111 protein-coding genes (2 of these 111 running past the window's edge) are annotated in these 115,343 nt (G+C 51.0%); 104 read left to right on the forward strand and 7 right to left on the reverse strand.

What is annotated here, in order from left to right; genetic code table 11:
• From AC3ZPD_RS00315 to AC3ZPD_RS00750, 88 genes are all read left to right on the forward strand, one after another.
• On the forward strand, positions 1–366 hold the 3' end of the coding sequence (locus AC3ZPD_RS00315; RefSeq protein WP_490982273.1) for a magnesium transporter MgtE N-terminal domain-containing protein. It extends 576 nt beyond the left edge of the window; only the last 366 of its 942 coding nucleotides appear in the window; its start codon lies beyond the left edge, outside the window; its stop codon occupies positions 364–366.
• Positions 367–404: 38 nt separating this feature from the next.
• Positions 405–1,937, forward strand: coding sequence for a flagellar hook-length control protein FliK (locus tag AC3ZPD_RS00320; RefSeq protein WP_490982274.1), 1,533 nt, complete (start codon positions 405–407; stop codon positions 1,935–1,937).
• Positions 1,938–1,976: 39 nt separating this feature from the next.
• The gene (locus AC3ZPD_RS00325; RefSeq protein ID WP_490982275.1) at positions 1,977–2,525 is read left to right on the forward strand and encodes a flagellar hook capping FlgD N-terminal domain-containing protein; all 549 of its coding nucleotides are present in this window, start codon (positions 1,977–1,979) and stop codon (positions 2,523–2,525) included.
• Entirely contained in the window at positions 2,522–2,905 is a 384-nt protein-coding gene (locus tag AC3ZPD_RS00330; protein WP_490982276.1) for a TIGR02530 family flagellar biosynthesis protein, read from the forward strand. The genes AC3ZPD_RS00325 and AC3ZPD_RS00330 overlap by 4 nt, the downstream gene beginning before the upstream one ends.
• A 92-nt stretch (positions 2,906–2,997) precedes the next feature.
• The gene (flgG, locus tag AC3ZPD_RS00335; protein WP_490982277.1) at positions 2,998–3,816 is read left to right on the forward strand and encodes a flagellar basal body rod protein FlgG; all 819 of its coding nucleotides are present in this window, start codon (positions 2,998–3,000) and stop codon (positions 3,814–3,816) included.
• 50 nt (positions 3,817–3,866) lie between these two features.
• A complete protein-coding gene (locus AC3ZPD_RS00340; RefSeq protein ID WP_490982278.1) occupies positions 3,867–4,088 on the forward strand; it encodes a flagellar FlbD family protein in 222 nt (73 codons plus the stop codon).
• Between the two features lies 1 nt (position 4,089).
• Positions 4,090–4,563 (forward strand): flagellar basal body-associated FliL family protein, encoded by a 474-nt coding sequence (locus tag AC3ZPD_RS00345; RefSeq protein ID WP_490982279.1) that lies wholly within the window; start codon positions 4,090–4,092, stop codon positions 4,561–4,563.
• Positions 4,564–4,606: 43 nt separating this feature from the next.
• Positions 4,607–5,605: a flagellar motor switch protein FliM gene (fliM, locus tag AC3ZPD_RS00350; RefSeq protein ID WP_490982280.1), complete on the forward strand. Its 999-nt coding sequence runs from the start codon at positions 4,607–4,609 to the stop codon at positions 5,603–5,605.
• The gene (fliY, locus tag AC3ZPD_RS00355; protein WP_490982281.1) at positions 5,595–6,836 is read left to right on the forward strand and encodes a flagellar motor switch phosphatase FliY; all 1,242 of its coding nucleotides are present in this window, start codon (positions 5,595–5,597) and stop codon (positions 6,834–6,836) included. Before fliM ends, fliY begins: the two co-directional genes overlap by 11 nt.
• Before the next feature lie 27 nt (positions 6,837–6,863).
• Entirely contained in the window at positions 6,864–7,229 is a 366-nt protein-coding gene (locus AC3ZPD_RS00360; RefSeq protein WP_490982282.1) for a response regulator, read from the forward strand.
• A gap of 10 nt (positions 7,230–7,239) precedes the next feature.
• Positions 7,240–7,779, forward strand: a complete 540-nt coding sequence (locus tag AC3ZPD_RS00365; RefSeq protein WP_490982283.1) for a flagellar biosynthetic protein FliO — start codon at positions 7,240–7,242, stop codon at positions 7,777–7,779.
• Positions 7,776–8,531: a flagellar type III secretion system pore protein FliP gene (fliP, locus tag AC3ZPD_RS00370; RefSeq protein ID WP_490982284.1), complete on the forward strand. Its 756-nt coding sequence runs from the start codon at positions 7,776–7,778 to the stop codon at positions 8,529–8,531. The genes AC3ZPD_RS00365 and fliP overlap by 4 nt, the downstream gene beginning before the upstream one ends.
• A 50-nt stretch (positions 8,532–8,581) precedes the next feature.
• Positions 8,582–8,851, forward strand: a complete 270-nt coding sequence (fliQ, locus tag AC3ZPD_RS00375) for a flagellar biosynthesis protein FliQ (protein WP_490982285.1) — start codon at positions 8,582–8,584, stop codon at positions 8,849–8,851.
• Positions 8,852–8,863: 12 nt separating this feature from the next.
• A complete protein-coding gene (fliR, locus tag AC3ZPD_RS00380) occupies positions 8,864–9,646 on the forward strand; it encodes a flagellar biosynthetic protein FliR (RefSeq protein WP_490982286.1) in 783 nt (260 codons plus the stop codon).
• Between the two features lie 16 nt (positions 9,647–9,662).
• Positions 9,663–10,757: a flagellar biosynthesis protein FlhB gene (gene flhB, locus AC3ZPD_RS00385; protein ID WP_490982287.1), complete on the forward strand. Its 1,095-nt coding sequence runs from the start codon at positions 9,663–9,665 to the stop codon at positions 10,755–10,757.
• A 22-nt stretch (positions 10,758–10,779) separates the two neighbouring features.
• Positions 10,780–12,813 carry a flagellar biosynthesis protein FlhA gene (flhA, locus tag AC3ZPD_RS00390; RefSeq protein WP_490982288.1) on the forward strand — a complete coding sequence of 678 codons (2,034 nt, stop codon included), beginning with the start codon at positions 10,780–10,782 and terminating at the stop codon, positions 12,811–12,813.
• The gene (gene flhF / locus AC3ZPD_RS00395) at positions 12,810–14,327 is read left to right on the forward strand and encodes a flagellar biosynthesis GTPase FlhF (RefSeq protein WP_490982289.1); all 1,518 of its coding nucleotides are present in this window, start codon (positions 12,810–12,812) and stop codon (positions 14,325–14,327) included. The genes flhA and flhF overlap by 4 nt, the downstream gene beginning before the upstream one ends.
• Complete coding sequence (locus AC3ZPD_RS00400) at positions 14,324–15,220, forward strand: MinD/ParA family protein (RefSeq protein WP_490982290.1); 897 nt, start codon at positions 14,324–14,326, stop codon at positions 15,218–15,220. Before flhF ends, AC3ZPD_RS00400 begins: the two co-directional genes overlap by 4 nt.
• A 25-nt stretch (positions 15,221–15,245) precedes the next feature.
• The gene (locus AC3ZPD_RS00405) at positions 15,246–16,676 is read left to right on the forward strand and encodes a protein-glutamate methylesterase/protein-glutamine glutaminase (RefSeq protein ID WP_490982291.1); all 1,431 of its coding nucleotides are present in this window, start codon (positions 15,246–15,248) and stop codon (positions 16,674–16,676) included.
• A gap of 29 nt (positions 16,677–16,705) precedes the next feature.
• Positions 16,706–18,802 (forward strand): chemotaxis protein CheW, encoded by a 2,097-nt coding sequence (locus AC3ZPD_RS00410; RefSeq protein WP_490982292.1) that lies wholly within the window; start codon positions 16,706–16,708, stop codon positions 18,800–18,802.
• Between the two features lie 50 nt (positions 18,803–18,852).
• A complete protein-coding gene (locus AC3ZPD_RS00415) occupies positions 18,853–19,314 on the forward strand; it encodes a chemotaxis protein CheW (RefSeq protein ID WP_490982293.1) in 462 nt (153 codons plus the stop codon).
• A gap of 38 nt (positions 19,315–19,352) precedes the next feature.
• The gene (locus AC3ZPD_RS00420; RefSeq protein WP_490982805.1) at positions 19,353–19,946 is read left to right on the forward strand and encodes a chemotaxis protein CheC; all 594 of its coding nucleotides are present in this window, start codon (positions 19,353–19,355) and stop codon (positions 19,944–19,946) included.
• Complete coding sequence (locus AC3ZPD_RS00425; protein WP_490982294.1) at positions 19,939–20,436, forward strand: chemotaxis protein CheD; 498 nt, start codon at positions 19,939–19,941, stop codon at positions 20,434–20,436. The genes AC3ZPD_RS00420 and AC3ZPD_RS00425 overlap by 8 nt, the downstream gene beginning before the upstream one ends.
• A gap of 3 nt (positions 20,437–20,439) precedes the next feature.
• On the forward strand, positions 20,440–20,850 hold the full coding sequence (locus AC3ZPD_RS00430) for a hypothetical protein (RefSeq protein ID WP_490982295.1): 411 nt from the start codon (positions 20,440–20,442) through the stop codon (positions 20,848–20,850).
• Positions 20,851–20,865: 15 nt separating this feature from the next.
• Complete coding sequence (locus tag AC3ZPD_RS00435; RefSeq protein WP_490982296.1) at positions 20,866–21,654, forward strand: FliA/WhiG family RNA polymerase sigma factor; 789 nt, start codon at positions 20,866–20,868, stop codon at positions 21,652–21,654.
• A 40-nt stretch (positions 21,655–21,694) separates the two neighbouring features.
• Positions 21,695–23,101, forward strand: coding sequence for a flagellar assembly protein A (locus AC3ZPD_RS00440; protein WP_490982297.1), 1,407 nt, complete (start codon positions 21,695–21,697; stop codon positions 23,099–23,101).
• Between the two features lie 81 nt (positions 23,102–23,182).
• Positions 23,183–23,512, forward strand: coding sequence for a hypothetical protein (locus AC3ZPD_RS00445; RefSeq protein ID WP_490982298.1), 330 nt, complete (start codon positions 23,183–23,185; stop codon positions 23,510–23,512).
• A gap of 24 nt (positions 23,513–23,536) precedes the next feature.
• Complete coding sequence (locus tag AC3ZPD_RS00450; RefSeq protein WP_490982299.1) at positions 23,537–24,115, forward strand: hypothetical protein; 579 nt, start codon at positions 23,537–23,539, stop codon at positions 24,113–24,115.
• Positions 24,112–24,723, forward strand: coding sequence for an endolytic transglycosylase MltG (locus AC3ZPD_RS00455; RefSeq protein WP_490982300.1), 612 nt, complete (start codon positions 24,112–24,114; stop codon positions 24,721–24,723). The genes AC3ZPD_RS00450 and AC3ZPD_RS00455 overlap by 4 nt, the downstream gene beginning before the upstream one ends.
• A 197-nt stretch (positions 24,724–24,920) precedes the next feature.
• A complete protein-coding gene (gene rpsB / locus AC3ZPD_RS00460; protein WP_490982301.1) occupies positions 24,921–25,619 on the forward strand; it encodes a 30S ribosomal protein S2 in 699 nt (232 codons plus the stop codon).
• 119 nt (positions 25,620–25,738) lie between these two features.
• Complete coding sequence (gene tsf / locus AC3ZPD_RS00465) at positions 25,739–26,389, forward strand: translation elongation factor Ts (protein ID WP_490982302.1); 651 nt, start codon at positions 25,739–25,741, stop codon at positions 26,387–26,389.
• 265 nt (positions 26,390–26,654) lie between these two features.
• On the forward strand, positions 26,655–27,383 hold the full coding sequence (gene pyrH, locus AC3ZPD_RS00470; protein WP_068694636.1) for a UMP kinase: 729 nt from the start codon (positions 26,655–26,657) through the stop codon (positions 27,381–27,383).
• Positions 27,383–27,937, forward strand: a complete 555-nt coding sequence (gene frr, locus AC3ZPD_RS00475; RefSeq protein WP_490982303.1) for a ribosome recycling factor — start codon at positions 27,383–27,385, stop codon at positions 27,935–27,937. Before pyrH ends, frr begins: the two co-directional genes overlap by 1 nt.
• A 156-nt stretch (positions 27,938–28,093) precedes the next feature.
• Positions 28,094–28,861, forward strand: coding sequence for an undecaprenyl pyrophosphate synthase (gene uppS, locus AC3ZPD_RS00480; protein WP_490982304.1), 768 nt, complete (start codon positions 28,094–28,096; stop codon positions 28,859–28,861).
• A gap of 22 nt (positions 28,862–28,883) precedes the next feature.
• Positions 28,884–29,684, forward strand: coding sequence for a phosphatidate cytidylyltransferase (locus AC3ZPD_RS00485; RefSeq protein ID WP_490982305.1), 801 nt, complete (start codon positions 28,884–28,886; stop codon positions 29,682–29,684).
• 34 nt (positions 29,685–29,718) lie between these two features.
• Positions 29,719–30,864, forward strand: coding sequence for a 1-deoxy-D-xylulose-5-phosphate reductoisomerase (locus AC3ZPD_RS00490; protein ID WP_490982306.1), 1,146 nt, complete (start codon positions 29,719–29,721; stop codon positions 30,862–30,864).
• Positions 30,865–31,092: 228 nt separating this feature from the next.
• Entirely contained in the window at positions 31,093–32,367 is a 1,275-nt protein-coding gene (gene rseP, locus AC3ZPD_RS00495; protein WP_490982307.1) for an RIP metalloprotease RseP, read from the forward strand.
• 164 nt (positions 32,368–32,531) lie between these two features.
• On the forward strand, positions 32,532–36,854 hold the full coding sequence (locus tag AC3ZPD_RS00500) for a PolC-type DNA polymerase III (RefSeq protein ID WP_490982308.1): 4,323 nt from the start codon (positions 32,532–32,534) through the stop codon (positions 36,852–36,854).
• A 205-nt stretch (positions 36,855–37,059) separates the two neighbouring features.
• Complete coding sequence (gene rimP, locus AC3ZPD_RS00505) at positions 37,060–37,521, forward strand: ribosome maturation factor RimP (protein ID WP_490982309.1); 462 nt, start codon at positions 37,060–37,062, stop codon at positions 37,519–37,521.
• A 49-nt stretch (positions 37,522–37,570) separates the two neighbouring features.
• Positions 37,571–38,668, forward strand: coding sequence for a transcription termination factor NusA (gene nusA / locus AC3ZPD_RS00510; protein ID WP_490982310.1), 1,098 nt, complete (start codon positions 37,571–37,573; stop codon positions 38,666–38,668).
• Positions 38,669–38,693: 25 nt separating this feature from the next.
• Positions 38,694–39,005: an RNase P modulator RnpM gene (gene rnpM, locus AC3ZPD_RS00515; RefSeq protein WP_490982311.1), complete on the forward strand. Its 312-nt coding sequence runs from the start codon at positions 38,694–38,696 to the stop codon at positions 39,003–39,005.
• Positions 39,001–39,324 carry a L7Ae/L30e/S12e/Gadd45 family ribosomal protein gene (locus tag AC3ZPD_RS00520; RefSeq protein ID WP_490982806.1) on the forward strand — a complete coding sequence of 108 codons (324 nt, stop codon included), beginning with the start codon at positions 39,001–39,003 and terminating at the stop codon, positions 39,322–39,324. The genes rnpM and AC3ZPD_RS00520 overlap by 5 nt, the downstream gene beginning before the upstream one ends.
• A complete protein-coding gene (gene infB, locus AC3ZPD_RS00525; RefSeq protein WP_490982312.1) occupies positions 39,317–41,917 on the forward strand; it encodes a translation initiation factor IF-2 in 2,601 nt (866 codons plus the stop codon). The genes AC3ZPD_RS00520 and infB overlap by 8 nt, the downstream gene beginning before the upstream one ends.
• 120 nt (positions 41,918–42,037) lie before the next feature.
• Positions 42,038–42,388, forward strand: a complete 351-nt coding sequence (rbfA, locus tag AC3ZPD_RS00530; protein WP_490982313.1) for a 30S ribosome-binding factor RbfA — start codon at positions 42,038–42,040, stop codon at positions 42,386–42,388.
• Positions 42,389–42,405: 17 nt separating this feature from the next.
• A complete protein-coding gene (locus tag AC3ZPD_RS00535) occupies positions 42,406–43,383 on the forward strand; it encodes a DHH family phosphoesterase (protein ID WP_490982314.1) in 978 nt (325 codons plus the stop codon).
• Entirely contained in the window at positions 43,380–44,303 is a 924-nt protein-coding gene (gene truB / locus AC3ZPD_RS00540; RefSeq protein ID WP_490982315.1) for a tRNA pseudouridine(55) synthase TruB, read from the forward strand. Before AC3ZPD_RS00535 ends, truB begins: the two co-directional genes overlap by 4 nt.
• Positions 44,304–44,408: 105 nt before the next feature.
• Positions 44,409–45,353, forward strand: a complete 945-nt coding sequence (locus AC3ZPD_RS00545) for a bifunctional riboflavin kinase/FAD synthetase (protein ID WP_490982316.1) — start codon at positions 44,409–44,411, stop codon at positions 45,351–45,353.
• A 211-nt stretch (positions 45,354–45,564) separates the two neighbouring features.
• Positions 45,565–45,834, forward strand: a complete 270-nt coding sequence (gene rpsO, locus AC3ZPD_RS00550) for a 30S ribosomal protein S15 (RefSeq protein ID WP_094092564.1) — start codon at positions 45,565–45,567, stop codon at positions 45,832–45,834.
• Between the two features lie 168 nt (positions 45,835–46,002).
• Positions 46,003–48,105, forward strand: coding sequence for a polyribonucleotide nucleotidyltransferase (gene pnp, locus AC3ZPD_RS00555; RefSeq protein ID WP_490982317.1), 2,103 nt, complete (start codon positions 46,003–46,005; stop codon positions 48,103–48,105).
• Between the two features lie 224 nt (positions 48,106–48,329).
• The gene (locus tag AC3ZPD_RS00560) at positions 48,330–49,364 is read left to right on the forward strand and encodes a polysaccharide deacetylase family protein (RefSeq protein ID WP_490982318.1); all 1,035 of its coding nucleotides are present in this window, start codon (positions 48,330–48,332) and stop codon (positions 49,362–49,364) included.
• A gap of 94 nt (positions 49,365–49,458) precedes the next feature.
• On the forward strand, positions 49,459–50,724 hold the full coding sequence (locus AC3ZPD_RS00565; RefSeq protein WP_490982319.1) for a M16 family metallopeptidase: 1,266 nt from the start codon (positions 49,459–49,461) through the stop codon (positions 50,722–50,724).
• The gene (gene dut, locus AC3ZPD_RS00570; RefSeq protein WP_490982320.1) at positions 50,696–51,151 is read left to right on the forward strand and encodes a dUTP diphosphatase; all 456 of its coding nucleotides are present in this window, start codon (positions 50,696–50,698) and stop codon (positions 51,149–51,151) included. Before AC3ZPD_RS00565 ends, dut begins: the two co-directional genes overlap by 29 nt.
• A gap of 225 nt (positions 51,152–51,376) precedes the next feature.
• On the forward strand, positions 51,377–52,276 hold the full coding sequence (dpsA, locus tag AC3ZPD_RS00575) for a dipicolinate synthase subunit DpsA (protein ID WP_490982321.1): 900 nt from the start codon (positions 51,377–51,379) through the stop codon (positions 52,274–52,276).
• The gene (locus tag AC3ZPD_RS00580; RefSeq protein ID WP_490982322.1) at positions 52,273–52,866 is read left to right on the forward strand and encodes a dipicolinate synthase subunit B; all 594 of its coding nucleotides are present in this window, start codon (positions 52,273–52,275) and stop codon (positions 52,864–52,866) included. The genes dpsA and AC3ZPD_RS00580 overlap by 4 nt, the downstream gene beginning before the upstream one ends.
• 75 nt (positions 52,867–52,941) lie before the next feature.
• The gene (locus AC3ZPD_RS00585) at positions 52,942–53,976 is read left to right on the forward strand and encodes an aspartate-semialdehyde dehydrogenase (protein ID WP_490982323.1); all 1,035 of its coding nucleotides are present in this window, start codon (positions 52,942–52,944) and stop codon (positions 53,974–53,976) included.
• A 114-nt stretch (positions 53,977–54,090) separates the two neighbouring features.
• Entirely contained in the window at positions 54,091–55,308 is a 1,218-nt protein-coding gene (gene dapG, locus AC3ZPD_RS00590; protein ID WP_490982324.1) for an aspartate kinase, read from the forward strand.
• Between the two features lie 57 nt (positions 55,309–55,365).
• The gene (dapA, locus tag AC3ZPD_RS00595; protein ID WP_490982807.1) at positions 55,366–56,244 is read left to right on the forward strand and encodes a 4-hydroxy-tetrahydrodipicolinate synthase; all 879 of its coding nucleotides are present in this window, start codon (positions 55,366–55,368) and stop codon (positions 56,242–56,244) included.
• Positions 56,245–56,612: 368 nt separating this feature from the next.
• Positions 56,613–58,295 (forward strand): ribonuclease J, encoded by a 1,683-nt coding sequence (locus AC3ZPD_RS00600; RefSeq protein ID WP_490982325.1) that lies wholly within the window; start codon positions 56,613–56,615, stop codon positions 58,293–58,295.
• Between the two features lie 215 nt (positions 58,296–58,510).
• A complete protein-coding gene (locus tag AC3ZPD_RS00605; protein ID WP_490982326.1) occupies positions 58,511–59,290 on the forward strand; it encodes a ClpP family protease in 780 nt (259 codons plus the stop codon).
• Positions 59,287–59,517, forward strand: a complete 231-nt coding sequence (locus tag AC3ZPD_RS00610; RefSeq protein WP_490982327.1) for a YlzJ-like family protein — start codon at positions 59,287–59,289, stop codon at positions 59,515–59,517. The genes AC3ZPD_RS00605 and AC3ZPD_RS00610 overlap by 4 nt, the downstream gene beginning before the upstream one ends.
• 66 nt (positions 59,518–59,583) lie before the next feature.
• Positions 59,584–62,376, forward strand: coding sequence for an FtsK/SpoIIIE family DNA translocase (locus AC3ZPD_RS00615; RefSeq protein ID WP_490982328.1), 2,793 nt, complete (start codon positions 59,584–59,586; stop codon positions 62,374–62,376).
• A gap of 255 nt (positions 62,377–62,631) precedes the next feature.
• Positions 62,632–63,489 carry a spore cortex-lytic enzyme gene (gene sleB / locus AC3ZPD_RS00620; protein WP_490982329.1) on the forward strand — a complete coding sequence of 286 codons (858 nt, stop codon included), beginning with the start codon at positions 62,632–62,634 and terminating at the stop codon, positions 63,487–63,489.
• A gap of 125 nt (positions 63,490–63,614) precedes the next feature.
• Entirely contained in the window at positions 63,615–64,895 is a 1,281-nt protein-coding gene (yfmF, locus tag AC3ZPD_RS00625; RefSeq protein WP_490982330.1) for an EF-P 5-aminopentanol modification-associated protein YfmF, read from the forward strand.
• A gap of 3 nt (positions 64,896–64,898) precedes the next feature.
• Positions 64,899–66,182 (forward strand): EF-P 5-aminopentanol modification-associated protein YfmH, encoded by a 1,284-nt coding sequence (gene yfmH / locus AC3ZPD_RS00630; protein ID WP_490982331.1) that lies wholly within the window; start codon positions 64,899–64,901, stop codon positions 66,180–66,182.
• Positions 66,179–66,943: an elongation factor P 5-aminopentanone reductase gene (gene ymfI / locus AC3ZPD_RS00635; RefSeq protein WP_490982332.1), complete on the forward strand. Its 765-nt coding sequence runs from the start codon at positions 66,179–66,181 to the stop codon at positions 66,941–66,943. Before yfmH ends, ymfI begins: the two co-directional genes overlap by 4 nt.
• A 166-nt stretch (positions 66,944–67,109) precedes the next feature.
• A complete protein-coding gene (locus AC3ZPD_RS00640) occupies positions 67,110–67,364 on the forward strand; it encodes a DUF3243 domain-containing protein (protein WP_490982333.1) in 255 nt (84 codons plus the stop codon).
• Positions 67,365–67,607: 243 nt separating this feature from the next.
• On the forward strand, positions 67,608–68,402 hold the full coding sequence (locus AC3ZPD_RS00645; protein ID WP_490982334.1) for a DUF3388 domain-containing protein: 795 nt from the start codon (positions 67,608–67,610) through the stop codon (positions 68,400–68,402).
• Between the two features lie 47 nt (positions 68,403–68,449).
• Positions 68,450–69,448 (forward strand): RodZ domain-containing protein, encoded by a 999-nt coding sequence (locus tag AC3ZPD_RS00650; RefSeq protein WP_490982335.1) that lies wholly within the window; start codon positions 68,450–68,452, stop codon positions 69,446–69,448.
• A gap of 107 nt (positions 69,449–69,555) precedes the next feature.
• Positions 69,556–69,720 (forward strand): hypothetical protein, encoded by a 165-nt coding sequence (locus tag AC3ZPD_RS00655; RefSeq protein WP_490982336.1) that lies wholly within the window; start codon positions 69,556–69,558, stop codon positions 69,718–69,720.
• A gap of 160 nt (positions 69,721–69,880) precedes the next feature.
• The gene (locus AC3ZPD_RS00660) at positions 69,881–70,372 is read left to right on the forward strand and encodes a YajQ family cyclic di-GMP-binding protein (protein ID WP_490982337.1); all 492 of its coding nucleotides are present in this window, start codon (positions 69,881–69,883) and stop codon (positions 70,370–70,372) included.
• 197 nt (positions 70,373–70,569) lie between these two features.
• A complete protein-coding gene (pgsA, locus tag AC3ZPD_RS00665) occupies positions 70,570–71,154 on the forward strand; it encodes a CDP-diacylglycerol--glycerol-3-phosphate 3-phosphatidyltransferase (protein ID WP_490982338.1) in 585 nt (194 codons plus the stop codon).
• A gap of 38 nt (positions 71,155–71,192) precedes the next feature.
• Entirely contained in the window at positions 71,193–72,455 is a 1,263-nt protein-coding gene (locus AC3ZPD_RS00670; protein WP_490982339.1) for a competence/damage-inducible protein A, read from the forward strand.
• A 271-nt stretch (positions 72,456–72,726) separates the two neighbouring features.
• Positions 72,727–73,788 (forward strand): recombinase RecA, encoded by a 1,062-nt coding sequence (gene recA, locus AC3ZPD_RS00675; protein WP_490982340.1) that lies wholly within the window; start codon positions 72,727–72,729, stop codon positions 73,786–73,788.
• A gap of 165 nt (positions 73,789–73,953) precedes the next feature.
• Positions 73,954–74,673: a regulatory protein RecX gene (locus AC3ZPD_RS00680; RefSeq protein WP_490982341.1), complete on the forward strand. Its 720-nt coding sequence runs from the start codon at positions 73,954–73,956 to the stop codon at positions 74,671–74,673.
• A 312-nt stretch (positions 74,674–74,985) separates the two neighbouring features.
• Entirely contained in the window at positions 74,986–76,527 is a 1,542-nt protein-coding gene (gene rny / locus AC3ZPD_RS00685; RefSeq protein WP_490982342.1) for a ribonuclease Y, read from the forward strand.
• 90 nt (positions 76,528–76,617) lie between these two features.
• Complete coding sequence (locus tag AC3ZPD_RS00690) at positions 76,618–77,412, forward strand: TIGR00282 family metallophosphoesterase (protein ID WP_490982343.1); 795 nt, start codon at positions 76,618–76,620, stop codon at positions 77,410–77,412.
• A 168-nt stretch (positions 77,413–77,580) separates the two neighbouring features.
• Entirely contained in the window at positions 77,581–77,841 is a 261-nt protein-coding gene (locus AC3ZPD_RS00695; RefSeq protein WP_005550495.1) for a stage V sporulation protein S, read from the forward strand.
• Positions 77,842–78,042: 201 nt separating this feature from the next.
• A complete protein-coding gene (locus tag AC3ZPD_RS00700; RefSeq protein ID WP_490982344.1) occupies positions 78,043–79,014 on the forward strand; it encodes a dipeptidase in 972 nt (323 codons plus the stop codon).
• 216 nt (positions 79,015–79,230) lie between these two features.
• Positions 79,231–81,018: a 2-oxoacid:acceptor oxidoreductase subunit alpha gene (locus AC3ZPD_RS00705; protein WP_490982345.1), complete on the forward strand. Its 1,788-nt coding sequence runs from the start codon at positions 79,231–79,233 to the stop codon at positions 81,016–81,018.
• Positions 81,005–81,871, forward strand: a complete 867-nt coding sequence (locus AC3ZPD_RS00710) for a 2-oxoacid:ferredoxin oxidoreductase subunit beta (protein WP_490982346.1) — start codon at positions 81,005–81,007, stop codon at positions 81,869–81,871. Before AC3ZPD_RS00705 ends, AC3ZPD_RS00710 begins: the two co-directional genes overlap by 14 nt.
• 145 nt (positions 81,872–82,016) lie before the next feature.
• Positions 82,017–82,589, forward strand: coding sequence for a phosphate propanoyltransferase (gene pduL / locus AC3ZPD_RS00715; protein WP_490982347.1), 573 nt, complete (start codon positions 82,017–82,019; stop codon positions 82,587–82,589).
• A 240-nt stretch (positions 82,590–82,829) separates the two neighbouring features.
• Positions 82,830–84,380: a tRNA (N6-isopentenyl adenosine(37)-C2)-methylthiotransferase MiaB gene (gene miaB / locus AC3ZPD_RS00720; protein ID WP_490982348.1), complete on the forward strand. Its 1,551-nt coding sequence runs from the start codon at positions 82,830–82,832 to the stop codon at positions 84,378–84,380.
• 99 nt (positions 84,381–84,479) lie between these two features.
• Positions 84,480–84,920 carry a YlbF/YmcA family competence regulator gene (locus tag AC3ZPD_RS00725; protein ID WP_490982808.1) on the forward strand — a complete coding sequence of 147 codons (441 nt, stop codon included), beginning with the start codon at positions 84,480–84,482 and terminating at the stop codon, positions 84,918–84,920.
• Positions 84,921–85,075: 155 nt separating this feature from the next.
• A complete protein-coding gene (locus AC3ZPD_RS00730) occupies positions 85,076–85,477 on the forward strand; it encodes a PaaI family thioesterase (protein ID WP_490982349.1) in 402 nt (133 codons plus the stop codon).
• 28 nt (positions 85,478–85,505) lie between these two features.
• On the forward strand, positions 85,506–86,282 hold the full coding sequence (locus AC3ZPD_RS00735; protein WP_490982350.1) for an NUDIX domain-containing protein: 777 nt from the start codon (positions 85,506–85,508) through the stop codon (positions 86,280–86,282).
• 88 nt (positions 86,283–86,370) lie between these two features.
• Positions 86,371–86,925 carry a cysteine hydrolase family protein gene (locus tag AC3ZPD_RS00740; RefSeq protein WP_490982351.1) on the forward strand — a complete coding sequence of 185 codons (555 nt, stop codon included), beginning with the start codon at positions 86,371–86,373 and terminating at the stop codon, positions 86,923–86,925.
• Between the two features lie 30 nt (positions 86,926–86,955).
• Positions 86,956–88,413 (forward strand): nicotinate phosphoribosyltransferase, encoded by a 1,458-nt coding sequence (locus tag AC3ZPD_RS00745; RefSeq protein ID WP_490982352.1) that lies wholly within the window; start codon positions 86,956–86,958, stop codon positions 88,411–88,413.
• A gap of 382 nt (positions 88,414–88,795) precedes the next feature.
• The gene (locus AC3ZPD_RS00750) at positions 88,796–89,254 is read left to right on the forward strand and encodes a hypothetical protein (protein WP_490982353.1); all 459 of its coding nucleotides are present in this window, start codon (positions 88,796–88,798) and stop codon (positions 89,252–89,254) included.
• 113 nt (positions 89,255–89,367) lie between these two features.
• Here AC3ZPD_RS00750 and AC3ZPD_RS00755 read toward each other — a convergent pair whose 3' ends face one another.
• Positions 89,368–89,880 (reverse strand): MogA/MoaB family molybdenum cofactor biosynthesis protein, encoded by a 513-nt coding sequence (locus AC3ZPD_RS00755; RefSeq protein WP_490982354.1) that lies wholly within the window; start codon positions 89,878–89,880, stop codon positions 89,368–89,370.
• Positions 89,881–90,037: 157 nt separating this feature from the next.
• Between AC3ZPD_RS00755 and AC3ZPD_RS00760 the strand changes: the two genes are divergently transcribed.
• The 8 genes from AC3ZPD_RS00760 (at position 90,038) to AC3ZPD_RS00795 (ending at position 98,780) form a co-directional block, all read left to right on the forward strand.
• On the forward strand, positions 90,038–91,168 hold the full coding sequence (locus tag AC3ZPD_RS00760; protein ID WP_490982355.1) for a CobW family GTP-binding protein: 1,131 nt from the start codon (positions 90,038–90,040) through the stop codon (positions 91,166–91,168).
• 150 nt (positions 91,169–91,318) lie between these two features.
• Positions 91,319–91,654, forward strand: coding sequence for a four-helix bundle copper-binding protein (locus AC3ZPD_RS00765; protein ID WP_490982809.1), 336 nt, complete (start codon positions 91,319–91,321; stop codon positions 91,652–91,654).
• 327 nt (positions 91,655–91,981) lie between these two features.
• Positions 91,982–93,436, forward strand: coding sequence for a PTS mannitol transporter subunit IIBC (locus tag AC3ZPD_RS00770; protein ID WP_490982356.1), 1,455 nt, complete (start codon positions 91,982–91,984; stop codon positions 93,434–93,436).
• A gap of 65 nt (positions 93,437–93,501) precedes the next feature.
• Positions 93,502–95,571: a BglG family transcription antiterminator gene (locus tag AC3ZPD_RS00775; protein ID WP_490982357.1), complete on the forward strand. Its 2,070-nt coding sequence runs from the start codon at positions 93,502–93,504 to the stop codon at positions 95,569–95,571.
• 18 nt (positions 95,572–95,589) lie between these two features.
• On the forward strand, positions 95,590–96,027 hold the full coding sequence (locus AC3ZPD_RS00780; protein WP_490982358.1) for a PTS mannitol transporter subunit IIA: 438 nt from the start codon (positions 95,590–95,592) through the stop codon (positions 96,025–96,027).
• Positions 96,027–97,181 (forward strand): mannitol-1-phosphate 5-dehydrogenase, encoded by a 1,155-nt coding sequence (locus tag AC3ZPD_RS00785; protein ID WP_490982359.1) that lies wholly within the window; start codon positions 96,027–96,029, stop codon positions 97,179–97,181. Before AC3ZPD_RS00780 ends, AC3ZPD_RS00785 begins: the two co-directional genes overlap by 1 nt.
• 176 nt (positions 97,182–97,357) lie before the next feature.
• Positions 97,358–98,215, forward strand: a complete 858-nt coding sequence (locus tag AC3ZPD_RS00790; protein WP_490982360.1) for a hypothetical protein — start codon at positions 97,358–97,360, stop codon at positions 98,213–98,215.
• Positions 98,216–98,264: 49 nt separating this feature from the next.
• Positions 98,265–98,780, forward strand: coding sequence for a hypothetical protein (locus AC3ZPD_RS00795; RefSeq protein ID WP_490982361.1), 516 nt, complete (start codon positions 98,265–98,267; stop codon positions 98,778–98,780).
• Between the two features lie 140 nt (positions 98,781–98,920).
• On the opposite strand, the gene AC3ZPD_RS00800 is transcribed toward AC3ZPD_RS00795, so the two are convergent.
• Positions 98,921–101,101 carry an ABC transporter ATP-binding protein gene (locus tag AC3ZPD_RS00800; protein WP_490982362.1) on the reverse strand — a complete coding sequence of 727 codons (2,181 nt, stop codon included), beginning with the start codon at positions 101,099–101,101 and terminating at the stop codon, positions 98,921–98,923.
• 16 nt (positions 101,102–101,117) lie between these two features.
• The gene (locus AC3ZPD_RS00805; RefSeq protein WP_490982363.1) at positions 101,118–102,863 is read right to left on the reverse strand and encodes an ABC transporter ATP-binding protein; all 1,746 of its coding nucleotides are present in this window, start codon (positions 102,861–102,863) and stop codon (positions 101,118–101,120) included.
• 575 nt (positions 102,864–103,438) lie between these two features.
• Here AC3ZPD_RS00805 and AC3ZPD_RS00810 point away from each other — a divergent pair.
• Positions 103,439–103,726: a HesB/YadR/YfhF family protein gene (locus AC3ZPD_RS00810; protein ID WP_490982364.1), complete on the forward strand. Its 288-nt coding sequence runs from the start codon at positions 103,439–103,441 to the stop codon at positions 103,724–103,726.
• Positions 103,727–103,852: 126 nt separating this feature from the next.
• Here the strand turns inward: AC3ZPD_RS00810 and AC3ZPD_RS00815 are convergent, their stop codons facing one another.
• Positions 103,853–104,359: an ADP-heptose synthase gene (locus tag AC3ZPD_RS00815; protein WP_490982365.1), complete on the reverse strand. Its 507-nt coding sequence runs from the start codon at positions 104,357–104,359 to the stop codon at positions 103,853–103,855.
• A 108-nt stretch (positions 104,360–104,467) separates the two neighbouring features.
• On the opposite strand from AC3ZPD_RS00815, the gene AC3ZPD_RS00820 reads away from it, so the two are divergent.
• On the forward strand, positions 104,468–106,312 hold the full coding sequence (locus AC3ZPD_RS00820) for an ABC transporter ATP-binding protein (RefSeq protein ID WP_490982366.1): 1,845 nt from the start codon (positions 104,468–104,470) through the stop codon (positions 106,310–106,312).
• A gap of 274 nt (positions 106,313–106,586) precedes the next feature.
• On the opposite strand, the gene AC3ZPD_RS00825 is transcribed toward AC3ZPD_RS00820, so the two are convergent.
• Positions 106,587–107,030 carry a DUF441 domain-containing protein gene (locus AC3ZPD_RS00825; RefSeq protein ID WP_490982810.1) on the reverse strand — a complete coding sequence of 148 codons (444 nt, stop codon included), beginning with the start codon at positions 107,028–107,030 and terminating at the stop codon, positions 106,587–106,589.
• Complete coding sequence (locus AC3ZPD_RS00830) at positions 107,026–108,060, reverse strand: YpdA family putative bacillithiol disulfide reductase (protein WP_490982367.1); 1,035 nt, start codon at positions 108,058–108,060, stop codon at positions 107,026–107,028. The genes AC3ZPD_RS00825 and AC3ZPD_RS00830 overlap by 5 nt, the downstream gene beginning before the upstream one ends.
• Positions 108,061–108,229: 169 nt before the next feature.
• Here AC3ZPD_RS00830 and AC3ZPD_RS00835 point away from each other — a divergent pair, with 169 nt between their 5' ends.
• The 4 genes from AC3ZPD_RS00835 to AC3ZPD_RS00850 all read left to right on the forward strand — a co-directional run bounded on the left by AC3ZPD_RS00835 (position 108,230) and on the right by AC3ZPD_RS00850 (position 111,355).
• Positions 108,230–108,838: a DUF2087 domain-containing protein gene (locus tag AC3ZPD_RS00835; RefSeq protein WP_490982368.1), complete on the forward strand. Its 609-nt coding sequence runs from the start codon at positions 108,230–108,232 to the stop codon at positions 108,836–108,838.
• Positions 108,839–108,965: 127 nt separating this feature from the next.
• On the forward strand, positions 108,966–109,418 hold the full coding sequence (locus AC3ZPD_RS00840) for a DUF3939 domain-containing protein (RefSeq protein WP_490982369.1): 453 nt from the start codon (positions 108,966–108,968) through the stop codon (positions 109,416–109,418).
• 295 nt (positions 109,419–109,713) lie between these two features.
• Complete coding sequence (locus tag AC3ZPD_RS00845; RefSeq protein WP_490982370.1) at positions 109,714–110,922, forward strand: MFS transporter; 1,209 nt, start codon at positions 109,714–109,716, stop codon at positions 110,920–110,922.
• Between the two features lie 295 nt (positions 110,923–111,217).
• A complete protein-coding gene (locus AC3ZPD_RS00850) occupies positions 111,218–111,355 on the forward strand; it encodes a hypothetical protein (RefSeq protein WP_490982371.1) in 138 nt (45 codons plus the stop codon).
• A 46-nt stretch (positions 111,356–111,401) separates the two neighbouring features.
• Here AC3ZPD_RS00850 and AC3ZPD_RS00855 read toward each other — a convergent pair whose 3' ends face one another.
• Entirely contained in the window at positions 111,402–111,641 is a 240-nt protein-coding gene (locus AC3ZPD_RS00855) for a hypothetical protein (protein ID WP_490982372.1), read from the reverse strand.
• Between the two features lie 469 nt (positions 111,642–112,110).
• On the opposite strand from AC3ZPD_RS00855, the gene AC3ZPD_RS00860 reads away from it, so the two are divergent.
• Both AC3ZPD_RS00860 and essC read left to right on the forward strand, forming a co-directional pair.
• Positions 112,111–112,431 (forward strand): hypothetical protein, encoded by a 321-nt coding sequence (locus AC3ZPD_RS00860; protein WP_490982373.1) that lies wholly within the window; start codon positions 112,111–112,113, stop codon positions 112,429–112,431.
• A 25-nt stretch (positions 112,432–112,456) separates the two neighbouring features.
• Positions 112,457–115,343: the 5' portion of a type VII secretion protein EssC gene (essC, locus tag AC3ZPD_RS00865; protein WP_490982374.1), read on the forward strand. Its footprint extends 1,103 nt past the window's final position; 2,887 of the gene's 3,990 nt are visible here — the first part of the coding sequence; the start codon lies at positions 112,457–112,459; its stop codon lies beyond the right edge, outside the window.

Genomic DNA, 115,343 nt, shown 5'->3' on the forward strand with positions numbered 1-115,343 from the left:
ATGGATCCGAAATTGGCGGCGGACATTTCCATTCGACTGAAAGATGCAGATACTTCGGAAGACCTGGCGATTGCTGCGCTGCAGTCCCGGTTGAATAAAGAAAACGGAACAAGCGGGCAAAGTTCTGCGGCGTCCTCCACGGCTTCCGGTCTGGATTCGACTCAGTTGAGCCAAACGTTTGCGACGATGGATCCGGCGAAAGCGGCTAAGCTGTTGCTTCAAACGAATACGATCAGCCCGGACAAAACACTCTCGATTTTGCATGCGGTTGATGACGCGACACGTTCCAAAATTTTGGCGGCCATGTCGGATGCAGATGAAGCGGCCACAGCGAAGATTTTAAACAAGCTGATCAGCAGTAAATAGTTTTTTTCATAAAACCTGAAAGGAGGTGAAAAAAACAAATGAGCTCAATTCAAAGCGCGCCAGCCCCGGCGGCACCAGCCGTACCGGGCAAAGGAGCAGGAACCCCGACCTCATCGGCAGCGGGCAGCACAGCGCATGCAGCAGCCGGGCAGGCCGGATCCGCGAAAGCAGTCGGGAATGCGGCGGGAGAAGCAGGGAAAAAGGCGGTTGGCAGCAATTCCTTCAGCGGGACCTTGATTCAATTAATGATAGCAGCTGGAGAGAAAGGCGCGGGGGCTGACCAAACGGATAAAACCCAAGCACCAGCTAATTCAGACGCCGGAGCCCAACTGGCTGATTCTCTTCTTGCCTTGATAAGCGGCGGAAAAGCAGCTGCGGATAAAGGAAGTCAGCCTGCAGACGCTGGAGACTTGTCCAAAGCGCTGGATAAGCTGATTGATCTGCTGAAAAACAGCAGTGACCTGCAGGAGCTGATTGCGGCAAACCCGGAGTTGATGACCCAGCTTCAGAACTGGATTCAGCAGGCTATGCAATTGCTGCAGGGTGCGGGCACTGTACAGACGGGAACAACTGATCTGGCGCCTACAGTCGATTCAGGAACTAACCTGCTGATCGAGGGCAAAAACTCCGGACTTCCGGTACTGCCTGAACTGCCATCACTGGCGAAACAGCCGGAGACTCTGAAATTTGCTTTAATGGATACGCTCCAGAGCCTTAAGGATCAACTGGCTTCGGCCGGCACATCCGGGACTCCGTCCGCATCTTTCGGACAGCTGATCTCTTCCTTGCAAAAGCTGCTAGGTCAAGCCGCGAACCAGACGGTCCAGCAGCCCCAGCAATCTCAACAGCAGGCCGCAGATACAACGGATCTGCACACGGATCTGACGGGGCAAACCGGAACCACGGCGGTGCAAAGTTTGACGGCGTCCGATTCGTCCGGTACTTCATCTTCAAAAGATGATAGTCCTTCCCAGCAGCCAAAAGGATCGTCATCACCCGATAGTACTCCTTTTAACGCTTCCAGCGTTGTGACGGCGGGCCAACTGCAGCTTAGAGACGGCGCGGCTGTGACTGTTAAGGCGCAGGCCCCGGTTCCGGTCGAGAAGTTTGCGCAGGAAATGACCAGCTTCGTTGTGAATAAGATGGATATCGTGAAGCTGCAGGGCATGTCCGAAGCGAAAATTTCTTTGACCCCGGAGCATCTGGGACAGGTGGACATCCGGATCACGCTTCATAATGGTCAGGTAGTGGCCCAGTTCGTAACGGAGCATGCTTTTGCCAAAGATTCCTTGGAGCAGCAAATGGCTCAGCTTCGTACGGCGCTTCAATCGCAAGGCCTGCAAGTGGAGAAACTTGAGGTGACGCAAAATGCATCTTTATCTTCTCAAATGTATCAGGATGGCAAGCAGCCCGGAAACGGATCCCAGCAGCGTCAGAATAACCAGCGCCGCTCCGCGGAGGAAGACGAAGGTTTGACGAGCTTGGACACAATCGAAGATTGGAACGAATGGGTCAAGGAAGTACAGGCCAAACAGGATAACTTCGGCAGTTCTTTTGTCGCAAAAGCTTAAGAATGGTTTAAACCAGTAATCGAGGAAGGAGGGGACATAATGGCAGATAGCATTCCTACACATGTTGCCTGGCCGAATTACTCGGCTTCGAATGTGCAGCAAGCAGCAAATAAAGACACACAGTCCTTGGGGAAAGATCAATTTCTGAAGATTCTAATTACACAGCTGCAAAACCAGGATCCGACGCAGCCGCTTGATGATAAAGAGTTTATCGCACAGATGGCCCAGTTTTCTTCGGTTGAACAGCTTGTTAATATCTCAGGCCAGCTTGACGCCATGAAATCGTCGCTCGGCAACGTTTCCAGTCTGATTGGCAAACAAGCAACCTGGATGCAGGACACCTCAGATTCTTCCAAACAATATGTTATTGACGGGGATACGCAAAGCGACGACGGAACTACCTTAACAGGTGTCATTGACGGAATCGTAATTCGTTCCGGTGTTCAATATGCCAAAATCGGCAGCAATGAGGTTCCCATTACGGATATTCTTCAAATCGATGCGCCAAGTGATTCGGGGAATTCAAATGGAGATGGCGGCGAAGGTTCTTCAACCGATGATTCGGATTCGCCGGGGAGCGGCTCATGAGTGATGCATTTACAGTAGGTCGTTTATATCCCGGGCGCCTTCAACCAGGTTCCTTATCGCAGCCGGCAGCCAAGCAGCCTGCAGTGGAGGGTTCATCCTCCTTTAAGGATGTTTTGGACAATCAGCTTGTACGCTTCAGCAACCATGCCACAAAAAGACTGGAGCAGCGAGGAATTCAGCTTCGGCCTGAGCAGCTGGGCAAAATCGGGCAAGCCATCGATGATGCAGCAGCCAAAGGTTCCAAGGATTCGTTAATCTTGATGAAAGATATGGCGTTTATCGTAAACGTCGGCAACCGGACGGTGGTTACAGCCATGGACGGAAACAGCATGAAAAATAATGTTTTTACGCAAATCGACAGTGCCGTTATTATTCAATAATTTAGCTGGCCCGGATACGGAGAGCTAAACAAAGGGTTTGCAGATCGACTGATGCAAATCTATTTCAGGACCTATAAGGGAGGAACATATTAATGTTAAAATCGATGTATTCAGGCGTTTCCGGCATGCGTGGTTTCCAAACGAAACTGGACGTCATCGGCAACAATATTGCAAACGTCAATACGACAGGTTTTAAGGCCGGCCGCGTTATGTTTAAAGATATTATGAGCCAGACAACCTCAGGGGTTACGGCTCCGGTTGATGGGGAAACCGGCGGCGTCAACGCGAAACAGATCGGTTTAGGGGTATCCATTGGTTCGATTGACACCATGCATACTGCCGGCAGCCCCCAAACCACTAATAATCCGCTGGATCTTCGCTTGGACGGGGACGGATTTTTCCTGGTTAAGCTAACTCCCGACCAAGACGTTCCTTATTTGACGAGAGCGGGAGACTTCCATATGGATGCCTTGGGCAACCTGTTGACTTCCGACGGATTGTTCGTTTGTGATTCCGACGGTCAGCCGATTACGGTCGGTGAAGACGTAACAGGTTTTACTATTTCTCAAGATGGGACCCTCATCCAGAGCATGGCTGATGGGACCACCGAAAACGGGGTTCAAATCGGCGTAGGTAAAGTAGTTAACCCTGAAGGTTTGGAAAAAATTGGCGGCAGCCTTTACCGGATGACGCTGAATGCCAATCCGGACGGTGAACTTGAGCCGACGACGGCAAACAACGCGGAGACAGGCACGGGGGCTATCGTATCCGGTCAGCTTGAAATGTCCAATGTGGACTTGTCAGGCGAGTTTACGGAAATGATCATCGCGCAGCGCGGTTTCCAATCCAACTCCCGGATCATCACAACATCCGATGAAATTTTGCAAGAACTCGTTAACCTGAAAAGATAGTAAGTAAATAGCGGGGAAGGGCGACCTTCCCCCCATTTTGGGGAGGCGCCATGATTTCAGTAACAAGAATTAACGGTTCGTCATTTTGGGTTAACGCCATTATGATCGAATCGGTAGAAGAAACACCGGATACCTACATAACCCTGGTGACCGGCAAACGTTTGATCGTTTTGGAGAAAGCGGCGGAGGTACTGCAGAAAATCCAAGAGTACTATAAGGAAATTGGCATGCATGCAGCTACTATTAAAGTGCAACAAACGGAGGAATTGTGAAATGAAGAAAATGTTTCCTTGGCTGATTACGATGCTGTTATCAATTACGCTGATAGCGTTGGCGGCTTTCTTGATCGTCAAACCGGGTTCTTCGAACCACGCCGAAGGGGGAGCCTCTACAAAGAAAACGGAGACGGAGACAGCCAAAAAATTGTCAGCCGATGAAATCGTTAAAATGACCTCCGTCATCGAAGGCATTAAAACTAATTTGTCTGATCCCAACTACATCGTCAGCCTTAACTTCGCGTTTCAGCTCAACAATGCCAAAGCCAAAGAAGATTTTGATAAAATTGCCGACTTCAAAGTGAAGCCGATCATTATCAAAACGCTGGCCGAGAAGAAACCTGAGGATCTGACGGGGGCTAAAGGAAAAGACCAACTCTGCACGGAGCTGCTGAACCAAATCGACAAAGTATTGCCGGAAGGAACTTTGTCACAGATAGAAATCACGGATTTCGTTATGTCCGCCATTTAGCTTCACAAGTTTATGCTACAGTTTTTGAAGGGGGTGAGATATTTTGGTAGACGTGTTATCGCAGAATGAAATTGACGCCTTGCTTGCCGCGCTCTCCTCGGGTGAAATGGATGCGGAAGAGCTCAAAAAAGAGGAAACGCAGAAGAAGATTCGCTCTTACGACTTTAAGCGTGCCGTTAGATTTTCCAAGGACCACATTCGAAGCTTGACCCGGATTCATGAAAACTTTGCTCGTTATTTGACCACCTACTTCTCGGCGCAGCTTCGGACCTTTGTTCAAATTAATGTCGTTCAGGTAGAGCAGCTTCCCTATGACGAATTCATCCGCTCTATTCCGAAAATGACCATTCTGAACATCTTTGAAGCGGAGCCGCTTGAAGGACGCATGGTGCTCGAGGTTCACCCCAACGTGGCTTACGCTATGCTGGACAGACTTCTCGGCGGTGTGGGGGCGGCCCCTTCCAAAATCGGGTCTTTGACAGAAATTGAAACCATCATTATGGAGCGGATTTTCAGCCGTGCTTTTGAGAGCCTGCAAGAGGCTTGGAAGACCGTGGTGGATCTCTCGCCTAGAATGGAAGGATTGGAAACCAATCCGCAGTTCATGCAGATCGTTTCCCCCAATGAGACGATTGCTCTTATTTCGCTTAGCACCAAAATCGGGGACACATCCGGGATGATCAACCTTTGTATTCCCCATGTCGTGATTGAGCCGGTTATGCCAAAACTCTCGGTCCATCACTGGTTTGTCTCTCAGAAGAAATCCAGGGCGCCTGAGGAAGTAGAGGCTCTTCAGTCCAGAGTCAGCAAAGCAAACTTGCCGATTGTGGCCGAACTTGGAGAGTCGAGGCTTACGATCCGGGAATTCCTTGGGTTAACGGTAGGAGACGTTATCTCTCTGGATAAACCGGTAAGCGAAGGCCTTTCGATCCGTGTAGGCGATCGTCTGAAATACAGGGGCAGTCCCGGCACGATAAAAGATCGGGTAGCTGTTCAAATTGATGAGATTCTCAGTGAAGGAGTTGAAGAACTTGACGAGTAAAGATTATTTGTCCCAAGAAGAGATCGATGCGCTCTTGAAACAGGCTGGACAGGAAAGCTCGGAACCGACGGTAACCGATTATTTGACTCCGCTTGAGCAGGACGCGCTGGGAGAAATCGGGAACATCACTTTTGGCAGCGCGGCGACAGCCCTCTCGGCTTTGCTTAACAAAAAGGTGGACATTACTACTCCAAAAGTTTCTATTATTAAACGTTCCGAATTTGATGAGGTATTTCCGAAACCGCATGTGGCTGTCCATGTCACTTATGTAGACGGATTTCAAGGCATCAATTCACTGGTCATTAAAAAGCGGGACGCCCAGATTATCGCCGACCTGATGCTTGGCGGGGAAGGCAATCCGGCGGATGAAGAACTGAACGAAATTCATATCAGTGCTGTGCAAGAAGCAATGAATCAAATGATGGGTTCGTCTGCAACTTCGATGTCTACGATTTTCAACAGATTTGTAAACATCTCTCCGCCAGGGATCGATATTTTGAACGTGGAAAACGGAGAAGGCGTCTCGAACCTGCCGCCCGATGAAATTTTAATCAAAATATCTTTCCGTCTGGCTATCGGGGATTTGATTGATTCGACGATCATGCAGCTTCTTCCGGTACAGTTTGCTAAGGAGATGGTGAACAATCTGATCGGGGGTTCAGAGCCGGATGCCGCTCCTGCATCAAACGATGTAGCAGCAGCAGTCGAGGCTCCGCCACGGCCAGCGCAAACAGCGCAGCAACCGCCGCAATATGATGTCCCTGCGCAGCATGCGGCACCATCGCAGGCCCAGCAGCCTCAGATGCCGCCGCAAATGCCGCCTCAGCAAGGGTATTACGATCCGAATATGATGCCTCCGAGCTACGGGTATGTGCCGCCACAGCATTATGGGGCAGCGCCCGGGCGGAATGTGAATGTACAGCCTGTACAGTTTTCCAATTTGCAGGCGCCGTCCTTCAATCATATTGACGAAAATAATTTAAACTTATTGATGGACATACCCCTTAAAGTCACCGTAGAATTAGGAAGAACCCAAAAGCAAATTAAGGATATCCTGGAATTGTCTCAGGGCTCAATCATCGAGCTGGATAAGCTGGCCGGTGAACCCGTTGACATTCTGGTAAATAACAAGTTGATCGCAAAAGGTGAGGTTGTCGTTATCGACGAAAACTTCGGCGTCCGCGTTACCGATATCGTCAGCCAATGGGACCGTATACAAAAATTACAATAGAGAAGATCTCAGGAGGGACTATTTTCCATGGCAAACCGAATTTTGATTGTAGACGATGCAGCATTTATGAGAATGATGATCCGCGACATTTTGACTAAAAACGGCTTTGAGGTAGTTGGCGAAGCGCAAGACGGATCTCAGGCAATTGAAAAATATAAAGAACTGCGCCCTGATTTGATCACCATGGACATCACGATGCCGGAGATGGACGGGATCGCAGCACTGAAAGAAATCAAAAAACTCGACGCTTCGGCGAAAGTTATTATGTGCTCCGCGATGGGCCAGCAGGCTATGGTTATCGACGCCATTCAGGCGGGAGCTAAAGACTTTATCGTAAAACCGTTCCAATCTGACCGGGTTGTCGAAGCGATTAATAAAACATTGGGTGTTTAGGACCTAAGTTATGTCTATAGGATTAGCAGCAAAGACAAATGAAGATGTGAATAATTTTTCCAATCCCGTCGGCAATGTGTTTACGGTCATTGCAGTATTAGCAGTCATTATTGTCCTAATCGTGTTACTGATCCGGTTTTTAGGAAACAGAAACCTAGCCATGTCCAAAAGCCGCTCCATCCGAACGCTTGGCGCGGTGGGGCTTGGCCCGAACAAATCGGTCCAGGTGCTGGAGATCGGCAATCGCATTTATGTTGTGGGCGTAGGGGAAGACGTAACGGTACTTGATAAAATTCTGGATCCGGCAGAAGCTGCTCTGCTTGTTCAGAGTTTTGAAGAAGCAAGCCCTGATTTCACCAGTTGGACTTCTGCCGTTTCTTCCTTCGCTGCCCGTTTTCGGAAAGAAGGGCCGCCTGTGGAGGAAGAAATAGACGAAGCCGCTTTTCACGAGGTGTTTGAGTCGAAGCTGAAAAAGCTGCCGAATCGGAAACAGCAGGTGAAAGATCTCCTGCAGGAGGATCAATCTACAGATCGGTTGAGGGACTCATGAAAAAGAAGCTTGCTATCATTGCTTTACTGCTTATGTTTTTCAGCGTGTTTTCGGTAACGGCGTCGGCAGCCGATCCGATACCGAACATTAATATCCAAGTCGGCGATTCAAACGGAAAGCCGGGCACCAGCTCGCTTTCCATTCTGCTGCTTGTTACGGTTTTAAGCGTTGCTCCGGCTATTCTGGTGCTGATGACCAGCTTTACCCGGATTGTTGTTGTGCTTGGTTTCGTTAGAAGCTCGCTTGGCACGCAGCAGGCTCCGCCTAACCAGGTGCTGGTAGGTTTGGCTCTGTTTATGACTTTGTTTATTATGAGTCCAACGTTGTCGGATGTGAACAAAGTAGCGCTTCAGCCTTATCTGAAGGGCGAAATTTCACAAACGGACGCGCTTGAAAAAGCCGCTGTGCCAATGAAACAGTTCATGTACAAACATACCCGGAACAAAGATCTGCAGCTGTTCCTGAGCTATACCAAAATGGAGCAGCCCAAAAATGTGCAGGACATTCCGATTACGGTATTGGTTCCCGCGTACGCCATCAGCGAACTAAAAACGGCTTTTCAAATGGGCTTTATGATCTATATTCCTTTTCTAATTATCGATATCGTCGTTTCCAGCACACTGATGGCCATGGGGATGATGATGCTGCCGCCGGTAATGATTTCGCTTCCGTTCAAGATTTTGCTGTTTGTCCTGGTTGATGGATGGTATCTGGTCGTGAAGTCGCTGTTGGAAAGCTTTGGCACTTCCTGACGAAGAGCTTTAACCTAAGAAGGAAACGGACGGGGACTGGAGGAAACGTTATGAATTCGCAATTTGTCATTGGACTGGCGGGACAAGCCATTTATACGGTACTGAAAGCCAGCGCTCCGATGCTTGTAATTGCATTGGTCGTCGGGCTTGTGATCAGTATTTTTCAGGCTACTACCCAAATTCAGGAGCAGACGCTGGCTTTTGTTCCAAAAATTGTGGCCGTGCTGGTGGCTTTGCTGCTGTTTGGCCCTTGGATTCTTACCACGCTGGTAGACTTTACCTACGGTATACTAAACAATTTGTCCAGCTATATCGGTTAGGAAATAAGGCCTATGGATATCATGCAGGCTTTACCTGTTTTCATGCTTATTTTTTGTCGAATCACGGCTTTTTTTGTTGTCGCGCCTGTCTTTTCCTCTCGAACGGTGCCGACAACCTTCAAGGTTGGATTTTCGGGCATTTTGGCCGCTTTGATTTTTTTGGTTTACGGGACCAAACAAACAGTTCCTACAGATTTAACATATATTCTGTTTGTTTTACGGGAAGTGCTGATCGGCCTGCTGATGGGGTATGTCGCAACCCTGATGTTCACCGTTATTACCATGGCCGGGGCTTTTTTGGATATTCAAATCGGCTTCGGGTTCGCCAACGTGCTGGATCCGATGACTGGAGCATCCGCGCCCATTACCGGCAATTTCAAATACGCCATTGCCACTTTATTTTTTCTGGGGATGAACGGACACCATTATTTGATAGAAGCGATGCTTAGAAGCTATCAATGGATTCCGCTCTCTAACGACGTGTTTGGGAGGATCTATAACGGAAACATCAGCGACTTCCTGGTCAGCGTCTTCGGGCAGGCGTTTATGCTGGCGTTCCAGATGGCTTCGCCCATTATCGTAGCCTTGTTTCTGACGGACGTTGCTCTCGGCTTTTTGGCCAAAACGGCGCCGCAGTACAACATTTTTGTCATCGGCGTTCCGCTTAAGATTTTGGCGGGGCTTGTCCTGCTGCTGGTTTTCATGTCCAGTATGGTTTATTCGTTTCAGCAGCTGTTCGAAACCTTGTTTAAATCGCTGGAAAATTTAATGGGGACGATGGGAAAAAGGCCTTAAGCGCAGAAAGGAAGGTATGGCCTTGGCACTGCGTTATACGCTCGATCTTCAGCTGTTTGCGGGAGAGAAAACCGAAAAAGCAACGCCAAAGAAACAGCAGGAAGCCCGTAAAAAAGGTCAGGTTGCCAAAAGTAACGACGTTTCCGCCGCTCTCGTCCTGCTATCTTCTTTTTTAGCGCTGCTGATGTTCGGCGGATATTACAAGCAGCATCTGGTAGATTTGTTTACAGATTTTTTTATGCACAGACTTACTTCCGATGTCACCTCGCAAAACGTAGTAAAAATGTTCGGAAGTCTTTCCATGCAAGTTGCTCTTCTTTTAGCGCCAATCTTTGGGGTGGTCATGGTCGTCGGCATTCTCGCGAACTACATCCAAGTAGGTTTTTTATTGACGGGTGAGCCGCTTAAACCCAAATTCAGCAAAATTGATCCTATTAAAGGGTTCAAAAATATTTTTTCGATGCGCTCTCTTGTAGAGCTTGCAAAATCGATTTTTAAATTGCTTGTTATCGCCGTGGTCGTATATATCACGCTTTCCGGTTCAAGAGAGGATATTTCCAAAATGGGGCGTATGGGGATCGAGGAGACCTTTGCCTATACGTCAAAATTAACGATGGATCTTGGCATTAAAATCGGCGCGGCTCTGCTTGTATTGGCTTTTGCCGATTACATGTACCAGCGCTACTCTCATTCCAAAAGCCTGCGGATGAGCAAACAGGACATTAAGGATGAATACAAGAAAACGGAAGGCGATCCGCTTATAAAGGGGAAAATCCGCGAACGCCAGCGCAGGATGGCGCTTCAGCGAATGATGCAGGAAATTCCGAAAGCGGACGTCATTATTACGAACCCTACGCATTTTGCCGTAGCTCTTAAATATGACGGAAGTGAAATGGAAGCCCCGCAGGTTATCGCGAAAGGCCAGGATTACATGGCCCTGCGCATCAGAGAGATAGCCAAGGAGCATGGAGTTATAACGATGGAAAACAAGCCGCTCGCCCGCGCTTTGTTTCAAAGAACGGAAATCGGCGATTCGATTCCCGCAGATTTGTTCCAGGCGGTGGCCGAGGTTCTGGCCTATGTATATAAATTGAAAGGCAAAGTGAGATAAAAAGGGATCGGAGGCGCTACGAATGAAAATAAAAGATATTTCGATATTGGTAGGCATAATTGGCATCGTCCTGATGATGATTCTTCCGATCCCGAAAACGCTGCTGGATGTCCTCCTGGTGATCAATATCTCGATAGCCATGATGATCCTGCTCGTAGCGATGAACACGAAAGAAGCCTTGCAATTCTCCATCTTTCCTTCCTTGCTGCTGATTACTACGATGTTCCGGCTGGCGCTGAATATTTCGACGACTAAGCTGATCCTTGGTCAAGCGGATGCCGGACATGTGGTGCGTACGTTCGGCAGCTGGATTTCCAGCGGTCAGCCCGTTATCGGGTTTATTGTCTTTCTGATTCTGGTCATCGTACAATTCATAGTCATTACCCGAGGTTCGGAACGGGTGGCGGAGGTCGCCGCCCGCTTTACGCTGGACGCCATGCCCGGCAAACAAATGAGTATTGACGCGGACCTGAATGCGGGACTTATCAATGAGCAGCAGGCGAAAGAAAGAAGAACCAAAATCGAGCGTGAAGCGGATTTCTATGGCGCCATGGACGGCGCGAGCAAATTTGTAAAGGGAGATGCGATTGCTTCCATTATTATCTTGTTCATCAACCTGATCGGTGGTTTCATCATCGGCATGGTGATGCACGGGATGGAATTCTCCGACGCTTTGTCGACTTATTCGCTCCTGACGATCGGAGACGGCTTGGTAAGCCAGATTCCGGCCCTGCTGATTTCGACGTCTGCCGGTTTGATTGTGACGCGAGCTTCCTCGGAAGGCAATCTGGCTGAAGACATTACAGGCCAGCTGTTCGCTTATCCAAAACTGATCTATATCGTTTCCGGCATGATCGTGCTGCTGGGTCTTTTTACTCCAATCGGCATCATCTCTACCCTGCCGCTCGCAGGCGCGCTTGCTTATGCGGCGTGGAGGATGCAGACCAATCTCAGCAAAAAGATGGTCGAGATGGAGCAGCAGGAGGAAGAACAGCAGATCGAAGAGGTGCGGAGTCCGGAAAGTGTCATCAATCTGCTGCAGGTTGACCCGATCGAATTCGAATTTGGCTATGGCCTGATTCCGCTCGCCGATACTTCGCAGGGCGGGGATCTGCTGGACCGGATTATTATGATCCGCCGTCAATGCGCGCTTGAACTCGGGCTGGTTGTGCCGGTCATCCGGATTCGCGACAATATTCAACTAAAACCGAACGAATATGTCATGAAAATTAAAGGGAATACCGTCGGAAGTGGGGAATTATTACTTAATCACTACCTGGCCATGAGTCCCGGGTTTGATGATGAATCGATTACCGGAATTGAAACTTTGGAACCAGCATTTGGGCTTCCGGCCTTGTGGATCGATGAACCGACCAAAGAACGGGCCGAATTGTCCGGGTATACGGTTGTGGACCCTCCGTCCGTCGTGGCGACCCATTTGACGGAAACCATCAAGAAACATGCGCATGAGCTGCTCGGCAGACAAGAAACGAAGGCGCTGGTGGACAATCTTAGAGAAAATTATCCGGTTCTGGTGGACGATCTTATTCCTTCCGTCCTATCGATCGGCGACGTACAGAAAGTGCTGGCCAAACTTTTGCGCGAGAAAATCTCGATTCGCGACATGGTCACCATTTTCGAAACGCTTGCGGACTACGGGCAATACACCAAAGATCCTGAGGTGCTGACGGAATACGTCCGTCAGGCGTTGTCGCGTCAAATCACGCAGCAGTTTACGAATCAAGGAGAGACGATGCAGGTCATTACGGTCGGTCCTTCCCTGGAAAAAAAAATTGCCGAAAGCGTCCAGCAGACGGACCAGGGCAGTTATGTAGCGCTTGATCCCGTATCGACACAAACGGTTTATCAGAAGCTGAATGAACAGATTAACCGTCTGATCCAATCCGGTCAGCAGCCGATTGTATTAACATCGCCAACAATCCGGATGTACCTCAGACAAGTCATGGAAAGAACCTTGCAGGATGTACCGGTCCTTTCCTACAGCGAACTGGAGCCTAATGTCGAGATTCAAAGTGTAGGAGTGGTCAATCTGTGAGAGTAAAACGTTATATCGTGGAGACCATGCCTGACGCCATGCTCAAAATCCGTCAGGATTTGGGCGGAGATGCTGTGATTCTCAGCACCAAAAAGATCAAGGTTGGCGGATTTCTCGGCATGTTCGGAAAAGTAAAGCTGGAGGTGATCGCCGGAGTTGACGAGACGGCGCCGGCAGAACCTGCCGTATCTTTTGGAGCGTCTGTACCAAGACGGGAAACTCCTTTAGCGGCGGGCCGCCGGCCCCTAGCACCAGCCCGGCAGGGGGCTTTCCCTGACGGAACCAGGAGGGCGGGGGATCAGCCGAATCGTCCGGCTCCTCCTCCGCCCGCACCGCAAACCTCAGCGAGCCAGGAACAAGCTGCAGGGAGATTCGGCGCGCAGGCGTACCGAAGAACTTCCGAGCTGCTGGGCGGCGGAGAAGCGCAGACGGAGAATACCGTCAGACAGGAGCCGCCGGTGCTTTCAGCGCAGACGGTCACGGAGCAGCAGCCGATCTTGGAGCGGCAGGAACCGGAGCAGTTGTATGCTGAGCAATCGTCCTTGCCGGCACGGGAATCAGCCTCTTCCATTGAAGCGACGTTAAAGACCTTCAATACGATGATGGCCGCGGCCGTTCATCCATCCGACGAAGACTTTAGAAACCGTCTGCTAAACGACATTCAGCAGATGAAGGAGATGATGAACAAGCTGGCCAAGGAGCACGGTGAGGAACGGGTGCTGCCCGAACCGCTGCAGCGGATCTGGAACCGGCTGAAAGAGCAGGAGGTAGAGCCTGAACTGGCTGAAAGCTGGATCAAGCCAGCCTTTGAGGCGTGGGAAGCATCGGGTGAAAACCTTGATGAGACCGGTATCAAACAGAGGGTCAGGGACGAAATCGGCCGTTTTCTGGAAACGCGTATTTCGGACGGCATTTCCGATACGGCCAGAATGGTTTACGTTGCAGGCCCTACCGGGGTCGGCAAAACAACGACCATCGCCAAAATGGCGGCCGATCAAATTTTCCGCAAACATAAGAAAGTTGGGTTCATTACAGCGGATACTTATCGGATTTCGGCCGTAGAGCAGCTTCGCACTTATGCTTCGATTCTGAACGTTCCGCTTGAGGTGGTGCAGTCACCGGGCGACATGAAGAGAGCGGCGGCCAGACTGGAGAATTGCGACTTGATCTTCATGGACACGGCCGGAAGAAATTATTTGAATGAGCTTTACGTGGCCGAGCTTCACAGCCTTCTGACAGTAAAGGAGCAGAGCGAAACCTGCCTGGTCCTGAGCTTGACCTCGAAGCCGGGGGATATGAAGGCGATCGCAGAGCATTTTTCCAAATATGGCCTGGATAAAGTGATCTTCACCAAGCTGGATGAAACGGAAAACTGTGGAAGCTTGTTTAACCTTTTGTTTGAATATCCGCTTCAGGTGTTGTTCCTGACCAACGGCCAAAATGTGCCGGATGATCTGGTACCCGCAGACCGCGAGCTGCTCCTGAATGAACTGCTTGGGGATGAAGGCGTATGAACGACCAGGCCGAATCGCTAAGAGCCATGATTCAGTCGCGTCTCCAGCAGGAAAAGCAGTCCGAAGCCGTAGGGCCGGCCAAGTCGGCTAAAATCATTACGGTCAGCAGCGGCAAAGGCGGAGTGGGGAAATCGAACTTCACTTTGAATTTGGCGCTGGAGCTGCAAGCGCTGGGGAAAAAGGTGCTCCTGTTCGACGCGGATATCGGAATGGCCAACATCGATGTTTTGATGGGGGCCCGTCCTGCTTATAACCTCTATCACTTGCTCAAAGGCGAAAAAAAACTGTCCGAAATTATTGAATATGGACAAAACGGACTGCCTTTTATCGCCGGCGGATCGGGGCTAGCGGATTTATTTTCCTTGTCGGAACAGGATTTGGCTTATTTCACTTCCCAAATAGAGGCAGTTGCCGAGGAAATGGATTTTATTCTGTTTGATACCGGAGCGGGGCTTTCCAAGGAAACGCTGAATTTTATTACGGCTGCGGATGAATGTTTAATCGTGACGACGCCGGAACCGACCTCGATTACCGATGCGTACGCTCTGATTAAAGTGGTCAGCGGCCTGCAGCCGGATGTAACCTTCAGACTGGTGGTCAATCGGGTTGAAGGGGATAAGGAAGCCAGGTTTGTAGCGGATAAAATTACGCTCGTCGCCCAGCGTTTTCTGCATTTGAATATTCCTTTGCTCGGATTTATCCATGACGAGCCTTATGTCATGAACTCCGTAAAAAGGCAAATTCCGTTTATCATTGCCTACCCGCACTGCTCGGCTTCAAAGGATGTCCGGCAGATTGCGCAGGGAATTGCGGAGAACAAAGAAGAAGTGAAGCAGGAAGGCGCTCTGACGGGAATCAAAGGGTTTTTACACAAATGGCTTCGCACAAAATGATTCTTTACAAGGACAGAGGTGGACAATGAAACCTTACCGGATCTTGGTTGTCGATGATTCGCCTTTTATGCGCAAAATTATTACCGACCTGATTGAACAGGATCCCGCTTTCTGGGTGGAGCGGACCGCTGCAAACGGTTCGGAAGCGTTAAAGCTGATCAAGGAGTTATCGCCGGATCTCGTTACGATGGACGTGGAGATGCCGGAAATGAATGGTCTTGAAGCGCTTAAAAGCATTATGGAAGAACAACCTGTTCCTGTGATCATGTTGTCCGGCATCAATGAGCAAGGCATGAGAGAGACCATCATGGCACTTGAATTAGGCGCGTTTGATTTCATCCGCAAGCCGTCTATTTCCGGAAATTCGCAGAGCGTTGCAGAAATCGGAGAGGCGCTCCGGATGCAGATTCAAGCGGCCATGACCAGCCGGGAGAGACGCCTGGCCCGGGAAGAAGCGCTTCGCAAGCGGGCGGAGGAGCCGAAGGTTCTTCCGCAAACCAAACGGGAGGCCGAGCTCAAGCCGGCTCCCTTTCCTTCTCTTACTTCGGGAACTGCCGAAAAAGGGAAGGATGAAGCAACTCCCGGCAAGCGTACAAACAGGATGCAGGTGCCGTCTAAACCGGTTGAACCCGTTGAACGGGCTGAACGCAAGCCGGAAGGCCGTTCCACTGTTAAACGGAATCCTGATGGAATTTTCAGGGATAATCCAGTTAAAAAACCTGCGGAGTTGCCGGGAAAAGTTCAGCGGGAACAACTGAAGCCCGCGTCTTCGATTCCTCCTTCTTCATCACCATCGCCGACTGCGGATAAAGGAACAGTTTTACAACCGGTTCCTGCAGCAACAGGGAAATCCGCGAAGCCGACCGCCGTTACCGCAGCTTACCAGCACCTTGTAGCGGTCGGTTGTTCGACCGGCGGGCCAAAAGCGCTAAAGGTGCTGCTTGAGTCCATGCCGGCGGATTTTCCTGCTCCCGTTGTCATCGTTCAGCACATGCCGCCGAACTTTACTAAGTCGCTGGCCCAGCGTTTAAACAGTCTGAGCCCGCTGACGGTTGTTGAGGCGGAAGAAGGAATGGCATTGGAGAAGGGGACGGCTTACATTGCTCCGGGAGGGAAACATCTCCGTGTCAAGCTGGGGAATGACGGCATTTGCCGGGTTTCCCTCGGCGAAGACGAACTGAGAAGCGGCCACCGGCCCTCCGTTGATGTTTTATTCGAGTCCTTGCTTCCTCTGGAAATGCTGAAAAGGCACGCCGTGCTTATGACCGGCATGGGCAGCGATGGGGCAAAATCCATGAAACTGCTTTATGACAAGGGAGTAACCTCAACGATTGCGGAAAGCGAAGAAACCTGCGTCGTTTACGGGATGCCCCGTTCTGCTGTTGAACTCGGCTGCGTCACTTCGGTGCTGCCGCTTCAAGATATTGCACCAAAACTTGTTCAAATTGTGAAATAACATCTGATCCCTTGGAGGAGGTGCTCGCCATGGACATGAATCAATATTTATCCATGTTTATTGATGAGTCGAATGATCACTTACAGTCCCTAAACGAAAACATGCTCGAGCTTGAGAACAATCCGGAAGACATTGCTATCGTTCAAGTTATTTTCCGTTCGGCGCATACGCTGAAGGGGATGGCTGCCACGATGGGGTTTGAAGATCTGGCGTCCTTGACTCACCAAATGGAGAACGTTCTGGACCTGGTTCGTAACGACAAACTGAAAATGCAGGACTTTATTTTTGACACCTTGTTTAAAAGCTTGGATGCACTTCAATCGATGGTGCAGGATATCACCGAGGGCGGCGCAGGCAAAGCGGACGTATCTTCCATTGTGGATAATCTTCAGGCGATTGTCCGCGGAGAGAAACCAGGGGCGGCTGCGGCAGGAAAGACTGCAGGGACTTCTTCGGCAGACGACTCTATGAAAGCAGCACTTGAGCTTGATGAATTCCAGCAGTCCATTTTGGAGCAGTCCATTAGCGAAGGGCACAAGGCCCATTATATTGAAGTAACGATTCGTGAAGATTGTCAACTTAAAGCAGTACGCGCTTATATGGTGTTCGATCTCCTGGAACGTTTCGGAGAAGTGATCAAATCCTATCCGACTGTACAGGACATTGAGCAAGAAAAGTTCGACCGAAGCTTTTCCTTGTATTACATAACACAGAAGGATGCCGCCGACCTCGAAGGCATGATCATGAACGTTTCGGAAATCGGATCGGCTAACGTAGTACCTTTGGACAAAGAATCTCTATCCCAGCTGGTTTCGTCAGCCAGCAGCCAAGCGGCTCCGACAGTAGAAACGCCGGATGCACCTCCTGCTGCGGCTGCTCCGCAAACGGATGCGGCAACCTCCGCTCCTGCAGCCCAAGCCCAGTCTACGAAGGAAGCAGCAGCCAAGAAACCGGCTGCAGGCGGAGCGCCTGCACCTTCCCGCACTATCCGCGTCGATATTGAACGTCTGGACGTGCTGATGAATCTGTTCAGCGAACTGCTGATCGACCGTGTCAGACTGGAGCAGCTGGCTGGCGAAATCAAAAGGAACGACTTGACCGAAACGGTTGAGCACATGACAAGAGTCAGCGGTGATTTACAGAACGTGGTTCTGAAGCTGCGGATGGTGCCGGTGGATACCGTGTTTAACCGGTTCCCGCGCATGGTTCGGGACTTAGCTAAATCGCTGAACAAAAAAATCGACCTTGTGATTACAGGTGCTGAAACAGAGCTTGACCGGACCGTCATCGACGAAATCGGCGATCCGCTCGTCCACTTGTTAAGAAATGCGGTTGACCACGGCATCGAAACGATCGACGACCGGGTTGCAGCCGGCAAGCCGGAAACGGGTACTGTCCATCTGAAGGCTTTCCACAGCGGGAACCATGTCTTCATTGAAATTACCGATGACGGCAACGGTATCGATCGCCATCGGGTGGCGGCCAGAGCGATTAAGAACGGCATCCTCACCGAAGAAGAGGCCAGCACGATGAGCGACGATGAAGTAGCTTTGCTCCTGTTCGCTCCGGGCTTTAGCACTGCGGAGAAAATTTCCGATATCTCCGGACGCGGAGTAGGCCTCGACGTGGTGAAATCCAAAATTGAATCGCTGGGCGGTACGGTTCAGGTCACGTCAACGCTTGGACAAGGCTCCAAATTTTCCGTTCAGCTGCCGCTGACCTTGTCGATCATTTCGGCCATGCTGATTAAAACCGGTGACGAGAAATATGCGATTCCGCTTTCCTCAATCGTGGAAACGGGCCTGATCAAACGATCGCAGATCCGTGAAGTGCATGGCTACAAGATGATTCCTTACCGGAATTCCAATATTCCGATTATGTCTTTGAAACATATTTTTGATATTCCCGGCTTTGACGAAGAAAACGAAGAGGAAACCGAAATTGTTGTCATTCGAAAAGGGGACCGCGTTGCTGCATTGACGGTGGAAGAATTTATCGGTCAAAGCGAAATCGTCATTAAAACCCTGGGCAAATATTTGCCTGCGGTTGAGGGAGTTGCCGGAGGAACAATCCTGGGCGACGGCCAAGTGGCTTTGATTATTGATCCTAACGCATTTATCAAATAACAGGAATAACAGTGAGTTTAACCGATTGACAAGACGAGGAGGAATTAAGCATGGGACAGGAATTAAAGGTAATCGTATTTAAATTGGGTTCTGAAGAGTACGGGATTGACGTCGACAAGGTAGAAACGATTGAGCGCATGCTGCCGATTACTCGTGTACCTAAAACGTATTCTTTTGTAAAAGGGGTAGTCAATCTTCGCGGTGTCGTGATTCCGGTTATTGATTTGCGCGGACGTTTCGGTTTGCCTGAAACGGAAGCGACGGATCAGACGCGGATTATCATCGTTTCGGTGGAAGATATGCAGGTGGGCTTCATCGTCGATTCAGCGAATGACGTTATCGACTTGGATACGGATGTGATCGATACGCCGCCGGAAGTGGTCGGCGGAGTTAAAGCGAAATATCTGGACGGAGTTGCCCGTATTTCGGAAGATCGCCTTCTGATCATGCTGAATCTGTCCGAAGTGCTGAACAAAAGCGAAATTATCCAGCTTGAAGGCATTGAGGCTTAAGTTTGAAGGACCTTTTTAAAGGGTTTGCGGATTTCAAAATGGACGTGCTTAAAGAGGTCGGAAACATCGGCGCGGGCAACGCCGCTACCGCTCTTTCACGTTTGCTGGACAAACCCATCGATATGGCCGTGCCGAAAGTACAACTGCTTCCTTTTGACGAAATTGCCGAGAAAGTGGGCGGTGCGGAAAATATCGTCTTGGCGGTGTTTTTCCGCGTAGAAGGCGAAGCGCCGGGCAATCTGTTTTTCATCCTGACGCCGGACGCGGCTAAAAGGCTGCTCCACCGCCTTGCCGCCATCGAAGTATCGGATGAAGAAACGTTTTCAGAGATGGAGTGGTCGGCCATCTCTGAAATCGGCAATATTCTGGCGGGATCCTATCTGTCTTCCCTGGCCGATTTTACGAAACTGAGCATGAGCCCGACGGTACCTGCAGTGGCGATGGACATGGCTGGCGCCATTTTGAGCTACGGGCTGCTCCAGTTTGGGGAAATGGGAAACGACGCCCTTTTGATTGATACAACCTTTATTGAAGGACAACATGAAGTGGAGGGGCAATTTTTCCTCATCCCGGATCCGGAATCGTTCGAGCAGATCTTTTCAGCTTTGGGAGTACCTACGGACCATGATTGAGGAGCAGCCTGTCGTTAAAGTCGGAATGGCTGAGATGGGAACCGTCCGTTCCCAAGGTTTGATTCGAACAACTGGACTCGGTTCGTGTGTAGGCCTTACTTTATTTGATCCGGAGCTTAAGCTGGCGGGGATGGCCCATGTCATGCTTCCTTCTTCGGAAATCGCCAAAGAAGGGTCACTCAACCTGGCCAAATATGCGGATACAGCCGTACCGGCTCTTTACGAGCAGTTTTTGCAAATGGGGGCATCTGCCCGGCGTCTTGTGGCCAAAATGGCGGGAGGTTCTCAGATGTTTGCTTTTTCCGGCGGCGGGGATACCATGCGGATTGGCCCGAGGAATGTGGAATCCTGCAAAGCTTGCTTGGAAAAGCTGGGAGTGCCGCTTCTTGCGGAAGACACCGGAGGAAATTTTGGCAGAACGATAGAGCTGGATTGTCAAACGGGTATATTATTCATACGCAGTGTACAAATGGGAATAAAGGAATTGTAGCTTATGGCAGGAAAAATGATTTTTAACTGGTTATTTGGCGCAGCCGGTTTTATACTGACGTTTCTTGTTTCTTCATCTCATAACTTATTGATCACCTCAGTAATACGCAGCCTTATTGCTTTCGTAATCTGGTTCCTGCTTGCTTTCGCCGTTCGCTGGATGTTGGGTCTGTCCAAGACAGATCCGGCTTCTGGGGGAGAAAGCCCTTCATCCGGCAGGGAAGAAGAAAAAGGCCTCCGGGTTGATTTGACGACGCCGGACGAAAATGAGGCTATTAACGACATGCTGAAACCCTCCGAGGCGAATCAGGGTTCGGCAGAGTTTGAACCTCTTAATCCTCCGCGTCTTGTTAAAACCGCTGATCGGGATCCAGAAGAGCTTGCAAAAGCTGTCCGTCACCTGACAGAAGACTAGAGAGGGTGAAATTTAGTGAGTGAACGAAAAAATTCTCCTCTCGGCTACGCCGATTTATGGGAGAGATGGAAGGAAAACAGCGACCTAGAAGCGAAGAAAGAACTGATAGAAAAATATTTAAATATTGTGGACTATGTATCCGGACGTTTGGCTGTAGGTCTTCCGCGGAATATTTCCAAAGATGACCTGTTTAGCAATGGTGTCATGGGTCTTATGGATGCCGTCGAAAAGTTTGACTACAAAAGAGGTTTGCAGTTTGAGACCTATGCCTCATGGCGAGTAAGAGGCGCCATTTTGGATGGTCTTCGTCAAGGGGACTGGGTTCCCCGTTCGGTCAGAGAAAAGGCCAAAAAGATAGAAGAAGGTTATCAAAAGCTGGAACAGAAATATTTGCGTACGGTTACCGATGAGGAAATGAGCCAGTACCTGGACGTTTCCGAAAGAGAGTTTCAGCAGATGCTTCAGGAAGTGGCCGTAATGACGCTTTGTTCACTGGAAGATCCGATCCGTGAGGAAGAGTCGGAAACCCGGATGTCGATGCTTGTTGACGACAAGGCCAAAAATCCGGACTATAAAGTGCGTGAATTTTTTTTGCAGGAATCACTAACTAAAGGAATCGAGAAGCTGACGGAAAAAGAACGTACCGTTGTCTCTTTATTATATTATGAAGACCTTTCCCTGAGTGAAATTGCCGAAGTCATGTCCCTGTCTCCTTCTCGTATTTCACAGCTTCATTCGAAAGCTATCTTGCGGCTTCGTGCCACTCTGGAGAAAAGCAGAAATTTATTAATGCAGGAGGATTAATCTGGATGTAACCAATGGTCATTGAGAGGAGAAAGGGTTTATGAAGCAGCTTGAGGATCTTGAGAAATTGGTCAGCGTCGTAATATCGGACGATAAAATGAATGCTTACCTGGAATTATCCGAGATTAGCAGCGATGTCAACTTCAGCGAAGAGCAGCTTATTAGCCTAATTAGGGCTAATGGAATCCATTATGGCATTCAGCTTGAAATTGTCCAAAGAATCGTGCAGAATCCGGTGGACTACTCTCGCAGCCGTACCCCCATTGCTTTTGGCGAACCGCCGACAGACGGAATAGACGGGAAAATCATTTATGCGTTCGACATCCACAGCAAAGGTCCCCAACCCTTGGAGGTGGAGGACGGAAGAGTTGATTACAAAGAAATAACCCGACTCAATAATGTGACGAAAGGTCAGCTGATTGCCACGCGGGAGCCCGCGCTTCCGGGACGGACGGGAACCGATATTACCGGACAGGAGGTTCCTTTTAAAGCGGGGAAAGAAGCCCGTTTTAAAGTCGGTAAAAACGTAGTTGTCGTCGGTGATAATGAAGCGCTTTATGCAGCGATCGACGGCTTGGTCACGTTGACTGAAAAAGAAAAAATCAATGTTTTTCCCGTGTATGAAATTAACGGAGATGTAGATTACAGCATCGGCAACATTCATTTTGTCGGTACGGTAGTCGTGCGCGGAAATGTGCTCACCGGATTTAAAATCGCAGCGGCCGGTGATATCAGGGTAACTGGAGGCGTAGAAGGCGCTGAGCTTGAGGCCGAGGGATCCATTGAAATAGCGGGCGGTATTATCGGTTACAACAAAGGTCTAGTGAAAGCCGGTCAGAACGTGAGGAGCTCCTTCATCCAGGATGCTAACGTGGAGGCCGGCGCAAACGTGGTCGTTTCGCAAAGCATTATGCATTCCAACGTCAGAGCAGGCGGGGAAGTGCTGTGCAATGGCGCAAAAGGTTTGATTGTAGGCGGCCACATTCAGGCGGGCGAAACCGTAAACGCCCGTACGATCGGCAATCCTATGTCTACGACAACGGTAATTGAAGTCGGTGTCCTCCCGGAATTGCGGAATGAATTGACGGAACTGCGTGTACAGGTGAAAGAATTGGTCGAATCGCTTGATAAAACGGAAAAAGCTTTGGCCCTGCTGGACCAGCTTGCCTCTATAGGCAAACTGACAAACGATAAGCTGGCGCTCCGTTCCAAGCTCACCTTGACCAAAAAAACGTCAATAAGAGAACTGGCAGATAACAAAGAGCGTATTCTGGAAATCGAGAAGACGCTGGAGGATACAGGAAGAGCTAAAGTGAAGGTTATCAAAACCATTTACGGAGGCTCTAAAATTGTTATCGGAAGATACACCAAATTTGTTAAAGATCCTATTTCCAATATGAGCTTTTCCTACAGTGAAGGCGATATCAGCATGACTCCTAATATTTAAACGCCGCTGACTTGAAAGCTTTCAAAAGAGTGAGTTTGCAGGATTCATACACATCTAAACGTCACTTATCGGGGTGAGGGTATGGATTTAAAAGCGGTGGAACTTCAAATTGCCGTACCGCGGACAAGCGAGGCCGGCCGCATCCAGCAGGAGCAGCAGTCCAGACCCGCTGTAGAGCAGCAGCTGCTTGCCGCAGGGCATGCAAAGGAAACGGAATTGCAGAGAATTCGGAGCAGCGAGGTGGAGGATTCTCCTAAATCAGAGCTGAGGGAGCGAAACGAATCGGATTTTTCCGGCCGGGAAAACCGCCTTGGGGATCGAAAACAGGCGGGCCAGGAAGACGGAGGGCCTCTGCAGCCGCACCCGGCCGAACATCCGTATAAGGGAAAACATATTGATTTCTCTTTCTAATTTGAAATGCAAAAGGTGAGAATATTGTCTTGGAGCCCTTGGGTTTATATTGTTTTATTAGGATTGGCGGCCATTCTTTACGGCTGGATGCAGCCCAAAATCAGGCAGCAGACTTCCGCATCCGGGCAAGCCGCTAATGCCGCTAATATGGAAGAAACGCTGGAACAGTTCATGGCTGAAATGGAGCGGGACAACGAGGAGATCATCGGCCTGATCGCGGATATGAAGCAGGAGACCTTATCCAAGCAGCTCTCGCAGCAGGAACAGATCACGGAGCTCCGTAACCGGCTTCAGCAGTATGAAAAACAAAATCTTGTTCTTGAAGCGCGTCTGGAACAATGGGAAAAACAGTCCGGAGGTCCCGGTAACGACGTCCTGCAGGCTGCTGTCCTGCAGGCGGCATCTGCCGACGAACCTCTCTTGGAGGAGAAGCCGGACCAACCGGAGCCGGTGATTCCGACCGTACGCGAACGCTACCCCGAACTGTTCGGCTTGTATGATCAAGGGAAGTCCATAGATTTGGTAGCCAAATCAACAGGAATGGCCCGTGGCGAAGTGCAGCTGATTTTGCAGCTGGCTAAAAGAGAGGAGTCCTCTCTATGATGCGTAATCGTCAGTTCCTGTTTGGTTTGGGGGCCGGGCTTATTATCGGAGCCCTGCTGCTCCAATTGATGGATATTGCCCAGACGCAGCCGCAAACGCTGAACACGGAAGCCGAAGTGCGGGGCGCGGCTGAAGCTTTAGGACTTAAGGTATACGACAACAGTGATCAAGTACTCACCGAGCAGGAGTGGAAAGAGAAATCGGGTACGCCTTCCGCGCCGTCGGCGTCTGCCGCACCGCCAAGCTCACCGGCTGAGCCTTCCGCTCCAGCCGCACCTTCGGAGGCCGCCAAACCTTCCGCGGCATCCGTCGCCAAACCCTCCGCGGCATCCGTCGCCAAACCCTCGGCCGCATCAGCTGTGAAGCCGTCCTCTTCTCCGGTGCCAGCTGCGCCGACGAAGGTGACGGTCAAGATAGCTTCCGGCTCGAACCTTACGAAGGTGGCTGCCCAACTGAAAGAAGCTGGCGTCATTTCCGACCAGGCTTCTTTTATCCAGCAGGCTAAAGAATGGAATGCCTCCAGAAAAATTCAAACGGGCACCTACAGCTTTAAAAAAGGCGAATCGTTTAAAAGCATTACCGACAAAATTACGACTAAAGTCAAGTAATCGTTTCAAGGTTTCGGTCCTTTTTGTTGGATTTTGTTGCAAGGCCCAAGTTGTTATGATATATTAATTGATGGTGTTAAAACACACGGCTGACGGATTTCGTCAAGGGTGCTTTTCGCGTGATACCGAAGAGTCTTGGCGGGAGATGAAATCGCCGGAGGAGCATCAAATAAAACCAAATTAGGAGGTGCGTGAAGATGGCAGTAATCTCCATGAAACAACTGCTTGAAGCAGGTGTTCATTTCGGTCACCAGACTCGTCGTTGGAACCCGAAAATGGATCGTTATATCTTCACCGAAAGAAACGGTATTTACATCATTGACCTGCAAAAAACGGTCAAAAAAGTTGAGGAAGCTTACAACTTTGTAAAAAGCATTGCTGAAGAAAATGGTACAATCCTGTTCGTCGGCACTAAGAAACAAGCGCAAGATTCCGTTAAAGAAGAAGCTGAACGCGCTGGTCAATACTACATTAACCAACGTTGGCTCGGCGGTACTCTGACTAACTTCTCCACGATTCAAAAACGTATCGATCGTTTGAAAACTTTGGAGAAATGGGAAGAGGACGGCACTTTTGCAGTACTGCCTAAGAAAGAAGTTATCCTTCTCCGCAAAGAGAAAGATCGTCTTGAGAAGTTCCTGGGCGGTATCAAAAACATGAGAGGTTTGCCAAGCGCATTGTTCGTTATCGATCCGCGCAAAGAGCGTATTGCAGTAGCAGAAGCTCGCAAATTGGGCATTCCAATCGTAGGTATCGTTGATACTAACTGCGATCCGGACGAAATCGACTATGTAATTCCAGGCAACGACGACGCGATCCGCGCTGTTAAATTGCTGACTGGTAAAATGGCAGACGCAGTAATCGAAGCTCATCAAGGCGAGCAAACAACTGCTTAATCGAAGTTTTGTCCATAAACCGATAAATTAAATGAAAAAGGGTGGTTGGTAGGTGCAAAAACCTTTCACTACCCTTTTTTTAAAGCAAAAAATATATACTCATCTGGAGGTAATTTAAAATGGCAGTTGACGCAAAATCCGTAAAAGAACTTCGTGAAAAAACTGGCGCAGGTATGCTGGATTGCAAAAAAGCTTTGGAGGAAGCAAACGGCGACCTGACTAAAGCCGCTGAAATCCTTCGTGAAAAAGGTCTGGCAGCAGCAGCTAACAAAGCAGGCCGTATCGCTACTGAAGGCGTTGTTGAATCCTACATCCACGCTGGTGGACGTATCGGCGTTCTCGTAGAAATCAACTGCGAAACAGACTTCGTTGCGAAAACCGACCAATTCAAAGAATTCGCTCGCGACATCGCAATGCATATTGCGGCTGTAAGCCCTAAATATGTACGTCGTGAAGAAGTTCCTACCGAAGAGCTGGAGAAAGAAAAAGAAATTTTGAAAGCTCAAGCCCTGAACGAAGGCAAACCAGAAAAAATCGTTGAAAAAATGGTAGAAGGCCGCATCGGCAAATTCTACGAAGAAATCTGCTTGCTTGACCAGCAGTTCGTTAAAGATCCGGACAAAACGATCGCTACTTTGCTGAATGAAAAAATCAGCACGATCGGCGAAAACATCTCGATCCGTCGTTTCGTTCGTTACGAACTGGGTGAAGGTCTGGAGAAAAAAGTCGACAACTTCGTAGAAGAAGTTATGGCTCAGGTTAAAAACTAATCGCAACTTTACATGGGTTTACTTAGGAGATGGAACACGAAGTGTTCCTTCTTTTTTAAAAAGATTTCGGGATCCCGCGCAGCATCTGGGCGTTCCTTGGAGCCAAACCCCACTTTGTTTGGGGAGTTATCGAATATAATCTTTAATTGTTTAAGATCCCCACAAAGTAGTAGCATAAGCTTAAGGGCATTTGCGCCATTTTGTGGGGTTATTTTAACCTGAGGCGAACTTTGGGGTTCGCCGCTTGGAAAGTGGAGGGTTTGCATTGGAACAGCCTATATTCAAACGTGTTGTATTAAAAGTCAGCGGGGAATCCCTCGCCGGTCAAAACGGTTACGGAATTGACGCAGAGACCATAACATCGATTGCACAGCAGGTTAAAGATGTGGTAGAGCTTGGCGTTCAGGTCGCTATCGTATGCGGTGGGGGCAATATTTGGCGGGGCATCGCAGGCAGCGCCAAAGGCATCGACCGCGCTACGGCCGACTATATGGGCATGCTTGCCACTCTGATGAATTCGCTTGCTCTGCAGGATGCGCTTGAGCAAATTGATGTGCCTACCCGTGTGCAGACTTCAATTGCCATGCAGCAAATTGCTGAACCATACATTCGCCGCCGGGCGATTCGCCATCTGGAGAAAGGGCGCGTCGTTATTTTTGCGGCAGGAACAGGGAATCCGTTTTTCTCCACGGATACAACCGCAGCGCTGCGGGCCGCCGAGATTGAAGCGGAAGTTATCCTGATGGCCAAAAACAAAGTGGACGGCGTTTACTCTGCTGATCCTTTTGTGGATCCGACCGCCGAAAAATACGAACAGCTCACTTATCTGGAAGTACTTAACAAAAACCTTGGAGTTATGGACTCCACCGCATCTTCTCTTTGCATGGACAACAACATTCCGCTGATTGTGTTTGCGATTACAGAACAAGGCAATATCAAGCGGGTTGTGCTTGGAGAGAAGATCGGTACGATCGTAAAAGGGAGTGTAGACTAATGCCTCAATCGATTAAAAAAAGCGCTGAAGAACGGATGGACAAAGCCATCCAGGCTCTGAAGAGAGATCTTGCGACCCTTCGGGCCGGCAGAGCGACTCCTTCGCTGCTGGATCGAGTTCAAGTCGAATATTACGGTGCGCCGACACCGGTAAATCAGCTTGCGAATATCAATACGCCGGATTCCCGGACGCTGCTCATTCAGCCGTGGGATAAATCCTCCCTCTCAGATATCGAGCGCGCCATTATGAAATCCGACCTTGGTCTGACGCCGGCTAATGACGGAACTTCGATCCGCCTGGTCATTCCGGCCTTAACCGAAGAACGCCGCTTGGAGCTGGTGAAAACGACGAAAAAATTCGGCGAAGAAGCGAAAGTGGCTATCCGCAACATCCGCCGCGACGCGAACGACGATATCAAAAAACTGGAGAAGACGGACATCTCCGAAGATGAATCCCGCCGCCACCAGGAAGATATTCAAAAAACGACCGACAGGTTTATTGCCGAAGTCGATAAAGTGCTCGCTGCCAAAGAAAAAGAAATTATGGAAGTGTAAGAGACGAAGACGCCCCTCCTATTATGGTGGGGTTTTGTCTCTTTTTCGATTTTACTGGAACGGCTGCCCAGTTTCCGGAAGCTGCTACACGCCCGGGTACTGTGGCTGAACAGGCGGACGCCTGCCGTACTACTTGTCACCGCATGGAGGATTATCATGAAAAAACTATTTCGGCCAAGGTGGAAGCAAGAACAACAGGATTCGCCTATCAGCTTGGATCCGGCCAACATTCCTGAGCATGTCGCCATTATTATGGACGGCAACGGCCGCTGGGCAAACCGCAGGGGAATGCCGAGGATTGTGGGGCACCAAAACGGCATGAAGGCCGTAAAGAGGACCACGATCGCTGCCGACGAGCTGGGCATCAAGTATTTGACGATGTATGCTTTCTCAACGGAAAACTGGAAACGTCCCAAGGATGAAGTTGACTTTTTGATGAAGCTGCCGCAGGAGTTTCTAGCGCTTGAAATGGATGAACTGGTCGAAAAAAATGTCCAGGTCAAAATGATGGGACATATCGATGGCCTTCCTAAATATACTATCGACGCGATGGAAGAGGCGGTCAAACGGACGGAACACAATACGGGCTTGATCCTGAATTTTGCGCTGAATTACGGAAGCCGCAGGGAAATTGCCGACAGCATCCGTAAAGCTGCAGAGGAAGTGGCCAGCGGCGAAATTCGGCTGGAGGATCTGAATGAAGATTGGGTTTCCTCGCGGCTGCTGACTTCGGGATTGCCTGATCCGGATCTGCTGATCCGTACAGGAGGCGAAATCCGTCTCAGCAATTTTATGCTGTGGCAGCTCGCTTACAGCGAATTTTGGTTTTCCGATGTCTATTGGCCTGAATTCACCAAGGAGCACCTCATTGCGGCGGTTGCGGAATTTCAGCGCCGGACGCGCAGATACGGTGGATTAACCTAACCTGGAGAAAGGAGGGAAAGGCTTGAAGCAGCGTTTGATTACCGGAATTATAGCGGGAGCTTTTTTTCTGGGATTATGTCTGATCGGCGGGACCCCTTTTGGGCTGCTGGTTTTGCTGATGGCACTTATCGGATTTTATGAGTTTGTAAAAATGACGGGAGTATCTCCCTGGAATGCTTCGGCGGTTATAGGTTATATTGGCGTCGTTTTGTTTTTCCTGCCGTGGGGCCATTTCCATCTGCCTTTTCATTGGGATTCGTCCGCTTTGATCTGGCTGCTGATGCTGCTGTTCGGCTCGCTGACGGTATTCAGCAAAAACCGTTTTTCGATTAAGGAAGCGGCCTTGCTGCTGTTTGGTTCCGTTTACGTCGGAATCGGGTTTTCGGCTATTTCCGGCATGCGGGAATCGGGGGATGGACACGGCCTGTTTTGGACCTTTCTGCTGCTTTGCTCCATCTGGGCCAGCGATGCGGGAGCTTATTTTGTCGGTAAAGCGATCGGCAGAACGAAATTATGGCCGGCGATCAGTCCGAACAAAACGGTTGAAGGCGCTTTGGGGGGCGTCGTGATAGCCGTTGTGGTGGCCGTTATCTTTGCAGCGGCCTCGGGCGGTCTGCTGGGTATTCCAAGAGCAGTTTTGATCGGCGCTTGTGCGGCTGTGGTCGGACAGATCGGCGATTTAATCCAATCCGCGTATAAACGCGTATACGGGATCAAGGATTCGGGCCAGCTGCTGCCTGGACATGGAGGCATTCTGGACCGCTGCGACAGCTGGATCATCGTTTTTCCGTTTGTCCAGTTTCTGCTGCTGCTGCCGAATTAGTACATATCCCCAAGATGAGGACTGAGGTATACAGATGAAAAAGATTGCGATTATCGGTTCCACCGGCTCCATCGGTACACAAACGCTGGATGTCGCCGCGGCTCATCCCGATCAGTTTCAGGTTGAAGCGCTGGCTGGCGGTACAAACGTTAAACTTTTGCTGGAGCAGGTGCAAAAATTTAATCCGCGTATAGTATCGGTTGGCACCTCCGCGCTTGCGGATGAAATCAGACCTTATCTTCCAGCCGGTACACGGCTTTATTACGGAAATGAAGGTCTGATAGAAGTGGCGGCTGGATCGGATGCGGACGTAGTAGTGACGGCCGTAATGGGCAGCGTAGGTTTGCGTTCCACTTTGGCCGCCATCGAAGCGGGAAAACAAATCGGTTTGGCCAATAAAGAAACGCTGGTCACGGCAGGCCATTTGGTTATGGATTTAGCTGCCTCCAAAGGGGTATCCATTTTGCCGGTGGACAGCGAACATTCCGCGGTTTTCCAAAGTCTGAACGGAGAACGGATTCAAGACGTTTCGAGCATCACCCTGACGGCGTCGGGCGGGTCCTTTAGGGATTTGACGCGCGACCAGCTGGCGGACGTGACGGTGGAAGACGCTTTAAAACATCCCAACTGGTCTATGGGCGCAAAGATAACGATCGATTCCGCAACCATGGTCAACAAAGGGCTTGAAGTGATTGAAGCGCACTGGCTGTTTGGAGTTCCTTACGAACAAATTCAGGTGCTGCTGCATCCGGAGAGCATCGTGCATTCCTATGTGGAATTTATCGACGGCAGCATTATTGCGCAGCTGGGAACCCCGGATATGAGAGTTCCCATCCAATACGCTTTGACTTATCCGCGGCGGATGGCGTCACCGGGTCAGCGATTGTCTTTGGCCAAGGTGGGGCAGCTGCATTTTCGCGAAATGGACTATGATCGTTTCCCGTGTTTAAGACTGGCCTTTGAATGTGGTAAGATAGGTGGGACAGCTCCAACAGCTTATAACGCTGCCAATGAGGTCGCGGTTGCCCGCTTTTTGAACAAGGAAATTTCTTTCCTGCAGATCGAAACCATCCTTGAACAAGTGCTTGAAGAGCATCAGCGCCAGGTGGTAGCTGAACCGGATCTGGAAGCTATTGAAGCGACGGACGCGTGGGCAAGGGAGAAAGCGGGGCGTTTGTAACCTGTAACCGGGTTTCTTGATCCTCCGTCTGCCTGATTTGACCCTTAGAGGGCTGGAAGATAAATTCTCTGAAAGTCGTCGGCCGTTTGGACAACAGCGTTGGTATATCCAGGCTGTCACCAAGATAAACTTTATAGACAAGGCGGTTAAATCAGTTGACCTGACGGATTGGGGATAAACAATCCTGCAGGTCGCATAGGAACGAGACCCGAAGGAGGATGCTTTCGATTGGAAATGCTGCAGATTATTATATTGACGGTGCTGATGTTTTTCCTCATCGTTACCGTCCATGAATGGGGACATTATTATTTCGCCAAACGTGCAGGGATTCTTGTACGCGAATTCGCGATCGGTTTTGGCCCGAAAATTTTCTCGTATAAAAGAAACGAAACCCAGTTTACACTGAGGCTGCTGCCTTTCGGCGGTTATGCCCGGATGGCCGGGGAGGACCCGGAGCTTATTGAAATCGAACCCGGTCAAACGGTTGCCGTCAGACTGACCGGCGATGAAGTGACCAAAATTTATCTGGACCGTCTGGATACACGGAAAAATGTGATTCGCGGCGAAGTCGTTTCGGTGGATCTGGAAGAAAAACTGAAAATCGAGCTGGATGTCGATGGAGAACAACAAAGTTATCCGGTTCACAGACAAGCCATGCTGACGGTTAAGGGCAAAGATACGCAAATTGCGCCGAAAGACCGGCAGTACGGAAGCAAAACGGTAGGCCAGCGGGCTATGGCGATTTTTGCGGGACCGTTGATGAATTTCGTTTTGGCCTTCGTGCTGTTCGCGCTTCATATTCAAATGGCGGGTGTTCCCCTGGATCCGACGCATCTCGAAATCGGGGATGTTTCTGCAGGGATGCCGGCTGCGGAGACCGGCCTTAAGAAAGGCGATATCATAGAAAGCATCAATGGAGAGGCTATCGGCACCGATGCCGACAAGATGATCGGTCTGATCAGCGCTTCCCAGGACAAGCCAATGACCTGGAAAATCCGCCGCGGCGATCAGGAGCTTGAAGTCAAAATCACGCCTCGCGCCATGGCGGGCCAGGAAGGCGGCAAGGTCGGAACAACGATCGTCAGCTATCAGCCGACACGTAAAGCCGGCTTTGGCGAAACCTTCAGCATTGCCGGCGTGCAGATGGTGGACACGACCAAAATGATTTTTCAGGGCTTCCGCCAGTTAATCAATAAATTCTCGATGGACGATCTGGGCGGTCCTGTACGGACGGCGCAGGTGACCGGCCAAATTGCCAAGCAGGGCATTGCCCAGCTGACGCAGTGGGCGGGGATTCTCAGCTTGTATCTGGGGCTGTTCAACCTGTTCCCGATTCCTGCTCTGGATGGAAGCCGGCTGGTTTTCCTCGGCGTCGAGGCGCTGCGGGGCAAACCGATTGATCCGAACCGGGAAGGCATGGTCCATTTCATCGGGTTTGCGATGTTGTTCCTGCTGATGATTGCTGTAACTTATAATGACATCTTAAGATTGATCAGCGGCTGATTCTAAGTTTTCGGGAGTCCGCAGCTGCGGAGTTAAACGCAAGGAATGGCGGTGAACGGCTTTAACAGCTGACATGGCCGTTAATAGGGCTTCCGGCATCATACTGCCTTAAGGCAATACAAGGCATGGGCCGGGAGCTTTTTTTGCAATAAGGGGGAAAGAGGATGAACGGTGTGAACGACAAGAGAACGCGACTGGAGCTGCTGATGAAGCAGGCCGATCTTTCAAACGCGATTGTGGATCCTTATTTTCTGGATGGATACATCGAGCAGGTGGAGGTGAGCCGGACCAATAAGGAATGGAGAATTTCGATTGCGAAAGATACGCTGGTTCCGGCCCAGGTATACCGGACCTTTTGCGTGCAGGTGCGGGACCGCTTGGAGCATATTGCAAAAATCACTTTCGAATTCCGCTACGGCTCAAGCCTGACGGCGAAATCCGTCGTTGAGGAATATTGGAAGCTGTTCATCGAATGGGTGCAGCGCGAAATTCCGTCGGTCAACGGCTGGATGACGCGTGCGGTATTTGAAGTGGATGGAGATTTGGTAACGGTCATTTTGACGGACTCCATGTCTCTCGAGCTCGCGCGCAAGAAAGGGATAGACCGGGCGATCGCCACCTTTTATGAAAAATATTTTGCCCTTCCTCTCCGGGTCAAGCTGCAGACGGGCGAAAACAGCGCCGAAGCGTTCGAAGAATTTCAGCAGCGGGTTCTCGAGGAGAACCGTGAAGCTATCCAGCAGCTGATGGAAAGCGTCGAGCAGGAGCTGGCCTACGAAGCCGAAGAAGCGGACGGGGAAGAAGTCAAGCTGCAGGTCGGCTATGATATCAAAGACCAGCCTATTCCGCTTCAAAACATTCAGGACGAAGAGAAGAAGGCAACGATTCAAGGGACGATTTTTGGCTTGGACAGCAAAGAGTTGCGCAATGGCAGCACCTTGTTTACTTTTTATTTGACCGATTTTACGGATTCCCTGCAGATGAAGATGTTCGCCAAAACGAAGGAAGACCTCAAAATCATGGGCAAGCTGGCCAACGGAAAATGGGTCAAAGCCCGCGGACGGATCGAATACGACCGTTTTATGCAAATCCCGGAGCTTGTGATGATTCCATCCGATCTGCACGAAGTGGGTGCCCCGGCTGCCCGTAAAGATAATGCGGCTGAAAAAAGAGTGGAGTTCCACCTGCATACGACCATGAGTACGATGGACGCGGTAACGCCGATTGATCAATACGTCAAAATGGCCGCTAAATGGGGCCATAAAGCGATTGCCGTCACCGACCACGGCGGCGTGCAGAGTTATCCCGACGCGGCCAAAGCCGCCAAGAAAAACGGCATCAAAATGATTTACGGCGTGGAGGCAAATATCGTGAATGACGATGTGGCCGTTGTGCTTAACCCGAAACCGCTGGAGCTGAAGACCGCGACTTATATCGTTTTTGATATCGAGACCACCGGCTTGTCGGTGACCCAGAATAAAATTATCGAAATTGCAGCCATTAAAATAAACGACGGCAAAGAAATCGACAGGTATACGACGTTCGTTAACCCGCATGTCCGTATCCCTTATCATATTCAGCAGCTGACCAACATTAACGACGAGATGGTACGGGACGCTCCCGACGTTGAACCTGTGCTGAAGGAGTTTGTGGAGTTTGCCGGGGACGGCATTTTGGTGGCGCATAATGCGAGATTTGATGTGGGTTTCATCAATGCCAAGCTGAAGGAGCTGGGGATGGAGCCGATGGACAATCCGGTGATGGATACGCTGGAGCTGGCCAGAATGCTGTTCCCGACCATGAAGAATCACAGACTCAACACGCTTGCCGCCAAATATAAAGTTTCCCTGGAAAATCATCACCGGGCGATCGATGATACCTTGGCCCTGTGCGACATCATGAATAACCTTCTGTCGGATGCGGAGAAAATCCAGGGCATCACGATGCTGGACCGGTTAAACGATTATGTAGGCAAAGACTTGTCCAATGTACGGCCGTTTCACAGCGGCATATATGCTTTAAACGCGATCGGCAAAAAAAATCTGTTCAAGCTGGTTTCGCTTTCCCATACCGAGCATATGAACCGGGTCCCTACCATTCCGAAGACGCTGCTGCAGGAGCTGCGCGAAGGCCTTCTGGTCATATCCGGCTGTGAAAAAGGCGAGTTCTTCGAAACCGTGCTGAACAAGTCGGTGGAGGAGGCCGAAGCGGTTGCGGAGTTTTACGATGTGCTGGAGATTCAGCCGCTGACCATGTATATGCATCTGGTCGACAAAGGACTGGTCGGCAGCGTGGAGGAGCTGGAAACCGCAATCCGCAAGGTATGCGACATCGGCGCCAAGCTGAACAAGCCGGTCATTGCGACCGGGAACGTGCACTACCTTGAACCGCGCGACAAGATCTTCCGCGATATTACGATTCACGGCATCACCGGGTTCAGCCCGCTGAAGGATATCCGCAAGCCGGACGCCCACTTCCGCACGACGGACGAGATGCTGAAGGAATTTGCTTTCCTCGGTGAAGACAAGGCGATGGAGGTCGTCGTAACCAACACGGCCGAGCTTGCCGACCGTTTTGAGGAAATCCAGCTGTTCCCGGACAAGCTGTTTACGCCGATTATCGATGGCGCGGAGGAGGAGATCCGCAATACCTGCTACAACACGGCCAAGTCGATTTACGGAGAGGATTTGCCGGAGGTGGTCGTCGCCCGTCTGGAAAAAGAACTGGAGCCGATCATCAAATACGGCTTCTCCGCGAACTATCTAATTTCGGAGCGTCTGGTTAAAAAGTCCAACCAGGACGGCTATCTCGTCGGCTCCCGGGGTTCCGTCGGCTCGTCCGTGGTCGCGACGTTCCTCGGCATTTCCGAAGTTAATCCTTTGCCGGCCCACTATATTTGCCGCAATCCGGAATGCCGCCACAGCGAATGGTTTTTGGATGGCAGCGTGCCGAGCGGCTTTGACCTGCCGGACAAGGACTGTCCGAACTGCGGACAGAAGCTGAAAGGCGAAGGCCAGGATATTCCGTTCGAAACGTTCCTGGGCTTTAAAGGGGACAAGGTTCCCGATATCGACTTGAACTTCTCCGGGGAATACCAGCCGCACGCGCACAACTATACCAAGGTGCTGTTCGGGGAAAAAAGCGTATTCCGCGCCGGAACAATCGGTACGGTCGCGGAGAAGACCGCGTTTGGCTTCGCGAAAAAATACGAAGAGGAACACGGCAAGAAATGGCGGGGAGCCGAGCTGAACCGCCTGGCTGCCGGCTGTACGGGCGTAAAACGAAGCACCGGCCAGCATCCCGGCGGGATCGTGGTCGTGCCGGATTATATGGAAGTTGACGACATTACGCCGGTTCAATATCCGGCTGACGATACCAGCTCGGAATGGAAAACGACCCACTTCGATTATCACGCCTTTGACGCCAACCTGCTCAAGCTCGATATTCTGGGGCACGATGATCCGACGATGATGCGGATGCTGCAGGATTTGACGGGCGTGGATCCGACCACAATTCCGATGAACGACCCGAAAGTGATGAGCATGTTCAACTCGACGGAAGCGCTTGGCGTCCGGCCGGATCAGATCCGGACACCGGTAGCGACTTACGGGATCCCGGAGATGGGAACCAAATTTGTTCGGCAGATGCTGATCGAATCCCAGCCGTCCTCATTTGCCGACTTGCTTCAGATTTCCGGACTTTCCCATGGAACCGGCGTTTGGCTCGGCAACGCGCAGGATTTGATCAAAAACGGTACCTGCAACATCAAAACCGTAATCGGCTGCCGGGACGACATCATGCTGTTCCTGATTTACAAAGCGGGCATGGATGCCAGCTTGGCCTTTAAGATTACGGAAAGCGTCCGTAAAGGCAAAGGGCTTACGCCGGAATGGATTGAAGAAATGAAACGGTGTAAGGTCCCTAACTGGTACATTGATTCCTGCCTGAAAATTCAATACATGTTCCCGAAGGCGCACGCCGCTGCTTACGTTATTTCCGCCGTCCGGACCGCTTATTTTAAGCTGTATCATCCGATCGAATATTATGCGACCTATTTCTCGGTCCGCGGCGAAGATTTTGATATCGAGCTGTTCTGCCAAGGGTACGAAGCCATCAACCGCAAAATCGACGAAATCGAACAAAAGGGCTTTCAGGCCCAGCCGAAAGAAAAAAGCATGCTGCCGATTCTGGAAATGGCGCTGGAAATGACGGCGCGCGGCTTCAGCTTCAAGAGCATCGATTTGTACCGTTCCGACGCTACCAAGTTTATCGTGGACGGGGACTCGCTGATTCCTCCGTTTGCGGCGCTGGCCGGCATCGGCGAAAATGCGGCCCGAAATATTGCCGCAGCCAAAGATCAGGGCGAATTTTTGTCCATCGAGGATTTCCAGCAGAAATCCAAAGCCAGTAAAACGATCGTGGAGCTGCTTGGTCAGCTCGGATGCTTCCGCGGATTGCCTGAAAGCAACCAGCTTTCCTTGTTTTAACAGGCCGCTGCATCCCGGCAGAGCGCGAAACGGGCGTGGGATAAGGCTTTGCGGGTTCCGCAGTCAAGTTCGTTCACTTGTCACTATTTACGGATTATGTTATAATTTTATTGTCAATCATGAAGATAGAACCGTTGTTTAAAGAGTGGGGAAACCCACTCTTTAATCTTTGGTATAGATGAATGAGGGTATGGAGGTTGAAAGATTGAGCACACCGAAGATTAAAGCGGCTGTGGAAGAAATGATTTTGCCCTATCTGGAGGATAACGGATTCGAACTGGTCGATGTCGAGTATGTGAAGGAAGGCAGCAACTGGTTTCTTCGCGTCTTCGTGGATAAGGAAGGCGGCATCGATATTGATGACTGCGGCCGGATCAGCGAGGTTCTGAGCGAGCAGTTGGACAAGAACGACCCGATTCCTGCGGCTTATTTCCTGGAAGTGTCTTCTCCGGGTGCGGAACGTCCGTTGAAGAAAGCGGAAGACGTCAAGAAGGCCGTCGGCAAAGACGTGTTCGTGACTACATACGAACCCGTCAACGGCCAGAAGGAATTTGAAGGGCGCCTTCTCTCTTTTGAGCAGGATGAGCTGCTTATTCAAGTCGGCAAGAAAGAGCACAACATCCCATACGGCAAAGTCGCCAGTGCACGACTGGCTATTATTTTTTAAAGGCGGATGGGTTTAACTGGCATATTTTGAAAGGGGGAGCTTGAGGCAAATGAGTATGGATTTTATTGAGGCCTTAAATGAATTGGAAAGGGAGAAAGGGATCAGCAAGGATATTTTGTTCGAAGCCATTGAAGCGGCGCTGATCTCCAGCTACAAGCGGAATTTCAACACCGCCCAGAACGTGCGTGTGGATATGAACCGCAATACGGGCGGCATCAAGGTGTTTGCCCGCAAGCTGGTGGTGGAAGAGGTGCTGGATCCCCGCACGGAAATTTCGCTGCCTGCGGCCCGTGAAATCCATCCCGGATTTCAGATCGACGATGTGGCGGAAATCGAAGTTACCCCGCGTGACTTTGGCCGCATCGCCGCGCAAACCGCCAAGCAGGTGGTCACCCAGCGTATCCGTGAAGCGGAACGCGGGTTGATCTACAATGCTTTTGTAGATAAAGAAGAAGACATCGTGACGGGAATTGTACAGCGCCAGGATCTCCGCAATATTTATGTGGATTTGGGCAAAGTGGAAGCCCACCTTCCGCTGAATGAGCTTATGCCTAACGAAAAGTTTAAACATAACGACCGCATTAAAGCTTATATCACTAAAGTGGAGAACACAACGAAAGGGCCTCAAATCCTGTTGTCCCGCAGCCATCCGGGATTGCTTAAACGTTTGTTCGAGCTTGAAGTTCCCGAAATTTACGACGGTGTCGTGGAGATCAAATCCGTGGCCCGCGAAGCTGGCTTCCGCTCAAAAATCGCCGTATTTTCCCGCAATTCCGAGGTCGATCCGGTCGGCTCCTGCGTCGGCCCTAAAGGCCAGCGGGTACAAACAATTGTAAACGAGCTGCGCGGCGAAAAAATCGACATCGTCCGTTATTCGGAAAATGTAGAGGAATACGTGGCTAACGCGCTGAGCCCGTCGAAGGTGCTTGAAGTGCAGGTTTTCGAAGCGGAGAAAATGGCCCGCGTGATCGTGCCTGACTATCAGCTTTCCCTGGCGATCGGCATCAAAGGGCAAAATGCCCGTCTTGCCGCAAAATTAACCGGCTGGAAAATCGATATCAAGAGCGAAACTCAGGCGGAAGAGGAATTTGGCAGACCCATTTCGGATGGCGAAGAAATGCCGCAGGATTCCGTCTCCGTAGATTAAGTTTATGTAGGACGGGGGCATAGTGATGAAGACAAGAAAAGTCCCGCTGCGCAAATGTGTAGCCTGCCAGGAAATGATGCCAAAGAAACAGCTTATTCGCGTAGTTAAGACGCCTGAAGGCGAGGTCATGATCGATCTTACCGGCAAAAAGTCAGGCCGCGGCGCTTATTTATGCGGCAAAGTGGAGTGCTTCAAGCTGGCGCATAAAAATCGTTCCCTCGACCGGGCGCTGAAATCTCCGGTGAATTCCGAGATTTATGAGCAGCTGGCCAAAGATTTTGTCGCCGTAGAAGAAGAGTTTATCAACTCCCAAAACGGGAGCGAAGACGATGATTAGTAAAGCTTTATCTCAGCTTGGGCTCGCCATGCGAGCGGGTAAAGTAATAACGGGGGATGAAATTGTCACCAAGTCCATTCGCTCATCGGAAGCCAAGCTGGTCATCGTGGCCGGCGACGCCTCACTCAATACACGTAAGAAATTCCGCGACAAATGCGGAACTTATCAAGTTCCTTTGCTGATTGGATTTGATCGGGAAAGCCTTGGAGCCAGCGTGGGCAAGCCGGAAAGGGTGGTTCTCGCGCTGACGGATCAAGGATTCGCAAACCTATTGCGTAAAACCGTGAGTATGACGTCGGAGGTGGAGTATATTGAGTAAACAAGAAAACAAAGATAAACTAAGAGTGTACGAATATGCCAAGTCGCTGAATATGAGCAGCAAGGAAATTATTACGATTCTTAAACGCCTGGACGTTCCTGTGAACAATCACATGAGCGTGATGGAGAATGACGCGGTCTCCAAGGTGGAACAATTTTTTAAAGATATCAAAAACAATGCGGCAGCCAAACGCGATGGCGCTGCGGCTGCGGGAGGCGCTCAGGCGAAAGCCGTTGTCTCCTCTTCGGGCGGAGAGCGAAAAGCGGAAGCGAAATCCTCTTCTCCGGAAAGCAAAGACCGTACAGCCATCAGAAGTGCAGGCAACAACAAAAATCAATCGGAAAAGCAGGTAAGCATGAATAACAATAAAACAACAAATCATTCGAAGAGCGCCGGAGTGGCGACACAAACCAGAAGCAGTCAATCTAACGGAAACAGCCAAAACAGCGGCGGCAACAGACCGTCTTCCCAAAACGGAGACCGTCCGGTTTCCTCCCGTCCGCAAGGACAAAACAACCGCCCTAATCAAGGCGGCGGCCCGAACCGCGGACCGCAAAACAACAGTGGACGTCCATCCCAAGGGGGAGGACAAGGCGGAAACCGTCCGGGTCCTTCCGCAAACCGCAGCGGCGGAGATTCCGCTCGTCCGGGTTTCACCCAGGACAATGATCGCAATAAACCAAGACGTGACGCCGGCGGTACGGGCAATAACCGCGGCGGCCAGAAACGTTTTGAAGATGGCAATAAAGGCGGTTTCCGCGGCAACAACAATCGCGGAGGCAAAGGGGGCCGCGGCGGCAGAGGCGGCCAGCAGCAGGAAAGACGCGAGAAAATCGACAATACGCCTAAGAAAATCATCGTCCGCGGTGAAATGACCGTAGGCGAAACGGCCAAACTGCTCCATAAAGATGCTTCGGAAGTCATCAAGAAGCTTATCTCTTTGGGCGTTATGGCGACGATCAACCAGGAGCTCGATATGGATACGATTCTGCTTCTTGCCGGCGATTTCGGCGTTGAAGTAGAAGTGAAAATCCCGGTTGAAGACGACCGCTTTGAAACCGTAGAAGAAAACGACGATCCGGCCGATCTGGAAGTACGCCCGCCGGTCGTAACGATCATGGGTCACGTCGACCATGGTAAAACGACTTTGCTGGATACCATCCGCTCTACCAGCGTAACCGCTGGCGAAGCCGGCGGCATCACCCAGCATATCGGTGCATATCAGGTCGAAATCAATCATAAGAAAATCACGTTCCTCGATACACCGGGCCACGAAGCCTTTACGGCTATGCGTGCACGCGGTGCGCAGGTAACCGATATGACGATTATCGTGGTAGCGGCCGATGACGGCGTTATGCCGCAAACCGTCGAAGCGATCAACCATGCGAAAGCGGCAGGTTTGCCGATTATCGTAGCGGTAAACAAAATCGACAAACCCGGTGCCAACCCTGACAAAGTTAAACAAGAACTTACGGAATATGAACTGGTTCCGGAAGAATGGGGCGGCGATACGATCTTCGTGAACGTTTCCGCGAAGCAGAAGATCGGCATCGAAGAACTGCTTGAAATGATCCTGCTGGTGGCTGAAGTAAATGAATACAAAGCCAACCCTAATAAACGTGCCAGAGGTACGGTTATCGAAGCCGAGCTGGACAAAGGCCGTGGTCCTGTAGCCCGCATACTCGTACAGCACGGTACGCTGAAGATCGGCGACGCGTTTGTTGCCGGCAACTGCTTCGGACGCGTGCGTGCCATGGTTAACGACAAAGGCCGCCGTCTGAAGGAAGCAGGTCCTTCCACGCCGGTGGAAATCACCGGTTTGACCGAAGTACCGGGTGCAGGCGATCCGTTTATGGTGTTTGAAGACGAGCGTAAAGCCCGTTCCATCGCCGATAAACGTTCGATCACCCATCGTCAGTCCGAGCTTAACAGCAATACGCGCGTTACGCTCGACGATCTGTTTAATGCGATCAAGGAAGGCGAAATCAAAGACCTGAACGTAATCATCAAAGGCGACGTTCAAGGTTCGGTAGAAGCGTTGAAGAGCTCCCTGGCGAAGATCGAGGTTGAAGGCGTACGCGTCAAGATCATTCACAGCGGTGCAGGCGCCATCACCGAATCGGATATCATTTTGGCTGCCGCTTCGAATGCTATCGTGATCGGCTTTAACGTTCGTCCTGAAGCCCAGGCAAAATCGACGGCAGAGCAAGAGAAAGTGGATATTCGTCTGCATCGCGTTATTTACAACGTAATCGAAGAGATCGAACAGGCGATGAAAGGGATGCTTGATCCGGTCTTCAAAGAATCTGTCATCGGCCATGCCGAAGTCCGGAACACGTTTAAAATCAGCAAGGTCGGAACGATTGCCGGTTGTATGGTCACCTCCGGTAAAATCTCCCGCTCTGCCGAAGCCCGCCTGATCCGCGACGGCATCGTGATTTTTGAAGGCAAGATTGATTCCCTCAAACGGTACAAAGACGACGCCAAAGACGTTGCACAAGGCTACGAGTGCGGAATTACGCTCGATGGCTACAACGATCTCAAAGAGGGCGATACGATCGAAGCGTTTATTATGGAAGAGGTTAAACATTAATCTCGGCTATTTTCCGGTGAACGCTTGGACATGATAATTGAAATTGCGGTTTGACCGCTTTGATGAGCACCGGCTGGCAGTACGGCCGGTGCTTTCAAGATAGATAAAGAGGTGTTATTTATGGCAAACAATCGTCCCGGCCGAGTTGGCGAACAAATCAAAAAAGAACTCAGCCTGCTGATTCAAAACGAACTCAAAGACCCTCGCATCGGTTTTGTAACCGTGACGGGCGTTGATGTCACCAACGATTTGTCGCAAGCAAAGGTGTATCTCAGCGTATTCGGCAGCGATGAAGAGAAGCAAGCTTCCCTGAAAGGCATCGAACGGGCCAGCGGTTTTCTGCGCAGCGAGCTCGGGAGGCTGATCCGTCTGCGCCATACGCCTGAACTGATTTTTAAATTCGATGAGTCCATCGCTTACGGCAGCCATATTGAGAAGCTGCTCGGTGAAATTTCCAAAGAAGATAAATAAAACTAAAGGAGAGGGCTATGCAAATTAGCGGACAGGAACTCCAGAGTGCTGTAGATTACATCAAAGAGCACGACGATTTTCTAATCGTTTCGCATGTGCAGCCCGACGGAGATGCAGTCAGCTCTACCCTAGCGGTAGGCTGGCTTCTCTCATGTCTGGGCAAAAAATACGTTATGGTCAACGAAGGTCCCATTCCCCGCCGGATGTCTTTCCTGTGGAATGCCGACCAAATCCTGGACCTTTCGGCACAGCCTCTTTCGCGTACATATAAACATGTGATTTGTGTGGACTGCGCTGATTTTAAAAGGGTGGGAACCACCAAGCAATATTTTGCGGAAGACGCCGTTTTGCTGAATATTGACCACCATCCGACCAACGATGCTTACGGCTCGGTCAACCTGATTGTTCCTGATGCGGCTGCTACCGCGGAAATTCTTTTCGACCTCATTGCCTGTGCAGGCGTTTCGCTCGATAAAGATTCTGCAACCGCCATTTATACCGGCATGCTGACCGATACCGGCGGCTTCCGGTATTCCAATACCTCGCCGAAGGTCATGGCAATCGCTTCTAAGCTGCTCGAATTCGGCATTGACGGTCCTTGGATTTCCGAACATCTTTTGGAACAGATGACTTACCCGCAGCTGCGTATTTTGACCAAAGCCCTTAACAAACTGGAGCTCAGCCCGGACGGCAAAATGGCCTGGGTCAGCCTTACGGATGCCGATATGCAGGAGGCGGGGGCGATTCATGAAGATCTTGAAGGAATCGTTAATTATCCTCGTAATATTACCGGCGTGGAAGTCGGGATGTTGTTTAAGGTGATTCACGAGCAAGCGGTCAAGGTCAGCATGCGCTCGGCCGGCAAAGTAGACGTTGCAGCCGTAGCCCAAAGCTTTGGCGGCGGCGGACATGTCCGCGCGGCGGGTGCAAGGCTGGAGACTACGCTGGAAGAAGCTGTTGCTGCAGTTGTAGAGCGGGTGAAGCAGGAATTATGATGGAATATGAAGGCATTTTGCCGGTGCTTAAACCGGCAGGTTTTACGTCCCACGACGTAGTAGCGAAGGCCAGGGGCATTTTGAAAATGAAACGGATCGGCCATACGGGCACTTTGGATCCGCAGGTGACCGGCGTGCTGCCGCTTTGTTTAGGCAGAGCGACCCGCATGGTTGAATACTTGCAGGAGCTGCCCAAGGAATATGAGGCTACCTTGGTCCTCGGCATTGCGACAGATACCGAGGATATGACCGGAACCGTGACGGAACGTTTAGAGGAGGGCGTCCAAGTCAGCCTTGAACAGGTTCAGGAGGTTTTGCAGAAATTCCGGGGCACCATCTCCCAGGTGCCGCCCATGTATTCGGCTTTAAAGCAGGACGGGAAGCGGCTTTATGAGCTGGCCCGGGAAGGGAAAACGGTGGAAAGGAAACCTCGCGAGGTGACGATCCACGAACTGGAGCTGACCGGATTTAATCCGGACCTTCCTTATCCGGAGATTTCGATCCGGGTTTTGTGCTCCAAAGGGACCTATATTCGCACTTTATGTGTGGATATAGGCCAAGCCCTTGGCGTTCCGGCCTCCATGTCCGTGCTGAAACGGACTGTTTCCGCCGGGATTGCCGACGACCGCTGCCTGACTTTTGAGGAGATTCAGCAGTATGCTGCGGAAGGTACGCTTCAGCAGCATCTGATCCCCGTTGACGAGGCAGTCGGCCATTTAGCCTCCGTCCAGGTTGCGGATGAAAAAGTCAAAGCGGCTCTGCAGGGCCAGCGTTTATCTCCTTCGGTCGTTCAGCCGCTTCCCGAGCGGGATGAGATCATCCGGCTGTATGACTCGGAGCGGCGGTTTCTTGGCATTTATAAGCGGGAAGCCGACTCGGGTGCTATTGCCCCGGTTAAAGTATTTGCCCAGAATCAATGAATCGATAGATAGAAAGACTGATTAGTCTAAATTTCCGCAACGCCGGCCCACTAGGATGTACGCCGGTTTGCCGGGACAACTTATTGGAATGCAGGTGAGAGGTTTATGGAAACCGTAAATTTGTCTTATCCGTTATCGGAAAATGCGGCGGAACGTTTGGCGGCTCCGCAGGTTTTGGCGCTAGGCCAGTTTGATGGCCTGCATCTGGGGCATTTAAGCGTCATTAAAACCGCAATATCCATGGCCCGGGAAGCCGGATTGCCGGCTGCGGTCATGACGTTTTACCCTCACCCCAAAGAGGTTATGAAAAAAGGGGACTACGACGGGTATTTAACGCCCCCCGTAGAGAAAGAACGCCTGCTCCGCGAGCTGGGCATCGATTATTTTTATGTCGTCGAATTTAACGAGGAATTTTCGCGCATCAGCCCGGAGGATTTTGTGACCGGCATGCTGCTGCCGCTGAACATCCGGACGGCCGTGATCGGCTTTGATTTCCACTTTGGCCATAAAGGCGCAGGAGACGCCGACAGGCTCCGCGAGCTTGGGGCGCAGCGTTTTACGGTGCACACCGTTCCTCCCTTTTTGAAAGACGGCGAAAAAGTCAGCAGCTCCGGCATCCGCAAATGGCTGCATGAAGGGCGGGTTGACCTCGCCGCCAACTGGTTTGGCCGGCCTTATATTTTGCGGGGCATCGTCGTGAACGGCGAGAAGCGGGGCCGCAAGATCGGATTTCCCACAGCCAACGTCGAGCCCTCCGAACATTTTGTACTGCCGGTAAGCGGCGTTTATGCCGTAAAAGCCCAGCTGGCTGGAGAAGAGCGCTGGTTGCCGGGCGTTATGAACCTTGGGGTTAAGCCGACTTTCCATGAGGGCGTCACGAAGCCTTCCCTGGAGGTCCATCTGTTTGATTTCAGCGGAGATATTTACGATAAGGAATTAACCGTGCAGTTGGTCTCTTACATTCGTCCTGAACGTAAATTTTCCTCCATTGATGAGCTGATCTCCCAGATCGGCCGTGACGCGGACACCGCGAGAGAATTGCTGAAGTAGCGCTGCTTTACTTTCATCATGGCAAGTGGGAATGCTTTTTTCGGCTAATAGGAAAAAGTTTCATATAACCAGCCGTGCGAGTTTACTTTTACTCTCGAAGTATGCTATACTTTTCAAAGTGTTCTTTCGGAGCACATAACCTTGGCTTGGTTGTCCGTTCTCACCGGCGGCTACGAGGCTAATGGCGATTATAATGAAGGAGGTGAACAGGATGGCATTGACTCAAGAACGTAAAACTCAACTGATCGAAGAGCACAAAACTCACGAGTCCGATACAGGATCTCCAGAGGTGCAAATTGCTATCCTTACTGAGAACATCGTTAACTTGACTGACCACTTGCGTACACACAAGAAAGATCATCATTCCCGCCGTGGATTGTTGAAAATGGTCGGACAACGCCGTAAGCTTTTGGCTTACTTGAAGAACAAAGATGTTAGACGTTACAGTGCTTTGATCGAAAAACTCGGTCTGCGCCGCTAATCTTTAACCTTACTTTGGAAGCAGCCTGGTTGCCGCTGTTACCGCTCGTATGAAAGCGAACGGCGGCCTGCCTGGTTGCTTTTTAGCGTAGCCATGAATTACGCGATGTTTGCAGGAAATAATGGTATAGAACCGAATATAAAAGGTAACCTTTGAAGGAGGGATTTCATGGAGAAGCAAGTGAAAATGCAGCTTGGAGGAAGACCTCTTGTGCTGGAAACCGGCCGATTGGCCAAGCAGGCTAACGCGGCTGTCATGGTACGCTACGGCGAAACGGCCGTGCTTTGTACGGTGACGGCGTCTTCGGAGCCGAAGGACCTCGATTTTTTCCCGCTTACGGTCAACTATGAAGAGAAATTGTACGCGGTCGGCAAAATTCCGGGGGGCTTTATTAAACGTGAAGGGCGTCCAAGCGAAAAAGCCATTCTGGCCAGCCGTCTGACGGACCGTCCGATTCGTCCGCTGTTTCCGGAAGGATTCCGCAACGACGTACAAATCGTGAACCTGGTTATGAGCGTGGATCAGGACTGCGAGCCTGAAATCGCCGCCATGATCGGTACTTCGGCAGCGCTGAGCATTTCTGATGTTCCGTTTAACGGACCAATCGGCGGTGTGGCAGTGGGACGCGTTAACGGCGAGTTTGTCATCAACCCGGACATTGCCCAGCAGGAAGCCAGCGACATGTACCTCGTGGTTGCAGGAACCAAAGACGCCATCATGATGGTGGAGGCGGAAGCCAACGAGGTTCCGGAAGAAGTGATGCTGGAAGCGATCATGTTTGGTCATGACGAAATCAAAAACATCGTAGCCGTCATCGAAGAGTTCGTACAGATTGCCGGCAAGGAGAAAATGGAAGTCAAACTCCATGCGGTAGATCCTGAAGTCAATCGTGCGGTTCGCGAATTCGCGGCTGAACGTCTGGTGGAAGCGGTCAGAATCGCCGAGAAACATGCCAGACAGGATGCGATCGATGCGATTAACGATGATGCCGTAACTTTCTTTGAGCAAGAGTACATAGAGTCTCCTGAGCTCTTAAACGACGTCAAAGAAGTGCTGCATGATATTGTCAAAGAAGAAGTACGCCGTCTTATTACGCATGACAAAGTGCGTCCGGACGGTCGCAAGCTGAATGAAATCCGCCCGATTGAATGCGATATCAACCTGCTGCCGCGCACGCACGGCTCCGGCTTGTTCACGCGTGGACAAACCCAGGCCCTCAGTATTTGTACGCTTGGCGCGCTTGGCGATGTGCAAATTCTCGACGGTATCGATCTGGAAGAAACCAAACGGTTTATGCACCACTACAACTTCCCGCCGTTCAGCGTGGGCGAAGCCCGTCCGCTGCGCGCACCGGGCCGCCGCGAAATCGGCCATGGCGCTTTGGGGGAACGTGCGCTTTCCAAGGTTATTCCTTCCGAAACGGAATTCCCCTACACGATCCGTCTTGTTTCCGAGGTACTCGAATCCAACGGTTCGACTTCCCAGGCAAGTATCTGTGCCAGTACGCTGGCCATGATGGATGCGGGCGTACCGATTAAAGCTCCGGTTGCCGGCGTTGCGATGGGTCTGATCAAAGACAAGGATCATGTTTCGATCTTGACCGACATTCAAGGCATGGAAGACCATCTGGGCGACATGGACTTTAAAGTGGCCGGTACAAGAGAAGGCGTAACCGCTATTCAGATGGATATCAAAATTGACGGCATTGACCGCCAAATTTTGAATGAAGCTCTGGAGCAGGCTAGAGAAGGCCGGATGTTCATTTTGGACAAAATGACCGAAATCATTTCCAAACCAAAAGAAAACCTGTCTCCTTATGCGCCTAAAATTATGGTTATGCAAATCAACCCGGACAAAATCCGTGACGTTATCGGCGCAGGCGGCAAAGTCATCAATAAAATCATTGAAGACACCGGCGTGAAGATCGATATCGAGCAGGACGGCCGCGTATTTATCGCTTCCTCCAACCCGGAAATGAACGATAAAGCCCGTTCGATCATCGAAGGCATCGTGAAGGAAGTCGTGGTCGGAGAAATTTATACCGGCACGGTTAAACGGATCGAGAAGTTTGGCGCATTCGTTGAAATTTTGCCGGGCAAAGATGGTTTGGTTCACATCTCCCAATTGTCCACGGAACGTGTAGGCAAAGTGGAAGACGTAGTGGCCATCGGCGACGTGATTACGGTAAAAGTTACGGAAATCGACCAGCAGGGCCGCGTTAACCTTTCCCGCAAAGCTACGCTGACACCGGAAGCGGTTAAACAAGACTAAATTTATCATCGCCAGTTATCCGCAGGATGACCGGGAAAGAAAGAGGCAGAACACTGATTCTGGCTCTTTTTTTAGTTTGAGCAAAGTCTTCCCCGGGGCGTTTGCACTTGCTGCGGAACAGGGCTGGCTTTAAAACCGAAGTTCCGGCGGGCGACCCGCCGACTCATATTCCTTTCAAGGCTGACATAATAATGGGACATACAGGGTGAAAGGGAGAATGATCGGTGAAACGGAACAGGGGAAAAGCAGTTGTCATAGTTGCGGGGGCAGGGGCGGTTCTCCTGCTCGGACAAGCGGCGGGACTGAGGGATTATATTCAGGAAGCCTGGTACCACTCCGGACAGCCTCAGGCCGTGGCCGTATTTGCCTTGCAGTCCAAGGGGGAGCAGGGAGAAAAAACGGATGATCTGAAAAAGGAGATTGAAATCCAGGCTCAAAAGTTAAACGAAAAGCCGATGGACGCGGTGATCGACCGGGTCTGGAAAGCCATTCCGGGTTACAATGGCCGCGAAGTGGATGTGGAAGCCTCTTATTTAAAAACGGTGGATAGGAGAAAACAGGCGGCACCGGGCAGCCCCGAAGCCTCAAAAATCTATTATGTCTACCGGGAGACCAAACCGCAGATTTCCCTGGACGATTTAGGTCCCCAGCCGATCTATAAAGGCAATCCCAACAAAAAGATGGCCGCCCTCATGATTAACGTGGCCTGGGGCAACGAGTACATAAAACCAATGCTGGATACGCTGGATGAGGAGCAGGTGAAAGCCACCTTTTTCCTCGATGGAAGCTGGCTGAAGAAAAATCCGGATGTGGCCAAAGAAATCCAAGCCCGAGGACATGAAATTGAGAATCACGCCTATTCTCATCCGAATATGAGCAGGCTCAGCCAAGAACGGGCAACGCTGGAGATTACCAAAACCAAGCAGCTGCTTAAAGATACGCTGGGAATCAACAATACCTGGTTTGCCCCGCCTTCCGGAGATTTCAACCAGCGAACCGTGGAGATTGCAGCCTCCCAAGGATTAAAGACGGTGCTGTGGACGGTAGATACGGTTGATTGGAAAAACCCCGATCCGGCCTCCGTCATCGCCAAAATTTCGAGGAAAGCGGAGGCGGGTTCGCTCATTCTGATGCACCCTACGCCCTCCACCAAGGCCTCGCTGAAAGGGATCATAGAGACGCTTAAAGCCAAAGGGTTGAAGCTGGGAACGGTAGCGGATACGTTGTCTCCGGACCGGATAGATGCAGAGGAAGGTTGAGCGCACCGTCTTTTTTTGGTACGATCAATAGGATAATCAATAGTAACCATTTTGCCGCTGAGACAGTTGGCAAGGAACTCTAGGAGGTCCTTTCGTGATCAAGACGCAGCTAACAAACGGCCTTAGAGTCGTTATGGAGAAAATTCCGACCTTCCGGTCCGTTTCCTTTGGCATTTGGGTCAAGACGGGATCCAGGAACGAACAGCTTGAAGAAAACGGAATATCTCATTTTATTGAACACATGCTTTTCAAAGGCACTGACCGTTTTTCGGCCAAAGAAATCGCGGAGCGGTTCGATGCTATTGGCGGAAACGTCAATGCTTTTACTTCCAAAGAATATACGTGTTATTACTTCAAGGTGCTGGACCAGCATTTGGAGATTGCCGTGGACGTTCTTTCGGATATGTTTTTCCACTCCAAGTTTGATGAAGAAGAGCTGAGAAAAGAGAAAAACGTCATTCTCGAAGAAATCTCGATGTACGAGGACACGCCCGATGACATGGTGCATGATCTGCTTGCCGAAGCGGCTTACGGCGGACATTCCCTTGCTTTTCCGATCCTGGGCACGGAGGAGCGTCTGCAGCCGATGGACTCTGCCCGGCTGCACCGCTACATGAAGGAGCACTACACGCTGGAGAACACGGTCATCAGCATCGCGGGCCATTATGACGATGGAATCATGGACCTGCTCGAGAAATATTTCGGCGGTTTTAACGTAAGCGGCGGCGCGCAGCAGTTGGCCGCACCTGATTTTTTGGGGGAATTGAAATTTTACAAGAAAAAAACCGAGCAAAACCACATCTGTTTAACCTTCCCGGGCCTTCCGACCGGTCACGAAAAACAATACGCGATGATGCTGCTGAACAATGCGCTCGGCGGAGGCATGAGCTCGCGTTTGTTCCAGGAAATCCGCGAGAAACGCGGCTTAGCTTATTCGGTTTATTCCTATCACAGCTCTTATGCGGACAGCGGCCTTTTTTCGATTTATGCCGGTACCGCTCCTAAACAGACCAAAGAAGTGCTGGATTTAACCAAAGAGCTGCTGTTTGAGGTCCGCGAGAAAGGGCTGACCGAAGACGAGCTGCACAAGGGCAAGGAGCAGATGAAGGGCAGCCTGATCCTCGGTTCGGAAGGAACGGGCAGCCGGATGAACCGGCTTGGCAAAAACGAGCTGATGCTCGGCAAACACTATACGTTGGATGAACTGATCAGCCGTATCGATGCGGTTAAGATGGAGGATGTCCGGGACGTCATTGACGGGATGTTCAAACAGCCTTACGCGCTGGCGATGGTCGGTTCCTCGGACAAAGTAATATCAGGATTAAGGAGAGATGAGCTTGTCGTATCTGGTGCAAATTAACCGCCTTCCGGGGTATGAGGATATTGAACTTCCACGCAAAATGTCGGAGCTGGCTTCCGGGTTTGACCTTTATGCCGCCGTGGAGGAAGACGTCGTATTGAAACCGGGGGAGCGCGGCCTGATTCCGACGGGTTTTGCGATTGCGATGCCGGCCGGGCTGGAGGCCCAAATCCGTCCGAGAAGTGGACTGGCGCTTAAAGCGGGTATTACCTGCCTGAACACGCCGGGAACGATCGATGCGGATTACCGCGGCGAAATTAAGGTGCTGCTGATCAATCTCGGCCAGGAGCCGTTTACGATCAAACGGAACGAGCGGATCGCGCAAATGGTGTTCCAGACGGTCCCGGCCGTGGAGCTGCAGCAGGTGGAGGTATTGTCTGAAACGGTGCGCGGCAGCGGCGGTTTCGGGCATACGGGCCGTAATTAACGGTCAGAATTAGGATAGAATTAAGGATTAATATGGAGTAATCCTTAAACGTACAGGAAAAAGCGTCTGTGCGGTCAACGGGGCATCGTTGGCTGTGCAGGCGCTTTTTTTTGCGAAGTCCGGACCGTTCAGCCGTTGATCGTTTGGATCGGGCGCTCACCCCAAGACGCCAAACTGCATAAGATACATCGTTAACAGTTAGTCTGAAGGGAGTGACATCCTAATATGCTTACCGGGCTGACGATTGTAATTCTGGGTGGCGACGCTCGCCAGCTGGAGGTAATCGGTAAGTGCGTGGAACTGGATGCGACCGTCAAGCTTGCGGGATTTGATCAACTGGTGCCGCTGCCTCAGGGAGTTTCACGGGTGGAGCTGACCGAAGAACTGCTGTCGGAAGCGGATGTGCTCATTTTGCCGGTGCTTAGCTGCAGTGACAGCGGTACCGTAAGCACTTCTTTTTCGGAAGAAAAGCTGGTGCTGCGGGAAGAGCTGGTTGCCGCACTCCCCAAGCATGCCTTGATCTATACGGGTTTGGCTAAGCCATACCTGCTTAAGCTGTGCGAAAAGCACGGCATAAAGGTCATTCAGGTGCTGGATCGGGACGATGTGGCGATTTACAACTCCATACCAACCGCTGAAGGCGCGTTGATGATGGCGATACAGAATACCGACATCACCATACACGGGTCAACATGCGTGGTGCTCGGCATGGGGCGAACCGGCTTCACGATGGCAAGGACGCTGCAGGGCATCGGAGCAAAAGTGAGGATGGGCGTCAGGAGGAAAGAGCATTTTGCAAGGGCGGAGGAAATGGGCTGGAACCCTTTTCTGACGCAGGATTTGGCCGATGAGGCGAGCGGTGTTGACTTGATTTTTAATACGATTCCGAATATGATTATCACAGCACAAGTCCTATCAAAATTATCACCAAAGGTAGTTATTATCGACCTAGCTTCCGCTCCGGGCGGCACCGATTTCCGGTTTGCCGAGAAGCGGGGTATCAAGGCGATATTGGCTCCTGGTCTACCCGGAATTGTCGCTCCCCGAACGGCCGGCATCATCATGGCCAACAGCATTTATCAGTCCTTGGAAGAGGAGTTAACGACACGGGGGGATGAACGGTGAATTTTGAAGGAAAAACGGTAGGATACGCGCTTACAGGCTCGCACTGTACGCTTGAAGAGGTTATTGAGCAAATTTCGCGTTTTGTGGAGCTGGGAGCCAAGGTCATTCCGATCGCTTCCCAATCCGTGATGACGACAGACACAAGATTCGGGACTACGGCCCAATGGCAAAAGCAGTTGAAAGAATTGACAGGGAATGATATCATTTCTTCAATTGTAGATGCCGAGCCGCTTGGACCTAAAAACATGCTTGATATTATCGTGATTGCCCCGTGCACGGGGAACACGACCAGCAAGCTTGCCAACGCGATGACGGACAGTCCTGTTCTTATGGCGGCCAAGGCGATGCTTCGCAACCACAAACCCGTTGTTATTGCAATTTCCACGAATGACGGCTTGGGGTTGAATGCGGCCAATATTGCCAAATTGCTGGTGGCACGGAACTTTTATTTTGTGCCGTTTGGCCAGGATAATCCGACCGGCAAGCCGAATTCGCTTGTAGCGGACATGAGTTTGATTCCCGAAGCTTGCTATGAAGCTTTGCAGGGCAAACAACTTCAGCCAATGCTGATTCAGCGGGTTCAAGCCTGATCCAGGGTTTCAACGCACTCCGCATAAATACAATTAGAATTTATACCATTAGATAGTTGAGGGGAGACGCACCAGATGAGCAAAACGAAGTGGAATGTCGCTGTAGTAGGGGCGACGGGAGCCGTTGGAGAACAAATTTTAAAACTACTAGAGAAACGGGATTTTCCGGTTGATAAGCTTAAGCTGCTGTCCTCCGCCCGTTCAGCGGGAACTGCCGTAACCTTTAAGGGACAGGAAATTGTCGTTGAAGAAGCTCGTCCGGAAAGCTTTGAGGGCATTGACATTGCGTTGTTCAGCGCAGGCGGAGATGTTTCGAAAGAGCTGGCCCCTCATGCGGTCCGTCATGGCGCGGTGTGCATTGACAACACCAATGCCTTCCGGATGGATGAAAACACCCCGCTTGTTGTTCCTGAAGTCAACGCAGAGAAGATTTGGGAGCACAAGGGGATTATCGCCAATCCAAACTGCTCTACCATTCAAATGGTTGCGGCGCTTAAGCCGCTTTATGATAAGTATGGCATTGACCGCATCATCGTATCGACTTACCAGGCCGTATCCGGTGCAGGAGCGCGGGCGATTGACGAAATGCGTCGTCAAACCAAAGAAATTTTGGAAAACGGAGCAACTACTCCAGATATCCTGCCGGTAGGTTCGCTGCCGGTAAAACATCAGATCGCCTTTAACGCCATTCCGCAAATCGACAAGTTCCAGGATAATGGATACACGCTGGAAGAGATGAAAATGGTTCGGGAAACCAAGAAAATTTTCGGTGACGACACGGTTGAGGTAACCGCAACCTGCGTCCGGATTCCTGTCGTATACGGCCACTCCGAGTCCGTTTACGTGGAACTTAAGCAGGATTACGAGCTGGAGGAAGTAAAACAGCTGCTCGCAGACGCGCCGGGCGTGGTCCTGGTGGACGATCCGTCCTCCCAGGCTTACCCGCTTGCTTCCGAGGCTGCCGGCAAAAACGAGGTGTTTGTCGGACGCCTGCGCCGGGACCTGACGAACAGCCGTGCGCTTAATCTCTGGATCGTATCGGATAATCTCCTTAAAGGAGCCGCTTGGAACGCCGTTCAAATCGCCGAACAATTTGTAGCCAAATCTTAATTTGGGATGAACAAGACCGGCCGAGCAATCGGCCGTTCTTTTCTTAATAACGAAGATCCCTATAATCTATGAAAACTGAATAGAAGGTTTTACTTATTTTTGGAGGTTGGTTCCATGCGTGTTTTGGTACAAAAATTCGGCGGCACGTCGTTAGCTACACCGGAAGCCAGAGAACATGTGGTCAAACATATTGAAAGAGAACTGGCGGAAGGATACCGGCTTGTCGTTGTAGTCTCAGCCATGGGCCGCAAGGGGGACCCTTATGCAACGGACACGCTGCTGGGTCTGGCAGCGGCTAACGGCAATGCGCTCCCTGCCCGGGAGAAGGATTTATTGATGTGCTGCGGGGAGATCATTTCTGCCGCAACCTTGTGCAGCCTGCTGGAAGCCAAGTCGATCCCATCCGTTGTGCTGACCGGCGCTCAGGCCGGCTTCAGAACGGATGAGCATTTTGGCAGCGCCCGTATTCTGGACGTGGTTCCCGATCGCATCCTGAAGGAATTCGAAAGCAAAAACGTCGTGATTGTCACCGGATTCCAGGGAATAAGCGAAAACGGCGATTTTACGACGCTCGGCAGAGGCGGAAGCGACACTTCAGCGACGGCGTTAGGTGCGGCTTTGCGTGCTGAAATCGTCGATATTTATACGGACGTAAACGGTATTCTGACCGCGGATCCGCGGCTCGTTGAGGATGCCAAACCTTTGGCTTACGTCAGCTATGCCGAGATTTGCAATATGGCCCATCAAGGGGCGAAGGTAATTCATCCCCGCGCCGTGGAAATTGCGATGCAGGCCGGTGTGCCGGTTCGCGTAAGATCTACTTTCAGCGACGGGAAAGGAACGCTTGTCGCCAACCCTGAGGGCTTCAAGGATGTCCAGGCAGGCGTGGTGGACCGTTTTGTAACGGGAATTGCTTATGTCGGCAACGTGACCCAAATTGTGGTCGAATCCGGCGAAGGAAGCTACAAACTTCAGTTGCAGGTATTCAAAGCTATGGCAGAGAATGATATTAGTGTTGACTTTATTAACGTTACCCCAAGCGGCGTAGTTTATACCGTGTTTGATTACGAAGCCGACAGAGCGGTAGAGAAACTTAGAGAGCTGGGCTTTAATCCCAAAATTTCAAGCGGCTGTGCCAAGGTTTCCGTGATCGGCGGCGGGATTAACGGCGTTCCGGGGATCATGGCCAAAATCGTGGAGGCTCTTGCCGAAAAAGACATACAAATTTTGCAGTCTGCGGACTCGAACACCACGATCTGGGTGCTGGTTCATAAAGAAAACATGGTTCAGGCCTTGCGGGCGCTTCACAAAAAATTTGAGCTTCATATCTAAGCCCTGATTCATCATCCGGCAGCTTGGAAGTAAGTCAAATACAGATTAGGAGGACGAATTGTGGATTTCGGAAGATTAGTCACTGCGATGGTCACCCCGTTTGATCAAGATGGCCAGATTGATTGGGATCAGACCGCAAAGCTTATAGATTATTTAGTGGAAAACCAGAAATCCGACACGCTTGTGATCAGTGGAACCACGGGCGAATCGCCAACGCTGTCGACCGAGGAGAAACTGCTGTTGTTTGATTTTGCGGTCAAGCACGCTGCGGGCCGCTGCAAAATTATAGCGGGCACCGGCACCAATTCCACCGAAGCATCCATTAAGATGACGAAGGAAGCGGAAAAACTTGGCGTGGACGGTGCGCTTCTGGTGGTCCCTTACTACAATAAACCGAATCAGGAAGGTATGTTCCGGCATTTTGAGGCGATTGCGTCTTCAACGACCCTGCCGATCATGCTTTACAACGTTCCAAGCAGAACGGTAGCGAGCCTGAGCATGGAAACCATACTCCGTTTGGCTGAAATCCATAATATCGTTGCGGTAAAAGAATGCGCCCCGCTTGAGCAGGTGGCCAATGTGGCCGCTGCTGCCCCTTCCGGATTTCGGGTTTATTCGGGCGAAGATGCGGCTACTTTGCCGGCGCTTGCGGTCGGCGGATATGGGATCGTCAGCGTGGCTAGCCATCTTGCGGGCAAGGACATGAGAGAGATGATTGAAGCCTATTTGGGCGGCGAAGTGGCAAAAGCGGCAAAGCTGCATCAGAAGCTGCTGCCTCTTTTTAAAGGATTGTTTGAAGCCCCTCATCCGCTTCCGAATCCGGTGGCGGTCAAGTTTGCTTTAAATGAGCTGGGCATTTCCGTCGGCTCTGTCAGACTGCCTCTTGTTCCGGCAACGGAAGAAGAACAAATGTTTATCCGTTCGCTGATTTCTTAAGTAAGATCAATCTACAAGGACTAATTCCAGGTTCTGCTGTTAAAAACCGGTGCCCCCTGCGGGCATCGGTTTTTTTAATCTTGTAAGGGATAGCGCGTCTGGGTCTTGAGGGGGATGCGGAACGCCCGACTTGTTTTTTAACAAATTAATCATGTATAATGGGTTCAAGTGACTGGGTGCGGTATATTTTAGAAATTTAAATATAAGAACAAACTTCCAACAGAAAGTCTTACATGCGCATTGGGGCCGCCGGCAACGGAAGTTTATTCTTCAACTGCGTTTATGTTGTCTTTTAAAGGGAGTAAGTCCTTTTCTTATATCGTTTACAAAAAATATGACGTCCAAATTTTTAGGAGGGTTAGATCGTCTTGTCCAAAAAAAATAATAATGACAAACTAAGCATCTTCGCGCTTGGCGGCGTAGCCGAAATCGGGAAGAACATGTACGTAATTCAGTATGCAAATGACATCGTTGTCATTGATGCCGGCCTTAAATTCCCGGAAGAGGACATGCTCGGCATTGACATCGTCATTCCCGACATTTCTTATTTGACCGAGAACCGCGACAAGGTCAGAGGCATCGTGCTGACGCACGGCCACGAGGACCACATCGGTGGTTTGCCGTACGTACTGAAGAATTTGAACGTTCCGGTTTACGGAACAAAGCTGACACTCGGACTTGTTGAGAACAAATTAAAAGAAGCAAACCTGCTTGGGGAAACGAAACGTATCCTGATTGATGCGGATTCCGAAATCCAGCTTGGCAGCACGTTGAAAGCGACGTTTTTTGCTACTAACCATAGTATTCCGGATTCGGTTGGCGTATGCGTGGAAACTCCGGAAGGCAATGTGGTACACACCGGTGACTTTAAGTTTGACCATACCCCAGTGAACGGCCAGTTTGCGGACTTGCAGCGGATGGCTCAAATCGGAGCGCGCGGCGTATTGGCGCTGTTGTCCGACAGTACGAATGCAGAGAAACCAGGTTTTACGCCTTCGGAGAAAAATGTCGGAGTCGTGCTGGATGATATTTTCAGCAAAGCTGCCCAGCGTGTCGTTGTTGCCACTTTTGCTTCCAACGTGCACCGGATCCAGCAGGTTATGGATGCCGCTTACAACACGGGTCGTAAGGTAACCATCATCGGACGCAGCATGGTGAACGTGGTTGGCATTGCCTCTGATCTGGGTTACCTGGAAATTCCTGACGGCTTAATTATCGAGCCGGAAGAAGTGAACAAAATGGCCGCGGACCGCGTCGTTATTTTGTGCACGGGTTCCCAGGGAGAACCGATGTCCGCTTTGACCCGCATGGCTCGTTCGACACACCGGAAGGTAGATATTTTACCTGGTGATACCGTTATTATCGCCGCAACGCCGGTTCCGGGCAACGAGAAATATGTAGGCCGCACGATCGATGAATTGTTCCGTCTTGGCGCAAATGTAATATACAGCGGTTCCAATTCCGGGGTTCACGTTTCCGGGCACGGCAGCCAGGAAGAATTGAAGCTGATGCTCAACCTGATGAAACCGAAATATTTCATTCCGATTCACGGGGAATACCGGATGCTTCGCAGACATGCTTTACTCGGTGAGAGCGTAGGCGTGGAACATGACAACATTTTCCTGATCGATATCGGGGATGTCGTCGAAATTCAAAACGGAGCTGCCCGCAAGGCCGGGAAAGTACAGTCCGGCAACGTTCTTATCGACGGTTTGGGCGTAGGTGATGTAGGGAATATCGTCCTCCGTGACCGAAAACTGCTCAGCCAGGACGGCATTTTGGTTGTCGTGGTGACTTTAAGCAAGCAGGATGGCAAAATCGTTTCGGGACCGGACATCATTTCGAGAGGTTTCGTTTATGTTCGTGAATCTGAAGGCCTGCTGGATGAAGCGAACCGGATCGTCAGCAGCACGCTTGAGAGATTGATGAGCGAAAAAGTCAATGAATGGGCTTCGCTTAAAACGAATGTCAAAGATTCACTCGGCCGTTTCCTTTATGAGCAAACCCGCCGCAGACCGATGATTCTTCCAATCATTATGGAAGTGAATTAATGATCTGCTGCCAGAGTGATCTCAGATTTCATTCTGCATAACCAGCACGCATCAGCCTCTTCTCCACCTGTAAGCATTGGACGGCTTCGGGAGAGAAGGGGCTTTTCTATTTTAGCTTAGAAAGAGCCTCGCCCCACTTCGTGGGGTTATTTTGCATGCCTTGATAAGATTGTCGGCATACTAACCGGCAAAGAGAAACCGAAAGGATTGAGGACATGAGCGAACGTGCTTATACGCAAAATTCAGAAAATGAAACGCCCGAGCAGGCTCCTGCTCCCGCGCCGGCTGCTCCGGAGACAACCGGGGCCGGAAATGCAGCCGTCGAAGCCATTCAGCAGCTGGGGCAAACCTCCGTGCCGGTTGCAGAAACATCCAATATTTATTGCCTGACGATTATCGGCCAGATTGAGGGGCATATCATGTTGCCTCCGCAGAACAAAACGACAAAATATGAACACCTGATTCCTCAGCTCGTGGCAGCGGAACAGAATCCAAAAATTGAAGGAATTCTTGTCATGCTGAATACCGTGGGCGGAGATGTAGAGGCGGGACTTGCCATAGCCGAAATGATTTCTTCTCTGACCAAACCTACGGTTACGGTAGTGATCGGCGGCGGGCACAGCATCGGGGTTCCGATCGCGGTTTCCGCCGATTATTCGTTGATCGCGGAAAGCGCCACGATGACCATTCACCCGATCCGGATGACCGGTCTGGTCATCGGCGTTCCGCAAACCTTTGAATATATCGAAAAAATGCAGGAGCGGGTCGTCAAATTCGTAACCGGGCATTCTGCCATCACCGAACAGAAATTCAAAGAGCTGATGTTTAAAACCGGCGAATTAAACCGGGACATCGGAACGGCGGTCGGCGGATTTGATGCCGTGAAATATGGGCTTATCGACGGGGTAGGGGGAATCGGCGATGCTTTGCTGAAGCTGAATAGCCTGATCCAGGCCAAGAAAACGCTTGCGGCCCAAGGAGGGCTGACCCAATGAGCATTTATACGATTATGCCGGAAGAAGCTGTGTGGGAAAATTATGACTCTACTGAAAATTACATGGAGATGGAGGTCGGCGGTGTATTGATGCAGGTCCGTTTGGAAGCGGATCATCGGGCGACGATTGTTCGCCTGCTTCGCTGCGGTTTGGACGATTATTTGAACCCGGCTTATGCACCTGGACAGGAAATCGCCTTTATGCCTGTCCTGATGAAAAAGCAATAACGGCGCGGGATTCCTTCTAGGTTGCCTCCGGAGAATATGGTATAATATTCATCTGGAGGTGTTCCTGTGGCCGGTAAGAAACGCAAAAAGAAGAAAACAGCTTTAACCCGAACTTTAAAATATGAAATCTACGGGATCATCCTGATAACGCTGGCGATCATTGCCTTGTCGGGAGAAGCGGCGGTCGGCAGATCGTTGTCCAAAATGGCAGCCCTGCTGCTTGGCAAATTTTATTTCGTAATTCCGCTTGTCGGCATTTATGCCGGATTAACGGTGATGATTCACCGCCATTGGCCGAACAAATGGACTAGCAGAAAAAGCGGCATGGTCGTGGCCGTGTTGTCTTTTGCGCTGATGAGCACGATTTCCGCTATGGAGCTTAAACTTGCGCCCGTAGGCGCTTTGACACCAAGCAACATTTTTAACCAGACCCGCATCGATTTGCAGCAGGCTTTAAGCATGCCGGGTTATGGAGGCGCCGTTTCCATTTTTAAGCTGGATATCAGCGGCGGTTACATAGGTGCGGCCGAATTTGCGCTTCTTAGCCTGCTTTTTGGCCTGACAGGCAGCAAGCTGATTTTGATCGTCATGTTTGCAATCAGCTTTATGCTTATTACGAATCTGTCGTTTGTAGAACTGGGAAGGCTGATTCGTACAAGGGTGTTCCGTATCGGCGAAGTCATTTCCCGTAAATTGCGGATGTTCAGAGCTGTTCCGGCGGGTCAGAAGCGTAAAGCAAAACCTGCTGCGATTAAGGTGCCCTCTTCGGCCCCCGCCGGGGATGATGATCTTGACGACGATGACGAGGATTTCGTTCCGGCGTCCGAAGCTTTGACGGCTAAACCGAAAAAGCCGGTCTTTTTCCAACTGCTGGGCTTTAAGGGGAGCCAGGAAGAACAAGCTTCGCAGCTCTCTGAAGAAAGCTTCGAGGATGCCTTTGATGAAAACAGCTCGCCTGCCATTATAACCGGACCAGCCAGTCAGCCGGTGAATTGGAACGAGGTCGGCATAGGCATAGGGACGGCCGAGCGTCAGAATCCGGTGCCTGCGGCCGAGCTGAGTCCTCAGCAGGAAGAGGAGCGGGGACTTATTATCCGCGATTTCTTTGATCATATTCGCAAAGAAAACGGAGATGATGAGGACGAGGATGAGGGAATGGCTTATGGGGCGGGTCTGCATGCTCGGACTGCCGCTGAAAGCTCATTTGCCGGAGTAGCGGATCAGGACGAATCCGGTGATTCCGTATCCGGCGGCTTCGGCGAAGCAGAGGTTTTGCATAAGCACGATTCGCAGGATGAAGCGCAGGATCCCGACGACTTGGCAGATCCCTATGAGAGCCCGGATGGCGCATTGGGAGAGGCTGAAGCCGGAAATGCCGGCGGTGATCCTTCAGCCGCACAAACTGCTGCGGCAGAACCGCCGAAACCGAAGCCCAAACCGTATAAACTTCCGCCGTTCCGTCTGCTGGCCAGACCAAGCGCCGGCAATAAAGCCGGGGATCAGGCCGATTACATGAGTACGGCCCGTAAGCTGGAAGCGACGCTGGAAAGCTTCGGCGTCAGAGCCAGAGTGCTGGAGGTGGTAAGGGGACCGGCGGTCACCCGGTATGAAATTCAGCCGGATATCGGCGTCAAGGTCAGCCGAATCGTGAATTTGACCGATGACATCGCCCTCGCGCTTGCGGCCAAAGATATCCGGATGGAGGCTCCGATTCCGGGCAAATCGGCCATTGGCATCGAAGTGCCAAACAGCGAGGTATCCGTAGTCACAATGCGCGAGGTTATGGAAACGCCGACCTTCCAGGAGGCGGAATCCAAATTGTCCATCGCTTTCGGCCGGGATATTTCCGGACAGACGATTGTCGGCAACCTGGCGAAGATGCCCCATTTGCTGGTGGCGGGGGCGACAGGTTCGGGGAAATCGGTTTGTATCAACGGGATTATTACCAGCATCCTGTTTAAAGCTAAACCGGATGAAGTGAAATTTATGATGGTCGATCCGAAGATGGTGGAGCTTAACGTCTACAACGGAATTCCGCATTTGCTCGCACCGGTCGTTACCGACCCGAAACGGGCTTCCCTGGCGCTGAAGAAAATCGTCGTCGAGATGGAGAAACGTTACGAGAAGTTTTCCAAATCAGGCACCCGGAATATCGAAGGTTATAATAACCTGATGAAGGACAATCCGGACGCTCTCCTGCCTTACATTGTGGTTATCGTGGACGAGCTTGCGGATTTGATGATGGTCGCGGCAAATGACGTCGAGGATGCGATCGCCCGCCTGGCCCAGATGGCCCGGGCAGCCGGCATCCATTTGATCATAGCTACCCAGCGGCCGTCCGTTGACGTTATTACCGGGGTTATTAAAGCCAATATACCTTCCCGCATCGCATTTGGCGTATCCTCTCAGGTCGATTCGCGGACGATTCTTGACATGGCGGGCGCAGAGAAGCTGCTGGGCCGCGGCGATATGCTGTTTATGCCGATGGGGGCCTCGAAGCCGGTACGTGTCCAAGGCGCCTTTATGAGCGATCAGGAGGTAGAAACGATTGTCCATTACGTAAGCGAACAAGGCCAAGCGGAATATGATGAAAGCCTTGTTCCGGAAGTGGACGATACCCAGCAGGAACTGGAAGAGGTGCTGGACGAACTGTACGACCAGGCTGTTCAGATCATTTTGGAAGCCAAGCAGGCTTCCGTTTCCCTGCTGCAGCGCCGTATGCGGATCGGTTATACCCGGGCTGCACGGCTAATCGACTCTATGGAAGCCCGTGGGATTGTGGGGCCTTATGAAGGCAGCAAACCACGCGAGGTTCTTGTATCCGTAGAACAATATAACCAAAACCGGATCAGTTCCTGACTTGCCGGTGTAACCAAGCCGCTCAGCATTCACCTGCCGAGCGGCTTTTTGCTGAAACAAATAAAACCGCCGACTCCCCGCAAAACCTTCGAAACGAAAGCGCTGGCGCGGTTCCGGAATAAGCAGCATACCCCCGCATAGCGGGGGTATGCTGCTTGCTTTAGCTTTAAAATGATGCATAGGAAACGGAAGGGGTTGTCATACTAAAGTTACCCACACTTGGTTAAACCACAGAGAAAGGTAGAGCTAAAGCGTATGACAAACATGAAAAACTGGATTTCAGCCGGTTTGATGCTTACTCTCGTCGGCATGGTTTTGGGATCGTTATATTTCCATAAGCCCGCAAGCACCGCTGCGCAGGAAGGTCAGCCGGATTCCGGCCAGTCCAAACCCGCGTTCACTTCCCAGGTTATGCAGACGGGCGCCTATGGCCAGGATGTATACGAATTGCAAGGACGTTTAAAGTTTCTTGGTTTCTATAAAGGCGACCTGGACAGCCATTATGGGACAACCACCCGCGATGCCGTTTATACGTTTCAGAAAAAATTCGGCATGAAGCCGGACGGCATTGCCGGAGCCAAAACCAAGTTGAAGCTTTATAACGCTACAAAAAACTGGAAGCCTGAGGCCTCCTCTTATAATCCGAATCCGAATCAAGGCGCACCCGGCGGCCAGGCCGGCGGAGGGACAGCCAATCAAGGAGGAGGCGGGGGAGACGACGATACCGCATCGCTGGGATCGGCCAACGATTTAAACCTGACCGACAACGACCTGAAGATTATGGCGAATGCCGTCAACGGCGAAGCGCGGGGGGAACCTTTTGAAGGGCAGGTTGCCGTAGCAGCGGTGATCCTGAACCGTGTAAAGTCGCCAAGTTTTCCAAATACGGTTTCCGGCGTTATTTTTCAGCCGGGCGCGTTTACGGCAGTAGCGGACGGACAAATCTGGCTTACACCCAACGAATCTTCGAAAAAAGCCGTCCGGCAGGCTCTTAACGGATGGGACCCGTCCGGCGGATGTTTGTACTACTTCAACCCTGAAACCGCAACCTCAAAGTGGATTTGGAGCCGCCCTCAGGTGAAGACGATCGGGAAGCATATTTTCTGCATGTAGCCATGCTTGGACTGAAGCAGCCGGGAATTCCTCTTGGTTGCTTCTTTCCTGTTGATTGGTATAGAATGGAACTACATTTTCGGGGCCATATTGAATTTCAGTCTCTTGTAAAGGGGTTTTGACTCTTGACAACTACCTTGTTTGAACGGGGCCAAGTGAACCAAATGCGGATTCACGTGCTGCCCACCAAACGTTTCAAAACATTTGCCGTTTCGTTATACGCAGGGATTCCGCTTAAAGAAGAGCGGGTCACTCCCACGGCCTTGACACCTTTTGTGCTGCGCAGGGGAACGGCTTCTTACCCCGAAACCACGCTTTTCCGGGAGCAGCTGGAGCATATGTATGGAGCCGGCTTCGGCTTCGATGTTTATAAACGCGGAAATTACCAGATCGTAACGTTCCGCATGGATACCATCAATGATTCTTTTGTGAAATCCACGGATTCCCTGCTGGCGCAATCCTTTGCTTTTCTTGGCGAAGTCGTCACGAATCCGCTTACGGAAAACGGCGTTTTCCGGGCTTCCTATGTGAAAGCGGAGAAAGACAATGTGCGCAAAAAGCTGGAAGCGATCATTAACGACAAAGCCCGATATGCGGCCGAACGCTGCATGGAGGAAATGTTCAAAAACGACGTTTACCGCTTGAACCCGCTTGGCAGCCGGGAAAAACTGGAGTCCATCACCGAGCAAAACTTGTATGAATCCTATAAAGAGTGGCTGCAGCAGGCTCATTTGGACCTTTATGTGGTAGGGGATACCTCTTTGGAGGAAGTTTCCTCCCTGGTAGAAAAACATTTTAACCTGAATCGCTCCGCCTCTCCGGAATATGGCCATGAACAAGCAACGTTTGAACCAAGAGGCGTTAACAGCGTAACCGAACGGTTGAACGTAAACCAAGGCAAGCTGAACATGGGCCTCCGGACGCCGATTACTTACGGGGATGACCGTTATGCCTCCGCTTTGATGTACAGCGGCATTCTCGGCAGCTATCCGCATTCCAAGCTGTTTGTGAATGTGCGCGAGAAAGCCAGCCTGGCTTATTATGCCTCTTCCCGATACGACGGTCATAAAGGACTTGCGACCATTCAATCCGGCATTGAAATTCAGAATTATGAGAAAGCCCTTGGCATTATCAAAGAGCAGCTGGAGAGCCTTCGACAAGGAGAAATCAGCGAGCTCGAAATGAGCCAGACCAAAGCGATGATCCGCAACCAGCTGCGTGAAATGCAGGATTCGGCTTTCGAAATGATCGCTTATGATTTTAACCGTGTTTTGTCAGGCAAAGACCGTCCGGCGGAGCAACTGTTGTCCCAGGTGGAGGAGGTTTCCAAACAGGATATCGTGGACGCGGCCCAGACCTTCCATTTGGATACGATTTATTTCCTGACAGGCCAGAAGGAGGAATAACCGGTGGAGAAAATCACTTACGACAAGCTTCAGGAAACGCTCTATCATGAGAAAATGGAGAATGGGCTTGAGGTATACGTATTGCCGAAGCCGGGTTTTTCCAAAACCTACGCCACCTTCTCGACGAAATACGGTTCCATTGACAACCATTTTAAAGTGGAGGGACAGGAAGAAATCAAGGTTCCCGACGGTATTGCCCACTTTCTGGAACACAAAATGTTCGAGGAGCCGGAGGGCGACATTTTTTCTACGTTTGCTTCCAACGGAGCTTCCGCCAATGCTTTTACAAGCTTCAACCAGACGGTTTATCTGTTCTCCGCCACGGATCATGTTTACGAAAACATCGAAACGCTGGTGAATTTCGTTCAAAATCCTTATTTCACGGACCAGAATGTAGAGAAGGAAAAGGGCATCATCGGCCAAGAAATCAACATGTACCAGGACAATCCGGACTGGCGGGTTTATTTCGGCTTGATCGAAGCTTTTTATAAAATCCATCCGGTGCATATCGATATTGCCGGTACGGTAGAGTCCATCGGCACCATTACCAAGGAGACACTCTATACTTGCTACAACGCTTTTTACCATCCAAGCAATATGCTGCTGTTTGTGGTGGGAGGGGTGGACCCGGAGCAAGTGCTGACGCTGATCAGAGAGAACCAGGCGAAAAAGGATTATAAACCCCAGGGCCGCATCGAGCGGCTGTTCGATCAGGAACCGAATGCAGTGGCGGAAGCTAAAAAAGTCATCAAACTGCCGGTATCCCTTCCGAAATGCCTGTTTGGTTTCAAAGACAGCAAGGTGGGTTATTCGGGAGAAGAGCTGATCCGGCGGGATTTGATCACCAAGCTGATGCTGGATCTGTTGTTTGGCTCAAGCACCAAACTGTATCAAAAGCTTTATGATATGGAGCTTATTTCAGACAGCTTTGGTCATGAATATAACAGCGATGTCAATTATTCTTTTTCTGCGGTTGGAGGAGATACCCGAGATCCCGATCTGCTGATTTCGACCGTTAAAGAGGAAGTCGACAAGCTGGCGGCAAGCGGTTTTGAGCGTACGGATTTTGAACGGGCCGTGAAGAAAAAAATCGGCGGCCATTTGCGCATGCTGAATTCTCCCGAAAACATCGCTCATGAATTTACCCGTTACCGGTTCCGCGGCGGCGATTTGTTCTCCATTGTGCAGCTGTATGAGTCCGTTACTCTGGATGAAGTCAACGAACGTCTGCGCGAGCATGCCGACTGGGACCAGCTGGCGATCTCGCTTGTGGTGAGTCCGGAGTGAACGGAAGCGGGGGGGAGAAAGGGATCGGGGAAATGACCGTCCTTGTGACGGGCGGCAGCAGGGGAATCGGCGCAAAAATAGCCGAACGTTTTGCCGCGGTTGGCATGAACATCGTGATACATTACAGCAAATCGCATGAGGCGGCCAACGAAGTCGCCAGGCGCTGCATGGAGCTTGGAGCGAAGGTATTTACCGTCTCCGCGGACCTGCGGAAGAAAGACGAGATCGTCAGAATGCGCCAGAAGCTGGAGGATCACGGTTTGTATCCGGATATTCTCGTAAACAATGCGGGTATCGCCAAATACGGGATGCTGGCTGATGTTGCGGAGGAAGACTGGGACGAAGTGATGGATGTCAATTTGAAAGGCGTATTTTTGTGCAGCCAGGTCTTTATGCCTTATATGGTCAGCCAAAAATATGGACGTATTATCAACGTCAGCTCGATTTGGGGAATATCCGGCGCTTCCTGCGAAGTGGTCTATTCCGCCGCCAAGGGTGGGGTAAACGCCTTTACCAAAGCGTTGGCCAAAGAGCTGGCTCCGTCCGGGGTAACGGTTAATGCCGTTGCGCCAGGAGCGGTCCAGACGGATATGATGAGCGGCTTCTCGGCGGAGGAAATCAGGCAGCTGGAGGAAGAAATTCCAGCCGGCCGGCTGGCTACCGCCGAGGAGATTTCCTCGCTTGTTTATTTTCTGGCCCTGCCTGAATCGGGGTACATTACGGGACAAATTATTAGCCCGAACGGCGGCTGGCTTACTTGAGGCCGTCCCGGCGGATTGAACTGCAGGGGCACATTGTTAAAATTGTGCGGCCGTTTTATTTTACCAATGCCAAGCTTTGTTAAAGGACTGTATAAATAAGCTCCTATTATCACATATTACGGGTGTTGACCAATTCCATTCGCAAAGGTGATAGGAGGAGTAAAACATGTCTTCTGTACTGAATAATTTCGATTCCTGGAAAAAGTTCCTCGGAGAGCGCGTTAAACATGCTGAAAACACCGGCATGAGCGAAGATACGATCGCGAACCTGGCTTTTGAAATCGGGGGTTTCCTCGAAGATAAAGTCGACCCGCAAAATCCTTCCAACCGCGCGCTGAAAGAACTTTGGGAAGTCGGCGACGAAGAAGAGCGCAGAACCATCGCACGTTTGATGGTCAAACTTGCAAAGAAAAACGCATAACCGGCCGCTGTCTTCAATTATAAAGCGAATTTCCGCTTTCGTTCGGGCAAGGGTCCGAATCGTATACGGTCTGATATGCGGCGGAGAGCTCCCGAAAGGGAGCTTTTCGTATTTCTTTATTTTCCGTGCCACGCTTGCCTTTCAAAACCATTTTCTATATCATTAAAAATGATGTGTTGTTCGTGAAGATTGCTGACTTTGCTCGAATGGGAAGGAATACTGTCCGGAGATGTCGAATGATTCATGAAGAGGGAAAGGGTGGATGTTTTGGGAGAAAAAAGACAGTGGTATCTGGAATATACCATACATAACAATCGACCAGGCCTTTTGGGGGATATCGCCTCCATGCTCGGGATGCTTGAGGTCAACATTTTAACGATTAACGGTGTGGAGGGGAAAACCCGCGGCATGCTGCTCGAAACAGACGACGAACGGAAGATTGAACTGCTCGGCGAGATGCTTAAAACCGTCGGGAGCGTTACGGTTTCGGCACTGAGACATCCCAAGCTTGTCGATATTTTGGCTGTACGCCACGGCCGGTATATCGACCGCGATTCGGACGATTTGAAAACTTTCCGTTTTACGCGCGATGAGCTTGGGTTGCTTGTAGACTTTTTGGGTGAATTATTTAAAAGGGAAGGACATCAGGTCATCGGTCTGCGCGGCATGCCGAGGGTAGGCAAAACGGAATCGATTATTGCCGGCAGCGTATGTGCGATGAAGCATTGGACCTTTGTCTCCTCGACTCTGCTGCGCCAGACGGTCCGCAGCCAGCTTTCCGAAGAAGAACTTAATCCGTCCAATGTGTTTATCATTGACGGGATTGTGAGTACTTTGCGTTCCAATGAGAAACACCATCAGCTGTTGCAGACAATCATGTCCATGCCGTCGACGAAGGTAGTGGAGCATCCGGACGTGTTCATGAAGGAATCCGATTACAGTTATGACGATTTTGACATTATTATCGAATTGCGAAACAATCCGGACGAGGAAATCGTTTATGATACGTTTGTTACCATTTATAACGAAGAAATTTGATGAAGATTATCAAGTTTCAGCCATATTAAAAGCAGGAGGTGATGGTTATGTCAGATTTAGGCCAGCAACTAAAGGAAGCGCGTTTGGCACGCGGCTTATCGCTGGATGATGTACAAGAAATGACAAAAATCCGCAAACGATATTTGGAGGCCATCGAGGCCGGTGATTATAAAGTTCTTCCAGGCAGCTTTTACGTTAGGGCTTTTATCAAAACCTACGCGGAAGCTGTAGGCGTAAGTTCGGATGAACTGCTTACCGAACATCAGAAAACCGTGCCGGCAGCGGATCCGGAACCGGTGATGGAGCCCGTGCTTCAGCGCAGAAGAACGAAATCAGCATCGGAAGGCAACCCCAAATGGCTGTCCACCGTTCTGATGTGGTCCTTTTTGGTCATTATCGTTGCGGTCATTTATTTAGTTGTTATTAACAACAAAGGCGACGGCAATCAGACGGCGGACCCGACTCCGGTTACCAGCGATGAACTGGATCCTAGCGCGGCGGCAGGAGGCACGCCTTCGGCGAGCCCCGATCCGTCTGCTCCGGCAAGCAGCGATGTTTCATCGGCTCCCCCAGCTTCGTCTTCGCTTGATCCTTCTTCCTCGGATGCGGACGGAAATCCTGACAGCTCTGCTCCTCCTGCAACCGATGGTGTGATTGTGACTCAAGACGGTAAAGCAGGCAGCGCGCTGCAGTTTAACGTTCAAAGCCCTGAAGGGGCTTCAGTACCGGTTGAAATTACGGCGAGCGGAGGCCGCAGCTGGGTGGAGGTCCGCAAAGGCGATAAAAACGGCGAAAAGCTGTATTATCAAACGATGGAAGACGGGCAATCTTTTAGCGGTAATTTGGACAGCGAGGGCATGTTCATCAAGTCCGGCGCTGCCCCTTACACGACCATAACGGTTGGCGGCCAGCCGGTGGTGGATGACCGCAACACGGCCAGAATTCAGCTGAACCTGGTTGCTCCAGGAGACGCCGGCACGCCGGATGCAAATAATACGGCAGACAATGCCGGAGATGGCAGCGGCAACGAATCTTCCGCACCTTAAACTCTTTTAAGCTTCGAATAACGCTTTTCTTCACTGGAAAGAATAACATTGCTACCGCCTTGGATCAGCCGGTAATGTTATTCCTTGGATGAAGAGAGGTGTTAATCGTGACGACAAGCTGGATTGTGGCGGGGATCGGGATCATCGTATCCTTGATCGGTTATTACCTCACACCCAATGCCTGGGGTTATGGGATTTTAGGATTCGGGTTGGCTCATATCGTACTCGGAATTCTGAACATGTTCAGAACTCCGGCCAGAAGCACGCGTTGAGACCGAATGCAGGATAAGCAGGCGCTTTTTCTAAGCAGAAAAGGCGTCTGTTTTGTTTTTTTTGCGGAAAAAATTTGTTAGGTTCTTCGGGAAAATGGACTTGCCCCGCAGATTTTTCTATAATAGATAACACCATAACAGAGAAAAGGAAAGTGATTCCATGGCTTCAGAAAGCTCATTCGACATTGTTTCTAAATTCGATATGCAGGAGCTCAGCAACGCGATTAACCAGACGGAGCGCGAAATCGATAACCGTTTTGATTTTAAGAACAGCAAAAGCAGCTTGTCGCTGGAAAAGGATGCGCTTGTCATCGCTTCGGACGACGAATACAAGCTTGGAGCGGTTATCGACATTTTACAGTCCAAAATGATTAAACGCAGCTTGCCCATTAAAAATTTGGATTATGGCAAGGTGGAACCGGCCTCCATGGGGACCGTCCGTCAGCGAATCAAGCTGAAGCAAGGCATCGAACAGGATGCAGCCAAAAAAATCAATACGCTCATCCGCGACTCGAAGCTAAAGGTTAAAAGCCAGATCCAGGGGGATTCGATCCGAGTCACCGGGAAAAGCAAAGATGACCTTCAGGCGGTAATGACGCTGCTCCGAAATGCCGATATTCCATTGGACCTGCAATTTACGAATTTTAAGTAATGAGGGTTTAAACTCATTTTTTAAGCCGTTTTTCCTCAGCCTGGTGTTTTTTGACTCTCATTTTGCCGTATATTATACTTGGTAAGGTATATTTGGCTAATTTTAGTCCGCACCAATGGGGGAGACAGGATGAACGGTTTACATGAGAGAGACAAAAGGACAAGCAAAATCCGGAACTTTAACAGGGAGGATGAGTTGTGAATTTACCTAATAAAATAACGATGTCCCGGATTTTTTTGATTCCGCTGATGCTGGTGTTTCTGCTGATCGACGAAAAAAGCTTCGGAATCCTGCAATGGGGAACCTACAGCCTGCCGGTCAATCAGCTGATTGCCGCACTGCTGTTTATTTTGGCGGCGAGCACAGACGGCATTGACGGTTATTTGGCACGCAAAAACAATATGGTGACCAATCTGGGCAAATTGCTGGACCCGCTGGCTGATAAACTGCTGGTTGCGGCGGTTCTGATTTCGCTTACCGCGATGGACAAATGCAGCGCCTGGATTTCCGTGATCATCATCAGCCGGGAGTTCGCCGTAACGGGGCTCAGGGAGGTTGCTTTGCTGGAAGGTTCAGTCATTGCGGCAAGCAAATGGGGAAAAGCCAAAACCATCACGCAAATTATCGCGATCAGCGCTTTATTATTGAATAATTTCCCTTTTGAATGGATGAATATTCCTTTTGACGACATCGCGATTTGGCTTGCTGCGATTATTACCATTTACTCCGGCATAGACTATTTTGTGAAGAATAAAAGCATACTTTCTTTATCCAAAATTTAAATTCATCTTCACCACTTGCAGCGAAGGGATTGACGCAGATGAAAGCCGAAATTATCGCAGTAGGAACCGAGCTTCTGCTTGGTCAAATTGTAAATACCAACGCCCAGTATTTATCCCAGGAGTTGGCGGCTCTCGGAATTGACGTTTATTTTCAGACCGTTGTTGGCGATAATATGGACCGTCTTCAGCAGGCTATCCACACGGCTCAAGGCAGAGCGGATATTCTTCTTTTTACGGGAGGACTCGGCCCCACTCAGGATGATTTAACCAAAGACGCGCTTGCGGCGGTGCTTGGACGTTCTTTGCATATCGACCGGCTGGCGATGGACCATGTCGAGCAATTTTTTAAAGACCGTGCCCGTCCGATGACGGAAAACAACAAACGCCAGGCTTTATCCATTGACGGAGCGACACCTCTTCCGAATTCAACAGGTCTTGCGATCGGGAACGCTTTGTCCGAGAACGGCAAACATTACATACTTCTGCCCGGTCCGCCTAAAGAGCTGGTTCCGATGTTTGAAGAACAGGTCAAGAACTGGATTTTGCAGCAGGTGCTCACGGAAGAGAAACCTCTTTATTCCAGAATGCTTAAGTTTGCCGGAATCGGCGAGTCGGCGCTCGAAACGGAATTATTAGATCTTATTGAAGGCCAAAGCGATCCGACCCTAGCTCCTTATGCAAAAGAAAGCGAAGTGACGGTCCGCATTTCGACCAAAGCTTCTTCCGTTTTGGAAGCCGCGGAGAAATTGGACGCCATGGAAGCTCAAATTCGTTCACGACTGCCTGAGAATCTTTATGCGAGCGAAGATGTGCCGATTGAAAAAGTGATCGTGGATCTGCTTACGGAATTGGGTCTGACGGTAGCCATCGCGGAAAGCTGCACGGGCGGCTTGCTGATGGGCAATTTGACTTCCATTCCGGGATGCGCAACGGTGTTCAAAGGGGGAATCGTCTGTTACTCCAACGACATGAAGGAGAAACTCTTGAATGTGCCCCATGACCTGCTTGAAGGAGAAAATGCGCCGGGAGCAGTGAGCAAGGAAACGGCTGAAGTGCTGGCCGAGCAGGTCCGCATGGTGATGGATGCCGACTTTGGATTGTCCGTCACAGGCGTAGCCGGGCCCGCCTTCTCCGAACGCAAACCCGTCGGGCTTGTTTATCTCGGTTTATCCGAACGGGGCGGGGAGACGACAACCTTTGAATTGCACTTGAAGGGCAACCGCGATACGATCCGGGTTCGATCGGCGAAATCCGTGTTATATCAATTGTGGCTTAAGCTTAATGAAAAAACTAAGGGCTGATGCTGGAAACGTCCGGCTTTGCAAGGCGCCGTTTTTTTCTTTATAATGGTTTTAGCGGAAGAACCGCAGCAACTGTTTAAATTGCTGCGGTTCTTTTTTTTAGGGATTCAGGAAAAATCTTGCTGTTTAGGCGTTTCGGAAGGGGAGTGGCTGGAGACTTCAAAAAAACGAATGTATGTTCGAAAAATGCTTGGCAAACGCTCTGAAACAAGGTATAATTTATTGTAGGAAGAACAGTTAAGTATTTTATCTCATTAAGGATGTGAGCTGATTGTCAGATCGTCGTGCAGCGTTGGAAATGGCGCTTCGTCAAATAGAAAAACAATTCGGTAAAGGTTCCATTATGAAACTGGGAGAATCCACTCATATGCAAGTGGAGATCGTCCCAAGCGGATCTTTGGCTTTAGATATTGCACTCGGCACAGGCGGATTTCCGCGCGGCCGTATTATTGAAGTGTATGGACCGGAATCCTCCGGTAAAACAACGGTAGCCCTGCATGCGATTGCAGAGGTTCAAAAAATCGGCGGACAAGCTGCTTTTATTGATGCGGAGCATGCGCTTGATCCTTCTTACGCCAATAAACTTGGCGTTAATATTGATGAATTGCTGCTTTCCCAGCCGGACACCGGCGAGCAGGCTTTGGAGATTGCCGAAGCTCTCGTGCGCAGCGGCGCGGTAGACATTATCGTCATTGACTCCGTTGCGGCATTGGTGCCTAAAGCGGAAATCGAAGGGGAAATGGGCGATTCCCACGTAGGTCTGCAAGCGAGACTGATGTCTCAAGCGCTGCGTAAATTGTCCGGTGCGATCAGCAAATCGAAAACGATCGCGATCTTTATTAACCAGCTTCGCGAGAAAGTTGGCGTGATGTTCGGTAACCCTGAAACAACGCCGGGCGGCCGCGCCTTGAAGTTCTACTCCACCGTCCGTCTGGATGTGCGCCGGGTAGAAACGATTAAAATGGGCAATGACATGGTGGGTAACCGTACCCGCATTAAAGTCGTTAAGAACAAAGTGGCTCCTCCGTTTAAACAAGCAGAGGTTGATATTATGTACGGCGAAGGGATTTCAAAAGAAGGCAGCATCGTCGATATCGGCGTAGAGCTGGATATCGTCGACAAAAGTGGTGCCTGGTACTCTTATGCAGGCGAACGTTTGGGCCAAGGCCGTGAAAATGCGAAGCAATTTTTGAAAGAACATAAAGAAATTGCTGACGCTATTGAACTTAAAGTTCGTGAAGCAAGCAGCTTGACCACGGTTGTACCGGCTTCTTCTGCAGAAGAAGAGGAAGCGGATAAATTGGAAGAACAGGCGCTTTTTGAAGCCGAATAACAATCGTGAATTTTGCGATCTAGCGCTCTGCGATATCTCAGAGCGCTTTTTTGCATGAAATCGTAAGAAATGCCAAAGTTATAAATAAAGGCAGGGTAGCTGCGGAAGCTCCATTCAGGCGCATCTGCTCCCTGCCGACAGAATTTCACGCAGGGAGAGGATCCGATGCCGGAACAGCATGAAGAAACATTCACGGACGCGCTGGCTTCTTTTCCGGAGCATCAGCAGCTTGAAATTACCAGCGTGAAGCAGCTGCAAGGCTGGAAAAATAAACAGAGGTACCAAATCTGCTTTATGGAACACTGCCTGGAGGTACACGAAAACACGATGATCAAGTTCCGGATGCTGAAAGGCGGCCGTTTCTCCCGGACGGAACTTGAAGAAATCGTTCAGGCGGATGAGAAGCAGCAGGCCTATGCGGCCGGTCTGGCCTTTTTGGGACGCAAACCCCGTACCGCATATGAAATGGTTGTCCGGCTGAAAGAAAAAGGCTTTGGAGAATCCATTGCCAAGCAAACGATGGAACGTCTGGAGCGGGAGGGTTATCTCGATGATGCCCGGTACGCGGCGGAATGGGCACAGCAGCGCTTGGAGGGCAAAGGCAAGGGGAAGATGTGGATCAGGCAGGAACTACTCCAGAAAGGCGTTTCCAAGCCTCGTATCGAGGCAGCCCTGGAACAGGTGGATGAAGAAACCGAATTTGAAAGCGCAAAAAAGCTGGCGGAAAAGCGTTGGCAGCGTTTGGACGGGGAGCCTGCCGAACGAAAGCGCAAGGTCGGCGCATTTCTGATGCGCCGGGGTTTCAAGGGAAGCCTTGTGTCTAAAGTCATAAGAAATTTGGGAGAGTTTGACACGTGGGAAGAAAATGAGGATGAATTTTTCTGAAAATCCACTGAATCTGCGGCCCGGCTACTTGTCACAGCTTGACAATTTCTTTCGCGAAATAATAAAATGAACAAGAATCCTATAGACATTTTTCTTTCCAAAATGTAATTTCTATAATGATTCCTATCGTATGCATCCTGCATTTACCAATCTTCCGCAGGATGTGGCCGAACAGCACATGGGCAGCATGTGCGACTTACCGAATCGTCTTATGTTTCGATTCTTTGTATGAGAAGACTAAAGGGAAAAGTAATTTGACAACTGCACTCTCCCAAGGAATGCCTTGGAGAAAACAACGGGGAGGTGAAAGACATGCCAATATGGCTTTCGATCATTCTCGTTGTCGCCGCATTATTCTTTGGGTTCGGGATCGGATATTTTATCCGCAAATCTCTTGCAGAAGCTAAAATTTCCAGTGCAGAACAGGCCGCACTCCAGATTGTGGATAATGCGAAGAAAGAAGCAGAAGCACTGAAGAAAGAAACGGTTTTGGAGGCCAAGGATGAAATCCACAAGCTCCGGACCGAAGCTGATAAGGACATTCGTGAACGTCGGAATGAAGCCCAACGACAGGAAAGACGATTGTTGCAAAAAGAAGAGTCGCTGGATAAGAAAATTGAATCATTAGAACGCAAAGAAGAACAGATGGCCGGCAAGGAGAAACGTATTGAAGAGACCCAACAGCAGATTGAACTGCTGTACAAGAAACAGGTAGCCGAGCTTGAACGGATTTCCAACCTCACGATGGAGGATGCCCGCAGCATTATCCTGAACAACGTGGAGCAGGAGGTTCGTCATGAAACCGCTCAGATGATCAAAGATATTGAGCAGCAGGCGAAAGAAGAAGCGGACAAGAAATCCCGAGAAATCATCACGCTGGCTATTCAGCGCTGCGCAGCGGATCATGTAGCCGAAACTACGGTATCGGTGGTAACGCTGCCTAACGAGGAAATGAAAGGCCGGATCATTGGCCGCGAAGGCCGCAACATCAGGGCTCTTGAAACGCTGACCGGTATTGATCTTATCATTGATGATACGCCTGAAGCGGTTATTTTGTCCGGTTTTGACCCCATCCGCCGGGAAATCGCGCGCAATGCTCTTGAAAAGCTGGTTGCGGACGGACGTATCCATCCGGCCCGCATCGAAGAGATGGTGGAGAAATCCCGCCGCGAAGTGGACGAACGGATTCGGGAATACGGCGAACAAGCTACTTTCGAGGTTGGTGTTCACGGCCTGCATCCGGATTTGATCAAAATTCTGGGCCGCCTGAAATTCCGGACAAGCTACGGTCAGAATGTGCTTAAGCATTCGATGGAGGTCGCTTATCTGGCTGGACTGATGGCCGGAGAGCTGGGCGAAGACATCGTTCTTGCCAAACGTGCGGGTCTCCTGCACGATATCGGCAAAGCACTTGACCACGAAGTGGAAGGTTCGCACGTTGAAATCGGCGTTGAACTGGCCAAGAAATACAAAGAGCATCCTGTGGTCATTAACAGTATTGCTTCCCACCACGGGGACGAGGAAGCAACCTCTGTGATTGCAATGCTCGTAGGAGCTGCTGACGCCTTGTCCGCAGCCCGTCCTGGAGCCCGCCGCGAAACGCTTGAAACTTATATCCGGCGGCTTGAGAAATTGGAGGAAATTTCCGAATCGTTTGAAGGCGTCGAGAAATCCTATGCCATCCAGGCCGGCCGCGAGGTGCGGGTTATGGTGCAGCCGGATAAAATCGATGACGCTGAAAGCTTCCGTCTTGCGCGCGACATCACGAAGACGATTGAAAATGAACTGGATTATCCGGGACATATTAAAGTCACCGTTATTCGCGAAACACGGGCGGTTGAATACGCCAAGTAAAGGAAATTGCCCAGGCGGCCCTTCAGGGCCGCCTTTTTCTTTTTTTATCACAGAAAGATTAATGGAAAACAATTAGAGGGGGATTTAACGTTGAAGGTGCTGTTTATCGGAGACATCGTGGGCCAAACCGGCCGTAAGGCACTTAAAGAAACGCTGCCTCAGCTTAAAAGCAAATATAACCCGGACATCATTATAGCGAATGGGGAAAATGCGGCTTCAGGCCGGGGAATTACCGCAGCCATCGCCAAGGAATTTTTTGAGTGGGGCATTCATGGCCTTACGATGGGCAACCATACCTGGGATAACAAGGAGATTTTTGAGTTTATCGACGATGAACCCAGAATGATCAGACCGGCCAACTATCCTCCAGGCACACCCGGAAAAGGGCATACGATCATTAAAAATGGCAGCAAAGAGCTCGCGCTCGTCAATCTGATGGGCCGTACCTTCCTGCCGCCTTTGGACTGTCCGTTCCGCGCAGCCGATGAAATCGTGGATCAGTTGAAGAAGAAACACAAGTTTATTTTCGTTGACTTCCATGCCGAAGCAACATCGGAAAAAATCGCGATGGGCTGGCATTTGGACGGCCGTGCATCGGTGGTCGTAGGCACGCATACCCACGTCCAAAGCAACGATGATATCGTTTTGCCGGAAGGAACGGCTTATATTACCGATGTCGGGATGGTCGGTTCGCGGGAAGGCATTTTGGGGATGGAGCGTGAAGCGGTGCTCCGTAAGTTTAAAACCCAGCTCCCCGTACGGTTCCAGGTATGCAATGGCAAATGGCATTTCCATGCCGTCGTCGTTGATCTGGACGATCAAACCGGAAAAGCGAAGTCGATCCGCAAAATTCGTTTGCTTGAAGACGAGTGGACAATGGACTAAGCCAAAGGTTCCAGACGCGCCTAAGAGAAGGGGTATAGGTGCTGAGACTCTTTTTTTTCTGGCTGCTTCCAAAAAGAAGGAATTAATCCTGATCTCCCGAATATGATCTAACAGATCATCTGTCAAGGTAGTGGAAACCAAACTATTAATCACAGGGAGGTACTTACCATGGAAGTATTAAAAGTTTCAGCAAAATCCAACCCAAACTCCGTTGCCGGTGCACTTGCGGGTGTACTTAGAGAACGAGGCGCTGCTGAACTTCAGGCGATCGGGGCAGGTGCGCTTAATCAAGCCATCAAAGCGGTGGCAATTGCCCGGGGATTTGTGGCTCCTAGCGGAGTCGATCTGATTTGTGTTCCTGCTTTTACGGATATTGTCATAGACGGAGAGGACCGGACAGCAATCAAGCTGATCGTGGAGCCAAGATGAACGATTTTTAATAGGACCTGTTTGCCCGGGGGCAGGCAGGTTTTTTGCGTTTCGTCGCCAACTGCGGTTGTGCTGCGCCAAGAGTGGACTAACCTTAACTTGTCTTGATTACGGGCATCCTTATCACGGTCGATTATATTTACCAAAAGTATGTCCAGCGTTAGAGCGACAGTTGATTATGAACTTGATGGATGAAAGGTTGTGAATCGGTTGAAATTTGGCATCATCGATTTTCATTGTGACGCATTAAGCAAACTTCAAGAGCAGCCGGGTCTTCGCTTTGAAGAGGATGAACGGCTTGATGTTACGGCTAAGAAGCTGAAGGAGGGCGGGGTAGGCCTTCAATGCTTCGCCGTATTTCTTTCCGATGAGCTTGAAGAAGCCCGGATTGGCCGCGTGCTGGAGCAGATCAGCTTGTATCGTACGGAAGTGGCGAAAGCCGGAATTCCGCTGGTTACGAGCAGGCAGGAGCTTGCGTCATTAATGGCGGTAGGAGGGACAGGCGGCCTGCTGTCGCTCGAAGGCGCGCACGGACTTGAAGGCAACCTGAAATATGTGCAGAACTGCTACGATCTGGGCGTACGTTTTCTCGGGATTACATGGAATCATGCGAATTGGGCGGCAGACGGAATCATGGAGCCGCGCGGGGGCGGTTTTACGCAGAAGGGCCATGAGCTGGTCAAACTTTGCCATGAGCTGGGCATGATTCTGGATGTATCGCATTTATCGGTTAAAGGGTTCTGGGAGCTGACCGAAGCTGCGGAAAAAGCCGGCAGGCCGTTTATCGCTTCCCACTCCAACAGCTTTTCGATCTGCGACCATCCGCGTAATTTATCCGACGAGCAGATTCGTACTATCGTTCGTCTGGGCGGAAGAATCGGACTGACTTTTGTGCCTCCTTTCGTAAAAACCTCCGGTCCGGTCAAAATGACCGATCTTCTCCCGCATCTGGAGCATATGTGTTCGCTGGGCGCCGAAAACCATCTCATGTTTGGATCGGATTTCGACGGAATCGATACGCATATTGAAGGCTTGGAGAACTCGGCCTGCTATACCGGGTGGAAAGAACTGCTGATGAAATACTACTCCGAAGCGCTCGTGGACAAGTGGTTGAGCCTGAACGCGCTGCGCTTTTTGCAAACCTGGCTTCCAGCAACAAAGAAAGCGCTTTAATCTATAACGAACCGAGAACGGTTTAATCGAAAACTACTATATGAATTGGGCGCGAAAACGCTTGCTTTTTACACCCCGTCGACATAAAATTGACATGATTATGAAACAGATATTTCATATTTTAGCGGTGGTTAACACCTCCGCAGGCTTGATTTTTATGAAATCATCATGCACTTATTAATCTTCTGATGCGATACGATTAAAGGGGTGGGCGGTTTGATTAGTCAATTGTCATGGAAAATCGGCGGACAGCAGGGTGAAGGCGTAGAAAGTACGGATCGGATTTTTTCTACAGCTTTAAATCGTTTGGGATATTACTTGTATGGCTACAGGCATTTTTCATCCCGTATCAAAGGCGGACACACCAACAACAAGATCAGAATCAGCACCAGTCCGATCCGGGCCATTTCCGATGACCTGGACATTTTGGTGGCTTTCGACCAAGAAAGCATCGACCTCAATGCCCATGAGCTTTGTCAGGACGGGGTAATTGTGGCGGACGCCAAATTCAATCCAACCGTTCCTGAAGGCAGCAGCGCCAAGCTGTTTGCGGTTCCTATCACGGCTATTGCAGAAGAACTTGGCACTTCCTTGATGAAAAACATGGTTGCTTCCGGCGCATCCTGGGCGCTGCTCGGCTTGCCGCTGGAAGTATTTAATAAAGCGGTAGAAGAAGAATTCGGCCGTAAAGGCCAAGCGATTGTGGACAAAAACGTCGAAGCGGTCAAACGCGGCGCGGAATACGTGCTCGAGCTGGCCGGCGGTCCGCTTGAGCGCTTTAAGCTGGAGCCTGCGGACGGCAAAGAAAAGCTGTTCATGATCGGCAACGATGCGATCGGGCTTGGCGCCGTTGCGGCGGGCTGCCGTATCATGAGCGCTTATCCAATCACGCCGGCTTCGGAGATCATGGAATACCTGATCAAGAAGCTTCCTAAGTTCGGCGGCACGGTTGTGCAAACGGAGGACGAAATTGCAGCGATCACTATGGCGATCGGCGCTAACTATGCCGGTGTGAGAACGATGACGGCATCGGCCGGTCCGGGCCTCTCCCTGATGATGGAGGCCATTGGCCTCGCGGGCATGACGGAAACGCCGGTCGTGATCGTAGATACGCAGCGCGGCGGACCTTCCACAGGCCTTCCGACGAAACAGGAGCAAAGTGATATCAATGCCCTGATTTACGGAACGCATGGTGAAATTCCGAAGATCGTTTTGGCTCCAAGTTCGATCGAGGAATGTTTCTACGATACGATCCAGGCCTTTAATCTGGCGGAAAAATATCAGGTTCCGGTCATTTTGGCCACCGACCTTCAGCTGTCTTTGGGCAAGCAGTCCTGCGAACTGCTGGATTACAGCAAAATCTCCATCGACCGCGGCACGCTGGTTGATGAAACGCCGGAACGCGAAGACGGCAGCTTGTTCAAACGTTATGAGCTGACCGAAAACGGCGTATCGCCGCGGATCGTTCCCGGCAAGAAAAACGGCATTCACCACGTAACCGGCGTTGAGCATGACGAATCCGGCCGGCCGTCGGAAAGCCCGGTTAACCGTCAGAACATGATGGATAAACGCTTGCGCAAGCTGGACGACATCCAGGTCGACAATCCAATTCATGTTCAGGCTCCGCACGAAACGCCAGACTTGCTCATTATTGGCATGGGTTCGACAGGCGGAACGATCGACCAGGCCCGTGTTAGACTTGAAGAGGACGGCGTAAAGACGAATCATATCACGGTTCGCCTGATGCATCCTTTCCCGGCCAAGGAGATCCAGCCTTACCTGGAGCAGGCGAAGCAGGTCGTGGTGCTTGAGAATAACGCAACCGGTCAGCTTGCGGGCCTGATCAAGCTGAACGCCGGCTTCAGCGAGAAAATCGTAAACATGCTTAAATATGACGGCACGCCGTTTCTGCCTTCCGAGGTTTACGGCAAATGCCTAAACGTATACAAACAGTCATCGACGGAGAAACAAAACGGGGAGTTGGTTAAAAATGGCAACTTTTAAGGAATTCCGCAATAACGTAAAGCCGAACTGGTGTCCAGGATGCGGGGATTTCTCCGTACAAGCGGCTATTCAGCGCGCAGCGGCCAACGTCGGACTGGAGCCTGAGCAGCTTGCGGTCATTTCCGGGATCGGCTGCTCCGGCCGGATTTCTGGCTACATCAATGCTTATGGCCTGCATGGCATTCACGGACGTGCGCTTCCGATCGCCCAAGGCGTGAAGCTGGCGAACCGCGACTTGACCGTAATCGCTTCCGGCGGTGACGGGGACGGATTCGCTATCGGCATGGGGCATACGATTCATGCCATCCGCCGCAATATCAACCTTACGTATATCGTTATGGATAACCAGATCTACGGGTTGACCAAAGGCCAAACCTCCCCTCGCAGCGCAGAAGGCTTCAAAACAAAAAGTACGCCGGAAGGTTCCATCGAATCGGCGCTTTCCCCGCTGGAGCTGGCGTTGTCCTCCGGAGCCACCTTTGTAGCCCAATCGTTCTCCAGCGACCTGAAACAGCTGACCTCCTTGATTGAGGAAGGCATTAAACACGAAGGATTCTCCCTGATCAATGTGTTTAGTCCATGCGTAACCTTTAATAAGGTCAATACGTACGACTGGTTCAAAGAAAACATTACGAATCTGGATACCGTCGAAGGTTACGACTCCAGCAACCGGATTCAGGCGATGACCAAGCTGATGGAAACGGGCGGACTGCTGACAGGGCTTATTTACCAGAACAAAGAACGGAAAAGCTACGAAAATCTCGTTCCAGGTTTCCGCGCGGAACCGCTGGCTGCTCAAGACCCGTCAATCACGGAAGAGCAGTTTGAGAAATTGGTAGCGGAGTTTAGATAAGAATAAGGGCCAGGCTGATTTTAAGCCTAACAATATTGTCACAAGGCACCCTGTCGGGTGCCTTTGCCTTTTGTGTCGAAAGATGTATAATGATTGAGGATGTTTTGTGAGTGAAAAAAAGTACAGTATAGGAGTGAACCCTGCGATGAGTAAAATCGTACCTGTTGGCGTTTCCGGACGTCATATCCACCTTACCCAAGAACATATTGAAGTTTTGTTTGGCGAAGGTTATCAGCTGACTGAATTTAAACCGTTGTCCCAACCGGGACAATTTGCTTCTAATGAACAAGTGGCCGTAATCGGCCCTAAAGGTGAATTTGCCAAGGTACGTATTCTTGGACCGGCCCGTCCTGCTTCCCAGCTTGAAATTTCCCGTACCGATTCTTTTGCGATCGGCGTTCCTGCTCCTGTTCGGGAATCCGGCAACATTGAAGGTACACCTGGAATCAAAGTGAAAGGACCTAAAGGCGAATTGGATCTGGACAAAGGGGTTATCGTGGCGGCCCGCCATATTCACTTCCATACTTCCGATGCCGAAAAATGGGGTATTGCCGACAAACAGCTGCTCAAAGTGCGTGTAGGCGGCGAACGCGGCGTTGTGTTTGAAAACGTGATCGCCCGCGTATCCGATTCTTTTGCTTTGGACATGCATATCGATACGGATGAAGCGAATGCAGCCGGCGTGAAAAACGGCGACAGCGCTGAAATCGTAGAATAAGATCATACCCGGAAAATAACCAAACGGCAGCCCGCTGACCCCGGCGCTGCCGTTTTTGTTTTTTACGTACTAAACATGCGGCAGCGAATATAAGATTTATATACTACGAGCCAGTAAGAGACGGTCTGCGACCGGGAAGCGGCTAGAAATAGCAGTCCGTGCATGTTATAATTTGATGTAATGCATTTTTAAACTATTGTCCCGAAGGGATAAAGATAGAAGTAAGGAGTGAGCCGCAACATGGCTAAAGAAACGAAGGATTACTCCAAATATTTTGATTTCTCGGATGCCAAGGTCATCTCTGAGGATGAGAACGGGAAAAAGATCCGGATCCGCGGCCGGGAAATCCACATTTTCTCCGAACCGAATCAGAAGCAGGAGAAGCAGCGCGGCAAAGAAAACGTTCAGGTCCATTATGATACGGCTGTGCCGGAAGAGCTCCGCCGGATCGGCGCCGGAAAACACTATATCGTATACACCTTTGGTTGCCAAATGAATGAGCACGACTCGGAAACGATCAAAGGACTGCTCGAGCAGATGGGGTACCAGCCGACGGAAGACCGTAAAGTAGCGGACATCATTTTACTGAACACATGTGCTATTCGCGAAAACGCGGAAGATAAAGTGTTCGGCGAGCTTGGCCATCTCAAACATCTGAAAACCGAAAAGCCGGACATGCTGCTCGGCGTATGCGGTTGTATGTCCCAGGAAGAAAACGTGGTGAACCGGATTCTCCAGAAACATGGTTTTGTGGATATGATTTTTGGAACGCACAATATTCACCGTTTGCCTTTCCTGATTCAAGAGTCGCTTATGAGCAAGGAAATGGTTGTGGACGTTTGGTCCAAGGAAGGCGACATCATCGAGAATTTGCCTAAAAAACGTGAAGGCATGCGCGCCTGGGTAAATATTATGTACGGCTGCGATAAGTTCTGCACGTACTGCATTGTGCCGTTTACCCGCGGCAAGGAGCGCAGCCGCCGACCGGAGGACGTCATTGCGGAGGTACGCGACCTGGCCCGTCAGGGCTTTAAGGAAATTACGCTGCTTGGGCAAAACGTAAACGCTTATGGCAAGGATTTTACGGATATTGCGTATTCTTTTGCTGATTTGATGGATGATATCCATAAGATCGACATTCCGCGGATCCGTTTTACGACTTCGCATCCACGCGACTTTGACGACGAGTTGATCGCCGTTTTGGCCAAAGGCGGCAACCTGGTCGAGCATATTCATCTTCCGGTTCAGTCCGGCAGCACGGAAATGCTGAAAATGATGGGACGCAAATATTCGCGTGAGCATTACATGGAGCTGGTGCGCAAAATCAAAGCCGCGATTCCGAACGTTTCCTTAACGACGGATATTATCGTCGGTTTCCCCGGCGAAACGGATGAACAGTTTGAAGAAACGTTGTCCCTTGTTCGTGAAGTGGGTTACGATTTTGCTTATTCGTTCATTTATTCCCCCCGTGAAGGGACGCCTGCAGCTTCGATGAAAGACGATATTCCGATGCAGGTGAAAAAGGAACGATTGTACCGGCTGAACAACGCGATTGAAGAGAGCAGCCGCGGTATTAACGAGCAGTTCAAAGGACAGGTAGTCGAAGTGCTCGTGGAAGGCGAAAGCAAAAATAACGCCAAGGTGCTCGCGGGAAGAACCCGCAGCAACAAGCTGGTCCATTTTGAAGGCGGACCGGAGTTGATCGGCTCCTTTGTGCATGTAGAAATTACTGATCCGATGACTTGGTATATCAAGGGCAAAATTGTCAGCCAACCTGTGGCTGCCGTCTGATTTTTCCCATAGGTGAGAAATTGGACCTGAGCGGAGAATCCAGGCAAGCTGCAGAGTCATAAACCATAGACGCGAAAGGGAGGAATTCAAATGGCAGGGATGCAGGACATGTCTGACGCTAAAGGCGGAATTCCGGATTCCGCATCGCGAACATTTTCCAGAAATGAAATTTTGGAGAAATCGAAAGAGCTGGCCGAGTTGATCGGCGGAAGCGAAGAAGTGCAGGTTTTCAAAAAAGCGGAGCAGCTAATCCAGAACCATCAGCGCGTCCAGTCGCTGATTTCGCAAATGAAGAAAAAGCAGAAGGAAATCGTCGCTTTTGAAAGCATGCGCAACCAGGATATGGTCAGCCGGATCGAACAGGAGCTCGACGAGCTGCAGGCCGAGATCGACGCCATCCCGCTTGTGACCGAATACCAGCAAAGCCAGGCGGATATCAACTATTTGCTTCAATTCGTGATGTCCGCGATTCAAGACACGGTTTCGCAGAAAATCAACGTGGAATCCGGCACGGAGGCGCCTCCAAGCCGGTGCGATTAAAGCAGCAGGCCAAGTGCGGGAGAGAGCCTTCCGCACTTTTTGCTGCATGGAACGAAACAAACTTCAGGTCATAAACTAAAGATACTTACATACCTGCCGGGAGAGCGGGGACGACATCAAGAAGAACTACACGATTCAGGAGGGGAACGCGGGACATGGATTGGACAGATATGATGAGCCGCAACGGCAAAACATTTTGGGGATTTTTGGGCATGGAGCTGCTGCATGCCGATGCTTCACGGGTAGACATTGGTCTCGAGGTGGAGGAAAAGCATTTAAATTCGATGGGCATCGTGCATGGTGGGGTTTTATCTTCGCTGATGGACCAGGCCATGGGTGTTCTCGTTTCGGCTGCAAAAGGCGGAGTCGAGGGCGTGACCACTCATTTAAACGTAAACTTTTTATCGGCAATGGGAGCCGGCAAGCTGATTACGAGCGCTTTTCCCGTGCATGAAACGTTCCGTACGATGACTATGCGAGCTGAGGTCCGCGATGAAAAGGGACAGCTCGGCTGTGTGGCTACATCCACCTTCCGGCTTCCGAAAGCGCAAGCTTAAAACTAATCCGACAGTGTGGGTGATGGAAATGAACGATGACCAGGAGAAAGCGAAAAACTACAATCCGAAAAAATACCGTACACCGGATGGCATTCCTGCGGATATCGTCATGTTTACTTTAACGAAGCAGGAGCGCCGCTCCTCGACTAAATCCCTGCCGCTCTTTGAGCTGAAGGTGATGCTGATCCGCAGACGGAGCTGGCCTTTTGCCGGCGCTTACGCGCTTCCCGGCGGCTTCTCGCAGGAAAACGAATCGCTGTATGAAACGGCAAGCCGCGAACTGCAGGAAGAGACGGGCGTTGACGGCGGCCATCTGGAATATTTAGGAGTCTACAGCACGCCGGGACGAGATCCGCGCGGGTGGATCATTTCACATGCTTTTTATGCGCTGGTGGAAGAATGGGTGCTGGAGAAGCGGCGGGCGGCGGATGATGCCCAGACCGTTGGTTTGTTTACCATTCAGGAGGCGCTTGAAGAGCTGGAGCTCGCTTTTGACCACAGGGAAATCATTAAGGATGCTTACCAGAGAATCCAGGAGCAGATGCTGCAGACGACGATCGCCAAGCAGTTTTTGCCTCCGCATTTTACACTCAGCGAGTTATATCAGGTTATTCGTACCGTGGTGCCCGATTTCGAGGAATTGAATTTCATTCGTAAAGTTACATCAACAAGAAGCAGGCAAGGCATACTGGAGGAAGTGGTGGACGAAAACGGCATCAGGCTGGTGTCCAACCAATATTCCCAGCGTCCGGCCCAGCTTTACCGGTTTACGGACTTTACGCCGCGCTTGAGTATTTATACTTAAACTGATTAAATATAGAGCAAGAGCCTCGCAAGCGTACAGCAATAGACCAAACTGCAGCCAATCTTGATCAGTCAGGAGCTGAGGGAAAATGAAAGCTTTAATCGTGATTGATTTCACGAATGATTTTGTCGATGGGAATCTGCCGGTTGGGGAACCTGCGATTGCCATAACGCCGGCCATTGCCGGCTTGACGGAAACCTTTGTGAATAACGGCGATTATGTCGTCATGGCGGCTGATCTTCATGAGAAGGATGATAGTTATCATCCGGAAACGAAACTTTTTCCTCCCCACAATATTCGGGGAACCGAAGGCCGTGAGCTGTTCGGCGAGCTGAAGCCCGTTTACGAAAAATACCGGGACCAAATCGACTGGATGGATAAAACAAGATACAGCGCTTTTTGCGGGACGGATCTGGAGCTAAAGCTGCGGGCAAGAGGCATTAACGAGGTGCATTTGATCGGGGTCTGCACGGACATTTGCGTGCTTCATACGGCAGTAGATGCCTATAATAAAGGATTTGCCATTACCGTCTATGAGGATGCGGTAGCCAGTTTCAATCAGACCGGGCACGAGTGGGCGCTCGGGCATTTTGCCGGAAGCTTGGGCGCGCAGGTTCTATCCAGCGCAGGTGTGGTGAAGTAAATGGCAGCGGCAGAGAGAGGAAGGAATCAGATGCAAACGACAGGTTTGGCGCTGCATACCGATAAATATCAGATCAATATGCTTTATGCGCATTGGATGAATGGAAGCCATTTAAGAAAAGCGGTGTTTGAGGCTTATTTCCGCAAGCTCCCGTTTGGCAACGGGTTTGCCGTGTTTGCGGGGCTGGAGCGCATCGTGAATTATATGCTTAATCTTCATTTTACCGAAGAGGATTTGGCTTATTTGGCTAAACAAGAAGAAAACTATAAACCCGAGTTTCTGGAAATGCTGAAGGAATTCAAATTCCGCGGCACCCTGCTCTCCATGCAGGAAGGGGCTTTGGTGTTTCCAAACGAACCGTTAATCCGGGTAGAAGGAACGATCATGGAAGCTCAGCTTGTAGAAACCGCACTGCTGAACTTTATGAACTTCCAGACGCTTATTGCAACGAAAGCCGCACGGATCAAACAGGTGGCACCTGACGACATACTGCTTGAGTTTGGGACGAGAAGGGCGCAGGAGGCCGATGCGGCGATCTGGGGAGCCAGAGCGGCTTACATCGCCGGCTTTGATGCCACTTCCAACATGCTGGCCGGCGAATATTTCGGCATTCCGACGAAAGGCACGCATGCCCATTCTTGGGTGCAGGGCTTCGAATCCGAAGAAGAGGCTTTCGGGCTGTACGCCAAAGCGCTGCCGAACCAGGTAACGCTGCTGGTAGACACTTACGATACGCTTAAGAGCGGGGTGCCTAACGCCATTAAAACGGCAAAGTGGCTGGAATCACAGGGTAAAAAAATGAGCTCTATCCGTCTGGACAGCGGAGACTTGGCTTATTTGTCCATTCAGGCCCGCAAAATGCTTGATGATGCCGGGTTATCTTACGTCAAAATCGTCGCATCCAACGACCTCGATGAGAATACGATTTTTAACCTGAAGGCGCAGGGCGCAAAAATCGATATATGGGGTGTCGGAACGCAGCTGATTACGGCGGCGGACCAGCCGGCGCTTGGGGGCGTTTATAAACTGGTGGAGCGTCAAAAAGGCGACGAGATGGTACCGACGATCAAAATTTCGGCGAATCCGGAGAAGATCAGCACGCCGGGCAAAAAAGAAATATACCGTCTGATCAGCCGCAGCGACCGAAAAGCGTTGGGCGACTATATTACCTATCCATCGGAACATATTTCGGAAGAACGCAATAACAAACTCCGGCTCAAGCATCCGCTGAACTCCACCCTGCAGAAAACGGTCAAAAACTTCGAGGTCATGCGTATGCTTGTACCGGTTTTTGAAGAGGGGAAACTGGTTTACGAGCTGCCTACCCTGGAAGGAATCCGGGCATACCATAAACAGCAGCTTGGATTGTTTTGGCCGGAATATTTGCGCAAGCTGAATCCGGAGATTTACCGTATCAGCCTGAGCGAAGCGGTTTGGAATCAACGGCAATCGATGATTGAAGCCTACTTGGAACAAGATGAGGAATAAATGAATCAAACGGAGCTCTTTTCGAAACGAAGAGGGCTCTTTTTTGTCTGCACAATCCAAGACCCGCGGACGCAAGGGAAGGAGAATCGAAATTATTTCTCGGGAAAGCGCAGGAAACGATAAGAATAGACGAAAGGCGCAGAGGATTCGACAGAAAGAGGAAAGAACATTTTTATTAACGCCATGAAGAAAAGGGATGCATAAAACGTATAAATTCTGCTCATGAAAGACAAACTGTAGATGAGGCCTTTCCATGCATTTCCTATTTATAAAAAGGCCAATTTTCGAGAGGATGATGTTCATGGGCAGTTGGGTAAGTATCGTCAAGTTCATCACCGTTACGTTCATAGCAGGAGCAGCTTTCTCGGGAGGGCCGCCAGGAATGGCAGGAGCGGAAGAGAACCGGCCGAATTCTCATCTCTATAGTGTTCAGCGGGATAATGCTTTATCGGAATCCTCAGCGGAAAGCTTGATGAGCAGCGAATTTTACGGCGGGGGACAAACCTTGAATTTGCTGAAGCAGCTTCGTGCGGAATGTGCCCGGCTTGGTTTGCGTTTGACTCACGAGATGAATTCCGAAGATTTGGACGGCAACCGAAGCACAAGTTATTTCGTGAACGGAGATTCGCATCATTATATAACGATTTACCGGTTCAACAAGGAGAGCACTCGCCAGGAGAAAATCCGCAGCTTGTACGGCACGAATAAAAACAGCCAAAGCCCGCTTGTTCTGACGTCCGGAAAGCTGGCGTTGGTATACGTTTCAAGCGGGAGCGAAAAGGATAAATATAACGATCAGCTGGCGCCGATCTTCAGTGCTCTGATCGACGAGGTTAAATAAATAAAACGCCTGCCCGGATCATTATGCGGCAGGCGTTTTTGCTTATGTTTTTGCTTATTCTGAATGCTGCGCTTTCTGAATAAAACGGGCAGCCGGCGAAGCCGCGGCCCTGGTTATTTTTTGTAAATCTCACGCATGACATGACGAAGCTCCGGCAGGATAATCCGTTCCATCGCGAGCTTAACCGCACCGCTGGAACCCGGCATGGAGAAAACGGCGGTTTCGCCCATGACTCCGGCAATGGCCCGGCTCAAAATTGCGGCAGAACCGATATCCTCCGCAAAACTCAAGTAACGGAATATTTCGCCGAAGCCCGGCAGCTCTTTGCCCAGCATGCTGCTTACCGCTTCATAGGTGGTGTCGCGGGGCGCGATTCCGGTGCCTCCGTTCAGAAGTACGGCCTCGATCCGGCTGTCTTCGGCCGATTCATGGAGCAGATTGCGAAGTTCGTCGTATTCGTCTTTAACGATTTTATAGTCAACGACTTTGTATCCTTGCTCCTGCAGCAGCTCCATAATCAGCTTGCCGCTTGCATCATTGTCCGGGGTGCGGGTGTCCGACACCGTAATCACCTGGCAGGAGACGGATGCGGGAGCTTCCAGTTTGTGTTCGTCTACTGATCTCATTGTCGATTACCTCGCTTTATGTTCCGCAGAAATAGGTTCAACGTTTATTTTAGCATACCGTCGGCGGATTTCCATTTTGTTGCATAGTTCTTGCACCTATAGTAAACTCGCTTTCAGTACAGAAGAAATTGAGACAGCCTTTGAGGAGGAGCCTAAATTGCACGCAGCAGAGGAAACTTTCGTCACCCCGATATACATATTGTCAGGTTTTTTGGGCAGCGGCAAAACGACGCTGCTCGCCAGAATGATTGATTATTGGCAGGAGACCGGATTAAAACCCGCTGTCATCATGAACGAGCTGGGCGACGTCAATCTTGACGGCCTGCTCGTGAAGCAGGAAGTCCCTATGGAAGAAATGCTCGGAGGATGCATTTGCTGCTCGATCCGCGGAGATCTGGGCGTATCTTTGAGCACACTGATCCAGAAACAGCACCCGGACGTGATTGTGGTGGAAGCAACAGGGGCTGCTAATCCGATGGAAATTTTAGATGCCGTAACGGAAACGGCGCTGTACATGAGGCTCGAAATCAAACCGGTAATCACCGTGGTCGATTCCGCTTATTTGATGGAATTATTCGATAAACAGCAGGGAAAAACGTACCGGTTGATGCAGGAGCAGATCCGCTGCGCTTCCGTGCTCGTTTTGAATAAAACAGACCGTCTTGATGAAGCCCGGATGGGCGAGCTGGTTGACCTTCTGGATCAGGCTAATCCATTTGCAAGCAAAATTCCAGCCGTGAAATGCGACGTGAATTTGGAGGTGCTGCTTTCCCAGGAAGCCGGGAATCACCGGCATGAGCATGAACAGGGTCAAGGCCAGGAAGCTAACGGTAAAGGAAACGGACACGATCAGGAGGACGATCATAACTATAAACATAATCACCAGCACCATCACGACCATCAGCATACCCAGCATGGCAACAAGCATGGCGATAACCATAACGAGCACCATCACGATCATCAGCACGGTCATGACCATCATCATTCGCACAGCCATGTCATGGTTTATACGCATTACCTGAAAGGCCCGGTGGACAGCGTGGCGTTTGAACGGTTAATCGCTGAGCTGCCGCGCGATGTCTACCGAGCCAAAGGGGTGCTGAGCTTTTCCGACACGGGCAGCCGGTTTTTATTCCAGTATGCTTACCGCGAACCTGATTTTATGAAAATTACGCCGCATGGAGACATTCCGGACGTAGTTGTTTTTATAGGCGAGCACTTCGACCAGGATGCTTTGGCGATCAAGCTTTTTGAACTGGAAACCCCATCTCTCCCCCTTAAAGACTAGCTGGACGGAGGGAAACCGAGACTTGCGAAAGAGCCTGAAAGCTGCTGATTTGTTTCAATCAGGTTTTTAAAAGGTAATAACAGTACGTTAAGCAACGATCCAATCACGATAGAAACCCTAAATGCCTGGCAGGAGGAGAACATGATGATGATGCTGAATCAAAACCGATACGAAGAATGCATAGAAGCATGCCTCGACTGCATGAATGCTTGCAATTATTGCTACGTTTCCAGCCTGAAAGAATATGATTTGGCCATGCTTAGAGAATGTATCCGTCTGGACCGCGAATGTGCGGAGATTTGTATGTTTGCCGCTGATGCGATGAGCAGGGATTCCATGTTTGCGGCGGAAATTTGCGCGCTTTGCGCAAAAGCGTGCGAGGCCTGCGCCGAGGAATGCGGCAAACATGAACATGATCACTGCCAAAAATGCGCCGAGGCCTGCCGCCGCTGCGCCGACGTTTGCCGTTCCATGTCTGCGGCCTAAGCCGATTCTGGCTGCAGATGTTGGATAGAGCTGAACGCGGTCTTTGGCCGAAATGGATAAATCCGGTTATGATCTGGTGAAACGGGTTGAATAACCGGATTTGTTTTTGTGTCCCCTTTCCCCTGAAAAAGCCCGGAAACCTTGATCCATCAAGGGAAAATTTAACTCGTTAATTATGATAAAAGTTGTCAACAATATTCATGACGAAAGTGAGTTTTCATTTGATTGAGAAAGAAAGCGCTTTGACTTAACATTGAGTCAAGGATAAGTAGATTACACCCTATGACATTTATCCTATTCAGTTTGATTTAAGGGGAGGCTCCTAAAATGGCAACATCTGCAGTAAGCGAAAACAAAAGCGGAGGATTAAGGGTTGGCGTTCAAAAGTTTGGTCGTCTGCTAAGCGGAATGGTTATGCCGAACATCGGCGCTTTTATCGCCTGGGGCTTGATTACGGCCCTGTTTATCCCGACCGGCTGGATTCCAAACGAGTATCTGGCAAAACTGGTTGATCCTACGATCAAATATTTGCTTCCACTCCTGATCGGTTATACCGGCGGTGAAATGATCCACGGTAAACGGGGTGCCGTTATCGGCGCGATCGCGACCATAGGCGTTATTATCGGTTCAGATATTCCGATGTTCCTTGGCGCTATGATCGTGGGTCCGATTGCCGCCTGGATCTTGAAGCAGTTTGACCGTGCGGTCGACGGCAAAATCCGTGCCGGCTTCGAAATGCTGGTGAACAACTTCTCCATCGGGATTATCGGCGGTTTGATTATGCTCGGTACTTATTCCGGTATCGGCCCTGCCGTTGAAGCTTTGACTACCGTTCTTTCGAACGGCGTTGAATTCCTGGTAAATAAAAACCTGCTTCCGCTCGTAAACATCATCATTGAACCTGCGAAAGTGCTGTTCCTGAACAATGCGATTAACCACGGCATTTTGAGCCCGATCGCTGTTGAAGAATCGGTACGCACGGGCAAATCGATCCTCTTCATGCTGGAATCGAATCCGGGTCCTGGTCTTGGCGTCCTGCTGGCTTACTGCCTGGTTGGCAGAGGTTCGGCTAAACAATCGGCTCCAGGTGCGGTAATCATCCACTTCCTGGGCGGTATTCATGAAATCTATTTCCCTTATATTTTGATGAATCCTCGTTTGATCCTGGCTGTTATGGCGGGCGGCGTGTCCGGTACCTTTATGTTCCAACTGCTTGGCGCAGGTTTGACAGGTCCGGCTTCTCCGGGCAGCATCATCGCTTATTTTCTGGTAACGCCAAAAGGCGGATACTTCGCGATGCTTGCCGGCGTAGTGGTAGCGGCAGTTGTATCCTTCCTTCTGTCGGTCTTGCTGCTCAAAACGACTAAACAAAAAGAGAGCGACAACATCGAAGAAGCTGCAGCCAAAATGAAAGACATGAAAGCTGCTGGCATCACTTCTTCTACGGCAACAGCAACCGGCGCCGATCAAGCTATCAATGATGCGGTTGTTCAATTGAATCCGGAAGATGTTCACAAGATCGTATTTGCCTGCGATGCAGGGATGGGTTCCAGCGCGATGGGCGCCTCGGTACTGCGCAAGAAAATGCAGCAGGCTAACGTGGATGTTACGGTAGTAAACTCGGCTATTAGCGAAATCCCTTCGGACGCCGATATCGTCATTACGCAAAAAACATTGACGGATCGGGCGAAAGCAAAACTTCCTACAGCCGAACATATCTCCATCGACAACTTCCTGAAAAGCCCTGAGTACGACAAGCTTGTCGATCGTCTGAAAGGCTAAAGCAAGGAAATGAGGAAGCGCCGGCGCCAGCCGGCGTTATTCTCCATTTTACGGGAGGTGCGGCCTTGAACAAACTCACCGCAAGGCAAAGGCAGATTCTGACCTTCCTGCTGGAAAGGAAAGAAGAAACCACAGCCGCAGAGATTGCAGAAGAAGCTCGGGTGAGTGTCAGAACCGTTCACCGGGAGATGGAAGGGCTGGAGCAGTTTCTGGCCGGATTTGATCTTCATCTCAAAAAAAAATCAGGTAAAGGTATGGAGCTAGAAGGTTCGTCAAGCTCCATGGATAAACTTGCAGCCGCGCTTAAAGAAGAAAAACCGGCGGAATATTCAGTGGAAGAACGCAAAATCTTCATTTTGGTTTCGCTGCTGCAGGCTGATGAACCCGTCAAACTTTTTTCGCTGGCTCATTCCCTAAAGGTGACGGTCCCGACGGTTACAAACGATTTGAACGAATTGGAGCTCTGGATTAAAAGATTCCGGCTGGAGCTGATTCGGCGGCGCGGTTACGGTGTCGAAATCGAGGGGCGGGAGGAAGATAAACGGAGGGCGATCTGTCAGCTTGCCGAAGAAAACCTTGATCCGTCGGACTTGGTAGGCGCCAGCGAAAATCATCCGCCCCTCATGCAAAAGCTGCTTAATCTGGCAGGCAAGGAGTTTTTCATGTTTGTGGAAAACGCCTTGTGGAACAAAGGTTCAGAATGGTTAGACGAACTCAGCGAGAAGGCTTATACCCACTTGCTGATTTCGTTGTCTGTAGCGGTTTCGCGGATCCTTCAGGACAAAAAGGTGGAGGATTCCGCAAACGCCGGCGGCTTCTATAACTTCCGGCCCAGAAATTTGCGGGATGCCGAGGAGATTGTGGAGGAGCTTTCGAATGTGCTGGACATTCATTTTTGCAGCTTTGAGGTTAATTATATCGCTCTAATGCTGGATACGCTGCAGGAGACCGCTTCTTCGGAATATTTGACGCCAGCGGATTTGCTTCATATGGAAATTGTACAGCAGCTTATTATGAGGGTAGCCGAAAAAACGGGGTATCCGCTGCAGGGAGACAAATCGCTCCGCGAGGGACTGCTGTTGCATATTGACCCTGCGCTGAAAAGGCTTAGAGAGGGCTCGCGTATCCGCAATCCGCTGCTCGCTTCGATCCGCAAGGATTATGAGCCGCTTTTTCAAATCGTAAAAGAAGCGGTAACCGGACTGGAGTCCACCCTGCAGGTCCCGGATGAAGAGATCGGTTTTCTGGTGATGCATTTTGGGGCATCCATTGAAAGGCTAAAAAGGCTTCACCAGGATGTCAGGGCTATTCTTGTCTGCAGCAGCGGAATCGGTTCGGCCAAGCTGCTGGCAACCCGGCTTGCCAAAGAAATTCCGCAAATCGAAATTGTTCGGAACAGCTCCTGGTATGAAGCGGCGAGAATTCCAGAAGAAGATTATGACCTGATCATTTCAACCATCGATTTGCCGCTGCCCCAAAACCGTTATATTCGGCTGAGTCCTTTATTAACCAGGGAAGATATTGAACGGTTGATCGATTACATTAAAAACACAACCTTCAAGCAGATGAACGGCGGCGGGAAACCCGGGCACCGCGGTGAACGGGGGGAAGAGGACACGAGCTGGGCCGTAGGGCGGATCAAATCCCTGCATACTACCCTGACGGAAATCCTTGTGCTGATCGATCAGTTCAGTCTTGAATCCATTACTACAAAAGACAAGGATTTACGCGATGCGCTGCTTGAAGCCTGCAGGATGCTTGCGGAAGATTCGGTGCTGACGGATCCGGAAGAAGTGACTGATCTTTTGCTGGAAAGGGATTTGCTCGGCAGTTTGGTGATCCCGGACAGCTCCCTTGCGCTTTTTCATACCCGGAGCACTGAAATTTTGCAGCCTTCCTTGTCGCTGTACCGATTAAGCGATCCCGTTAAAATGGATGGAGAAACCGATATTCAGGTGCTGCTGATCATGCTAGGACCCCGGGAGCTTCCCAAAGAGTCGCTTGAAGTCTTGAGCGAAATCAGCGCCCTGCTGCTCTGGCCGGAGTTGATTACTTTGATGGAGAAGGGCAGCGAGCAGGAAATCAAACAGTTTTTATCGACCGAATTAATGAGTTTCTTCAAAAACAAAGTATAGAAAAAGGTGGAGTTTAACATGAGTATACTGTCTAAAGATAAAATTTTGTTGTCCGCAACTGCCAGCGATAAATTCGAAGCGATCCGCATTGCCGGTGAACTGCTTGTCAAAGCCGGCCATGTCGAACCCGCTTATGTGGACCGTATGATCGACCGCGAAAATATCGTATCCACCTATATGGGCAACGGCCTTGCCATCCCTCACGGTACCAAAGAAGGCAAAGACCTGATTCACTCCACGGGATTGTCGATCGTCCGTTTTCCGGAAGGCGTTGATTTTGACGGCGACGAGCCGGCCTTTGTGGTGATCGGGATTGCGGGAGCCGGCGGCGACCATATGCAGATCCTGACCAATGTAGCGATGATTTTCAGCGAAGACGACAGTCTGGAGCACGTCATGAACGCTCCTACCGAAGAAGCGATTATGGCGATCTTTGAAGGAGGTCTCGAAGACTGATGAAAGCTGTACATTTTGGCGCAGGGAATATCGGACGCGGTTTTATCGGACTTCTGCTTTCGCAGGCCGGTTACGAGGTTACTTTCTTAGATGTCAATGAAAATCTGGTCAATCACCTGAAAGAGAAACGTGAGTACCCAGTCGTTTTGGCCAGCGATCAGCGTGAAACGATTATAGTTCGCAACGTAACGGGCATTAACAGCGCCACGGAAACGGAGGCGGCGGTTCAGGCGGTAGCGGAAGCCGATATCATTACGACTGCTGTCGGCGTTAACATTTTGAAATTTATTGCCCCAACGATTGCTGAAGGGTTAAAAAATCGTCTGGCAAACGGATCGTCTGCTCCGCTGCATATTATTGCCTGCGAAAATGCGATCGGCGGAAGCACCCAGCTCAAGGAGCATGTGTATGGCCTTCTTGACGAGGAAACCCGCAGCAAAGCGGACAGCCTGGTGGCTTTCCCGGATGCGGCTGTTGACCGCATTGTGCCGCTTCAGCAGCACGACAATCCGCTGGAAGTGGAAGTGGAGCCTTTTTACGAATGGGCCGTGGACACCTCTCAGATGATTCCGGGATATACGCCTATCGAAGGCGTACATTATGTGGATCGGCTGGAGCCCTACATTGAACGTAAATTGTTCACCGTTAATACCGGTCACTGCTCGGCAGCTTACCGCGGGTATCTGAAGGGGTATGAACTGATCCAACAAGCGATGGACGATCAGCAAATTGCGGATGAGTTGTACGGAGTTCTGAAAGAAACCGGCGCCGTAATGGTAGCTAAACATGGCTTTGACGCGGCAGAACATGAAGCCTATATTCAAAAAATCATGGAGCGCTTCCGCAATCCGGCGCTGAAAGACGAAGTGACACGGATCGGCAGATCGCCAATCCGCAAGCTGTCTCCTAACGACCGTCTGGTGTCTCCGGCGCTGCAGGCTTTTGAGCGTGGCTTGTCTTATGACGGATTAGCCAAGTCAATGGCAGCAGCCCTGCTGTTTGACGTTCAGGAAGATCCGGAAGCCGTGCAAATTCAGCAAACTTTGAAAGAACGCGGGGTTCAGGAAACGTTGACCCACTTTACGGGTATTGCTGCTGATCATCCGGTTCACCAGGCGGCGGTGAAATATTTCGAACAGCTGCAAAAAGCGTAAGACGAATCCGAATCCGGTGGAATTCGTTTGAAATAGAAATCCTAGAATCCCCGTGGGCGTAAGCTCCGGGGATTTTATTTTTTTCCAGGGCGACCGGGCAGAGTGGCTATGTTATGATAAAGGCAGTTTGAGATACCAAGTCCAAAATCATAAAAAAGAGACTGGAGTAGTGGAATATGATTCGTTTTGATGAGTTATGGGACTACAGTCAGCCTGGACAAACGGAACAGAAATTTATTGAAATGTTGGAGCAATCTAAAGATAGCGGAAATACTGGATACATAGCCGAGTTATGGACACAGATCGCACGGGCGCAAGGGCTGCAGGGCAAATATGATGAGGCTCACGGGTCGCTGGACTATGTCCTCGTTCTGCTGGAGGAAGAGGAGCTTCCGCGGGTGTGCGTACGATATTTGCTGGAAAGAGGGCGGGTGCTGAACTCGTCCGGGACGGCCGCGATGGCCGTTCCTTTGTTCAAAGAAGCCTGGGAATTGGCGCAGAGCTGTGAGGAGCATGATTTTGCCGCAGATGCCGCCCACATGCTTGGCATTGCCGAAACGGATGCCGAAGTTAGAATGGCATGGAATCTGCGCGCCCTGGCTTATGCGGAAGCCCATCCGGAAGCTGAACGCTGGCTGGGTTCTTTGTATAACAATATCGGCTGGGCGCAAGTGGAGTCAGGGCAACTCGAAGAAGCTTATGAGATGTTCCTCCGCGCGCTTGCCTTCAGGGAGAACAAAGGGAACGAGGAAATGATCTCTGTTGCCAAATGGTGTTTGGCCAAGGTGATGCGGCTGATGGGACGGGTGCTGGAAGCGTTGGACCTTCAAGCCACTCTTTATAACAAGGCGCTGGAAAACCAGGGGCCAAGCGGTTACGTCTATGAAGAAATGGCGGAATGTTTGCTGGCATCCGGCAAAGCGGAGGAATCGCAAACATTTTTTGGACAAGCCTATGAGATCCTTTCGCGGGATGCCTGGCTGGTCAAGCATGAGGCAGAAAGATTGAAGCGTTTGGCAGAGCTGTCCCGTTAAAGGGCGGCCCGCCGTGGAAGATACCCACAAGGAGGAAAGGAGAGAGGTTATGCCCTATCGCAGCGGCCGGGAGGTCATGACGGAACAGAAGCAGTCCAAGGAGCTTTTTTCCTATTTCGGTTTGGCTGTTTATTATGGACAGGCTTTGGAGCAGCAGCTGGTCAACCTGATTATGATGATGAAGCTGGCGGAAGGAAAAGTGCCTACGGAACAGGATTTGGAGGAGCTTTATCACCGCAAGCTCGGCAATTCCCTCGGCCAGCTGGTGAACGAAATCCGGCACCACTTTACTTTTACGGAGGAAGAGACGGAAGAGCTGGTTTCCATCTGGAAAGACCGCAACCGGATTGTCCATGACTATTTCAAGGAACGTATCCTTGAAACCTTCAGCGAAGAAGGAAGGAAAGCGATGATTCGTGAGCTGAAGCAGTTCAAAGACCGGGCCAAACGGCTGGAGGACAAGCTCCAGCTGTATACACGGCAGCTGTATGAGCAGGTTGAAGGGCTGGAGGAGAAGGAGATGGAGAAGGAGCATGAAATAGAGGAAGCCGGTAAGCTGGATTAAAGGGTGAATGCTGAAGGTCCGATCCATATTTAAATACAAAAAGGCTGATCCTCCTATGGGATCAGCCTTTTTGTATGAACAAATCAAGGAAGGAATGCAATCGAACCTTCCTGTTGAAGAATGGTTCTTGGGTCAGCCTCTTAGGACAAATTCGGCAGCGGCGAAGCTGGTGCCGACCGTTTAGGTTTGGCCACTTCGGCAGACCCGGCAGCGGGTGCCGGCGATCCCTCAGTCTTCGGCACATCCGAATCTCTATCCGTGGAGCTGGAGCCGCCCTCTTGATCTTGCCCGGAGCCATTCTCTGCGGCATCCGCTATGCCGCCCTGCAGGCGGTACATTTGGTAATAACGTCCGCCGAGGGCAAGCAGCTCATCGTGGGAGCCGCGTTCCACGACTTCGCCTTTGTGCAGCACCAGAATCTGGTCGGCGCTGCGGATGGTGGAAAGGCGGTGGGCGATGATAAACGTCGTGCGCCCTTTCTTCAGCACCTCAAGCGCGGATTGGATCAGCGCTTCGGTTTCGGTATCGATGTTGGCCGTGGCCTCATCGAGAATGAGGATGGCCGGGTCGAAAGCCAGCGCCCGGGCAAAAGAGATCAGCTGCCGCTCGCCTGCGGAGAGCGTGCTGCCTTTTTCCACGACCGGCTCGTCAAGGCCGCCCGGCAAATGGGCCAGGATGCGGTCGGCGCCGACATCCTTTAACGCTTTCTCGACCGTTTCGCGGGAGATTCGGCTGTCGCCGAGGCTGACATTGCTGGCGATCGTTCCGGTGAACAGATAAGGATCCTGCAGCACGATGCCCATATGCTGGCGGATCCACTGCTTCGGCAGGCTGGTGACCTCCTGGCCGTCGATGCGGATGGAGCCTTTCTGCGGATCATAGAACCGGAACAGCAGGTTGATGATCGAGCTTTTTCCCGAGCCGGTGTGGCCGACGAGCGCTACGGTTTCGCCCTGCTTGGCGGTGAAGCTGATGTTTTTCAGCACATAATCTTTCTTATAAGCGAAGGATACGTCGTCAAATTCCACATTGCCTTTGTAACGCGGCATGCCGCCGTCCGTCACGTCCACGCCAGGCTGATCCATCAGCTCGAACACCCGGCCTGCGGATACGAGGGAGGAGTCCAGCGCTGCCAGCTGGTTGACCATGCCGGTAATCGGCTGGAACAAGCGGCCGAGAACGTCGACGAAAGCGTACAACACGCCAAGCGAAACGATGCCCGTTGCAGACAGGTACGCCCCGCCGAAATACCAGAGCACCACGGCAAAAGCGAGGTTCCGGATCACGTTAACCAGGTTGTGGGAGGTCAAGGCGTTCAGGTTCAGCATTTTGTTCTGGTGTTTCATATAATCGTCGTTTAAGGCTTCGAATTCATCGCTTGTTTGCTGCTGGCGGCGGAATACCCGAATCACCGGCATGCCCTGGATGGATTCGTTAATGATGGCGTTGATTTCGCTTAGCCGGGAGCGGATGATCGTGTTGTATCGGGTCGCGAATTTGCGGTACAGCACCACCCAGGCCGCGATGACCGGAATGACGAACAGGCAGATAAGGCCAAGCCGGAAATCAAGCAGGAACAGGGCCACATAAACGCCGAGCATATTGACGATCCCGGAGAAAAAGTTGGATAAAACCGCGATAAACAAATCTTTGACGGCTTCGGTATCGTTTGTCACCCGGGAAACGACTTTACCGGCGGGAAGATTATCAAAATAGTTGACCGGCAGCTTTTGAATATGCCCGTATACATCGATGCGCAGCTTTTGAATGACTCTGTTCGCCGACGATTGCAGCCAATACGTTTTGCCGAACTCCATGATGATGGAGACGAGCAGGAAGCCGAAATAGGCGAGGACCAATGTCCGGATGCCCGGCAGCTCAGGTTTGTAGAAGGCATACAACTCTTTGGCCGACAGCTTAATGGCCGGGTATTGCAGGCTTTCGCCGCCTTTGGCTAGGGTCAGTACGCCGCCTTCGAAGGAACGTTCGCCCGTCGTGTCCGGGACCGCCCCTTCAACGAAATAAAACGGCCGGCCGGCTTGAAGCAGGTGCACCTCGCCGCCTTTCGTTTCATCCGCAGCAAAACGGTCGCCGCGTTTATACAGCTTGCCGTTGTAGCTGACCGTTTCGCCGGAAGCGGTGTTTGTTTCGTAAAAAGGTTTCTCAATCGCCAGCATGTGATTGTCGATCATGTTCCTGGCGATAAAGGGGCCGGCCAAATCGGCCGCCACGCCGATCGCCAGCATAACCAGCGCCAAAATAAACGTCCTTTTGGCGGTTAAAGCGTATTTAAACAAGGCCTTGCCTGTTTTTGTTTTCATTGGGGGAAACACCTCTCTAGTCTGTCAGGTTGGATTCAACCTGCTGCCGTTCATATTGCTCGCGGTACCAGCCGCCTTTCGCCAGCAGCTCTTCGTGCGTCCCTTCCTCGATGATCCGGCCTTTCTCCAGCACGACGATATGGTCGGCGTGTTCGATGGCGGAAAGCCGGTGCGTGGCGATCAAGGTCGTTTTGCCGGAGCGTTTGCTGCGGATATTTTCAATGATCCGGGCTTCGGTTCTTGCGTCCACGGCCGATAAAGCGTCGTCAAGGATCAGAATTTCCGGATCGGCGATAAACGCCCGGGCCAGCGAGACGCGCTGCTTCTGCCCGCCGGAAAGGGCGACGCCTTTTTCGCCGACAAGCGTCTCCAGCCCATCGGACAACGTGTGCAGATCGCCGTCGAAGGAGGCGGTGCGGATGGCGTCCATGATCAGTTCGTCATCGGCGTTTGGCCGTCCGTATTGGATATTCTGCCGGACGGTTTTAGAGAACAAAATTTGCTCCTGCGGCACATAGCCGATCCAGCCGTGCAGCTGGTCTTTGGCGATCGACGGCATCGGCACGCCGGAAATGAGCAGCTCGCCAGTGCCCAGCGGATATTCGTGCAGCAGCTGTTTCAGCAGCGTCGATTTGCCGGCACCGGTCCGCCCGACGACGCCAAGCGTTTCGCCGCGTTTCAGGTTCAGCCGGATATGCTCCAGGTTGTTTACAGTCGAAGTCGGATAACGGAACGTCACGTCATGAAATGCAATGGAATCCGGAGCAGCCACAGCTACGGGTTGTTCGGCGTCTTCCACGTCCGGCTTTACGCTGAGCGTTTCGTTGACGCGGTCCAGCGAAGCGCCGCCGCGCTGCATGATGTTGATCAGCTCGCCGATGGCGAACATCGGCCAGATCATCATCCCGAGATACATATTAAAGGAGACGAGATTGCCAAGCGTCAGCTCGTTGTGGAACACGAGATACATGCCGTACGTCAGGCTGATCACATAACTCAGGCCTACGCAGAGGCGGATCGTCGGCTCGAAATAAGCGTCGACTTTGGCTACCGCAAGATTTTTCTGATAAACATCGTTGGTGATGTTCTCAAACCGGGCTTCGTCGTTCCGTTCCTGCACATAAGCGCGGATAACGCGTACGCCGGCTACCGATTCAAGCACCTGGTCGTTCATGTCGCCAAAGGCGTCCTGGGCAAGCGTATACCGCTCGTGAATGATTTTGCCGTAAATTTTCATCGCGAGAGCGATGAAAGGAAGCGGGATAATGGCCGCCAGCGTCAGCTTCCAGCTGATCAGGGTGGCCATGGCTACGAAGATCGTGGTCAGATAAGCTGTTGAATCCGTCAGGGTCAGCATGCCGAAACCGGCCGTCTGGGCGACGGAACGCAGGTCGTTTGTGGCCCGCGCCATCAGGTCGCCGGTCCGGCTCCGTTCAAAGAACGGCGGCGTCATCCGCAGCAGATGGTTCATAAAACGGGTCCGCAGCAGCCGTTCCACCAGATTGGAGCCGCCAAACAGCTTGTGCATCCATACATAAGTAATGAGGTAAATCAGGACCAGCAGGCCTACGATCGATAGAATGTACATCGTCAGCAAATTCCACGTAATGGAGCCGCTGACGATGTCGTCAATGGCGCTGCCGAGCAGCCGTGGGGGAGCCAGCTCCAGAACGCCGACCACAATCAGAAAAATAAGCCCGATCGTGTAGCGCTGCTTCTCCCGGCGGAAGAACCAGCCTAAATTTTTTAGTACCGAAAACATGAATCAAAACCCTCCTCACGCGTCTTTCCGTCCGTTTGTGTTTCTAACCTTTTCACCGGAGCAGAATAAAACTTTTAGCCTGGCAGCTGTTCTCTGTAGTTTGCCTGCCAGAACCCTAAAATGTAAAAAGGGACATATCGTCCTATGACGATATGTCCCTGGATAACCAAACATATGCCGGATTGCGATTGTAAGCAATCGCATCCGCATGCTGCAGCCCAAAGCGGTTCCTCGAATAGGAATCCGGTTCCTTGGACCTGTTAAAGTCCTGCTGGCGGGATTGCTTCGATATTCAGTTGCTTCAGCCAATCGGCCATGGACATATGACGTTTAAAATAAATTGGATGGATCAACATCGCAGCGCACCCTTTCTTCCGTTTGGAAATTTTTGAAAACCTGATACTGACACTGAAATCTTAACATCGCCTTTTCCGGATTGTCAAACGTAAAAAATAAATATAGTTAATTTGCCCCGTTTGGCAAATCGAAGCTTCATAGGCTAAAATAAGGGTACAAATAGAAGAGACAGCCTGCTTCGGAGAAACGAAAGGGCTGATTGAGAAGGAGAGAATCGCATGATTCACGTAGCTCAGGATGCAGCCGAATGGTATAAAAAAGAACTGAACCTTGCGGAAGGGCAGTCCGTTCGTTTTTTTGCCCGTTACAGCGCCGGCGGCCATATTCATCCAGGGTTTTCGCTTGGGATCGACACCGAGGAGCCGAAGAAGCCGGGATTATCGACTACAGTCGGAGGCATCCGTTTTTATATGGAAGAACAGGATTTATGGTATTTGGACGGTTATGACCTGAAAGTGAGCTATGACCCGGCAGCCGACGATATTCTGTACGAATATGTTCAATGACGGGCAGAGACTGGAGAGTAAGCTTCATCTCTGGCGCTATAACCGTTTCGGGTAGGGGAAAAACGGCAAAAAGCCCGCTTACGCGGGCTTTTTCCATGATCAGCTTGATTCGTTCTTAGCGCAAAGCTAGCTGAATACATTGTCTTCCATGGCGAACTCGAAATCCTGAATATCAAACACCTGCACGGGTACTTCGGCTTCGATAATCCGGCGGATCAGCTCAAATTGATCGGTCAGAATCGGAGCGCTTTCTTTCTGGGCGGTCAGGATGATTTCCGTTTCGATAGGATCGAGATATTCGCCGTACTGCTCGTTATCCACGGCATTGACGACCGTCCACGTAATGTGTTCGTCCAGCAAAATGGACGCGGTTTTCCCCCAGGGCATGATCAGGATTTTCTCCAGCCGTTTCCGGTTTAAGGGCTCTTCCATATAAGCGATCAGCTCATTGATCTTGTCTTTGACGTAACGGTCGTCCTCAGGATCGTTCATGAGCGGTTCTGTACTGTCGCGGAATTCATACAATTCCATAATCGTGTTGTAAGGCACAATATATTCTACGGGGCCGGAAGGTGCCAAAAGTTCACCGTATATCGCGACCATTACAGCTTCAATGACAAATCGGCGTGTCATGGTTACCCTCCTAAAGCGATTACATCGTTATTCGGCTGTTGCCGTGCGGGGCAGGCAAGAACTGCAAGTTTTACTAAGCAGTATAACATACAAGGGAAGTGCACTCAATTGAATCCGTTTAAAGCTTATTTCGTTTTTGTCAAACCTTATTGGAAATGGATTTTGGTCACACTGCTGATCGGACTGCTGAAGTTCGGGATTCCGTCGCTGCTGCCTCTATTACTAAAATATGTAGTGGATGATCTGCTCATGAACAGTCATATGGCGACCGGCGAAAAGATCCGCAGCCTTGAGCTTGCGCTCGGAGCGGCACTGTTCCTCTTTATCGTGGTGCGGGGGCCGGTCGAATATTTCCGCCAATATTTCGCCCAGTTCATTACCGCCAAAATTTTGTTTGATCTGCGGAGCCGGCTTTATGACCATCTGCAGAGGCTGTCGCTGCGCTATTACCAGAATACGAAGGTCGGCGAGGTGATATCGCGGTTTATCAACGATGCCGAACAGACGAAAAACATCGTCGAAGTCGGCATGATGAACGTCTGGCTCGATTTGTTTACGCTGGTGTTTGTGCTCGGCTTTATGTTTTACCTGGACCCGATCCTGACGCTGGTGTCGATTTCGGTGCTGCCGCTGTATGCCCTGTCGGTAAACCTGCTCTATAAACGGCTGAAAAAGCTGACCAAAGAACGCTCCGCCGCGCTGGCCGGCATTCAGGCTTACCTGCATGAACGGATCCAGGGCATCTCCATTATCCGCAGCTTTGCGCTTGAACGCCATGAAGGCAGAAGTTTCGGCGGCATCAACGGTCGTTATCTGGACAAAGCGCTGAACCAAAGCCGCTGGAACGCCTGGACATTTGCCATTACGAACACGCTGACGGATATCGCCCCGCTGCTGGTCATCGGATACGGGGGTTACCATGTCATCCAGGGCGGATTGACGCTGGGCACGTTTGTGGCCTTTTTCGGTTATCTCGACCGTTTGTATGCGCCGCTGAGACGTTTGATCAACTCCTCGACGGTGCTGACGCAGGCCTCCGCTTCCTGGGAGCGGGTGCAGGAGCTGCTCGATCAGCCGTATGACATGGTGGACGCCAAGGATGCGGCGGAACTTCCGGCCGGACAGACGGGCATCGAGTTTGATCGGGTCTGGTTTAAATATCAGCCGGAAAATGACTGGGTTTTAAAGGACATTACGATGAAAATAGAGCCGGGCCAAACCGTCGCGTTTGTCGGCATGAGCGGGGGCGGCAAATCGTCGCTGGTCGGGCTGATTCCCCGGTTTTACGATATCCAGAAAGGGTCGATCCGCGTCGGGGGAACCGATGTCCGCAGCTTGACCATGCACAGCCTGCGCAGCCGGATCGGCATGGTGCTGCAGGAAAACTTCTTATTCAGTGGATCCGTTAAGGAAAATATTTTGCTCGGCAGACCGGGAGCCGGCGACGAGGAGATCCGGGAGGCAGCCATTGCAGCCAACGCGCATGACTTTATCATGCAGCTGCCGGCCGGTTATGAAACCGAGGTGGGCGAGAGGGGCGTGAAACTTTCAGGCGGCCAGAAGCAGCGGGTTGCGATTGCCCGCGTGTTTCTGAAAAATCCGCCGGTGCTCATTCTGGACGAAGCCACCTCGGCCCTCGACCTGGAATCCGAAAACCTGATCCAGCAGTCCCTGCAGCGGCTTTCAGAAAGCCGGACGACGCTGATCGTCGCCCACCGGCTATCGACCATTACACATGCTGACCGGATTTACGTGATGAACCATGGCGTTATCGCGGAAGCCGGCACCCATGCGGACCTGATGGAGTTAGGCGGGATTTACGCAAGATTGTACAGCATCCAGCATTTGAATCTTGGAGAAGCAGAAGAGGCAGAGGCTGAAATTGAGGCCGAGGCAGAGGAAATGGAAACGCTGCAGCTTGCGTCTGCGGCCCGGGAGACGGCCGGAAAGTGATCAACCGGACGAAACTATCTATGTAAATGCTGGGATTGCGAATAAACCTTTCCTATGAAAAATAAACCGGAAAACGCCCGATCCGCTCGGGTTGTTTTCCGGTTTATTTGTTGCCGTTATTTGTTGCCGTTAACGGCTGGATTTGTCCGGGCCGTTATAAGCTTATGATTCTTCTATGTCGGAGCGAAGAGGCTGGAAAGAGTGAGTGTTCTCAAGTACGCCAATCCATTTGCCTCACCGGCCGGCCCACCGGATAAGAATCGAATCGGCGCGTTTACCCCTTCCCGATCAGCAGGGACAGGATGCCCGCCGCGATCAGCGGGCCGACCGGCACGCCTTTGAAAAAAGCGACGCCGAGAATCGTGCCGATCAGCAGGCCGGTCACTACGATAGGCTGGCCGGCCATCAGGCTGGCGCCGCGGCCTCCCAGATAGGCGACAAGCATGCCCACGGCGATGGCCAGCAGCGACTTCCAGTTGAGGAAGGACTGCCATACCGTATCAAGCGGGATTTTTCCGCTGGCCAAGGGGGCCATGACGCCAATCGTGAGCACCAAAATGCCGATCGTAAGGCCGTATTTTTCAAGAAAAGGAAAAGCGGCCTGAAGTTTGGTTACCCTCAGAAACAGCAGAACCAAAACGGCTACCGTAACCGGCATGTTGCTGCTGAAAATGCCAAGCGCGGCAAGTAAGAGCAGCAGCAGGGAGGTGACGTCAATTTGCGCCATAAGGAGCCTCCGCCGTGCGGACTGCTGCTGAAGGCTCTGACGACCGCCGTGCGGCGATGTGGGCGGCGATCAGCTTGCCGTGGCCGCGCCCGGTTTCGATAAACACTTCATTGGCGTTGCGTCCCGACGCGACCACGCCGGCCACATAGAGGCCAGGGACGTTGCTTTCCATTGTAGCCGGATCAAACACCGGCTTATCCTGGTCCTCGGACATTTCGATGCCGGAAGCCGAAAGCAGGCCGCGGTCCGGCCGGAAGCCGGTCATCGCTACGACAAAATCGTTGGCCAGCCGCTCCTGGCTGCCGTCCTCCATGGATTCTACCACGACTTGGTCAGCTAGAATCTCCACGATGCGGGACCCTGTGATCGTATGGATTTTCCCCTTGTTAACCAGCCCGTCAAACAGCGGCCTTACCCAAGGCTTGATATTGCCGGACAAATCATCGCCCCGGTAGACGACGGTAACCTCGGCTCCCACCCGCTGCAATTCCATGGCGGCGTCCACTGCGGAGTTGCTGCCGCCGATCACGGCAACCTTCATCCCTGCATAAGGATGGGCTTCGCGGAAATAGTGAGTGACCTTGTCGCTTTCTTCTCCGGGGATCCCCAGCATATTCGGATGGTCGAAATAACCGGAGGACACGACCACGTTCCGCGCCTTCAGTACGCGTCCTTCGCCGAAACGGCGCAACGTCCGGATGCTGAAGGTACCGTCCGTTTCCTTCGTAATCGCTTCGGCTTCTTCGTATGTAGCGATGCGCAGTGCGTAATGCTCGGCAACCCTGCGGTAATAAACGAGCGCTTCATGCCTGTATGGCTTTTCGTTGGAGGAAGGAAAAGGAATATCCCCGATCTCCAGCAGCTCCGCCGTGCTGAAAAACTGCATGTTCACCGGATATAAGAAAATGGAATGAACAATATTGTGTTTTTCAATGATTAGAGCGGATAAGCCCCGCTTTTGACATTCTATGGCTGCGGACAGTCCGCACGGACCCGCCCCGATAATAATCACGTCTTCCATGTTTGTGAGCCTCCTTGTACACGTCCTGCTTCGCCTTTATGAAAAATAGGCATGTAACTATTTTAGCGTATTGCAGCGCATTTTCAAACCGTTTCAGCTTGACATGCTTCATTCATTTTATTAATATCTAATTAGATATTTGTCTAAAATTAGTTGAGGGGTTTTTAATATGCAGCTGGAAAAAATGGTGGCCTACCACAAAGCGATGGGGGACCCGACGCGAATCCGGATGCTGATGCTGCTCGCCGAGCGGGAGCGCAGCGGTCAGGAGCTTGCCGAGCTGCTTCATTTGTCGCAGCCGACGATCACGCACCATGCGGCCAAACTGCGGGAAGCGGCCCTGATCAAGGAACGCAGGGACAAAAATACGGTTTATTTCAAGGTCGACCGGTATTTCGTGGAGAACGGAGCGGAGGCTTCGGTCGCTTATATTTTAAACAGGAAGGAGGAGGGGCAAGTGGAGGATTCCGTGCGGCAGGCGGAGCAAGAAACGATGAAACAAGCGGTGCTGCGCAATTTTTTTGCCAAAGACGGCCGTTTGAAACAAATTCCCGCTCAACTGAAGAAGAAGGTCATCGTGCTGGAGCATTTCGCGGAGCAGCTGACACCCGGGCGCAAGTATGAAGAGAAGGAGATCAACGAGTTTATCAAACGTTATCACGAGGACTACGCGACCTTGCGGCGTGAGCTGATCATGCACCAGTTCATGTACAGGGAAAACGAAATCTATGAATTGAACCCCAAAACGATGTGGACCGCTTGGCAGCAGCTTAAATAAGGCGTTATTGGCCAGGTTATGAACGTTTTGTGACGATTGCCAGATGAAGGGACTTGCGGCAGGGAAAGCGGATATAATATAAGTGTAAGCGTTTTCTAATAGCGGTTTGGCAAAGGAGGTTAAAGTCATGCTGTTTTGGAAAAAGAAAGAGAAATTTATCGAACCCGCAGCGTTTTCGCTTGAGCAAGTCCGCAAAGCAGTCCTCCAATACGAGGATGATACGCCGGACGCGGTCAACCGGCTGACGCTGGTCCAGCCCGACGGAAGTCTGGATACGAACCGGCTGGCCCGTTATTTGGGCGGCCCCAGCAAAAACAAATTTTATTTATCCCGCGAAACGTTCGAAATATTTGAAGAAGCCGATCGGCATATTCCTTATTATTTGGATCTGGTGCAGATTGCGGTGGACGACTATGTAAATGAAACGGGCCGGCTGCCGCTGATCGCGGGTTCCCGCGAGGGCGAAGTCGATTACCGGGCTTTGATGCAGGATCATTATCTGAAAGAGCTTCCGCCGCTCCCGCTGTATTTGACCGACCAGGAGCTGATGCTGAGCCGTTTCCCGTTTCAGGCTCAATAAGTACTGATAACACTGACAACAATTAAGCAAACAAGAAGCAAACAAGAAAGCAATATCAGTTTTTCATAGTTTTAACTAGTAAAAGCTGCCGGCAGGGCGGCTTTTAATTTTGTAGCGATCAGAATCAAACGGGTATTCTTTTTGTTAAATCGAAACGTTTCGAACAAAAATATGTATATTTGTACATATAAAATGAGCTTTGTTACATCCATTTGCTTGGTGCGGGGTGTTATAATCAAAAAACGGGTAATTTGTTCATGGAACGGATACAGCTAACAAACGAGGGGGTGACACCATGAATTTGCCCTGGAAAAAAAACCTCTATGTGCTTTGGTGCGGCGTTTTTTGCACAAGCACGGCCTATTCGATGGTCATTCCTTTTTTGACTCTGTTCATTAAAGAGGATTTGGGCGTAGAGTCGCATGTTTCTTTCTGGTCGGGGCTTTTATTCGGGATGACCTTTCTGGCCAGCGCGCTGATCGCCCCGTTTTGGGGTTCGCTGGCGGATAAATACGGGCGCAAGCCGATGCTGCTGCGATCCGGATTTGCCTTATGCGCGGTCTATATCCTGATGTCGCTGGTGCAGAATCCCTATGAGCTGCTGGCCGTCCGCATTTTGTCCGGACTGCTCGCCGGTTATGTGCCTTCGGCGATTGCGCTGGTCGGAACGAACACGCCGGAGAAACATGTCGGTTACGCGCTGGGCATTATGGCTACCGCCGGCGCTTCGGGCAGCATAGTAGGACCGATGCTGGGCGGCGTGTTCAGCAAATTTATCGGCTACAGGGAATGTTTTCTGATCGCGGCGTTTGTGGTGCTTCTGTCGGCTATTATCGCCTGGATCGGAGCCAAGGAAGACAACTTTAACCGGAACCGTGCAAGATCCCATGTTATGGACGATCTGAAGGAAGCTTCGGCGAACCGTCCTCTAATGGGCCAACTTGTCATTGTGCTGATCGTAACGGCTTCGGTCATGGTGCTTGAACCGCTGCTGACGCTGTACGTGCTGGAGCTGGGTTCTTCAAACGACAACGCTTCCCTGAGCTCGGGCATCATTTTTTCGGCGGTTGGCGTAGCCACCGTCGTAGCTGCTCCGTTCTGGGGCAAAATCGGTCAGAGAATCGGCTACCAGCGGACTTTGATGATCGGCCTTCTGGGAGGCGGCATAGGCAACGTGCTGCAGCTTTTGTTCCACAATCTTGTCGGGTTCGGCATTTTGCGATTTGTTTACGGACTGTTCTTTGCGGCGGTTTATCCGGGGCTGAACGCTTTGATCGTTAAAGCGACTACCCCTGAATTCCGCGGCCGCGCCTTCAGCCTGAATCAGTCGTCCAGCCAGCTTGGCAACATGGTCGGCCCGATTGCCGGCGGCGCTTTGGGAGGGGTTATGCCGATCTCCTTCGTCTTCCTGCTGAACGGCGTGCTGCTGACGGCAACGGCGGCAACGCTGAAGCTGAAGCAGCTGAAAGTACGCAAAACAGAGAAACAAGCAGCGGAAACCTGATTTTTTTTAAAAAAAATTATCGTCAACCTTTGACGGCAGGCGCCGGCAATCGCTAAACGCGAGGGCCGGCGCTTTTTCTTTCCGATGGACCAGGAGTGAAGTTTTGAAGCGTTTCACGGCAAATCCGCCTTTGGCGAAAAAGGGCGGGCAGCCCCGGAAATGTCGGCTGGAGTCGGAGGTTTGAAGCGCTCCGCGGAGTTTTAAATCGAACAAAACGGTTAAATAAGAAATACCTGAAGAACAGGAAAATAGTTCCTGTCCGGCAGGCTACAATTCAGGATTAGGGGTGCTTATTATGGCCATCGACCGATTTATTCTGAGAAAGCTTGAATATTGCCAGGAAGAGAGCGTGCGGCGCAACCTGCTGAACCTATTTTTAATCCGGATCGAAAAAGCGTGGTACGAAGAAGAGGCCCACAGAACGGCTGTTTGACCGTTGCCTGTGGACCTCTAGGGAAATGCGGCTCTATGAAAATCGTTCAATAGAGTGACAGCGCCAGGGAATCAAATTCGCTTTTGCTGTGCAAAATGGCTTCAGAACCTTCAATTTCGATGCTGATGAGAGAATGCAGACATTTTTTCAAAGCTTGCTTGCCGTTGCGGAATTTATTATCGAGTGCGCTTGTAAGCAATTTAAGGGTACGCTGCATAGGTTGTTTGTTCTCGGAGCTGAAATAGACGGGAATGAGTTTGTTATCAAAATGAATGACCGTTTTCACTCTAATCACCTCTATAGTTTTAATTTCATTAATTAGATTGTAAAACCTTTTGCTTAAAACTAGCTTAAGAAAATATAACAAATTGATTAAATCCTGGAACGGGGCGGCCGATGCCGTCCCTTCTTGCTGTTTGTTTACCCGCTGCGAAAGGATGTGACGCTGCTGTTCCTATACTTTAGTAACGATCAAACAAGCAAGTTGGTTTCATTTTTTTTAGGTCTAAGTGAAAAAAATTCCAATAGACAAGCAGGCAGGTGCGAAGCTTGGAAAATATTTTCATTCCATAGAACGAAAACCCAATTTAATTGCCCCTGTTTCCTAGATTGTAAGCGCAATCCCGAAACGCGTGTTGCGCCAAAGAGACTATTTTTGTGGGCCGTTTGTAATGGATTTACAATTTTGACTGCCCGTTAGCAAGATAAACAATGTTATTATGGTAGAGAAGTAAGGAGAAACGGGTGAATCAGGCATGATCTTAACTTTAATAGATGGAAGAAGAGACGAAGAAATTTGCGACCTGGATATACCGGAAAACCTTAGCGCGTCAGGCTTCAAGAAACAATGGATGCGGGAATGGGCGGCCGAAGGCGATATGCCGGATGAAGCCGGATATCTCTTGGAAGGGAGAGAACCGGGCGGAGCCTGGTTCCCCATACCGGATGAGATGTTTTTGGCAGACAGCGGTCTGCAGGAAGGTTCATTTATTCGCGTGAAAAATAGCTATGGCACGGTTTCCGTGCCTGTCCAGGAAGAAAGCAGCGTCCCTTTGTTCCGGGACCGAAACGTATAGATAGAAGGGGGAAGGGGTGCAAGCCATGGGATTTATTTATCAAAGGTCTCCCCGGATCAAACCGGAACTTAAGTCCAGCCGGCGCAAACTTCCGGCTCCGCCCAGAGTAACAGCTAAACCCTCGGTAGGTCTTTCGTGGATGGTTCTGCCGGCACTCGCGGTTTTGGCAGGATTGGCTATACTGGTCTACGTATTATTTTCAAAGGAAGCGGCGGGAGGGCTGCACGGTCTGCTTGCATGGACAGCGGGGATTGTTATCCTGCTTGCCTTGGCCTCCCCGGCCGTGTACATTTGGCGGATCAGGACCCGGTATGCGGAAGCGCTCCGCCTGCGGGAGCAAGCCTATGCGGAGCAGCTTGAACGTCTGGAAGCGGAATGGCAAGAGGAAGCGGATCAACAGCGGGAGAGGCTGCAGCAGATCCACGGCGACTTTGAACGGTCGGAGAGCATCGTAAGGAGAAGATCGCCGTCGCTGTGGGAACGAACCTTTTCCGACTCGGATTTTCTGCATGTCCGGGTCGGTTCCGGCCGTGTGGAAGCGGCCATTTCCTTTTCGCCGCCTGACGAGACGGCTTCCGAGCAGGATCGTTTATTAGAGCGGGCCGGGCAGCTTGCGGAAAAAACGCGGTATGTGGACGACTGCCCGGTGGCCGTTCCGCTGTCGGAGTCCGGAGTCATAGGCATTGTAGGGGATATACAATCCAGCCTGCAGGCCATGCGTAATTTGGTTGTGCAAATGACAGTACGCCACTCCCCGGACGAAGTGAAACTTTCGGCCTTTTACAGGGCGGACTGTGGGAAGCAGTGGGATTGGCTGCGCTGGCTCCCGCATATATGGGACGAGGACGGACAATACCGGAGGATGGCCTGCTCTTCGGAAGACAAGCAGCGGCTTGCCGAACATTTGCAGCTGGAACTTAGGCGGCTTTTTGAGCTGTCTGCCGGTAACGGTAACGGTTTATCCCGCCGCTCGGGAACAGCGGTTAAACATGTGGTGCTGATGTCTGATCCCGAGGTTTTGGAAAATGATCTTTTATTTGCCATGCTGACGGAAACCGGAAAACTGGCCGGGGCGCATACCGTGGTGCTGGCCCGTTCCGTGGACCAGTTGCCGAGACAATGCCGCCTGATTATCGAATGCGAGGAAGAACACGGCAGCTATATATGGAAACAAGAGGAAGGACAAGTGGAAAATAAAACGTTCCAGCTTGACCGCATCTCTTTGCAGCAAAGCGAGCATTTGGCCCGGCTGATGTCGAGAATCAAGCTGAAAAGCCCTAAAGCGGACGGGCTGCCCGTCCGGCTTGGACTCATTGAACTGCTTGAGCGGCAGGAAGCCGGCGGGAACGGAATTGCGGCAGCCTGGGAGGCCGGACGACTTCCGGTCGGCTTGCCGGTTCCGCTTGGCGTCAAGGCGGGAGGCAAAACCTTTGCTTTAAACTTTCATGACCGGCTTGATCTTGGCGGGCAGGGCCCCCATGGCTTGATAGCGGGCACGACGGGATCCGGCAAAAGCGCTTTGCTGCAGACTCTTGTGGTTTCCGCAGCCGTGCATTATCACCCGCACGACGCGGCTTTCCTGCTGATCGATTACAAGGGCGGCGGCATGTCCGGCGCTTTAAGGGAACTTCCCCATGTGGTCGGTTCACTGACCAATCTGGACGGGAAAATGGTGGAGCGGGCTAAAGCCGCTTTAAGGGCCGAGCTTGTGGCGAGACAGAGGAAACTGAAAGCTGTGGGCGGTTTAGAGCATATCGACGAATATTACCGGCTTGGCGCTCCCCAGGGACCGCTGCCTCATTTGTTTGTTATCGTTGATGAATTTGCGGAGCTTAAGCAGGATTATCCGGATTTTATCGATGAACTGGTCAGCGTGGCCGCTATCGGACGTACCCTTGGGCTGCATTTGATTTTAGCCACCCAAAAACCTGCCGGAGTGGTCGATGATAAAATTTGGAGCAATGCCCGCTTCCGGATTTGCCTCCGCGTAGAGTCGGAAAGCGACAGCCGGGAAATGCTCAGAATGCCTGACGCAGCCTGGCTGACCGTCTCCGGGCGGGGATTCGTGCAGATCGGTCCTGAACTGACCGAAGAGGTGCAGTTTGCGTGGCCGGGCGCTCCGTATGTCGGGGATAACAAAAGTACGGCGGATTCGCCGGACATGCTGCTGCAGAGGGTTATGCTGAATGGCAGCCGCAGGCCGGCCGTTTCGGAGGGGCCGGCCGAAGCCGGGCCGGTTGCCCGGAACCGTCCGGAACGGCGGGAGATGGATGTGCTGACCGCGGCGGTGAACAGGGCGGCGGCGGAATTAGGCGCGGCACGTTTGCCGGGACCATGGCTTCCACCGCTACCTGAACAGCTGGATCGGGCGGAGCTGCCTGAGCCGGCAGGAGAACAAACGCCGCTTACGGGCGTCATCGGTCTTGCCGACGATGTTCCCGGACAACGGCAATTTGCCGCGGCTCTCTCTTTGAAAGAGGGGCATACCGCGATCTACGGCATGCCGGGTTCCGGCAAAACCACTTTGCTGCAAACGATGCTGATGTCTTTAGCTACCGATACGGCCAGCAGCTGGTACGGGTATTTGATCGATATGGGGCGGATGCTGGGGGACTTCGCCGCTTTGCCCCAAGTCGGAGCGGTCATCGCGCCGGATGAAAGCGACCGGCTGCCGCGGCTGTTCCGCTTCCTCAAGCGGACGGCGGCGGAGCGGCGCGAGCTGCTGTCGGGCGCCGGCATCAAGCAGGCGGATCAATACCAAGGCGCCTTCGGGAGAAAACTCGAGGATATCATCGTAGTGGTCGATGATTACCGGCTGTTCCAGTCCCGTTTTCCGCAGGAGGCTGAATTGCTGGACGAACTGCTGCGGGAAGGGGCGGCAGGGATTCGTGTCGTCGTTACGGCAAGCCGAT

This window comes from Paenibacillus mobilis, assembly GCF_058267595.1.

Excerpts from the sequence above, each read along its gene's own strand:
- AC3ZPD_RS00410 (WP_490982292.1), top strand. The coding sequence starts at position 16,706 with ATGGACATGAATCAATATTTATCCATGTTTATTGATGAGTCGAATGAT.
- AC3ZPD_RS00835 (WP_490982368.1), top strand. The coding sequence starts at position 108,230 with ATGCAGCTGGAAAAAATGGTGGCCTACCACAAAGCGATGGGGGACCCG.
- AC3ZPD_RS00745 (WP_490982352.1), top strand. The coding sequence starts at position 86,956 with ATGCAAACGACAGGTTTGGCGCTGCATACCGATAAATATCAGATCAAT.
- truB (WP_490982315.1), top strand. The coding sequence starts at position 43,380 with ATGATGGAATATGAAGGCATTTTGCCGGTGCTTAAACCGGCAGGTTTT.
- AC3ZPD_RS00455 (WP_490982300.1), top strand. The coding sequence starts at position 24,112 with ATGATGCGTAATCGTCAGTTCCTGTTTGGTTTGGGGGCCGGGCTTATT.
- fliQ (WP_490982285.1), top strand. The coding sequence starts at position 8,582 with ATGAATTCGCAATTTGTCATTGGACTGGCGGGACAAGCCATTTATACG.
- AC3ZPD_RS00830 (WP_490982367.1), bottom strand. The coding sequence starts at position 108,060 with ATGGAAGACGTGATTATTATCGGGGCGGGTCCGTGCGGACTGTCCGCA.
- pduL (WP_490982347.1), top strand. The coding sequence starts at position 82,017 with ATGAGTAAAATCGTACCTGTTGGCGTTTCCGGACGTCATATCCACCTT.
- AC3ZPD_RS00490 (WP_490982306.1), top strand. The coding sequence starts at position 29,719 with ATGAAAAAGATTGCGATTATCGGTTCCACCGGCTCCATCGGTACACAA.
- AC3ZPD_RS00405 (WP_490982291.1), top strand. The coding sequence starts at position 15,246 with ATGAAACCTTACCGGATCTTGGTTGTCGATGATTCGCCTTTTATGCGC.
- flhB (WP_490982287.1), top strand. The coding sequence starts at position 9,663 with ATGGCCTTGGCACTGCGTTATACGCTCGATCTTCAGCTGTTTGCGGGA.
- AC3ZPD_RS00320 (WP_490982274.1), top strand. The coding sequence starts at position 405 with ATGAGCTCAATTCAAAGCGCGCCAGCCCCGGCGGCACCAGCCGTACCG.
- AC3ZPD_RS00860 (WP_490982373.1), top strand. The coding sequence starts at position 112,111 with ATGATCTTAACTTTAATAGATGGAAGAAGAGACGAAGAAATTTGCGAC.
- AC3ZPD_RS00360 (WP_490982282.1), top strand. The coding sequence starts at position 6,864 with ATGGCAAACCGAATTTTGATTGTAGACGATGCAGCATTTATGAGAATG.
- AC3ZPD_RS00730 (WP_490982349.1), top strand. The coding sequence starts at position 85,076 with ATGGATTGGACAGATATGATGAGCCGCAACGGCAAAACATTTTGGGGA.
- AC3ZPD_RS00645 (WP_490982334.1), top strand. The coding sequence starts at position 67,608 with ATGAAGAGGGAAAGGGTGGATGTTTTGGGAGAAAAAAGACAGTGGTAT.
- AC3ZPD_RS00425 (WP_490982294.1), top strand. The coding sequence starts at position 19,939 with ATGATTGAGGAGCAGCCTGTCGTTAAAGTCGGAATGGCTGAGATGGGA.
- AC3ZPD_RS00445 (WP_490982298.1), top strand. The coding sequence starts at position 23,183 with ATGGATTTAAAAGCGGTGGAACTTCAAATTGCCGTACCGCGGACAAGC.
- AC3ZPD_RS00330 (WP_490982276.1), top strand. The coding sequence starts at position 2,522 with ATGAGTGATGCATTTACAGTAGGTCGTTTATATCCCGGGCGCCTTCAA.
- rny (WP_490982342.1), top strand. The coding sequence starts at position 74,986 with ATGCCAATATGGCTTTCGATCATTCTCGTTGTCGCCGCATTATTCTTT.
- frr (WP_490982303.1), top strand. The coding sequence starts at position 27,383 with ATGCCTCAATCGATTAAAAAAAGCGCTGAAGAACGGATGGACAAAGCC.
- AC3ZPD_RS00640 (WP_490982333.1), top strand. The coding sequence starts at position 67,110 with ATGTCTTCTGTACTGAATAATTTCGATTCCTGGAAAAAGTTCCTCGGA.
- miaB (WP_490982348.1), top strand. The coding sequence starts at position 82,830 with ATGGCTAAAGAAACGAAGGATTACTCCAAATATTTTGATTTCTCGGAT.
- AC3ZPD_RS00545 (WP_490982316.1), top strand. The coding sequence starts at position 44,409 with ATGGAAACCGTAAATTTGTCTTATCCGTTATCGGAAAATGCGGCGGAA.
- nusA (WP_490982310.1), top strand. The coding sequence starts at position 37,571 with ATGAGTATGGATTTTATTGAGGCCTTAAATGAATTGGAAAGGGAGAAA.
- fliP (WP_490982284.1), top strand. The coding sequence starts at position 7,776 with ATGAAAAAGAAGCTTGCTATCATTGCTTTACTGCTTATGTTTTTCAGC.
- AC3ZPD_RS00610 (WP_490982327.1), top strand. The coding sequence starts at position 59,287 with ATGAGCATTTATACGATTATGCCGGAAGAAGCTGTGTGGGAAAATTAT.
- uppS (WP_490982304.1), top strand. The coding sequence starts at position 28,094 with ATGAAAAAACTATTTCGGCCAAGGTGGAAGCAAGAACAACAGGATTCG.
- AC3ZPD_RS00400 (WP_490982290.1), top strand. The coding sequence starts at position 14,324 with ATGAACGACCAGGCCGAATCGCTAAGAGCCATGATTCAGTCGCGTCTC.
- AC3ZPD_RS00430 (WP_490982295.1), top strand. The coding sequence starts at position 20,440 with ATGGCAGGAAAAATGATTTTTAACTGGTTATTTGGCGCAGCCGGTTTT.
- AC3ZPD_RS00500 (WP_490982308.1), top strand. The coding sequence starts at position 32,532 with ATGAACGGTGTGAACGACAAGAGAACGCGACTGGAGCTGCTGATGAAG.
- AC3ZPD_RS00650 (WP_490982335.1), top strand. The coding sequence starts at position 68,450 with ATGTCAGATTTAGGCCAGCAACTAAAGGAAGCGCGTTTGGCACGCGGC.
- AC3ZPD_RS00440 (WP_490982297.1), top strand. The coding sequence starts at position 21,695 with ATGAAGCAGCTTGAGGATCTTGAGAAATTGGTCAGCGTCGTAATATCG.
- AC3ZPD_RS00325 (WP_490982275.1), top strand. The coding sequence starts at position 1,977 with ATGGCAGATAGCATTCCTACACATGTTGCCTGGCCGAATTACTCGGCT.
- AC3ZPD_RS00765 (WP_490982809.1), top strand. The coding sequence starts at position 91,319 with ATGCTGAATCAAAACCGATACGAAGAATGCATAGAAGCATGCCTCGAC.
- AC3ZPD_RS00670 (WP_490982339.1), top strand. The coding sequence starts at position 71,193 with ATGAAAGCCGAAATTATCGCAGTAGGAACCGAGCTTCTGCTTGGTCAA.
- AC3ZPD_RS00695 (WP_005550495.1), top strand. The coding sequence starts at position 77,581 with ATGGAAGTATTAAAAGTTTCAGCAAAATCCAACCCAAACTCCGTTGCC.
- AC3ZPD_RS00845 (WP_490982370.1), top strand. The coding sequence starts at position 109,714 with ATGAATTTGCCCTGGAAAAAAAACCTCTATGTGCTTTGGTGCGGCGTT.
- AC3ZPD_RS00815 (WP_490982365.1), bottom strand. The coding sequence starts at position 104,359 with ATGACACGCCGATTTGTCATTGAAGCTGTAATGGTCGCGATATACGGT.
- AC3ZPD_RS00740 (WP_490982351.1), top strand. The coding sequence starts at position 86,371 with ATGAAAGCTTTAATCGTGATTGATTTCACGAATGATTTTGTCGATGGG.
- AC3ZPD_RS00365 (WP_490982283.1), top strand. The coding sequence starts at position 7,240 with ATGTCTATAGGATTAGCAGCAAAGACAAATGAAGATGTGAATAATTTT.
- sleB (WP_490982329.1), top strand. The coding sequence starts at position 62,632 with ATGACAAACATGAAAAACTGGATTTCAGCCGGTTTGATGCTTACTCTC.
- fliR (WP_490982286.1), top strand. The coding sequence starts at position 8,864 with ATGGATATCATGCAGGCTTTACCTGTTTTCATGCTTATTTTTTGTCGA.
- dpsA (WP_490982321.1), top strand. The coding sequence starts at position 51,377 with ATGCTTACCGGGCTGACGATTGTAATTCTGGGTGGCGACGCTCGCCAG.
- dut (WP_490982320.1), top strand. The coding sequence starts at position 50,696 with ATGAGCTTGTCGTATCTGGTGCAAATTAACCGCCTTCCGGGGTATGAG.
- AC3ZPD_RS00750 (WP_490982353.1), top strand. The coding sequence starts at position 88,796 with ATGGCAGGAGCGGAAGAGAACCGGCCGAATTCTCATCTCTATAGTGTT.
- AC3ZPD_RS00850 (WP_490982371.1), top strand. The coding sequence starts at position 111,218 with ATGGCCATCGACCGATTTATTCTGAGAAAGCTTGAATATTGCCAGGAA.
- AC3ZPD_RS00420 (WP_490982805.1), top strand. The coding sequence starts at position 19,353 with ATGGACGTGCTTAAAGAGGTCGGAAACATCGGCGCGGGCAACGCCGCT.
- flhA (WP_490982288.1), top strand. The coding sequence starts at position 10,780 with ATGAAAATAAAAGATATTTCGATATTGGTAGGCATAATTGGCATCGTC.
- tsf (WP_490982302.1), top strand. The coding sequence starts at position 25,739 with ATGGCAGTTGACGCAAAATCCGTAAAAGAACTTCGTGAAAAAACTGGC.
- flgG (WP_490982277.1), top strand. The coding sequence starts at position 2,998 with ATGTTAAAATCGATGTATTCAGGCGTTTCCGGCATGCGTGGTTTCCAA.
- AC3ZPD_RS00660 (WP_490982337.1), top strand. The coding sequence starts at position 69,881 with ATGGCTTCAGAAAGCTCATTCGACATTGTTTCTAAATTCGATATGCAG.
- AC3ZPD_RS00795 (WP_490982361.1), top strand. The coding sequence starts at position 98,265 with ATGCCCTATCGCAGCGGCCGGGAGGTCATGACGGAACAGAAGCAGTCC.
- AC3ZPD_RS00785 (WP_490982359.1), top strand. The coding sequence starts at position 96,027 with ATGAAAGCTGTACATTTTGGCGCAGGGAATATCGGACGCGGTTTTATC.
- rpsO (WP_094092564.1), top strand. The coding sequence starts at position 45,565 with ATGGCATTGACTCAAGAACGTAAAACTCAACTGATCGAAGAGCACAAA.
- AC3ZPD_RS00415 (WP_490982293.1), top strand. The coding sequence starts at position 18,853 with ATGGGACAGGAATTAAAGGTAATCGTATTTAAATTGGGTTCTGAAGAG.
- rpsB (WP_490982301.1), top strand. The coding sequence starts at position 24,921 with ATGGCAGTAATCTCCATGAAACAACTGCTTGAAGCAGGTGTTCATTTC.
- AC3ZPD_RS00535 (WP_490982314.1), top strand. The coding sequence starts at position 42,406 with ATGCAAATTAGCGGACAGGAACTCCAGAGTGCTGTAGATTACATCAAA.
- AC3ZPD_RS00810 (WP_490982364.1), top strand. The coding sequence starts at position 103,439 with ATGATTCACGTAGCTCAGGATGCAGCCGAATGGTATAAAAAAGAACTG.
- AC3ZPD_RS00725 (WP_490982808.1), top strand. The coding sequence starts at position 84,480 with ATGCAGGACATGTCTGACGCTAAAGGCGGAATTCCGGATTCCGCATCG.
- pnp (WP_490982317.1), top strand. The coding sequence starts at position 46,003 with ATGGAGAAGCAAGTGAAAATGCAGCTTGGAGGAAGACCTCTTGTGCTG.
- rnpM (WP_490982311.1), top strand. The coding sequence starts at position 38,694 with ATGAAGACAAGAAAAGTCCCGCTGCGCAAATGTGTAGCCTGCCAGGAA.
- AC3ZPD_RS00340 (WP_490982278.1), top strand. The coding sequence starts at position 3,867 with ATGATTTCAGTAACAAGAATTAACGGTTCGTCATTTTGGGTTAACGCC.
- AC3ZPD_RS00780 (WP_490982358.1), top strand. The coding sequence starts at position 95,590 with ATGAGTATACTGTCTAAAGATAAAATTTTGTTGTCCGCAACTGCCAGC.
- AC3ZPD_RS00710 (WP_490982346.1), top strand. The coding sequence starts at position 81,005 with ATGGCAACTTTTAAGGAATTCCGCAATAACGTAAAGCCGAACTGGTGT.
- AC3ZPD_RS00345 (WP_490982279.1), top strand. The coding sequence starts at position 4,090 with ATGAAGAAAATGTTTCCTTGGCTGATTACGATGCTGTTATCAATTACG.
- AC3ZPD_RS00680 (WP_490982341.1), top strand. The coding sequence starts at position 73,954 with ATGCCGGAACAGCATGAAGAAACATTCACGGACGCGCTGGCTTCTTTT.
- AC3ZPD_RS00770 (WP_490982356.1), top strand. The coding sequence starts at position 91,982 with ATGGCAACATCTGCAGTAAGCGAAAACAAAAGCGGAGGATTAAGGGTT.
- AC3ZPD_RS00585 (WP_490982323.1), top strand. The coding sequence starts at position 52,942 with ATGAGCAAAACGAAGTGGAATGTCGCTGTAGTAGGGGCGACGGGAGCC.
- dapG (WP_490982324.1), top strand. The coding sequence starts at position 54,091 with ATGCGTGTTTTGGTACAAAAATTCGGCGGCACGTCGTTAGCTACACCG.
- AC3ZPD_RS00735 (WP_490982350.1), top strand. The coding sequence starts at position 85,506 with ATGAACGATGACCAGGAGAAAGCGAAAAACTACAATCCGAAAAAATAC.
- rbfA (WP_490982313.1), top strand. The coding sequence starts at position 42,038 with ATGGCAAACAATCGTCCCGGCCGAGTTGGCGAACAAATCAAAAAAGAA.
- AC3ZPD_RS00840 (WP_490982369.1), top strand. The coding sequence starts at position 108,966 with ATGCTGTTTTGGAAAAAGAAAGAGAAATTTATCGAACCCGCAGCGTTT.
- AC3ZPD_RS00755 (WP_490982354.1), bottom strand. The coding sequence starts at position 89,880 with ATGAGATCAGTAGACGAACACAAACTGGAAGCTCCCGCATCCGTCTCC.
- AC3ZPD_RS00805 (WP_490982363.1), bottom strand. The coding sequence starts at position 102,863 with ATGTTTTCGGTACTAAAAAATTTAGGCTGGTTCTTCCGCCGGGAGAAG.
- AC3ZPD_RS00800 (WP_490982362.1), bottom strand. The coding sequence starts at position 101,101 with ATGAAAACAAAAACAGGCAAGGCCTTGTTTAAATACGCTTTAACCGCC.
- AC3ZPD_RS00605 (WP_490982326.1), top strand. The coding sequence starts at position 58,511 with ATGAGCGAACGTGCTTATACGCAAAATTCAGAAAATGAAACGCCCGAG.
- AC3ZPD_RS00790 (WP_490982360.1), top strand. The coding sequence starts at position 97,358 with ATGATTCGTTTTGATGAGTTATGGGACTACAGTCAGCCTGGACAAACG.